Origin of the sequence: Azospirillum sp. TSH100 (assembly GCF_004923295.1) — a bacterium.
Lineage (GTDB): Bacteria > Pseudomonadota > Alphaproteobacteria > Azospirillales > Azospirillaceae > Azospirillum.
In genome coordinates this window covers 399,366-498,809 of sequence record NZ_CP039639.1, presented here as the reverse complement: position 1 = coordinate 498,809, position 99,444 = coordinate 399,366, and the positions used below count along the sequence as shown (strand labels likewise).

90 protein-coding genes are annotated in these 99,444 nt (G+C 67.6%); 48 read left to right on the top strand and 42 right to left on the bottom strand.

The genetic code is table 11. The features are described from left to right. The first annotated feature begins 328 nt into the window (after positions 1 to 328). The 6 genes from E6C72_RS30180 to E6C72_RS30155 are packed head-to-tail and all read left to right on the top strand — an operon-like array spanning position 329 to position 8,115. A complete protein-coding gene (locus E6C72_RS30180) occupies positions 329 to 706 on the top strand; it encodes an acyl carrier protein (RefSeq protein WP_256379136.1) in 378 nt (125 codons plus the stop codon). After that, positions 703 to 1,926 carry an acyl-CoA dehydrogenase family protein gene (locus E6C72_RS30175; RefSeq protein ID WP_247876073.1) on the top strand — a complete coding sequence of 408 codons (1,224 nt, stop codon included), beginning with the start codon at positions 703 to 705 and terminating at the stop codon, positions 1,924 to 1,926. The genes E6C72_RS30180 and E6C72_RS30175 overlap by 4 nt, the downstream gene beginning before the upstream one ends. Then, on the top strand, positions 1,923 to 2,849 hold the full coding sequence (locus E6C72_RS30170) for an amino acid--[acyl-carrier-protein] ligase (RefSeq protein WP_109444106.1): 927 nt from the start codon (positions 1,923 to 1,925) through the stop codon (positions 2,847 to 2,849). Before E6C72_RS30175 ends, E6C72_RS30170 begins: the two co-directional genes overlap by 4 nt. An 8-nt stretch (positions 2,850 to 2,857) precedes the next feature. Further along, on the top strand, positions 2,858 to 3,814 hold the full coding sequence (locus tag E6C72_RS30165; protein ID WP_109444107.1) for a DUF1839 family protein: 957 nt from the start codon (positions 2,858 to 2,860) through the stop codon (positions 3,812 to 3,814). 6 nt (positions 3,815 to 3,820) lie between these two features. Continuing rightward, positions 3,821 to 6,322 (top strand): glycoside hydrolase family 2 protein, encoded by a 2,502-nt coding sequence (locus E6C72_RS30160; protein ID WP_109444108.1) that lies wholly within the window; start codon positions 3,821 to 3,823, stop codon positions 6,320 to 6,322. Then, a complete protein-coding gene (locus E6C72_RS30155) occupies positions 6,319 to 8,115 on the top strand; it encodes an alpha/beta fold hydrolase (protein WP_109444109.1) in 1,797 nt (598 codons plus the stop codon). Before E6C72_RS30160 ends, E6C72_RS30155 begins: the two co-directional genes overlap by 4 nt. Before the next feature lie 8 nt (positions 8,116 to 8,123). On the opposite strand, the gene E6C72_RS30150 is transcribed toward E6C72_RS30155, so the two are convergent. Both E6C72_RS30150 and E6C72_RS30145 read right to left on the bottom strand, forming a co-directional pair. After that, positions 8,124 to 9,362 (bottom strand): M20/M25/M40 family metallo-hydrolase, encoded by a 1,239-nt coding sequence (locus E6C72_RS30150; protein ID WP_109444110.1) that lies wholly within the window; start codon positions 9,360 to 9,362, stop codon positions 8,124 to 8,126. A 13-nt stretch (positions 9,363 to 9,375) separates the two neighbouring features. Beyond that, positions 9,376 to 10,638 carry an allantoate amidohydrolase gene (locus E6C72_RS30145; protein ID WP_109444111.1) on the bottom strand — a complete coding sequence of 421 codons (1,263 nt, stop codon included), beginning with the start codon at positions 10,636 to 10,638 and terminating at the stop codon, positions 9,376 to 9,378. A gap of 307 nt (positions 10,639 to 10,945) precedes the next feature. On the opposite strand from E6C72_RS30145, the gene E6C72_RS30140 reads away from it, so the two are divergent. Beyond that, positions 10,946 to 11,254, top strand: a complete 309-nt coding sequence (locus tag E6C72_RS30140) for a hypothetical protein (RefSeq protein ID WP_109444112.1) — start codon at positions 10,946 to 10,948, stop codon at positions 11,252 to 11,254. Between the two features lie 55 nt (positions 11,255 to 11,309). On the opposite strand, the gene E6C72_RS30135 is transcribed toward E6C72_RS30140, so the two are convergent. Together E6C72_RS30135 and E6C72_RS30130 are read right to left on the bottom strand one after the other, a co-directional pair. Then, complete coding sequence (locus tag E6C72_RS30135) at positions 11,310 to 11,519, bottom strand: hypothetical protein (protein ID WP_109444113.1); 210 nt, start codon at positions 11,517 to 11,519, stop codon at positions 11,310 to 11,312. Positions 11,520 to 11,673: 154 nt separating this feature from the next. After that, positions 11,674 to 12,213, bottom strand: coding sequence for a BON domain-containing protein (locus tag E6C72_RS30130; protein WP_109444114.1), 540 nt, complete (start codon positions 12,211 to 12,213; stop codon positions 11,674 to 11,676). A 185-nt stretch (positions 12,214 to 12,398) separates the two neighbouring features. Here E6C72_RS30130 and E6C72_RS30125 point away from each other — a divergent pair, with 185 nt between their 5' ends. Then, the gene (locus E6C72_RS30125; protein WP_109444115.1) at positions 12,399 to 14,849 is read left to right on the top strand and encodes a glucose/quinate/shikimate family membrane-bound PQQ-dependent dehydrogenase; all 2,451 of its coding nucleotides are present in this window, start codon (positions 12,399 to 12,401) and stop codon (positions 14,847 to 14,849) included. Between the two features lie 69 nt (positions 14,850 to 14,918). Beyond that, positions 14,919 to 15,536, top strand: a complete 618-nt coding sequence (locus tag E6C72_RS30120; protein ID WP_109444116.1) for a glutathione S-transferase — start codon at positions 14,919 to 14,921, stop codon at positions 15,534 to 15,536. Between the two features lie 64 nt (positions 15,537 to 15,600). On the opposite strand, the gene E6C72_RS30115 is transcribed toward E6C72_RS30120, so the two are convergent. The 5 genes from E6C72_RS30115 to E6C72_RS30095 all read right to left on the bottom strand — a co-directional run bounded on the left by E6C72_RS30115 (position 15,601) and on the right by E6C72_RS30095 (position 19,223). Then, positions 15,601 to 16,479, bottom strand: coding sequence for a 3-hydroxybutyryl-CoA dehydrogenase (locus tag E6C72_RS30115; RefSeq protein ID WP_109444117.1), 879 nt, complete (start codon positions 16,477 to 16,479; stop codon positions 15,601 to 15,603). A 97-nt stretch (positions 16,480 to 16,576) separates the two neighbouring features. Next, a complete protein-coding gene (locus tag E6C72_RS30110) occupies positions 16,577 to 17,515 on the bottom strand; it encodes an electron transfer flavoprotein subunit alpha/FixB family protein (protein WP_109444118.1) in 939 nt (312 codons plus the stop codon). Between the two features lie 16 nt (positions 17,516 to 17,531). After that, entirely contained in the window at positions 17,532 to 18,281 is a 750-nt protein-coding gene (locus tag E6C72_RS30105; RefSeq protein WP_136700874.1) for an electron transfer flavoprotein subunit beta/FixA family protein, read from the bottom strand. Between the two features lie 166 nt (positions 18,282 to 18,447). Beyond that, positions 18,448 to 19,017 carry a cob(I)yrinic acid a,c-diamide adenosyltransferase gene (locus tag E6C72_RS30100; protein WP_109865440.1) on the bottom strand — a complete coding sequence of 190 codons (570 nt, stop codon included), beginning with the start codon at positions 19,015 to 19,017 and terminating at the stop codon, positions 18,448 to 18,450. A gap of 11 nt (positions 19,018 to 19,028) precedes the next feature. Continuing rightward, positions 19,029 to 19,223: a twin transmembrane helix small protein gene (locus E6C72_RS30095; protein WP_098735145.1), complete on the bottom strand. Its 195-nt coding sequence runs from the start codon at positions 19,221 to 19,223 to the stop codon at positions 19,029 to 19,031. A gap of 153 nt (positions 19,224 to 19,376) precedes the next feature. Between E6C72_RS30095 and E6C72_RS30090 the strand changes: the two genes are divergently transcribed. After that, positions 19,377 to 20,846, top strand: coding sequence for a GH1 family beta-glucosidase (locus tag E6C72_RS30090; RefSeq protein ID WP_109865441.1), 1,470 nt, complete (start codon positions 19,377 to 19,379; stop codon positions 20,844 to 20,846). Between the two features lie 22 nt (positions 20,847 to 20,868). Then, a complete protein-coding gene (locus E6C72_RS30085) occupies positions 20,869 to 21,306 on the top strand; it encodes a hypothetical protein (protein ID WP_109865439.1) in 438 nt (145 codons plus the stop codon). An 84-nt stretch (positions 21,307 to 21,390) separates the two neighbouring features. On the opposite strand, the gene E6C72_RS30080 is transcribed toward E6C72_RS30085, so the two are convergent. Continuing rightward, positions 21,391 to 21,693, bottom strand: coding sequence for a hypothetical protein (locus E6C72_RS30080; RefSeq protein ID WP_109865116.1), 303 nt, complete (start codon positions 21,691 to 21,693; stop codon positions 21,391 to 21,393). Between the two features lie 272 nt (positions 21,694 to 21,965). Between E6C72_RS30080 and E6C72_RS30075 the strand changes: the two genes are divergently transcribed. Next, positions 21,966 to 22,934, top strand: a complete 969-nt coding sequence (locus tag E6C72_RS30075; RefSeq protein WP_109865096.1) for a peptidoglycan-binding domain-containing protein — start codon at positions 21,966 to 21,968, stop codon at positions 22,932 to 22,934. 12 nt (positions 22,935 to 22,946) lie between these two features. On the opposite strand, the gene E6C72_RS30070 is transcribed toward E6C72_RS30075, so the two are convergent. From E6C72_RS30070 to E6C72_RS30055, 4 genes are all read right to left on the bottom strand, one after another. Then, the gene (locus E6C72_RS30070; protein ID WP_109865097.1) at positions 22,947 to 23,189 is read right to left on the bottom strand and encodes a DUF1178 family protein; all 243 of its coding nucleotides are present in this window, start codon (positions 23,187 to 23,189) and stop codon (positions 22,947 to 22,949) included. An 85-nt stretch (positions 23,190 to 23,274) separates the two neighbouring features. Further along, positions 23,275 to 23,955, bottom strand: a complete 681-nt coding sequence (gene nth / locus E6C72_RS30065) for an endonuclease III (protein ID WP_247876124.1) — start codon at positions 23,953 to 23,955, stop codon at positions 23,275 to 23,277. Positions 23,956 to 24,030: 75 nt separating this feature from the next. After that, positions 24,031 to 24,804, bottom strand: coding sequence for an ABC transporter ATP-binding protein (locus tag E6C72_RS30060; protein ID WP_109865098.1), 774 nt, complete (start codon positions 24,802 to 24,804; stop codon positions 24,031 to 24,033). A 10-nt stretch (positions 24,805 to 24,814) separates the two neighbouring features. After that, a complete protein-coding gene (locus E6C72_RS30055) occupies positions 24,815 to 25,591 on the bottom strand; it encodes an ABC transporter permease (RefSeq protein ID WP_109865099.1) in 777 nt (258 codons plus the stop codon). A gap of 201 nt (positions 25,592 to 25,792) precedes the next feature. Between E6C72_RS30055 and E6C72_RS30050 the strand changes: the two genes are divergently transcribed. Next, entirely contained in the window at positions 25,793 to 26,326 is a 534-nt protein-coding gene (locus E6C72_RS30050) for a hypothetical protein (RefSeq protein WP_109865100.1), read from the top strand. A gap of 2 nt (positions 26,327 to 26,328) precedes the next feature. Beyond that, positions 26,329 to 26,538: a hypothetical protein gene (locus E6C72_RS30045; protein ID WP_109865101.1), complete on the top strand. Its 210-nt coding sequence runs from the start codon at positions 26,329 to 26,331 to the stop codon at positions 26,536 to 26,538. A 152-nt stretch (positions 26,539 to 26,690) separates the two neighbouring features. Here the strand turns inward: E6C72_RS30045 and alr are convergent, their stop codons facing one another. The 3 genes from alr to E6C72_RS30030 form a co-directional block, all read right to left on the bottom strand. Further along, on the bottom strand, positions 26,691 to 27,815 hold the full coding sequence (gene alr / locus E6C72_RS30040) for an alanine racemase (protein ID WP_109865102.1): 1,125 nt from the start codon (positions 27,813 to 27,815) through the stop codon (positions 26,691 to 26,693). A gap of 5 nt (positions 27,816 to 27,820) precedes the next feature. Next, positions 27,821 to 29,326 carry a replicative DNA helicase gene (locus E6C72_RS30035; RefSeq protein WP_063635916.1) on the bottom strand — a complete coding sequence of 502 codons (1,506 nt, stop codon included), beginning with the start codon at positions 29,324 to 29,326 and terminating at the stop codon, positions 27,821 to 27,823. Positions 29,327 to 29,459: 133 nt separating this feature from the next. Next, positions 29,460 to 30,044, bottom strand: a complete 585-nt coding sequence (locus tag E6C72_RS30030; RefSeq protein ID WP_109865103.1) for a TIGR00730 family Rossman fold protein — start codon at positions 30,042 to 30,044, stop codon at positions 29,460 to 29,462. 146 nt (positions 30,045 to 30,190) lie between these two features. Here E6C72_RS30030 and E6C72_RS30025 point away from each other — a divergent pair, with 146 nt between their 5' ends. From E6C72_RS30025 to E6C72_RS30015, 3 genes are all read left to right on the top strand, one after another. After that, positions 30,191 to 30,676, top strand: coding sequence for a cytochrome c (locus E6C72_RS30025; RefSeq protein WP_109865104.1), 486 nt, complete (start codon positions 30,191 to 30,193; stop codon positions 30,674 to 30,676). Positions 30,677 to 30,679: 3 nt separating this feature from the next. Next, on the top strand, positions 30,680 to 31,576 hold the full coding sequence (locus tag E6C72_RS30020; protein WP_109865105.1) for a cytochrome c: 897 nt from the start codon (positions 30,680 to 30,682) through the stop codon (positions 31,574 to 31,576). Positions 31,577 to 31,869: 293 nt separating this feature from the next. Next, a complete protein-coding gene (locus E6C72_RS30015) occupies positions 31,870 to 33,057 on the top strand; it encodes a LysM peptidoglycan-binding domain-containing protein (RefSeq protein WP_247876125.1) in 1,188 nt (395 codons plus the stop codon). Positions 33,058 to 33,084: 27 nt separating this feature from the next. On the opposite strand, the gene E6C72_RS30010 is transcribed toward E6C72_RS30015, so the two are convergent. Further along, complete coding sequence (locus tag E6C72_RS30010) at positions 33,085 to 33,492, bottom strand: hypothetical protein (RefSeq protein ID WP_109865118.1); 408 nt, start codon at positions 33,490 to 33,492, stop codon at positions 33,085 to 33,087. 58 nt (positions 33,493 to 33,550) lie between these two features. Next, entirely contained in the window at positions 33,551 to 34,576 is a 1,026-nt protein-coding gene (gene corA, locus E6C72_RS30005) for a magnesium/cobalt transporter CorA (RefSeq protein ID WP_109865107.1), read from the bottom strand. Positions 34,577 to 34,729: 153 nt separating this feature from the next. On the opposite strand from corA, the gene E6C72_RS30000 reads away from it, so the two are divergent. The 5 genes from E6C72_RS30000 to E6C72_RS29980 all read left to right on the top strand — a co-directional run bounded on the left by E6C72_RS30000 (position 34,730) and on the right by E6C72_RS29980 (position 41,770). Continuing rightward, positions 34,730 to 35,239: a hypothetical protein gene (locus tag E6C72_RS30000; protein WP_109865108.1), complete on the top strand. Its 510-nt coding sequence runs from the start codon at positions 34,730 to 34,732 to the stop codon at positions 35,237 to 35,239. A gap of 102 nt (positions 35,240 to 35,341) precedes the next feature. Beyond that, positions 35,342 to 36,253, top strand: a complete 912-nt coding sequence (gene prs / locus E6C72_RS29995; protein ID WP_109865109.1) for a ribose-phosphate diphosphokinase — start codon at positions 35,342 to 35,344, stop codon at positions 36,251 to 36,253. Positions 36,254 to 36,479: 226 nt separating this feature from the next. After that, positions 36,480 to 38,204 carry a methyl-accepting chemotaxis protein gene (locus E6C72_RS29990; RefSeq protein WP_247876126.1) on the top strand — a complete coding sequence of 575 codons (1,725 nt, stop codon included), beginning with the start codon at positions 36,480 to 36,482 and terminating at the stop codon, positions 38,202 to 38,204. A 171-nt stretch (positions 38,205 to 38,375) separates the two neighbouring features. Beyond that, positions 38,376 to 38,882: a hypothetical protein gene (locus E6C72_RS29985; RefSeq protein WP_109865110.1), complete on the top strand. Its 507-nt coding sequence runs from the start codon at positions 38,376 to 38,378 to the stop codon at positions 38,880 to 38,882. Between the two features lie 95 nt (positions 38,883 to 38,977). Continuing rightward, the gene (locus E6C72_RS29980; RefSeq protein ID WP_247876127.1) at positions 38,978 to 41,770 is read left to right on the top strand and encodes an EAL domain-containing protein; all 2,793 of its coding nucleotides are present in this window, start codon (positions 38,978 to 38,980) and stop codon (positions 41,768 to 41,770) included. Between the two features lie 22 nt (positions 41,771 to 41,792). Here E6C72_RS29980 and E6C72_RS29975 read toward each other — a convergent pair whose 3' ends face one another. Both E6C72_RS29975 and E6C72_RS29970 read right to left on the bottom strand, forming a co-directional pair. Continuing rightward, positions 41,793 to 42,605 carry an SRPBCC domain-containing protein gene (locus E6C72_RS29975; protein ID WP_109865112.1) on the bottom strand — a complete coding sequence of 271 codons (813 nt, stop codon included), beginning with the start codon at positions 42,603 to 42,605 and terminating at the stop codon, positions 41,793 to 41,795. Positions 42,606 to 43,026: 421 nt separating this feature from the next. Beyond that, a complete protein-coding gene (locus E6C72_RS29970; RefSeq protein WP_109865113.1) occupies positions 43,027 to 43,362 on the bottom strand; it encodes an XRE family transcriptional regulator in 336 nt (111 codons plus the stop codon). 292 nt (positions 43,363 to 43,654) lie between these two features. On the opposite strand from E6C72_RS29970, the gene E6C72_RS32060 reads away from it, so the two are divergent. Beyond that, a complete protein-coding gene (locus tag E6C72_RS32060) occupies positions 43,655 to 44,482 on the top strand; it encodes a DUF2971 domain-containing protein (protein WP_199228999.1) in 828 nt (275 codons plus the stop codon). A 175-nt stretch (positions 44,483 to 44,657) separates the two neighbouring features. Here the strand turns inward: E6C72_RS32060 and E6C72_RS29960 are convergent, their stop codons facing one another. Together E6C72_RS29960 and E6C72_RS29955 are read right to left on the bottom strand one after the other, a co-directional pair. Then, on the bottom strand, positions 44,658 to 44,987 hold the full coding sequence (locus E6C72_RS29960; RefSeq protein ID WP_247876128.1) for a type II toxin-antitoxin system RelE/ParE family toxin: 330 nt from the start codon (positions 44,985 to 44,987) through the stop codon (positions 44,658 to 44,660). A 43-nt stretch (positions 44,988 to 45,030) separates the two neighbouring features. Further along, a complete protein-coding gene (locus E6C72_RS29955; protein WP_136700873.1) occupies positions 45,031 to 45,729 on the bottom strand; it encodes a toll/interleukin-1 receptor domain-containing protein in 699 nt (232 codons plus the stop codon). Positions 45,730 to 46,170: 441 nt separating this feature from the next. On the opposite strand from E6C72_RS29955, the gene E6C72_RS29950 reads away from it, so the two are divergent. Beyond that, positions 46,171 to 46,914, top strand: coding sequence for a hypothetical protein (locus E6C72_RS29950; protein ID WP_136700872.1), 744 nt, complete (start codon positions 46,171 to 46,173; stop codon positions 46,912 to 46,914). A gap of 98 nt (positions 46,915 to 47,012) precedes the next feature. Here E6C72_RS29950 and E6C72_RS29945 read toward each other — a convergent pair whose 3' ends face one another. Continuing rightward, positions 47,013 to 48,317 (bottom strand): acetylornithine deacetylase/succinyl-diaminopimelate desuccinylase family protein, encoded by a 1,305-nt coding sequence (locus tag E6C72_RS29945; protein ID WP_109444060.1) that lies wholly within the window; start codon positions 48,315 to 48,317, stop codon positions 47,013 to 47,015. A gap of 173 nt (positions 48,318 to 48,490) precedes the next feature. On the opposite strand from E6C72_RS29945, the gene E6C72_RS29940 reads away from it, so the two are divergent. The 3 genes from E6C72_RS29940 (at position 48,491) to E6C72_RS29930 (ending at position 50,867) form a co-directional block, all read left to right on the top strand. After that, positions 48,491 to 49,330, top strand: coding sequence for a 2-keto-4-pentenoate hydratase (locus E6C72_RS29940; RefSeq protein ID WP_109444059.1), 840 nt, complete (start codon positions 48,491 to 48,493; stop codon positions 49,328 to 49,330). Positions 49,331 to 49,332: 2 nt separating this feature from the next. Next, positions 49,333 to 50,325: a DMT family transporter gene (locus E6C72_RS29935; RefSeq protein WP_247876065.1), complete on the top strand. Its 993-nt coding sequence runs from the start codon at positions 49,333 to 49,335 to the stop codon at positions 50,323 to 50,325. An 89-nt stretch (positions 50,326 to 50,414) separates the two neighbouring features. Further along, the gene (locus E6C72_RS29930; RefSeq protein WP_109444058.1) at positions 50,415 to 50,867 is read left to right on the top strand and encodes a DoxX family protein; all 453 of its coding nucleotides are present in this window, start codon (positions 50,415 to 50,417) and stop codon (positions 50,865 to 50,867) included. A 6-nt stretch (positions 50,868 to 50,873) separates the two neighbouring features. On the opposite strand, the gene E6C72_RS29925 is transcribed toward E6C72_RS29930, so the two are convergent. Then, positions 50,874 to 51,389, bottom strand: a complete 516-nt coding sequence (locus E6C72_RS29925; RefSeq protein WP_109444057.1) for an adenine phosphoribosyltransferase — start codon at positions 51,387 to 51,389, stop codon at positions 50,874 to 50,876. 146 nt (positions 51,390 to 51,535) lie between these two features. On the opposite strand from E6C72_RS29925, the gene E6C72_RS29920 reads away from it, so the two are divergent. The 10 genes from E6C72_RS29920 (at position 51,536) to E6C72_RS29875 (ending at position 63,738) form a co-directional block, all read left to right on the top strand. Then, a complete protein-coding gene (locus E6C72_RS29920) occupies positions 51,536 to 52,789 on the top strand; it encodes an MlaE family lipid ABC transporter permease subunit (protein WP_247876064.1) in 1,254 nt (417 codons plus the stop codon). Continuing rightward, on the top strand, positions 52,789 to 53,586 hold the full coding sequence (locus E6C72_RS29915) for an ABC transporter ATP-binding protein (protein WP_109444056.1): 798 nt from the start codon (positions 52,789 to 52,791) through the stop codon (positions 53,584 to 53,586). The genes E6C72_RS29920 and E6C72_RS29915 overlap by 1 nt, the downstream gene beginning before the upstream one ends. Positions 53,587 to 53,595: 9 nt before the next feature. Continuing rightward, positions 53,596 to 54,555: an MlaD family protein gene (locus E6C72_RS29910; protein WP_109444055.1), complete on the top strand. Its 960-nt coding sequence runs from the start codon at positions 53,596 to 53,598 to the stop codon at positions 54,553 to 54,555. Positions 54,556 to 54,575: 20 nt separating this feature from the next. Next, a complete protein-coding gene (locus E6C72_RS29905) occupies positions 54,576 to 55,187 on the top strand; it encodes an ABC-type transport auxiliary lipoprotein family protein (protein ID WP_247876063.1) in 612 nt (203 codons plus the stop codon). 127 nt (positions 55,188 to 55,314) lie between these two features. After that, positions 55,315 to 56,079: a hypothetical protein gene (locus E6C72_RS29900; RefSeq protein WP_109444053.1), complete on the top strand. Its 765-nt coding sequence runs from the start codon at positions 55,315 to 55,317 to the stop codon at positions 56,077 to 56,079. A gap of 204 nt (positions 56,080 to 56,283) precedes the next feature. Further along, positions 56,284 to 57,420: a DUF2336 domain-containing protein gene (locus tag E6C72_RS29895; RefSeq protein WP_109444052.1), complete on the top strand. Its 1,137-nt coding sequence runs from the start codon at positions 56,284 to 56,286 to the stop codon at positions 57,418 to 57,420. Beyond that, a complete protein-coding gene (locus E6C72_RS29890; RefSeq protein WP_247876062.1) occupies positions 57,417 to 58,766 on the top strand; it encodes an ATP-binding protein in 1,350 nt (449 codons plus the stop codon). Before E6C72_RS29895 ends, E6C72_RS29890 begins: the two co-directional genes overlap by 4 nt. 24 nt (positions 58,767 to 58,790) lie before the next feature. Further along, positions 58,791 to 59,987 (top strand): GNAT family N-acetyltransferase, encoded by a 1,197-nt coding sequence (locus tag E6C72_RS29885; protein WP_109444051.1) that lies wholly within the window; start codon positions 58,791 to 58,793, stop codon positions 59,985 to 59,987. Between the two features lie 66 nt (positions 59,988 to 60,053). Then, entirely contained in the window at positions 60,054 to 61,763 is a 1,710-nt protein-coding gene (gene ade, locus E6C72_RS29880; protein WP_109444050.1) for an adenine deaminase, read from the top strand. A gap of 319 nt (positions 61,764 to 62,082) precedes the next feature. Continuing rightward, positions 62,083 to 63,738 carry a CocE/NonD family hydrolase gene (locus E6C72_RS29875; RefSeq protein ID WP_109444049.1) on the top strand — a complete coding sequence of 552 codons (1,656 nt, stop codon included), beginning with the start codon at positions 62,083 to 62,085 and terminating at the stop codon, positions 63,736 to 63,738. Here E6C72_RS29875 and E6C72_RS29870 read toward each other — a convergent pair. Then, positions 63,735 to 64,496 (bottom strand): Fic family protein, encoded by a 762-nt coding sequence (locus E6C72_RS29870; RefSeq protein WP_109444048.1) that lies wholly within the window; start codon positions 64,494 to 64,496, stop codon positions 63,735 to 63,737. The two genes, E6C72_RS29875 and E6C72_RS29870, sit on opposite strands and share 4 nt — an antisense overlap. Positions 64,497 to 64,702: 206 nt before the next feature. On the opposite strand from E6C72_RS29870, the gene E6C72_RS29865 reads away from it, so the two are divergent. After that, a complete protein-coding gene (locus E6C72_RS29865) occupies positions 64,703 to 65,104 on the top strand; it encodes a bacteriohemerythrin (RefSeq protein ID WP_109444061.1) in 402 nt (133 codons plus the stop codon). 76 nt (positions 65,105 to 65,180) lie between these two features. Here the strand turns inward: E6C72_RS29865 and E6C72_RS29860 are convergent, their stop codons facing one another. The 5 genes from E6C72_RS29860 to E6C72_RS29840 form a co-directional block, all read right to left on the bottom strand. Then, positions 65,181 to 66,881, bottom strand: a complete 1,701-nt coding sequence (locus E6C72_RS29860; protein WP_109444047.1) for a tetratricopeptide repeat protein — start codon at positions 66,879 to 66,881, stop codon at positions 65,181 to 65,183. Positions 66,882 to 66,973: 92 nt separating this feature from the next. Then, positions 66,974 to 67,990 carry an aminoglycoside phosphotransferase family protein gene (locus E6C72_RS29855; protein ID WP_109444046.1) on the bottom strand — a complete coding sequence of 339 codons (1,017 nt, stop codon included), beginning with the start codon at positions 67,988 to 67,990 and terminating at the stop codon, positions 66,974 to 66,976. After that, positions 67,987 to 68,523 carry a molybdenum cofactor biosynthesis protein B gene (moaB, locus tag E6C72_RS29850; protein ID WP_109444045.1) on the bottom strand — a complete coding sequence of 179 codons (537 nt, stop codon included), beginning with the start codon at positions 68,521 to 68,523 and terminating at the stop codon, positions 67,987 to 67,989. The genes E6C72_RS29855 and moaB overlap by 4 nt, the downstream gene beginning before the upstream one ends. Before the next feature lie 53 nt (positions 68,524 to 68,576). Then, positions 68,577 to 70,631 carry a transglycosylase SLT domain-containing protein gene (locus tag E6C72_RS29845; protein ID WP_247876061.1) on the bottom strand — a complete coding sequence of 685 codons (2,055 nt, stop codon included), beginning with the start codon at positions 70,629 to 70,631 and terminating at the stop codon, positions 68,577 to 68,579. Positions 70,632 to 71,057: 426 nt separating this feature from the next. Beyond that, positions 71,058 to 71,960: a uracil-DNA glycosylase family protein gene (locus E6C72_RS29840; protein WP_109444043.1), complete on the bottom strand. Its 903-nt coding sequence runs from the start codon at positions 71,958 to 71,960 to the stop codon at positions 71,058 to 71,060. Between the two features lie 151 nt (positions 71,961 to 72,111). Between E6C72_RS29840 and E6C72_RS29835 the strand changes: the two genes are divergently transcribed. After that, positions 72,112 to 73,761 (top strand): electron transfer flavoprotein-ubiquinone oxidoreductase, encoded by a 1,650-nt coding sequence (locus E6C72_RS29835; protein WP_109444042.1) that lies wholly within the window; start codon positions 72,112 to 72,114, stop codon positions 73,759 to 73,761. 133 nt (positions 73,762 to 73,894) lie between these two features. Next, positions 73,895 to 74,692, top strand: a complete 798-nt coding sequence (locus E6C72_RS29830; protein WP_109444041.1) for a zinc-ribbon domain-containing protein — start codon at positions 73,895 to 73,897, stop codon at positions 74,690 to 74,692. Between the two features lie 9 nt (positions 74,693 to 74,701). Here E6C72_RS29830 and E6C72_RS29825 read toward each other — a convergent pair whose 3' ends face one another. Next, the gene (locus tag E6C72_RS29825) at positions 74,702 to 76,231 is read right to left on the bottom strand and encodes a sigma 54-interacting transcriptional regulator (protein ID WP_109444040.1); all 1,530 of its coding nucleotides are present in this window, start codon (positions 76,229 to 76,231) and stop codon (positions 74,702 to 74,704) included. A 251-nt stretch (positions 76,232 to 76,482) separates the two neighbouring features. Between E6C72_RS29825 and E6C72_RS29820 the strand changes: the two genes are divergently transcribed. After that, positions 76,483 to 77,784, top strand: coding sequence for a D-amino acid dehydrogenase (locus E6C72_RS29820; protein WP_109444039.1), 1,302 nt, complete (start codon positions 76,483 to 76,485; stop codon positions 77,782 to 77,784). Here E6C72_RS29820 and E6C72_RS29815 read toward each other — a convergent pair. Genes E6C72_RS29815 through E6C72_RS29790 form a run of 6 tightly spaced genes read right to left on the bottom strand, consistent with a single transcriptional unit; the run spans position 77,727 to position 85,444 of the window. Then, positions 77,727 to 77,999 (bottom strand): hypothetical protein, encoded by a 273-nt coding sequence (locus E6C72_RS29815; protein ID WP_109444038.1) that lies wholly within the window; start codon positions 77,997 to 77,999, stop codon positions 77,727 to 77,729. The genes E6C72_RS29820 and E6C72_RS29815 overlap by 58 nt on opposite strands. Continuing rightward, the gene (locus tag E6C72_RS29810; protein ID WP_109444037.1) at positions 77,996 to 78,658 is read right to left on the bottom strand and encodes a lactate utilization protein; all 663 of its coding nucleotides are present in this window, start codon (positions 78,656 to 78,658) and stop codon (positions 77,996 to 77,998) included. The genes E6C72_RS29815 and E6C72_RS29810 overlap by 4 nt, the downstream gene beginning before the upstream one ends. Further along, positions 78,651 to 80,075: a LutB/LldF family L-lactate oxidation iron-sulfur protein gene (locus tag E6C72_RS29805; RefSeq protein ID WP_109444036.1), complete on the bottom strand. Its 1,425-nt coding sequence runs from the start codon at positions 80,073 to 80,075 to the stop codon at positions 78,651 to 78,653. The genes E6C72_RS29810 and E6C72_RS29805 overlap by 8 nt, the downstream gene beginning before the upstream one ends. Next, entirely contained in the window at positions 80,065 to 80,814 is a 750-nt protein-coding gene (locus E6C72_RS29800; protein WP_109444035.1) for a (Fe-S)-binding protein, read from the bottom strand. Before E6C72_RS29800 ends, E6C72_RS29805 begins: the two co-directional genes overlap by 11 nt. 40 nt (positions 80,815 to 80,854) lie before the next feature. Then, complete coding sequence (locus E6C72_RS29795; RefSeq protein ID WP_109444034.1) at positions 80,855 to 83,713, bottom strand: FAD-binding and (Fe-S)-binding domain-containing protein; 2,859 nt, start codon at positions 83,711 to 83,713, stop codon at positions 80,855 to 80,857. A 54-nt stretch (positions 83,714 to 83,767) separates the two neighbouring features. Beyond that, positions 83,768 to 85,444 carry an L-lactate permease gene (locus tag E6C72_RS29790; RefSeq protein ID WP_109444033.1) on the bottom strand — a complete coding sequence of 559 codons (1,677 nt, stop codon included), beginning with the start codon at positions 85,442 to 85,444 and terminating at the stop codon, positions 83,768 to 83,770. Between the two features lie 488 nt (positions 85,445 to 85,932). Between E6C72_RS29790 and E6C72_RS29785 the strand changes: the two genes are divergently transcribed. The 3 genes from E6C72_RS29785 (at position 85,933) to E6C72_RS29775 (ending at position 92,116) form a co-directional block, all read left to right on the top strand. Then, the gene (locus tag E6C72_RS29785; RefSeq protein WP_109444032.1) at positions 85,933 to 86,703 is read left to right on the top strand and encodes an FCD domain-containing protein; all 771 of its coding nucleotides are present in this window, start codon (positions 85,933 to 85,935) and stop codon (positions 86,701 to 86,703) included. Positions 86,704 to 86,861: 158 nt separating this feature from the next. Beyond that, complete coding sequence (locus tag E6C72_RS29780) at positions 86,862 to 88,331, top strand: sigma-54 dependent transcriptional regulator (RefSeq protein WP_109444031.1); 1,470 nt, start codon at positions 86,862 to 86,864, stop codon at positions 88,329 to 88,331. Next, on the top strand, positions 88,328 to 92,116 hold the full coding sequence (locus E6C72_RS29775) for a response regulator (RefSeq protein ID WP_247876060.1): 3,789 nt from the start codon (positions 88,328 to 88,330) through the stop codon (positions 92,114 to 92,116). Before E6C72_RS29780 ends, E6C72_RS29775 begins: the two co-directional genes overlap by 4 nt. Positions 92,117 to 92,121: 5 nt before the next feature. On the opposite strand, the gene E6C72_RS29770 is transcribed toward E6C72_RS29775, so the two are convergent. Next, a complete protein-coding gene (locus E6C72_RS29770) occupies positions 92,122 to 93,072 on the bottom strand; it encodes a DUF2061 domain-containing protein (RefSeq protein ID WP_109444029.1) in 951 nt (316 codons plus the stop codon). Between the two features lie 111 nt (positions 93,073 to 93,183). Here E6C72_RS29770 and E6C72_RS29765 point away from each other — a divergent pair, with 111 nt between their 5' ends. Continuing rightward, positions 93,184 to 93,876, top strand: a complete 693-nt coding sequence (locus E6C72_RS29765; protein ID WP_109444028.1) for a hypothetical protein — start codon at positions 93,184 to 93,186, stop codon at positions 93,874 to 93,876. Between the two features lie 3 nt (positions 93,877 to 93,879). Here the strand turns inward: E6C72_RS29765 and E6C72_RS29760 are convergent, their stop codons facing one another. Continuing rightward, positions 93,880 to 94,113 (bottom strand): hypothetical protein, encoded by a 234-nt coding sequence (locus E6C72_RS29760; RefSeq protein ID WP_109444027.1) that lies wholly within the window; start codon positions 94,111 to 94,113, stop codon positions 93,880 to 93,882. 217 nt (positions 94,114 to 94,330) lie between these two features. Here E6C72_RS29760 and gltA point away from each other — a divergent pair, with 217 nt between their 5' ends. The 3 genes from gltA to E6C72_RS29745 all read left to right on the top strand — a co-directional run bounded on the left by gltA (position 94,331) and on the right by E6C72_RS29745 (position 97,501). Next, positions 94,331 to 95,662, top strand: coding sequence for a citrate synthase (gene gltA / locus E6C72_RS29755; protein WP_109444026.1), 1,332 nt, complete (start codon positions 94,331 to 94,333; stop codon positions 95,660 to 95,662). A 46-nt stretch (positions 95,663 to 95,708) separates the two neighbouring features. Then, positions 95,709 to 96,722 carry a hypothetical protein gene (locus E6C72_RS29750; protein ID WP_109444025.1) on the top strand — a complete coding sequence of 338 codons (1,014 nt, stop codon included), beginning with the start codon at positions 95,709 to 95,711 and terminating at the stop codon, positions 96,720 to 96,722. A gap of 128 nt (positions 96,723 to 96,850) precedes the next feature. After that, complete coding sequence (locus E6C72_RS29745; protein WP_109444024.1) at positions 96,851 to 97,501, top strand: response regulator transcription factor; 651 nt, start codon at positions 96,851 to 96,853, stop codon at positions 97,499 to 97,501. Between the two features lie 43 nt (positions 97,502 to 97,544). Here E6C72_RS29745 and E6C72_RS29740 read toward each other — a convergent pair whose 3' ends face one another. Both E6C72_RS29740 and E6C72_RS29735 read right to left on the bottom strand, forming a co-directional pair. After that, complete coding sequence (locus E6C72_RS29740) at positions 97,545 to 98,375, bottom strand: molybdenum storage protein subunit alpha (protein WP_109444023.1); 831 nt, start codon at positions 98,373 to 98,375, stop codon at positions 97,545 to 97,547. Between the two features lie 11 nt (positions 98,376 to 98,386). Further along, positions 98,387 to 99,214: a uridine kinase gene (locus E6C72_RS29735; protein ID WP_109444022.1), complete on the bottom strand. Its 828-nt coding sequence runs from the start codon at positions 99,212 to 99,214 to the stop codon at positions 98,387 to 98,389. Positions 99,215 to 99,444 lie beyond the last annotated feature (230 nt).

Genomic DNA, 99,444 nt, shown 5'->3' with positions numbered 1-99,444 from the left:
AGGTAATCCAAAGAGAGCTAAAAATTTCGCACGAGGGAAATGGTCTTTCCCGTCCGCCGCGCGGCCGGTCCCCTGCGCCGGAGTTTCCGGACCCTTGCCTGCCAACGGCCAAGGCCAAGCCGGAAGCGGAGCCTATGCGCAAGGATCATGGCCATAGCAGGCAGCACCAAAGGCATCCGGGCCATCGACCGACCCTATCCCTGTGCTTACCCCCACCGGCGAAAAAGCGATCACTTGGATAGCGTTGCGGCCATACCGATGCCGAGTGGAAGCAGGATGGTGGCGTGGCTAGCTTCTGATCAGCAAGTTTCCCCAAGGGAATTCCAGAATGCCGCAGGATGCCAGCCCGCCTTACGCCAATCCGTTTTCCGAGCGCTCGCCGGGCGCCGGGACCGCCGGACTTTCCGCTTCCGCCGGCGGAGCCGCCAGCGGGATCGGCAGCGGGACCGATGATGGGATGATCGCCGGCATCCGCTCCGTCCTGGCGGAATGCGGTGGGCTGGCGGTCGATGCCGGGACGCTCGCCCTCCATGACGACCTCTATGCCGCCGGCCTCACCTCGCACGGCTGCGTCGGCCTGATGCTGGGGTTGGAGGAGCAGTTCGACGTCGAGTTTCCGGAGAAGCTGCTGAACCGCCGCACCTTCGAGAGCATCGCCGCCATCCGCGACGCGGTGCGCGGCCTGGTCGACGGGGGCGAGGCGTGAACGCCGCCCCGGCCGGCCTGGCCGAGCTGGATACAGCCTCGGTCCCAGCCCAAGCCCCGGCCCAAACCAATGTCGCGGCCCGCGCGCGCGCCATCGGCGCCGGGATCGCCGCGCGCCATGCCGAAGCGGTCGATCGCGACGGCCGGTTCCCCGGCGAGGCCTTCGACGCCCTGCGCCAAGAGAAGCTGCTGGGCGTCATGATCCCGGCGGACCTCGGCGGCGGCGGCGCCTCGCTGTTCGAGGTGGCGGCGGCCTGCCATGCGCTGGCCCGTGGCTGTGCCGCCACCGGCATGATCTACGCCATGCACCAGATCCAGATCGCCTGTCTGGTCAATCACGGCACCAACGGCTGGCACCGCGACCTGATGGCGCGCATCGCCGCCGACCAGCTTCTCCTCGGCTCCGCCACGACGGAGGCCGAGACCGGCGGCGACATCCGCAACAGCGTCTGCGCCGTTCGTTCGGAGGGTGAGGGCTTCACCCTGGCGAAGAACGCCTCGGTCATCTCCTACGGCGACCAGTCGGACGTGATCCTGGTCACCGCGCGGCGCAATCCCGACGCCCCGTCGTCGGATCAGGTGCTGGTCGTGGTGACCAGGGACGATTACCGGCTGGAGAAGACCACCCGCTGGGACGCGATGGGCATGCGCGGCACCTGCTCCGACGGCTACCGGCTGGAGGCGGCGGGCGTCATCGACCAGATCCTGCCCTTGCCCTATGCCGACCTGTCGGCCCAGACCATGCTGCCGGTCACCCACATCCTGTGGAGCAGCACCTGGCTCGGCATCGCCGCCGACGCCGTCAGCCGCGCCCGCGCCTTCGTCCGCTCGGAGGCCAAGCGCAAGCCCGGCACCACCCCGCCGTCCGCCTTGCGGCTGGCGGAGGCGACGGCCAAGCTCCAGCAGATGAAGGCCGTGATCCTGGCCGCCATCCGCCAGTACGAGCTGGCCTGCGGCTCGCCGGAGCTGCTGACCGGCCTGTCATTCGCCACGGCGATGGGCACGCTGAAGGTCACCAGCTCGGAGCTGGTGCGCGAGATCGTGGAGGCGGCGATCCGCACCTGCGGTCTCGCCGGCTACCGCAACGACACCCCCTACAGCCTGGGCCGCCATCTGCGCGACGCCCATTCCGCCGCGCTCATGATCGGCAACGACCGCATCATGTCGCACATCTCCACCCAGCTTCTCGTCCAGCGCGACGGGTCGGGGGCCTTCGAATGAACATGGTCGACATCACGGCCGCCCAGGCCGCCTATCGCGACGATCTGGTGGACGCCGGCCTGCTGATCCCCACCGGGGTGGACGGCCTCTATGGCCGCAGCGGCGTCTTCGAGGATGTGGTGGAGCGTTTCGACGCGCTGGTCACCCGTTGGGGCGGTCCGGACGGGGCGGAGGTGATGCGCTTCCCGCCGGCGCTGAACCGCCAATATTTCGAGGAAAGCGAGTATCTCAAGAGCTTTCCCCATCTGGCCGGCACCATCCACAGCTTCGGCGGCGACGAGAAGGCGCACCGCAGCCTGCTGCGCCGGCTGGAGGAGGGGCAGGACTGGACCGAGGATCAGGTCGCGACCGACGTGGTGATGACGCCGGCCGCCTGCTATCCGGTCTATCCGACCATCGCGCGGCGCGGCCCGCTGCCCGGCGAGGGCAAGCTGATCGACGTCTTCTCCTACTGCTTCCGGCATGAGCCGTCGATCGATCCCGCCCGCATGCAGCTGTTCCGCATGCGCGAATACATCCGCATCGGCACCCCCGATCAGGTGGTGGAGTTCCGCGAGCTGTGGCTGGAGCGCGGCCGCGAGATGATGGGCTCGCTGGAGGTGCCGCTCGACGTCGATGTCGCCAACGACCCCTTCTTCGGCCGGGCCGGCGCCATGCTGTCGAACAGCCAGCGCGAGCAGAAGCTGAAGTTCGAGCTGCTGATCCCGATCACCAGCACCGAGAAGCCGACCGCCTGCCTCAGCTTCAACTACCACCAGGACCATTTCGGCCATCTGTGGGACATCCACACCGCCGATGGCGGCGTCGCCCACACCGCCTGCGTCGGCTTCGGCATGGAGCGGGTGGCGCTGGCGCTGTTCCGCCACCATGGGTTCGACACCGCGCAGTGGCCGGCGTCGGTGCGCAAGGTCCTGTGGGGGTGACCGGTCGCATGTGGACGCCGCACCTGCCCGACGGCTACGACCGCCATCCCCTGCACCAGGGCGGCCAGGAAGAACGCATCTGGCCCGAGACCAACTGCTACGTCGATCTGTGGATCGAGGCGCTGCATGCCCGCGGGCTGGAACCGCGGGCGATGCTCGGTTTCACCGTCACCCAGGATTTCGAGGGCGACCAGTTCACCTTCTTCAAGGTGCCGCTGGAGGATCTGGAGACTCTCTACGGCCTGCGCGTGCAGGAGCTGGCGATCTACGACAGCGTCGAGGCCCATGTGGCCGAGCAGCTGAAACGCAGCCAGGATGGCGGTCTGGTGCTCGTGGAGGTCGACGGCTTCCACCTGCCGGACACCCGCGGCACCTCCTACGGCACCACCCATGTGAAGACCACGGTCGGCATCGTCCGCATCAATCCGGCCGCCGGGACGATGGACTATTTCCACAATGCCGGCTTCCACCGGCTGGAGGGTGCCGATTACCAGGGGGTCGCGGCGGCGGCGGCCGGGCCGCTCTTCCCCTACGTCGAGTTCGTCAAGCCTGGCACAAAGGCGCTGGAGGGGGGCGCTCTGGTCACCGCATCGCTCGACCTGCTGCGCCGCCATCTCGCCCGCCGTCCGGCCGGCAACCCGGTGACGGCCTACCGCGCCGCCTTCCCGGAGCATCTCGACCGGCTGCTCGCCCGGCCGATGGAGTATTTCCACCTCTACGCCTTCAACCTGCTGCGCCAGCTCGGCGCCAATTTCGAGCTGCTGGGCGCCCATCTCCGCTGGCTCGACGGCCCGGACGACGCGGTGGAGGCCTGCCGGTCGATCGCCGAGGGCGCCAAGGCGATGCAGTTCCAGCTGGCCCGCACGGTGGCCCGGCGCAAGGCGCCCGACCTGACCGACAGCTTCGACCGGCTGGAGCGGGGCTACGACACCGTCATGGGCAGTCTGGCCCGCCGGTACGGGTGAGCGGCGATGGCCCGCATCCGATCGGTCACGGGACAGCGGCGGACCCTTCTGGATCGGGGATGGACGCTGATCGTCTCGGCGCCCGGCGGACCGGAAGGCGGGGAGGGGATTCCCGCCCCGGTTCCCGGCACCGCCGCGCAGGCGCTTCGGGACGCCGGACTGTGGTCGGCGGAGGATCCCGCCCCGCTCCATGACAACGACTTCGTCTACCGCACCCGCCTCACCGGCCATGGCCCCCATACCCTGCGCTTCCACGGCCTCGCCACCATCGCGGAGGTGCGGCTGGACGGCGAGTGCATCCTGACCTCCGACAGCATGTATCTGGCCCATGAGGTGCCGGTGACGCTGACAGGCGAGGCGGAGCTGTCCATCCGCTTCCACGCCCTGCACCCGGTGCTGGCGGCGAAGAAGGGCCGCGCCCGCTGGCGACCGAAACTGGCCGAGCCGGCGGGGTTGCGCTTCGTCCGCACCACCCTGCTGGGCCACATGCCGGGCTGGTGCCCGCCGATCCACGCCGTCGGCCCGTTCCGCCCGGTGGAACTGGTGGAGGAGACCGGCCCATGCTGCGTCCTCGCCGCCGACCTGCGCAGCGGCTATGACGGGCGGGACGGCCATCTCTCGCTGCGCCTGACGGTGGAAGGGGCGACGGCCGGCACCGGCGGTTCGGTCGAGGTTGACGGCCGAACGGCGCCGCTGGCCTTCGACGGCGTCGACGGCTTCAGTGCTGACCTGACTCTGCCGGGCGTGGAGCCCTGGTGGCCGCACAGCCATGGCGAGCCGGTCCTTCATGGCGTGACCGCCCGGATCGGAGCGGTTGAAATCGACCTCGGCCGCGTTGGCTTTCGTTCGCTCGCCGTCGACCGCGGAGCCGATGGCAATGGCTTCGCCCTCCTTGTGAACGGCGAGCGCGTGTTCTGCCGCGGCGGCTGCTGGGTGCCGGTCGATCTGCTCGGGCTGTCGTCCGACCGGGCGGCCTGCGAGCCTGAACTGCGGCGCCTGCGCGAGGCCGGCGCCAACATGGTCCGCGTCGGCGGCACCATGCTGTATGAAGGCGACGCCTTCTTCGAGCTGTGCGACGAGCTGGGCCTTCTGGTCTGGCAGGACGCCATGTTCGCCAATTTCGACTATCCGACCGACGCCGCCTTCCTCGACAGCGTGCGGGCGGAGATCGCCCAGCTGCTCGACCGCACCCAGGCGTCGCCGTCGCTGGCGGTGCTCTGCGGCGGCAGCGAGATGGAGCAGCAGGCGGCCATGCTGGGCCTGCCCCGCGCCTCCTGGGCGCAAAGTCCGCTGACCGGCGTGATCGCGGAAGAGACGACGGCCCGGCGCCCCGACCTGATCCAGGTGCCGAACTCGCCCAGCGGGGGGCCGCTGCCCTTCATCGCCAATGCCGGGGTGACCCATTACTACGGCGTCGGCGCCTATCTGAGGCCGCTGGAGGATGCCCGGCGGGCCGGCGTGCGCTTCGCCAGCGAATGCCTCGCCTTCGCCAATCTGGGCGAGGACGATCCTCTCGGCGTCCCGGCGCTCCACCATCCGCGCTGGAAGGCGCGGGTGCCGCGCGACCCCGGCGCCTCCTGGGACTTCGAGGATGTGCGGGAGCACTATCTGGAAAGCCTCTACGCCGTCGATCCGCGCCGCCTGCGCTACGAGGACCCCGACCGCTACCGCCGCCTGTCGCGCGCGGTGACCGGGGAGGTGATGCAGGCGGTGTTCGACGAGTGGCGGCGCGCCGGATCGACCTGCGCCGGCGGGCTGGTCTGGCAGTGGCGCGACCCCTGGCCGGGTTCTGGCTGGGGCGTGGTCGCCGCCGACGGCACGCCGAAACCGGCGTGGTACGCTTTGAGACGCGCCTTCCGGCCGCTGCGGGTGATCCTGACCGACGAGGGCGTCAATGGGCTGGCCGTCCATCTGGTCAACGACACCGCCCGCCCGGTCGAGGCACTGCTGCGGCTGACCGCGTGGCGAGACGGGGCGGTGGCGGTGCTGAAGGCGGAGCGGCCGGTGACGCTGCCGGCGAGGGGGGCGGTCGCGCTGGCCGCCGCCGAATTGTCCGACCGCTTTTTTGACACGACCTACACCTACAGGTTTGGGCCTATCTCGCACGATGTGGTGACGGCGCAACTGCTGTCGGCCGAAAGGGGCGCGGAACCAATTGACGAGTCTCATTATTTCCCCAAGGGGCGTTCGCTGCCGCGCGCTGATCTGGGGCTGACGGTGGTGGTGGAAGCCCAAGGGGCCGGGGGCGGGGACGACTGGGCGTTGCGGCTTGCCACGAAGCGGTTCGCCTGTTCGGTGCATGTGGAGGACGGGCGGTTCCAGGCCGACGACGGCTGGTTCCATCTCTCCCCCGGCGTCGAGCGGGTGATCCGCCTGCGGCCGCGAACCGGCTCGGGGGTTGGAGTTGGGGTTACGGACGGGACGGCATCGGCCGGACGGATGGTGCCGGATGGCGAGGTCCACGCGCTGAACGCGCTGGCGCCCGTCCGCTACAGGGGGAACGCATGAAGCCGACGCCGGTGGTGTTCGAGGGTTGTTTCGGATGGCTGCACCCGGCCGAGGGGCTGCGCGGGGTGGTTCTCTGCGGTCCCTACGGCTATGAGGAGCTGTGCGCCCACCGCGCCTGGAAGAGCTTCGCCGAGAGCCTGGCGTCGGCGGGATTGCCGACCCTGCGGTTCGACTATCCCGGCTCCGGCGATTCGGCCGGGGACGACGGCGAGCCGGACCGGGTGCGCGCCTGGCTCGACGGCATCAAGGCGGCGGTCCGCCGCCTGCGCGAGGACACCGGCGTCACCGAAATCACCCTGGTCGGCTTCCGCATGGGCGCGCTGCTCGCCACCGCCGCCGCGCTGGAGATGGCTGCCGACGGACAGGGCATCGACACGCTGGTCCTGCTGTCGCCGATCACCTCGGGCCGCAAGGCGGTCCGCGAACTCCAGACCCTGGCGTCCATCGTGCTGCGTCCGGTCTGCAACCCGGAGCCGCCGGAGCGCTCCTCCTGGCTGAACGTCATCGGCATGCCGCTGACGCCGGAAACCGCGCTGACCCTGGGCGGCCTCAATCCCTGCGATGCGCCGGCCTTGCCGGCCCCGCGCATCCTGATCGCCGACCGGCCGGAGGGAAAGACGCCGGTGAAGCTGGCCGCGCGCTGGCGAACCTTGGGCGCCGTCGCCGAACCGATGGGCGTCAGCGGCATGATGGAGCTGACCCAGCAGCCGCAGCGCGCCCAGGCCGCCGTGGCGTTCGAGCCGGTTCTGCGCTGGATCGTCGCCGCCGGTCCGCTCGCCAGCGGCGCCACCCCGCCGCCCGACCGGCCGGCCGGGCTGATGATGCCGACCGCGGTCGAACGGCCGATCTTCTTCGGCACCTCGCCGGAGCTGTTCGGCATCTGTTGCACGCCGGTCCTGGCCGACCCGGCCGGCAACCGGCCGGCCATCCTGTTCCTGAACAGCGGCGCCACCCACCATGTCGGCTCCGGCCGCGCCACGGTGGTGCAGGCGCGGCGGCTGGCGGCGCGCGGCTACACCTCTCTCCGGATCGACGCGGCCGGCATCGGCGACAGCCCCGACCGGCCGGGCTTCCCCGACAATCTGCTCTACAACAAGGAGGTGATGGACGACGTCCGCGCAGCACTCAACTGGCTGGAGGAGCAGGGGCACGAGCGCGTCGTCGTCATCGGCCTGTGCGCCGGCGGCACGCCCGCCCTGCATGCCGGGCTGGGCGACGACCGTGTCGTCGGCCAGATCGTGCTGAACCCCGGCCGGTTCGAGATGGGCGGTGGCATCGCCGTGTCGGAGCTGATGCGGACGGTCGCCTTCCGCTCCACCAAGGAATATCTGATGGAGGCGCTGAAGCCGTCCCGGCTGCGCGCCAGCATCCGCAAGCCGGCGCGGATGACCGGTCTGGCCAAGCGCCTCGCCGGCCGCTTCGTCCGCAAGCTGCTTCTCCGCACCGGCCTGACCCGCCACGCGCTGCGCATGTTCCGCCGCCTGTCGGCGGAAGGCCGGCGGGTGCTGGTGGTCTACAGCAGCGGCGACATGACGCTGGCCGAGTTCTACCTGCATCTGGGCGAGGGTGGCCGGGCGCTCGACGGCCTGCCCGGCATCGAGGTGGCCTATCTCGACCGTTCCGACCACAGCCTGACGGTGTGGGAGGCGCGCGACCGGCTGGACCGCATGATCGACCGCCATCTGGCCAATCTGGACAGCGCGGCGCAGCCCGATCCCGCCGGCTCGGAGCTGGCCGGCTGGGGGCTGGGTCTGCCATCGGGGGGCCTGCCGTCCGGCGAGCGGGTGGGGTAGGGAGCCGCTTACCCCAGCAGCTCCGCCAGCGACCGCGCCACCACCTGGGTCGCTCTGCGCAGGTCTTCCAGCACCAGCTTCTCGTCGGCGCGGTGGCCGTTGGCCTCCAGCAGGTCGCGCGGGCCGGCGCCGTAGAGGATGGTCGGGATGCCGGCCTCCGAATAATGGCGGGCGTCGGTGTAGAGCGGGATGCCGTTCTGGCCGACCGGAACGCCCAGCACCTCCTGAGCCTGGGCGGCGAACAGCGCCGCCAGCCGCGGCGCGTCGCCGACGGAGCGGAAGGGGCGGGCCAGCAGGATGCGGCGGATGGTGACGCGGATTCCCTCGCGCCCGGCGGCGGCCTGTTCGATCAGGGCGCGCAGCTCGGCCTCGACCTCCGCCGGGTTCTCTTCCGGGATCATGCGGCGGTCGAGGCGGAAGGTGACACGGTCGGGCACCACGTTGGTGTTGATGCCGCCCTGGATCAGCCCGACGGTCAGCGACGGGTGGGTGATGCCGGCGACGTCCGACCGGCGCGTCGCCAGCTCCGGCCGGTGGGCATAGAGCGCGGCCAGGATGCCGGTCGCCGCCTCCAGCGCGTCATGGCCGGTGTCGGGACGGGCGGCATGGGCGGACTTGCCGTCGACCTGCACCTCCAGATGCAGGCAGCCATTGTGCCCGGTCACCACCGAATAGGCGAAGCTGGCCGACACCGCATAATCCGGCTTTGAAATTCCCTGGTCGAGCAGCCATTTCGGCCCGATTTCGCCGCCGGCCTCCTCGTCATAGGTCAGATGCAGCTCGACCGTGCCCTTCAGCGCAGCCTTGGACTCCATCAGCGCCCGCAGCGCGAAGGCATAGGTGGCGAAGTCCGACTTCGACACCGCGACACCGCGGCCATACATCACGCCGTCGCGGATTTCGGCGCCATAGGGGTCGCTCGACCAGCCCTCGCCCGGCGGCACCACGTCGCCATGGGCGTTCAGCGCGACCGTAGGGCCGTCGCCGAAGCGGTGGCGGATCACCAGATTGGTGGCGCTGATCATGCCGTTGGCCCGCACCAGCTCGGCCGGGACCGGGTGGCGCTCCACGGTGAAGCCCGTCGCCTCCAGCAGTTCTGCGGCGCGGACGGCATGGGGGGCGCAGTCGCCCGGCGGGTTGTCGGACGGCACCTTCACCAGTTCGGCCAGGAAACGGACCTCCTCGTCGAAGCGGGCGTTCACCGCCTCGTCGAGAGTGGCGGCGAGGGAGGGGGACAGGTCGGTCATGGCAGGCGGTCCGTCACGGAATGGAGGTTGCGGGCTGGAAATTCTCGACGAAGCGGGCGAGCACGCGGGCTCCCGCCTCGGCGTCGGCGGCGGTGATGCGCTCGGCCGGATTGTGCGAGATGCCGCGTTCGCAGCGCACGAACAGCATGGCGATGTCGGTCAGCGCCGCCACCGCCATGGCGTCATGGCCGGCGCCGCTCGGCAGTTCCGGCGCATCCAGCCCTTCGGCCTCGGCGGCGGCGGCGAACTGCGCCATCAGCGCCGGGTGGCAGGCGACGGCCGGGCTTTCATGCAGCGTCTCGAAGCCGATGGCGACGCCGCGGGCGTCGGCGATGGCCTCCAGCCGGGCGCGGACGGCGCCGACCCGCTCCAGCCGCAGCCCGTCGCGGTCGGCGCGCAAATCGATGGTGAAGCGGACCTTGCCGGGAATGACGTTGGTGGCGCCGGGCGACGCCTCGATCCGGCCGACGGTGCCGACCAGCCGCTCCTGCCCGGAGCAGAGCTGCTCCACCGCCAGGATCATTTCGGCCGCCGCCGCCAGCGCGTCGCGGCGCAGGGTCATCGGCACGGTGCCGGCATGGCCGGCCATGCCCTCCACCGTCACCGCCAGCCGGGTGGCGCCGGCGATGGCGGTGACAACGCCGACCGGGCGGCCGAGAGCCTCCAGCACCGGCCCCTGTTCGATGTGCAGCTCGGCATAGGCCAGCACGTCGTCCGCCTTATAGGCGGCGGTGGCCCAGGCGGCGGGGTCGAGTCCGAAGGCGGTCATCGCGTCGGCCAGCCGGGTGCCGGCGGCGTCGCGCGTCTCCAGCACCGCCGGATCGAAGGTGCCGGCGATGGCGCGGCTGCCGATCAGCGTGGACTGGAACCGCGTGCCCTCCTCGTCGCCGAAACCGATCACCTCGACGGCGAAGGGCAGGCGCCGGCCGCGGGCCTTCAGGTCGGCGACCACGGCGATGCCGGTCAGCACCCCCAGCATGCCGTCATAGCGCCCGGCATCGCGCACGGTGTCGAGATGGGAGCCGATCAGCAGCGCCGGCAGGCCCGGCCGCTCGCCCTCGTAGCGGCCGATGATGTTGCCGACCGCGTCCTCGCGCACGCCCATCCCCGCCTCCCGCATCCAGCCGGCGACGAGGTCGTTGGCGCGGCGGTGTTCCGGCGTCAGGTAGAGGCGCGACAGCCGCCCGTCCTCGGCGCTGATCGCCGCCAGCGCGTCGATGCGGGCGAGAAGGGCCGCTCCGGACAAGGGAGAGTCGGACAGCAGGGAATCAGGCATCGGTGGTTCCGAAATGCGCAGGGGAGGCGGGACGATGACACCGGTTATACGCCGAGCCCATGCCCCGGCCCTAGCCCCCGGCCGGTGAAGACAGTTTCAAAGAATCACGGAAAGGCACAAGGGGCAGCGTTTTCCGGGCCTGCCGCAGCGCAAAAAGTCAGGAGAAAAATCGTTGGAGGTGCCGAATAATGCCTACCACCCTCTGGAATCCTCCGGCAGACTTCGTAGATGAAGGAGAACAAAAGCACCGGGTCAAGGTGCGTGTTTGCTGCGAGTGCGAAAGAAACAGCTGAGGGGAGGTGCGTCCATGACGTCGTTCGATCCCGATATGCCTTTCGAAAACGCAACGCCGATTGGGCCGATTGGCCGGCCGGATGTTGGTCTGTGGTTCAACAACCGGACCGAACTGGCGCAGGCCCGCACGCTGGCGGGCTGGATCACGCTGCTGGCGGAGGACCGCGAGCTGGACGACCATCAGCTGGCCGCCGCCACCGGTCTCGACATCGAGGATGTGCGCGCGGTTCGCGACGGGGCCGTGGCGATGCTGCCGCCCCGGCTGCTGAACCGCGCCCTGGCCCGGTTGGAGGGCCGGAACGACAAAGGGCGGCTGCAATAGCTGCAAGGCCGCCCTTCCGTACATTGAAAGCTGTGGCGAAAGCTGTGGCGTCGTGTCAGGCGACGGCCAGGACATCCACATACATGTTGGCGGGCGCCGACAGGTGGATGCGGTACAGCATGCCGGACTGGTCGACGATGATGTCGGCGACCGGGTTCTTGGTCGACAGGTCGGTGACGGCGGCGCGCACATTGCGCGGCAGCTGGTCCAGCGCGACGTCGCGATAGCCGGTCTTGTCGGAAAGCTTGATGGTCTTGTTGCCCATGATGGCAGCTGCTCTGTTCCAGAAGGCTTGAGAGGGGATACTCGATTAGCCGCGGGACAATGGTCCCCGCCGGTTAACCAAGGGTTAAGCACCCCCTCAGGCCTTCCGATCCTCCGCGCAGGGCAGCAGCGCTTCCGGTGCAGGGACGTCGCGGTCAGCGCCGGCCGCTCCCGCCGGCCCCTACACCGGCCCCTCCACCGGCCATGGCGTCGCCGCGCCGCAGGGTGTCGTCCTCCGGCAGCGGCTGCTTGCCCAGCACCATGGAGCTGTTGTCGAGTGCCGCCACCATCGCGTCGCGCGCCGGGGCGCCGGGGCCGGTCACGCTGCCTTCGCCCTGCGGGGCCGCCGGCTCCACCCGTTCGCCCATTCCGACGCTGGTGGATCGGCCCGGCGCGTTCCGGCTGGCGACGCGCAGGTCGTTCTGCACATGGCCGACGCCCGACACGCTTTCGGCGATGTCCTCCGCCCGGCGGCGGGCGGCGCGGTCGGTCACCGTGCCGGACAGCGTCACTTCGCCCCCCTCCACCCTCACCCCGATGTCGGAGGCGTCGATGTGATGGTCGTCGGTCAGGCGTTCGTTGATGTCCTCCAGGATGCGCTCGTCGGAGCGGCGATAGTTGCGCGGGCCGACGCCGCGATAGCGGCCCTGCGGGCTCATCTTGACGAACTCCTCGCTCCAGGGGTGGCGGTGCATGGGCGGCCTCCGTCTTGCCGATTCCGGGATCCTCCACCTTTCAACAAAAGCCGTGCCGCCCCCGTTCCGATGTTTCGCCTGAAGGCCAGCCTTGCAAGGTGATAAGGGATAAAGGCCCATTGTCGCCGCAACCTTGGCCGTGCCCGGCTGTTCGGTCCGAAAAGCTTTCGGTCGAGGTGCGTGCCATGAAACATTCCGAACGAAGCCTCGTCCTATGGGCGAAGGGCGGTTTCGCCCTCTGGGCGATGGTCATCCTGCTGGCGATTCTGGGGCTGGGGGCGCTGGGCGGCGGGCTCTGGCTGATCCTGCTCGGCGGCTCCTGGTACTACGCCGTCGCCGGCCTGCTGTTCCTCGCCACCGCCGCGCTGTTGGCGAAGCGCTCGCCGGCCGCGCTCTCGGTCTATGCGCTGCTGGTGATCGGCACGCTGATCTGGGCGCTGTGGGAGGTCGGGCTGGACTGGTGGCCGCTGTCGGCGCGCGGCGACGTGATCGCCGTGGTCGGCTTCCTGCTGCTGCTGCCCTGGATCACCCGCCGCCTGGGCGAGCGTGAACCAATGGCCGGCGAGCCGGCGCCGGGTGCCTATCCCGTCGGCGTCTTCCGCGGCACCGGCCTCCCCCTGACCGCCTCGCTGGTCATCGTGCTGCTGGTCGCCGTCGCCTCCTGGTTCACCGACCCGCACCGCATCGACGGCACCGTTCCGACCCGCCAGCAGACCGCATCGGCGGGACCGGCGTCCGGTCCGGCAATCCCGGACGGGGAATGGCAGGCTTATGGCCGCACCGGCTATGGCCAGCGCTATTCACCGCTGACCGGCATCACCCCGGAGAATGTCGACAAGCTCCAGGTCGCCTGGAGCTATGAGACCGGCGATCTGCGCGGCCAGCCCGGCGATCCCAAGGAAACCACCTTCGAGGTGACGCCGCTGAAAATCGGCAACCGCCTGTTCCTGTGCTCGCCGCACCAGCATGTCATCGCGCTGGACGCCACCACCGGCAAGGAGGTCTGGCGCCGCGACCTGCAAATCGACCCCAAACAGCTGGCCTTGCAGCACCTGACCTGCCGCGGCCTGTCCTACCGCCCGGCACCGCAAGCCGCCGTTTCCACTCCTGCGGCCGGCGCCTGCGCCGCCAAGCTGTACATGCCGACCGCCGACGGCCGTCTGGTGGCGCTGAACCCGGAGGACGGGTCGATCTGCACCGGCTTCGGCGAGAATGGTCAGGTCAATCTGTGGGCCAACATGCCCAACGTCCAGCCCGGCGCCTATTATTCGACCTCCCCGCCGGTGGTGACCGCCAAGCTGATCGTCGTCGGCGGCACGGTGCTGGACAATGTCTCGACCAAGGAGCAATCGGGCGTCGTCCGCGCCTTCGATGCCGACAGCGGCCGGCTGGTGTGGAACTGGGATTCGGCGAAGCCGGACCAGACCGCGCCGATCGCCGACGGCCAGACCTACACCGTCAACTCGCCCAACAGCTGGTCGATCGCCAGCGTCGACGAGGCGCTGGGCATGGTCTATCTGCCGCTGGGCAACCAGCCGCCCGACCAGTTCGGCGGCAACCGCAGCCCGGAGGTCGAGCGCTTCTCCTCCTCCGTCGTGGCGCTCGATCTGGCGACGGGCCAAGTGCGCTGGGTCTTCCAGACCGTGCATCACGACCTGTGGGACTATGACGTGCCGGCGCAGCCCAGCCTGATCGACCTGACCGTCAACGGCCGGACCGTTCCGGCGCTGGTCCAGCCGACCAAGCAGGGCGAGCTGTTCGTGCTGGACCGCCGCACCGGCCAGCCCGTGCTGCCGGTGACCGAGAAGCCGGCGCCGCAGGGCGCCGCCGAAGGCGACCATTCCGCCCCGACCCAGCCGGTCTCGGCCCTCTCCTACGACCCGCCGCCGCTGACCGGGGCGGACATGTGGGGGGCGACGATGTTCGATCAGCTCGCCTGCCGCATCGCGCTGAAGCGGCTGCGCTATGACGGCCGCTTCAGCCCTCCCTCCCTGCAGGGCTCGCTGATCTATCCCGGCAATTTCGGCGTGTTCAACTGGGGCAGCGTCGCCGTCGATCCGCAGCGCCAGATCGCCTTCACCACGCCCACATATCTCGCCTTCGTCTCGCAGCTGGTGCCGCGCCGGAACGACAAGGATCTGTATGTCCAGGGCGGGGAGCGGCCCAAATTCAGCCTGCCGGCACTGAACGAGAATTTCGGCGCCCCTTACGCGATAAAGCTCGGCCCCTTCGTCTCGGCGCTTGGGCTGCCCTGTCAGGCGCCGCCCTGGGGCTATGTCGCCGCCGCCGACCTGACGACCGGCAAGGTTGTCTGGAAGCACAAGAACGGCACCACCCGCGACGCCTCGCCGGTTCCGCTGCCCTTCCATATGGGTGTGCCCAACCTGGGCGGCCCGATGATGACCGCGGGCGGCGTCGCCTTCCTGTCCGGCACCATCGACTATTATGTGCGGGCCTACGACGTCTCCACCGGCAGGCAGCTGTGGGAAAGCCGCCTGCCGGCCGGCGGTCAGGCGACGCCGATGACCTACCAGGGCGAGGATGGCCGCCAATATGTTCTGGTGGTCGCCGGCGGCCATGGCTCGCTGGGGACCAAGGGCGGCGATTCGGTGATCGCCTATGCGCTGCCGAAGTGACGTCCGTCCGTACAAGCTGGTGTAGGATCGCCACTCTCCGCGATTCAACCGATCCCGAGAAGGTAGTTCATGACCATCATCGTCCATCATCTCAACAACAGCCGGTCGCAGCGGATCCTCTGGCTCCTGGAGGAGCTGGAGCTTCCCTATGAACTCCGCTTCTACCAGCGCGACAAGGTGACCAATCTGGCGCCGCCGGAGCTGAAGGCGGTGCATCCGCTGGGGAAATCCCCGCTGCTGGAGATCGACGGACGGATCGTCATGGAGTCCGGCGCCATCGTCCAGCATCTGTGCGAGCGTGCCGGCCGCTTCCTGCCGGCGGCCGGCTCCGACGATGCGCTGCGCCATCTCCAGCTGATGCATTTCGCCGAAGGGTCGGTGATGACCCCGGTGCTGCTCGACCTCTATGTCGGCCGGCTCGGTGAAGCGGGGGCGCCGCTGCATCCCCGCATCCAGGAGCAGCTGGCCAGCCATTTCCAGTATCTGGAGTCGGAGCTTCGCCCGTCCGGCCATTTCGTCGGCGACAGCCTGACCGGTGCCGACATCATGCTCAGCTTCCCGATCGAGATTGCGATGATGAAGGGCAACCGCGACCGCTGGCCGAAGCTGGCCGCCTTCGTCGACGCCATGCACGCCCGTCCGGCCTGGCAGCGCGCGCTGGCCAAGGGCGGCGCCTATTTCCAGTGACCATCAGCGGAAAGGCCCGCCCCGGGGAACCGGGGCGGGCCTTTCCAGCTGCACTTCACAGTCCTCAGCGCGTCGGCACCGGCGGCGTCTGCGAGTAGTCGTAGAAGCCACGGCCGTACTTCTTGCCGATCCAGCCGGCCTCGACATACTTCACCAGCAGCGGGCAGGGGCGGTACTTGCTGTCGGCCAGGCCCTCGTACAGCACCTGCATCACCGCCAGACAGGTGTCCAGACCGATGAAGTCGGCCAGTTCCAGCGGGCCCATCGGGTGGTTGGCGCCCAGCTTCAGCGCGGTGTCGATGGCCTCGACGCCGCCGACGCCCTCATAGAGCGTGTAGACGGCTTCGTTGATCATCGGCAGCAGGATGCGGTTGACGATGAAGGCGGGGAAATCCTCGGCCACCGCGGCGGTCTTGCCGATGGCGAGAGTCAGTTCCTTGATGGCCTCGAAGGTCGGCTCGTCGGTCGCGATGCCGCGGATCAGCTCGACCAGCTGCATCACCGGCACCGGGTTCATGAAATGCATGCCCATGAACTTGGCCGGACGGTCGGTCGCCGCCGCCAGACGGGTGATCGAGATCGACGAGGTGTTCGTCGCGATCAGCGCTTCCGGCTTCAGGTGCGGGACCAGCTTCTTCAGCAGGTCGCGCTTCAGCGCCTCGTTCTCGGTCGCGGCTTCGATCACCAGATCGGAATCGCCGAACACCGACAGGTCGGTGCCGGTGGCGATGCGGGCGAGGGCGGCGGCCTTCGCCGTCTCCTCCAGCTTGCCCTTCTGGATCTGCCGGTCGAAATTGCGGCCGATGTTGGCGAGCGCCTTTTCCAGGACCGCCTCGCTGATGTCGGACAGGACGACATCATAGCCGGCCTGGGCGCAGACCTGGGCAATACCGCTGCCCATCTGGCCGGCGCCGATGATGCCAATCTTCTTGATCGTGGTCATGGAGGCTGTCCCGCGAAGGATGTGGGTAGTTTTTGGTCCGCCACGACGGTCACCGGTTCCATCCGGCGACCGCCGTGGCGGTCCGGATCAGCGCGCCTTATCCAAGCTTTTCCGTCAGCTCCGGCACGGCCTTGAACAGGTCCGCGACGAGGCCGTAATCGGCGACCTGGAAGATGGGCGCTTCCTCATCCTTGTTGATCGCGACGATGACCTTGCTGTCCTTCATGCCGGCCAGATGCTGGATCGCACCCGAGATGCCGACGGCGATGTACAGCTCCGGCGCCACGATCTTGCCGGTTTGCCCGACCTGATAGTCGTTCGGCACGAAACCCGCGTCCACGGCGGCGCGCGACGCACCCACCGCGGCGCCCAGCTTGTCGGCCAGCGCCTCCAGCAGCGGGAAATTCTCGCCCGACTGCATGCCGCGCCCGCCCGACACCACCACGCGGGCGGCGGTCAGCTCCGGACGCTCCGACTTGGTCAGCTCGGCCGAGACGAAGCTCGACAGGCCGGCGGCACCGGTACCCGATACCGCCTCGACGGCGGCCGAACCGCCTTCGGCGGCTGCGGTCTCGAAGGCGGTGGTGCGGACGGTGACGACCTTCACCGGGTCGGCCGATTGCACGGTGGCGATGGCGTTGCCGGCATAGATCGGCCGCTCGAACGTGTCGGCGGAGACCACGGCGGTGATGTCGGAGATGGCGGCGACGTCCAGCAGGGCGGCGACGCGCGGCAGGAGGTTCTTGCCGACCGAGGTGGCGCCGGCCAGGACATGGCCGTAGCCGCCTTTTGCAATCGACACCACCAGCGGGGCGACGTCTTCCGGCAGCTGGTGCTCGTAGGCGGCATCGTCGGCCAGTAGCACCTTGGCGACACCGGCCACCTTGGCGGCGGCATCGGCGGCAGCCTGCGCGCCCTTGCCGGCGACCAGGACATGGATGTCGCCGCCAATCTTGGAGGCGGCGGTGACGGCGTTCAGCGTGGCGGGCTTCAGCGAGGCGCCGTCGTGTTCCGCGATGACGAGAATGTTGGCCATGGTCAGTTCATCCCCCTCAGATCACGCGCGCTTCGGTCTTCAGCTTGTCGACCAGGGTGGCGACGTCCGGCACCTTGATGCCGGCCTGGCGCTTCGGCGGCTCGGCCACCTTCAGCGTCTTCAGGCGCGGGGCGACGTCGACGCCGAGGCTGTCGGGGGCCACCGTCTCCAGCGGCTTCTTCTTCGCCTTCATGATGTTCGGCAGCGAGGCATAGCGCGGCTCGTTCAGGCGCAGGTCGGCGGTGACCACCGCCGGCAGCTTCAGCTCAACGGTCTCCAGGCCGCCGTCGATCTCGCGGGTGACGGCGACCGTGCCGTCGCCGGCGGCGATCTTCGAGGCGAAGGTGCCCTGGCCCCAGCCCAGCAGCGCGGCGAGCATCTGGCCGGTCTGGTTGCAGTCGTCGTCGATCGCCTGCTTGCCGAGGATGACGAGGCCGGGGGCCTCCTTCTCGACCAGGGCCTTCAGCACCTTGGCGACGGCCAGCGGCTCGGTCTGCACGTCGGTCTGCACCAGGATGGCGCGGTCGGCACCCATGGCGAGAGCGGTGCGTAGGGTCTCCTGGGCCTGGGTCGGCCCGACGGACACGACCACGATCTCGGTCGCCTTGCCGGCTTCCTTCAGGCGCACCGCCTCTTCGACGGCGATCTCGTCGAAGGGGTTCATGCTCATCTTCACGTTGGCGGTCTCGACGCCGCTGCCATCCGCCTTGACGCGGATCTTCACGTTGTAGTCGACCACTCGCTTAACGGGGACGAGGACTTTCATAACTCACCCTGGCTGCTGAGCGCGCGCCTGTTACGGCGAACACCGCGAAAATTGCTGTGGTTGCGAACGGACCATAGGATCTGGCATTACCACTGTCAATGACGCGCCCAATGCGCGCATGCACGCGCACCGGCTTCGTCCGGCGGCCTGCCATAGGGGCCAGGGCTCAACGGTTTGCGCCGGGCACCCACAGCACGTCGTCCGCCCCGTTGCGGTTGACCACCCGGCTCAGCACGAACAGATGGTCCGACAGCCGGTTGACGTATTTCAGCGCCGCAGGGGTGACCGGCTCGTGCCGCGCCAGATCGGTCATCAGCCGCTCCGCCCGGCGCACCACGGTGCGGGCCAGATGCAGATGCGCGGCGGCCGGGGAGCCGCCGGGCAGGATGAAGGAGGTCAGCGGCGCCAGATCGGCGTTCATCGCGTCGATCTCCGTCTCCAGCCGGTCGACCTGGGCCTGCACGATGCGCAGCGGCGGGTATTTCGGGTTCTCCTCCTCCGGCGTGCAGAGGTCGGCGCCCAGATCGAACAGGTCGTTCTGGATGCGGCCGAGCATGGCGTCGGCCTCGGTCAGGCCGGCCAGATGGAGGCGTGCCATGCCGATGACGGCGTTCGCCTCGTCCACCGTGCCGTAGGCGGCGACGCGGCGGTCATGCTTGGGCACCCGGCTGCCGTCGCCGAGCGAGGTTTCGCCGGCGTCGCCGCCGCGCGTGTAGATCTTGGTCAGCTTTACCATGGGGGGAACCGTCAGCCTTGGGTCAGGATGGCGAGGACGAACAGCAGCAGCGCCGCACCCTGCAGCATGACGCGCAGCCGCATCGCCTTGTTGGAACGGCGCGGGTCGCCCCGCCCGCCACGGGCCATGAAGAAGAGGCCGACGAACAGCGAGCCGACCACCGCCAGCATCGCCATGACCATCAGGATGGGGAAGAGAGTCTGCATGGCCTTACTATATCCCAGCATCCGGCCCGCGCCTATGGCGACGGAATCGGGAGTCGGGGTAATCACCCGGTTGCCAACGCCGTTGGACCGCATAGAGTGCGCGGCGGGACCGGCGGAAACCGGCGGGACCGGTGACATTTGGAGAAGCAGGCGATGCAGCGGCGGACTTTCCTGACGACGGCCCTGAAGGCGACCGCGGTGACCGCGGCCGGCACCGGAGCCCTGGCGGCGCTCGGCCGTCATGCCGTTCAGGCCGCTCCCGGCGCCACCAGCGGAGCGGGGGTGCCGTCGGTGTCGTTCCCCGCCGACTTCCTGTGGGGCGTGTCCACCTCCAGCTACCAGATCGAGGGCGCCGTCGCCGAGGATGGGCGCGGCCCCAGCGTCTGGGACACCTACAGCCACTCCTTCGGGCGCATCGCCAACGGCGACACCGGCGACGTCGCCTGCGACCATTACCACCGCTATGCCGAGGATGTGGATCTGATGGCGAAGGCCGGGATGAAGGCCTACCGCTTCTCCATCGCCTGGCCGCGGGTGATGCCGCAGGGCACCGGGGCGGTGAACGTCAAGGGGCTGGACTTCTATGACCGGCTGACCGACACGCTGCTGGCGAAGGGCATCCAGCCCTGGCCCTGCCTGTTCCATTGGGACCTGCCGCAGGCGTTGCAGGACCGCGGCGGCTGGACCAACCGCGACATCGCCGGCTGGTTCACCGATTATGCGCTGGCGGTGACCGCCCGGCTCGGCGACCGCGCCCGCAACTGGGTGATGCTGAACGAGCCGTCGGTGGTCGCCATCTTCGGCCACGGCACCGGCGGCCATGCGCCGGGTCTGGTCGGCCGCCAGAACTGCCTGAAGGCCATTCACCATCAGAACCTCGCCCAGGGCACGGCGATGGCGGCGCTGCGCAATGTCGGCGGCAAGAACTGGCGGCTCGGCACCGTGCTGTCGCTTCAGCCCTCCTGGCCGGTCGGCGGGCTCGACTCGAACTATCCCGCCTCGCTGATGTGGGACGCGCTGTGGAACCGCTCCTGCCTGGATCCGCTGTTCAAGGGCCGCTTCCCGGACCTGTTGGAGGCGGAGTTCACCCGCATCGCCAAGCCCGACGATCTGGCCCGCATCAGGCAGCCGGTCGATTTCCTCGGCGTGAACTATTACAGCCGCATGCATCAGCAGCCGGATGCCCAGGGGCTGTTCGGCACCGGCTACGGCTCCGCACCCGAGGGCACGCGCAAGACCGGCATGGAATGGCCGGTGGAGCCCGACGGCCTCAGCGAGATCCTGGCCGAATTGCAGGAGAAATACGGCAATCCGCCGGTCTATGTGACGGAGAACGGCGCCGATTATCCCGACAGCGTCGGCCCCAGCGGCCGGGTCGAGGACCGTGACCGCATCGCCTATCTGCGCGACCATCTGCTGGCCGCCGCCAAGTCGATCGACGAGGGCTGCAACCTCAAGGGCTACATGGCCTGGACGCTGCTGGACAATTTCGAATGGTCGGAAGGCTACCGCCGCCATTTCGGCCTCGTCCAGGTCGACCGCAAGACGATGGCCCGCAAGCCGAAGGCCAGCTACGACTGGTATGCCTCGGTCATCCGCAACAACGCCGTTCCGCTGGCCTGAGCGAAGGCGACGGACCCAGGCCATGCCCACCCCCCGCCCGCCGCAGCCGACCCGGTTCGCCATCCAGAAGGCGCGTGGCACGGGCTGGAAGACGTTGGAGGTTGGGGAGGAGCTGTCCCATGCCAAGGCGCGGTTCGACCAGATGGTCGGCATCAACCCGCGGGCCTATTTCCGGCTGATCCAGCTCGATTACAACGCCGACTCCGGTTATGAGGGCATGGAGTTCAACTGGACGCTGATCGAGCTTTACGACCCGACCAAAGGGCTTTCCAAAGGACCGGCCAGGGACGGACGTGCCCGTCCGGCGCCGAAGCCGGCCGCGGCGGCTCGGCGCAAGACCGATGTCAAGCGCAAGGCGGACGAAGCCGTCGCCCTGCCGCTGCGCGTCTATCTGGCGGTGATCCTGATCGGCACGCTTGCGGGGGCGCTGGCCTACCTGCACTTCGTCGGTGGGCGGTGAGGGGCGGGCGGTGAGGGGCGGGCGGTGAGGGGCGGGCGGTGAGGGGCGGGCGGTGAGGGGACGGACGGCGACGGAGCCGGAGCGTCACTCCGTCGTATAGCCCTTGCGGCGCATGCACTGCGCGAAGATTTCCTTGCGATAGCCGAACTGCGGCGTTTCCGGCAGCGGGCGTAGGGGATAGCCGCGCAGGCGCATGGTGTTGTCCACCTGCTCGGTGCATTCGTCATAGGCGACGGTCGGCACGTCCGGGCTGGCGGTCCACTCGCGGTAGGCGGGCGGGCTGCCGCATCCGGACAGCAGGGCCATGGCGGACAGGGCCGCGAACAGGCCGGCCAGCCCCGGCAAGGCGGGCAGGAGTCGCGGGCTTGCGGTGTCGGTCCCGGTCATGGCTGTCTTCATGCTCCTTTTTCGCCTCCGATTTGACGCTACCACGACCGGCCCTTTCCGTTCCATTTTCGCGCACCATTTCCGGTAACGCGCCTTTTCGGCAACGCTGCGTCGCTGACAAGGCAGACGCCCAAAAATCGCCGCCGGAAATGCGACGCAATCTGGTAACACGATCCTGGTTTCCCGCGAGTCGCGGGGGACCCTGGTCCCCGATTCGGGGGAGTGTCGTGGCTCTGAAGTCGGTCTGGCGTCACGGACGAAAGGGAGAGGCAATGTCTGGGTTTGCGCGGCGGGCGCATGATGGCGCCGCGAAGTCGGCCGGTGCGGCGGCTGTCGCGGTGGTGGTGGCGGCCCTGACGGTGGCGGCGCCCCGTCCGGCATGGGCGGAGGCATCGGTCGCCGACATCCAGTGGGCGCAGACCATCCTGAAGGACAAGGGCTACAACATCGGCGGCCGGGCCAAGGGCCAGATGACGCCGGAAACCCGGTCCGCCCTCAGCGCCTACCAGAAGTCGGTCGGTCTGCCCGCCACCGGCAACCTGGATCAGGCCACCATCAACAAGATGATGGGCGAGCGCGAGAGCAAGGCCGCACCGACCATGGGCAGCCTGTCCAAGAGCCAGATCGGCCAGACCCGCCATGAGAAGGAGGTGGCGCCGCGCGCCGCCCCGACCGGCCGGGTCGAATCCGGCAACGAGAGCGTCGGCGGCATGGCCCAGTTCGGCGGCGCCCCGGTGTCGTCCTCCTCGTCTTCCTCCTCCTCCTCAGCGTCCTCTTCGGCCAGCCACAGCGCGCCCGCCGCCGCCCCGGCTGCGGTGCCATCGGCCCGCCCATCGGCCCCGGCTGCCGCCCCAGCCACCGCGGCCCCGGGCGCGTCACGCTCGTCCACCAACACTTCCGAAGGGCCGGCGCCGCAGGCCGCACCGCGCGGCGCGGTGGCCGCGACGACGCCCGACGGCAAGCCGGCGCCGGTCGAGGAACCGGCGGCGATCGGCGCCGCTCCGTCGATCTGGCAGTCCAACGCGGCACGGGCCGGCGTTGCCGGGCTGATCGCCGCGACGCTGGGCGGCATCGGTTTCGCCTGGTGGCGCAGCGGCCGCGGCGTCGATCCGCTCAGCCGGCCGCCGGCCGGCGACGACCGTCCGCGTGAAAATCGTGTCGAGCCGAGCTTCGGTTCTCCCCGCCGCCGGGAGGAACTGACCACCGGCCCGCGTCTTACGGCGGAGGCGCGGCGGCGCTGAGCGCCGCCTTCCTCACATCATCATCGGACAGCCGCCGCCGCCACAGCCCATGGGCGCGCAGGCGGGGGCACAGGCCGGCGCGGGTGCCGGTTGGGACTTTGCCACGCGCGGCGCCATGATGGCCTTGGCGACCTCGGTGCCGCCGCAGGACGGGCAGGGGATGCCGGCGGCCTTCTTGGCGTCATAGTCTGCCATGTTGTCGAACCACTGGTCGAAATCATGGCCGCAGGCGCAGTGCAGGGCGTAGACGATCATCGCAGGAGCCTCGAAAAGCGGAATTCCGGCCGCTCTTCTAGCCAGGCGTCCGATGACCCGCCAGGATCTGCATCAATCGCACCCGTCAGCGCGACGTGGTGACCCCAACCCGCGCGCACATCGGCAGCAGCGGGCAGCTGGAGCAGCGCGGCCGTTCGCCGGTGCAGATCCATTTGCCGAAGGGCACCAGCCGCTCGTTGATCTCCACCCAATAGCGTTTGGGCAGCACCGCCAGCAGCGCCGCCATCGTCTTTTCCGGGGTGCGCGCCCGCACATAGCCCCAGCGGTTGGTGATGCGGTGGACATGGATGTCGACCGCCAGCGCCGGGATGCCGAAGCCGACCGCCAGCGTCAGCGCCGCGATCTTCGGCCCCACCCCGTGGAAGCGCATCAGACCGTCCGGCGTGTCGGGCACCTCGCCCTCCTGCTCCTCGACGATGCGGCGGGAGAGGTCGCGGATGTCGCGCGCCTTCGGCTCCGGGAAGGTGGCGCCGTGCAGCAGCTCGACCAGCCGTTCCTCCGGCAGCGCGGCCATCGCGGCGGGGGTGGGGGCGACGGCGAACAGCCGTTCGGCAACCATCAGGCTCGTCTCGTCCCGCGTGCGGGCGGAAATCAGGCTGGCGACCAGCTGCTGGAACGGGGTGGCATAGCCGCGGTCGCGCAGCTCGAACATCGCCGCTTTCGGGTAGGGGGCGACCGCAACCCGCAGGCGGCGGAAGACCTCGTCGATGTCGAAATCCTGGGACGTCGCGGGTTGTACACTCACGAGCGATCGACCTCCGGCGAACGGGCTGCTGATGAGCCCGGTTCGGAAACCGGCCAGTCCCCGCGATTGTTCCGTCTACAGCGCCTTGATCTGCATCTTGATCGGCCCGTCCGCCCGGCCATGGACGAACTGGTCGACATAGGCGTTGCCCGAATTGTCGATGTCGCGGGCGTGGCCGGTCCAGATGATCCGGCCCTGGTAGATCATGGCGATGCGGTCGGCGATCTTGCGGGCCGAGGCCATGTCGTGGGTGATGGTGACCGCGGTGGCGCCGAGATCCTTCACGCACTGCACGATCAGCTCGTTGATCACGTCGGCCATGATCGGGTCGAGGCCGGTCGTCGGCTCGTCGAAGAAGATGATCTCCGGTTCGTCGGCGATGGCGCGGGCAAGGCCGACGCGCTTCTGCATGCCGCCCGACAGCTCCGCCGGCGACAGTTCCGCCACGTCGGGGGTGAGGCCGACGGCGCCCAGCTTGGCGATGGCGATCTCCTTGGCCTGGGCACGCGGCATATGCTCGCCCTGGATCAGGCCGAAGGCGACATTCTCCCAGACCGTCAGGCTGTCGAACAGGGCAGCACCCTGGAACAGCATGCCGAACTTGTGCAGCATCTTCTCGCGCTCGCGCGAGCGCAGCCGGGTGGTCTCGACGCCGTCGACCTGGATCGAGCCGGAATCCGGGGTCAGCAGGCCGAGGATGCTCTTCAGCATCACCGACTTGCCGGTGCCCGACCCGCCGATGACGACCAGCGACTCGCCCTTCGCCACCTCAAGATCGATGCCGTTCAGCACCTTCTTCGGGCCGAAATGCTTGTAGACGTTCTTGAGCGCGATCTTGGGAACGGTCATTTGATGGCGCTCACTTGGTCGAGAAGAAGAGGCCGGTGATGAGGTAGTTCCACACCAGGATCATGATGGAGGCCGACACCACCGCGTTGGTGGTCGCAGCACCCACGCCCTGGGCGCCGCCCTTGGAGTGGTAGCCGTGGTAGCAGCCCATCAGCGCGATCAGGAACCCGAAGATCGCCGCCTTCACCAGACCGGAAATCACGTCGACCGGCTGGAGGAATTCCCAGGTGCGGTTGATGTAGCTGGCGGCGTTGAAGTCCAGCCGGTAGACGCCGACCAGGAAGCCGCCGAACACGCCGATGATGTCGGCCACCACCACCAGCAGCGGCACCATGGTCAGACCGGCGATCAGCCGCGGCGCCACCAGATACTTGTGCGGGTTGGTCGACAGGGTGGACAGCGCGTCGATCTGCTCGGTCACCCGCATGGTGCCGATCTCCGCCGCCATGGCGGCGCCGATGCGGCCGGCGACCATCAGGCCGGCCAGCACCGGACCCAGCTCGCGGGTGATCGACAGCACGACGACGGTGGCGATGGCGCCCTCGGCCTGGAAGCGGGAGAAGCCGCTGTAGCTCTGCAACGCCAGCACCATGCCGGTGAACAGCGCGGTCAGCCCGACCACCGGCAGCGAGTAATAGCCGATGTCGATCATCTGCCGCAGGATCTGGCGCGGATAGAGCGGCGGCCGCACGCAGTGCGACAGGGCGGACCCGGTGAACAGGGCAAGGCGTCCGGTCGCTTCCAGGAAGATCAGGAAGGCCCGGCCGGTGGCGGCGAGGAAACCCATCAGTCGGCCCGCATCCTTGGTTTGAGACTCATTTGGGCGCTGCGGTCATAGCACCGATGAGCGCCGCGGTCATCCTTGGACTTTGCAATGGAGGAGCGAGTTGGGTGTCGCGTTCCGGCGGAGTCCCATTCGCGGTTTCGGGAGCGGCGTGCAGGGCGCGGAGGCATTCGCGAATTTGTTGCATTTCTTCGGAGAATTCATATGTTTTTCGGCCTCATGAGCCTTAAACACACACCTGTCGCACCGATTGACCCAGGCCCTCTTCCTTCGCTGGCGGCGACGGCGAATGGCGTGCGCGCCGTATGGGGTACATCCTTTCCGATCGGAAAGCTTATTTACACCATGAGGGTCGAGGCGGTCGAACTGGAGGAGTACGGGCTGGAGTACTTCTATGATGAGTTGGGGCTGCCTCGGCCCAGCGATGGCGCTGGTCTGTTATTCAAGTTCGACAACTCGGAGAACGAGCTTGAGGAGGGCGCCGCCTACCGGCGGCTGTCTCGCGATAAGAGGCTGTCCATGAAGGAATTCCTTGAACTGGAACGTTTCCTGGTGGGTGGTGTTTTGCGCTACATGGAGGATAACGGTCCTCCGATGATCGTTGGCGTTCCTAATGACTCAAAGCTGGAACGCTGGTACAGTCACCTTGCAACGCGTGTCAACCAACCTGATTTTTGTGTTGAGATGCGTCGGACTGGTTTTCACCCTCGCAGGGTGGCTCTTGTTCGTAGGAGATAGAAATGGGCATCAACATACGCTTTAGCGACGCCAAGAGTGATCTGATGGAGCATATCACCATCAGCCGCGAAGAACATGAGCGGAGCCTGCGCGATCAAATCCGTGCTGGCAAGATGTCCATGCTTGACTATCTTACGCAGTACAAGGGATTTCGCAAGGAACACGCTGAGAAACTGCTCCCGAGCTTCGAGAAGATCATTTTTGGAGTCTAGAGACTCGTGGCGGTATTCCTTCCGCTTTTCGACATATAAAGCGCCCCTTTTGACATGCTCAAGGGGCGCTTTTGTTTTTGCTTCCGCCGACGATGCGCGTCAGCATATGGAGTCAGCCGCTCACGGCGCCGTGATGGCTAGTCTCCCTGCCTCTACTCCTCTCCGCCCACATAATCCCGGTGATAGCGCCGGCCGAGCGAGGTCAGCACTTCGTAGCCGATGGTCCCGGCCTCATCCGCCACCGTGTCGACCGGGCGGTTGGGGCCGATCAGCTCGACCATGCGGCCGGCATGCGCCACCGACTCCGGCAGGCCGGTGATGTCGATGGTGATGAGGTCCATGGAGATCCGCCCGACGATCGGCGCGGCGACGCCATCCACGAAGACATGCCCCTTGCCGCTCAGCGAACGCAGATAGCCGTCGGCATAGCCGACGCCGATGGTGGCGATCCGCGCCGGTCCCGTCACCTTGTGGGCGGCGCCATAGCCGACGGTCATCGGCGCCGCGCAGTTGCGCACCTGAAGCAGCCGCGCGTCCAGCCGCACCGTGCCCTGCATCGGGTTGGGCAGATGCGGCGTCGGGTTGACGCCATAGAGCGCGCAGCCCGGCCGGGCGAGGTCGAAATGATGGTCCTTGCCGTGGAAGATGCCGGACGAGTTGGTGAAGCTCGCCTTCGCCTTCGGCAGCCGGGCAAGTGCCGCGCGGAAGCGCTCCCGCTGCTCCCCGGTCATCGGGTTGTCGAACTCGTCGGCGCAGGCGAGGTGCGTCATCCAATAGCGGACGTCGATCCCCTCCAGCCACTCCGGATGGCCGGCCAGCTCGTCCAGCTCGTCGGGGCCGAGGCCCAGCCGGTTCATGCCGGTGTCGATGTGGATCACCGCCGGCAGCACCTCGCCGCGCGCCGCCGCGAAGGCCCGCCACGCCGCGATCTCGCCCAGATGGTTCAGCACCGGCAGGATGCGCTCGGCGATGAACTCCCCCTCATACCCGGGCGGCAGGCCGCCCAGCGAGAACACCTGCGCCTCGGGCGCCACCGGCTCCAGCGCGCGGCGGACGGCGAGAGCCTCCTCCAACTGGGCGACGACGAAGGTCCGGCAGCCGGCGGCGGCCAGGGCCGGCACCACCCGCGCCACCCCCAGCCCATAGGCGTCGGCCTTGACCACGGCGGAACAGTCCGCCGGAGCCACGCGGTCGCGCAGCTGAGTCCAATTGGCGACGACGGCGCCGAGATCCACGGTAAGGATGGCGCCGGCGCGCGGGGTCTGGTCGCTCGTCACTCTGGTCACTCGTCGGTCTGGTGGTGCTGGTCGAGATCGCCGAACTTGGTGAACTGGCCGTCGAAGTAGAGACGGACGGTGCCGATCGGACCGTGACGCTGCTTGGCGATGATCACCTCGGCGGTGTTGTGCACCTCGCCCAGGCGCTGCTGCCAGCGCTGATAGCGGTCGTTGAACTTGTCGTCGCTCTCGTCGGGCCGGCGCGAGGGCTCGGCGCGCTCAAGATAATACTGTTCACGGAAAACGAACATCACGACGTCGGCGTCCTGCTCGATCGAGCCCGATTCGCGAAGATCGGCCAGCTGCGGACGCTTGTCCTCGCGCAGTTCCACGGCGCGGCTCAGCTGCGACAGCGCCACCACCGGCACGTCCAGCTCCTTGGCGATGGCCTTCAGGCCGCGGGTGATCTCCGAGATTTCCTGCACCCGGTTCTCCGACCCGCGCGAGGACGAACCGCGCAGCAGCTGGAGATAGTCGACCACCACCATGCTGAGTCCCGAGGTCCGCTTCAGCCGGCGGCAGCGGGTGCGCACGGCGGCGACCGACAGGGCCGGCGTGTCGTCGACATAGAAGGGGCAGCGCGCCAGATCCTGGCTGGCCTGGACGAATTTGGGGAAGTCGGTGTCGCGGATCTCGCCGCGGCGGATCTTGTCGCCGGGCACCTGCACCTCGTCGGCGAGGATACGGGTTGCCAGCTGTTCCGCCGACATTTCCAGCGAGAAGAAACCGACCACGCCGCCTTCCTGCCCGCTGGAGCGCATGTGCGCCTTGGCGGCGTTGAAGGCGATGTTGGTGGCCAGCGCCGTCTTGCCCATCGAGGGGCGGCCGGCGAGGATGATGAGGTCCGACGGGTGCAGGCCGCCCAGCTTGCGGTCGATGTCGATCAGGCCGGTGGTGACGCCGGTGACGTGGCTGGAGCGGCGGAAGGCCACCTCCGCCGTGGCGATGGCGTGCTTGACCGACTCGCCGAAGGCCACGAAGCCGCCCTGCACGTCGCCGGTGGAGGCGAGGTCGAACAGCTGCTTCTCCGCCTCGCCGATCTGGTCCAGCGCGGTGATGTCGAGGTCGTGGCGGTACGCCTCGTTCACCATGTCGGTGCCGACCTCGATCAGCTGCCGGCGGATGAACAGGTCGTGGATGGTCTTGCCGTAATCGCCGGCATTGACCACCGTCACCACGTTGGCCGCCAGTTCGGCCAGATAGGCGCTGCCGCCCTCCACCGCCAGTTCGGGATCGTTGTCGAACAGCGACTTCAGGGTGACCGGATTCGCGATCTGGCCGCGGTCGATCATCTTGGTGATGGCGGCGAAGATGCGCTGGTGGGCCGGGTCGTAGAAATGCTCCGGCCGCAGGAACTCGCCGACCTTCTCATAGGCCTTGTTGTTGACCAGGATCGCGCCCAGCAGCGCCTGCTCCGCCTCCTCGTTGTTGGGGGGCGTGCGGTACTCGGCCGTCGGCTTGACCGCGGCGGAGGGGCGGGGATCGAACAGCGATGAGGTCTGGTTGCTCATGACGGACACAGTATCAGAAACAGAACGCGAACGCTTGGTGAAGGGCGGAAGGCTCTCCACAAAAGCTGTGCACAGAAGTTATCCACAAGCTGGGAAGTCTGGGGATAACCGTGGGAAGGGCTTTGAAGATGCCTCAGAGCTTGCGGGGCTGGACCGGCTGGGCGGCGTCCGGCAACGCCTCCAGCGCCTGGAACACGCCGTCGATGTGGTCGGCGACGCGGTAGAGGGCGGAGCGGTCGATGCGGGCGAAGCCCTGGGCCACCATGTGGTCGATCAGCCCGAGCAGCGGGCGCCAGTAGCCGTCGACGTCGGCGATGACGATCGGCTTGTCGTGCAGTTGCAGCTGCTTCCAGGTCAGGATCTCGAAGGCCTCGTCCAGCGTGCCCAGCCCGCCCGGCAGGATGACGAAGGCGTCCGACCGCTCCACCATCATGCGCTTGCGGGTGTGCATGCTGTCGACGACATGCAGCTCGGTCAGGCCGGTGTGCTCGACCTCGGCCGACTGGATGTGTTCCGGGATGATGCCGACCACCTCGCCGCCGGCGGCGATGGCGGCGTCGGCGGCGATCCCCATCAGCCCGACCCGGCCGCCGCCATAGACCATGCGGATGCCGCGCCGCGCCAGCCCGTCGCCCAGCGCGTGGGCGGCGTCCTTGTGGACATCGGCGACACGGGCGGAGGCGCCGCAATAGACGCAGACGGACGACAGGCTCTTCATCGCGGGTCACCCCTTTCTCACCACCGCCATCCAAGGGAGGCGGGGCCTTGTAAAAATCTGGCGAATGCCATGGAATATCGGGTGGGGCCGGCGCGTCAACAGCGGCACAAGCACCGTTAAGCCACGGCATCATCGGGAGGGACCACATGAGCAACCGGGTCGTCAATGTTCTTGCGGCGGCATCCGTCGCCGGTCTGATGTTCACGCTGTTCGGCATGTCGGCGGGCGCCGCCGGCGCCGCCGATCCGGCCGAGCAGGTCAAGGAGCGGCAACAGACCATGAAGAAGCTGGGCGGCGGCATGGGCGCCGTCGCCAAGTTCGTGAAGAACGAGGGCGGCACCGCCGAGGACGCGGCCAAGGGCGCGGAAGCCGTGCTGGCGGTGTCCAAGATGGACCCGAAGAAGGTCTTCCCCGAGGGCACCGCCGTCGGCGTGGGCGACAGCGCCGCCAAGCCGGAGCTGTGGAAGAACTGGGCCGAGACGCAGAAATACTGGAGCGCCGTCCAGCCGGCGGCCGAGAAGCTCGACGCCGCCATCAAGACCGGCGACCGCGCGCAGATCGCCCAGGCGCTCGGCGCCACCTCCAAGACCTGCGGGAGCTGCCACGAGGACTTCCGCGTCAAGAAGAACTGACCGGTGCGGCGCGTCCTGACCGCCGCCGCCCTGCTGCTGCCGCTCGCCTTCGCGGGCGGCAGCGCGCGTGCCGCCGGCGAGGCTCCTCCGAACGGCGCGGCGAACGATGCGGTCGGCCGGGGCGCCTACATCTTCAACGCCGCCGGCTGCCTCGGCTGCCACACCGACGAGAAGGGCGGCGGCAAGCCGCTGGCCGGCGGCCGGGCGCTGGTGACTCCCTTCGGCACCTTCTACACCCCCAACATCACCGCGGATCCGGTGAACGGCATCGGCCGCTGGAGCGATGCCGACTTCATCCGCGCCGTCCGCGAGGGCGTGCGGCCGGACGGTGCCGCGCTGTTCCCGGCCTTTCCCTATGCCAGCTACACGCGGATGACCGACCGCGACCTGCTGGATCTGAAGGCATATCTGCTCAGCCTGCCGGCGGCTCCGACCGCCAACAGGCCGCACGACCTGTCGCCGCCCTTCTCCTGGCGCTTCATGGTGCCGGTCTGGCAGTGGATGTACCTGACCCCCGGTCCGGTGCCCGATGACCCCGCCAAACCGCCAGCCTGGAACCGCGGGCGTTATCTGGTCGATGCGCTGGGCCATTGCGCCGAATGCCACAGCCCGCGCACCCAGCTCGGCGGGCTCGATTCCGATCGCTATCTCGCCGGCAATCCGCAGGGCCCCGACAACGACAAGGTGCCGGGCATCACCGGCTCCAAGACCAAGGGCAAGGGGATCGGCGGCTGGTCGGACGGCGATCTTGCGCTGTTCCTGGAGGCCGGCCTGACCCCGGACGGCGATGTCGCCGGCGGAGCCATGGGCGAGGTGGTGCGCAACACCACGTCGAAGCTGACCGCCGACGACCGCGCCGCCATCATCGCCTATCTGAGGACGGTTCCGGCCAAGGAGTGATACCGGGTCCGGAAAGTCCTGACTTTCCGGACCCGGTATCGGCCGCGACCGCGGGCGCGCGCCGATGGGTGCGAAGCCTGCGTGGCGTATGAACGCAGCGGTCAGAATTTTTCTGACCGCGTATGAGGTCTGCCGGCAACAGGCGCCGATTTGGTGCGGAATTCTGATCCGTTGGGGCAATCGAGCCCGTTTGGCGGATGGTTTCGCGCCAACGGCGCCATTCTTTTGCGACCTGTCCTTCTGCTATAGTCAGTCATCCCGCCAGTGTGGCGGGCCGCCGGATGGGTGCTCAGGTGAAACGAAACGCGTTGTTCGCAGCTTTGGGCGTGGCTCTGATGGGCGGAGCGGCGGCGATCGCCCTGTGGCCTGCCGGCAAACCGGCCGATAAGCCGGCGAGTGGGCCGGTGACCCTGGCCTCCGCTCCTGCTGCTGTTCCGGCCGCGGCCCCGATTGCGCCCCAGTCTGCCGCTTCCCAATCTGCGGCTTCCCAGTCTGCGGCTTCCCAGTCTGCCGCCGCACCGGCGCAGCCCGCCGCCAAGCCGGAACCGGCGAAGGAACCGGCCAAGCCGGCCGCTCCCAGCTTCGACGTGGTGCGGGTGGCGCCGGACGGGGCGACGGTGATGGCCGGCCGCGCCGCGCCGGGGGCCGAGGTGACGGTCACCGACGGCGGCAGCACGGTCGCCTCGGCCAAGGCCGACCAGCGCGGCGAATGGGTGATGCTGCCCGACAGGCCGCTGGCGCCCGGCACCCGCGAACTGAACCTGACCGAAACCCGCCCCGGTGCCGATGCGCCGCTGCCCGCCGACAAGGTGGTCGTGGTGATGGTGCCCGAACCGGCGGTGAAGCCCGCACCCGAGTCGCCCGCCGTACCCGCTTCGGCGCCGCCCGTTTCGGCACCGGCTGCGCCGGCATTGACCGCTCCGGTCGCCGTGGCGGTGCCGCGCGACGGGCTGGCCGGCGCGGCGCCGGCCATGGGCGGCAGTTCGATTCTCCAGGCGCCGCCGGTGCCCGACAACGGGGCGCCCGCGCCGCCGGGGGGCGTGTCGGTGGAGACGATGGACTATGATCCCGCCGGCCGGGTGGCGCTCGGCGGACGGGCGGCGCCCAACAGCGCGGTGCAGCTCTATCTCGACAACATCCTCGTCGGCAGCGCCCACAGCGACCCCAAGGGCAACTGGCGCCTGACCCCGGAAAAGCTGATCGACCCCGGCCTCTACACCCTGCGCGCCGATCAGGTCACGCTGTCGGGCAAGGTGACGGCGCGGGCCGAACTGCCGGTCCAGGTCTCCGCCATGCCGGCATCCGCCACCGACGGGCGCAACGTCGTCGTCCAGCCCGGCAACAGCCTGTGGCGGCTGGCCCGCCGCACCTATGGCGACGGCATGCTCTACACCACCATCTACACCGCCAACCGCGAGCAGATCCGCGACCCGGACATGATCTATCCCGGCCAGATCTTCACCCTGCCGCAGGTGAATTGAGGGGGCGCGTCCCCCCGCCGGGTACGATCAGTCCGCGGGCATCCGGCCGATGGCGGCCCAGCCGAGCGGGGTGAGGCGCAGCACCTCCGGCCCCTCGCCGGCCGGGTTCGGATCCAGCGTCACCAGTTCGCGGTTCTCGAACCAGGCCCAGCGCGCCACGTCGGCGGTGGTGCCGGGCCAGCCGTCGGCCAGCCGCTTCAGAACGTCGAGGTCGGCCGACGCGATGGGGAAGCGCGGCTTCGCCACCACCGGTTTCGCCGCGGGCGTCGCGGCGGCGGCGGCCGGCAACGGCGGGGCGTCGGTCCCGGCGCGGGCGCGGATCCAGTCGGTCTGATAGCTGCGCAGCCCCTGCTCCAGCTCCGTGCGCGCCGTCTCCACCGGGCAGCGCAGATAGGCGTCCAGCAACGCGTGCAGCGTCTTCGTCGCGTCGGTCATGTCGGTCACCAAACTCCAGCCATAAACGTCAAGGCCCCGGCGTCCGGCCGCTGCGCCATCACAGCCATCCCATCCGCCGGAAGCGGACATACAGCGCGGCGCAGACCACGGCGATCAGCGTCAGCACCGCCGGGTAGCCGTATCGCCAATGAAGCTCCGGCATATGCTCGAAGTTCATGCCGTACAGGCCGGCGACGGCCGTCGGCACGGCGAGGATGGCGGCCCAGGCGGCCAGCTTGCGCGTCACGTCGTTCTGCCGCGCGGAGGCCAGGATCATACTGGTTTCAAAGGCGAAGGACAGCACCTCGCGCAGCGAGCCGATCTGTTCGTTGACGCGGATCACATGGTCCTGCACGTCGCGGTAATAAGGGCGGATCGCCGGGTCGATCATCGGCAGGTCGAAACGCTCCAGCCGCGAGCAGACCTCCAGCAGGGGCGAGGCGTTGCGGCGCAGCCGCTCCAGATCGCGGCGAAGCTGGTGGATGCGTTCGATCTCCGCCGTGCTGGGTGGGCGGGCGATCAGCAGGGCGTCCAGCTCGTCCACCGTGGCGGCCATCTGGTCGAGCACCGGGAAGTAGCAGTCCACCACATAGTCCATGATGGTGTAGACGATGAAGTCCTCGCCATGCTTCAGCAGATGCGGCGCGCTTTCCGCCCGTGCCCGCACCGGCGAATAGCTGGTGGATGCGCCGTGCCGCACGGTGACGACATAGCCGCGCCCGGCGAAGACATGGGTCTCGCCCAACACCAGCTCGCCGTTTTCCAGCCGGGCGGTGCGCAGCACCATGAACAGGCTGTCGCCGTAGACGTCGAGCTTCGGCCGCTGGTGGGCGTGCAGGGCGTCCTCCACCGCCAGCTCATGCAGGCCGAACTGGCGCTTGACCTCCATCAGCAGCGCCTCGTCCGGCTCCCACAGGCCGATCCAGACGAAATGCCCGGCCTTGGCGGCCCAGGCGCCGGCCTCGGCGATCGGCAGGTCGGCGACGCGGCGGCCGTCGCAATAGGCGGCGCTCGCCACCACGGCGGCATGGGCGTTATCGGGGGCGGAGCTGGAGGCGGGGACGGGTTCGGGCGGCAGCGTCATGGAAGGGAGAACCGGGCAGGGGGCGGCAGGTCGGCGCCACTCTAAAGAGGTTCCCCGGCAGCGTCGACCGATCCGCCGCGACCGCTCGGGCGGACTGGCGGTCTGGCGCGTTGTCACCGTCAAGGATCAGCTTGCGATGCGGAGGGAAAGGCGATGTTCGAAGCGGCGACGCGCGGGATGTATCTTCTGGCGGCGGTGACGCTCAGCCTGTTCGCCCTGCTGTTCATCGGCCTGTCCGCCCTGACGGTGGTGGAAGGGGTGGTGGCGCTGGACAGCGCCGTCCTGACCTCCACCATGCTGGACGGGGTGGGGATGATCGTGCTGGCCATCGCCGTGTTCGAGATCGCCAAATACCTCTACGAGGAGGAGATCGTCCGCGAACGCGAGCTGCGCCGCGCCGACGAGGCCCGCCGCACCCTGACCAAGTTCCTGACCACCATCATCATCGCCGCCAGCCTGGAGGGGCTGGTCCTGGTGTTCGAGGCGCGCACCAGCGAGATCTCCGCCATCATCTATCCGGTGATGCTGCTGGGCGTGGTCACGCTGCTGGTGGTCGGGCTGGGCGCCTTCCAATGGCTGGCCCGCCGGGCCGAAAGCATTCCTGTCGACCCCCGGGTTTCGGAAGCGGACGAGGGGGAGGAGGACAAGCGGCCGGAGCTTTAACCGCGGTCTGCCTTTTGCCATGCCGCCCTTTGCCATGATTGACCCGGCCGTGCCGCCTGCGCCAAGCTTGCCGCTGTTCAAGGTGGTAGAGGGAGATGGGGCATGGCCCGCAATACGGGCAACTACACGGCCGTCTACGGCTTTCCCGAATCGGCGGACGCCGCGCGCCGTCTGGCCCAGGTGCTGGACATTCCCTGCCACATCGCCGAGCTGCACCGCTTCCCCGACGGCGAAAGCCTGGTCCGCCTGCCGGAGCCGGTGGAGCGCGCCATCGTCTACCGCTCGCTCGACCGGCCGAACGACAAGCTGGTCGAACTGACGCTCGCCGCCTCGGTCCTGCGGCGCCAGGGGGCGACCGACCTCTGCCTCGTCGCGCCCTACATGGCCTACATGCGCCAGGACGCCATCTTCAGGCCGGGCGAGCCGGTCAGCCAGACGGTGGTCGGCGACTGGCTCGGCCGCTGCTTCGATTCCTTCGTCTGTGTCGAGCCGCATCTGCACCGCACCCACACGCTGGACGAGGTGTTCGTCGGCCGACCCTCCATCGCGCTGAGCGGGGCGGCGCCGATCGCCGACCATCTGCGGGCGAACGGCGTGGCGTCCGGCACCGTCATCGTCGGTCCGGACGAGGAATCCGCCCCGCTGGTCGAGGCGGTGGCCGGTCCGCTCGGCCTGACCGGCATCGTCGGCCGCAAGGAGCGGCGCGGCGACCGCGACGTGACGGTGGCGCTGCCGCCCGATGCGCCGATCCACGGCCGGCCGGTGGTGATCGTCGACGACGTCATCAGCTCCGGCGAGACGATCTTCTCCTGCGCCCGCGCGGCGCGGACGCTGGGGGCCAGCCGGGTGCAGGTCTACGGCGTCCATGCCCTGTTCAGCGACATCGTCGCCGAACGTTTCCTGGCGGAAGGGTTGGGCGCGCCGCTGTCCTGCGACGGCGTGCCGCATCCGTCCAATGCCCTGTCCTTGGGCGACCTTCTGGCCGACGCGATCAGGGCACTTTGTGCGCCCTGATCGGCTCAAGGGAAGCATTGGCATAGGGAGAAGGCCCTCCGGCGCAGCAAACAGAAAGTATCCGCGACAGAGTATTGGTTGTGTGTGGATTGTTCCAAATCCCGCATTTATTTTGTCAGTATCGGCCCCAGGTTGTCAGAGGCGGCAATTTGCCGTACAGTTCTTTCAATCTTGACGGGTGGTGCGGGAATGATCTTGCGCCACGAATGGCATGATGGATGAAAGAATGATTGGTGGCGCTGGCCGGCGGATGGATGCGGATGCTTTCGGACTGGGGCGGGAAGAGCTGGGATTGCTGGCCGGCGTCGGCCGGTTTGCGGAAGACCGCCTGCCTGCGCTGGCCGGCCGTTTTCTCGCCCATGCGGCCCTGGACGTCGAGCCGCAGCCCGACCTCGCCCGCCTGCAACGGGATCTGCAACGGGATCTGGCCGACCACTGGCGCCGGATGTTCCAGGATGCCGGAGGTCCGCAGCATGCCGAACGCTGCCGCGCCCTGGGCGATGGCTTCGGCCGCAGCGGTCTGACGCCGGCCGGCTGCACCGCCGCCTACGGCCTCATGCTCGGCGATCTGCTGGCCTTGGTTCATGACGCCCTGTTCTGGCGTCGGGCGACGGCGCGCCGTTCCGCCGCCGCCGTGGCGCATGCGGTGGCCTGCGACCTCGGCCGCACGCTTGCCGGTTTCGGCCCGCCGGCCGGCGCCGCGTTCCAGGGCGCGGAGTTCGGGCAGCTCGCCGGACAGCTGATGGACCGGACCGTCGATGCCGCCATCGCCATCAACGATTCCGCGGTCGCGACCGCCCAGATGGTCGGTCAGCTGCGGGCGGTGGACCAGGAGGCCCAGGGCATCGCCGCGGCGACCGAGGAGACGGTCACCGGCATCCAGGAGATCGGCCAGCGCACCCGCGGCATCGCCGATCAGGCCGCCGACGTCCAGGCGGTGACGGCGGAGGGCGGCCGCACCGTCGACGATGCGGTCAGGCGCATGCAGGAGATCGCCGGGGCGGTGGATGGAGCCGCCAGACGCGTCGGCGAGCTGGCCACCGCCTCCGAACGCATCGCGGAGATCGTCTCCACCATCGAAGCCATCGCCAAGCAGACCAATCTGCTGGCGCTGAACGCCACCATCGAGGCGGCACGGGCGGGCGAGGCCGGCAAGGGCTTCGCGGTCGTGGCCAGCGAGGTCAAGAACCTCTCCAACCAGACCGCCCGCGCCACGGAGGACATCCGCCTGCGCATCGACGCGCTGAAGGCGGAGATGAGCGCCATCGTCACGTCGATGGAGGACGGGACGCGCGCCGTCGATGCCGGACAGCGCGCGATCCGCGCCGTCAGCGAAAGCATGGCCGACATCGGCGGCCAGATCGGCCTCAACCGGCAGCGCATGGCCGACATCGCCGGCATCCTGACCCAGCAGTCCGCCGCCGCCAACGAGGTCGCGTCCGGCACCGCGCGGATTGCCGAAAGCAGCGCCGCCAACAGTGCGGCGATCCTGCGCAGCGTCCAGGCGACGCGCAGTGTCGAAAGCATGCTGGGCAGCCAGCTGTCGCTGCTGATGGAGCAGGACGTGCCGGGCAAGATCATCAAGATCGCCAAGGTCGACCACGTCATCTGGAAGAAGCGGCTGGCCGACATGCTGGTCGGGCTGGAGACCCTGCGTCCGGACGAGTTGGCGAGCCACGAGGCCTGCCGGCTGGGCAAATGGTATTACGGACCGTCGTCGATGGCCTACCGCGCCCATTCGGCCTTCGTCCGGCTGGAGACGCCGCATCGCAGCGTCCACGATCACGGCAAGGCCGCCGCCCGCGCCTTCGCCGACGGTGACATGGGCCGTGCGCTCGCCGAGGTGGCGGAGGTCGAACGGTCTTCCCGGGAGGTCATCGCCCTGCTCGACGAACTCGACAAGGCCGGACTGTCGGGCGGTGCGACACCGGTCTCCGCCGTGGGGTTCTGATCCGGCATCCGGGCCGATCCGGAGGCCCGGACCCGCTGGTAACACTAACGATCGGGGCAGGATCTGGTGTAGGCTGGACCGAGGGCGCCGTTGTTGGCGTGCCGATCATCATGACGCGGCGGATGCCGTGTTCCTGGCGCGTGGGAGCGGTCCGTTGAGCGGAGGCGTGTGATGTCGAAGGTGACGGACGTCGTGCTTCGGATGGCCCGCAAGCTGACCGAGGACATCGCCGCTCTGGCCCGCCTGCGCGCCGCCGGCAAGCCGAAGACCTTTCCGCGATTCCGCGAGATCCGGGCGGCCTATCTCGACATCCAGGGCCTGATCTTCTCGATCCAGGAAAGGCTGGATGTCGCCGGCAAGGAGCTGCCGTCCAATTTTCCGCAATGGGTGCTCCGGCAGAAGCTGAGCGCCATCGCCATCTTCACCGACATCAGCCATTCCTTCGTCAGCGATCCGCCGCTGGCGCTGACCGCCTCGCTCGGGGCCTTCGACGTGCTGGTGGCCGAGCAGAAGGCCTTCAACGAGACGCTGCACACCTTCGACACAATGCTGATGGAAGCCGGCATCGACGACAGGATGGCCGACGAGCTGGATGCCACCCGCAGCAAGATCGAGCAGATCCTCGGCATGATCGAACAGCTGCTGCTGACCAGCCCGAAGATCCTAGAGGAGTTCTGATGCCGGAGCCGGCCGCCGATTCCAAAGCGGACAGACCGCCGGCCGCGGGCCCGGACTCAGCAATTCGCCGCCTCTTCCGCCTTCTCAATCCGCCGGTGTCCGTTCCCCTCCTGGCCCTGATCGTCGGTGCCGGCCTGTCAGCGCTGGCCATGCTCCAGTCGGAGCGCCTGCTGAATCGCGAGGAGGCGCACCGGTTTTCCACGCGGGTCGAGGAAATCCACGGCCAGCTGGCCGACCGCATCCGCGTGTACGAGCAGGTGGCGCGCAGCGCCGCCTCGCTGGTGATGACCTTTCCCGACCTGCACTGGACGGCGTGGAACCGCTTCGTCGAGGCGCTGGACATGCCGCAGCGCTATCCCGGCATCATCTCCATCGCCTATGCCCGCGCCGTCGCGGCCGACCGGGCCGGCGATCTGGTGTCGTCGATGCGGGCGGCCGGCCTGTCGACCTTTCGCATCTGGCCGGAGACGGCCGGGGCGGAGCGTGTGGTCAACATCTTCAACGCCCCGGTCAACGAGGCGAATGTGCGGGCCATCGGTTTCGACCTGATGTCGGAGGCGGCCCGGCGGTCGACCGTCGAGCGCGCGCGCGACAGCGGCGAGCCGGCCGCCACCCGCGCCATCACCCTGAAGATCGACGAGGCGGCGGGGGCCAGGCCCGCCTTCATCCTCTTTCAGGCGACCTACCGCGGCGATCCCCTGCCGCCGTCGCTGGAGGCGCGGCGGGCGTCCTTCACCGGCGTGGTGCTGACCCCGGTCAGGATCGGCCCGCTGGTGGACGGGCTGATCGACGGCCAGCGGGCCGCCACCCGGACCGCCACCCAAATCGACGCCCGCCCCGATGCCCGCCCCGATGCCCGGGCCGACATCGGCATCGAGCTCTACGATGTGCCGCCGGCGGAGGCCGGATTTCCGCTGTACCGCAGTCCCCGCCCGCTGGACGCCGCGCCCGCCCTCAGCCTGATCCGTGAACTGCCGGTCGGCGGGCGCATCTGGACCGTCCGCTACGACAGCCTGCCCGACGGGCTGGTCACCGCGCAGGACTGGGTGCCCGGCGCCCTGCTGGCCGGCGGCCTCGCGCTCAGCATCGCGCTGTCGCTGGTCCTGCGCATGGTGCTGGCGACCCATTCCCGCGCGGTGGAGCTGGCTGGCGAGATGACCGCCTCGCTCCGCCTGCAGGAGGCGGAACGGCGGCAGCTGTTCACCCAGGCGCCGCTGGGCATCGCGCTGGTCGGCACCGACGGGCTGGTGATGGACTGCAACCCGGCCTTCGCCGCCGCCGCCGGCCTGCCGCGGCAGGATCTGCTGGGCGCCGACCTGCGGCTGCGCTTCGGCGACCAGTCCTCCGTCTTCGCGCTGGAGGCGGCGCTGCATGGCGAGAGCGGCAAGCTCGAATCCGACCAGCCCCTGCTGCTGGGCGGCCGGCGCAGCCATTTCAGCCTGCATTTCCAGCCGGTCACCGCCGAGGGGGTGCTGAAGTTCATCCTGACCTTCGCCGAGGACATCGGCGAGAAGCGCCGGGCCGAGCAGCACATCCAGTATCTCGCCCATTTCGACGCGCTGACCGGCCTGCCCAACCGCGTCCTGCTGTACGACCGCATCGCCCAGGCGCTGCGCGAGGGGCGGCGCGACGGCACCAGGGTGGCGGTGCTGTTCATCGACCTCGACCGCTTCAAGGTCATCAACGACAGCCTGGGCCACAGCTTCGGCGACGAGGTGCTGCGGTCGGTGGCGCGCCGGCTCCAGGCGGGCCTGCGGGAATGCGACACGGTCGGCCGGCTGGGCGGCGACGAGTTCCTGATCGTCGTCCGCCGGGTGGCGGAGCCGCTCGACGCCGCCCGCGTGGCGGAAAAGGTGGTGGCGCATCTGGCCAGCCCCTTCGCCGTCGGCGGCCAGAATTTCGTGGTGACGCCCAGCATCGGCATCAGCCTGTACCCCGACGACGCGGAGGATCCCGAAGGGCTGATCCGCTGCGCCGACATCGCCATGTACCATGCCAAGGAGCAGGGGCGGAACGGCTTCCGCTTCGTCACCAAGGAGATGGGCGCCAAGTCGCGCGAGCGCATGGATCTGGAGGGCAGCCTGCGCCAGGCGATCCGCGAGGGCGAGCTGTTCCTGGTCTATCAGCCGCAGGTCGACACCCTGACCGGCCGCATCGTCGGGCTGGAGGCGCTGGTCCGCTGGCGCCATCCCGACGAGGGTCTCATCCTGCCCGGCCGTTTCCTGCCGGTGGCGGAGGAGACCGGGCTGGTGCTGGCGATGGGCGACTGGGTGCTGTTCGAGGCCTGCGCCCAGATCCGGCGCTGGCGCGCCCGTTTCGACCTGTCGATCCCGGTGGCGGTCAACGTCTCCGGCGCCCAGTTCCGCGACGGGCAGCTGCCGGCCAAGGTCGCCCGCGCACTCGACGCCAACGGCCTGAGCGGGCCGGAGCTGGAGATCGAGGTGACGGAAAGCACCCTGATCGACGATATCGAGTCCGCGGCGGCGACCCTGACGGCCCTGAAGGAGCGCGGCGTGCTGATCGCGCTGGACGATTTCGGCACCGGCTATTCCAGCCTCAGCTACCTGCATCGGCTGCCGATCGACAAGCTGAAGATCGACCGCTCCTTCATCCACGATCTGTCGACCGGCGCCAGCGACGCCTCCGTCCCGCGCGCCATCGTCGGGCTGGGCCGCAGCCTGGGCCTGTCGGTGATCGCCGAGGGGGTGGAGACGCAGGAGCAGTTGCAGCTGCTGCGCGATCTCTCCTGCGAAAGCTACCAGGGCTTCCTGTTCAGCCGCCCCATCCCCGCCGAGGAGGTCGAGCGGCTGCTGGAGAAGCTGACGGTTGTGCAGTTCCCCGTGCAGCCCCCTGTTCAGCCCCCTGTTCAGCCGGTGTCGGCGGAGTAGCGGTCCGCCTCAGCCCGCCCATTCAGCCGGCCGGGGCGTAGGCCGGTTCCATGGCGAACGGAATGCCGGTCTCCGCCAGCGTCTTCAGGCGCGACAGGGTTTCCGGCCAGCCGGAGACGACAGCCTTGGACGTGGCGGTTTCGCCGTCGAACCCGTCATGGACCAGGGTTAGCTTGCAGGCATCGGTGCCGACCGGGGTGATCTCCCAGGTGACGCGCGACGGCTGATCCGCCGCCACCTCGGGCGACCAGCGGGCGTGGAAGCTCATGGTCAGGCGCTGCGGCGGTTCCAGCGCCAGGATCTCCCCGGCGATCACCGCGCGGTCGCCCATCAGGAACTCGATGCTGCCGCCGACCCGCCAGTCGGTGCGGGAGGTCATGTTGAAATGCTGGTAGAGCGGCGTCTTGGCGTCGTCGGTGATGATGTCCCACACCGCCTGCGCTGTGGCGCGGATATACAGCTCATAGACATGGCGCGGGGCGGATGGGTGTGAGGCGGATGGCGTCATCGGCATGGTCCTTTCCTCAAGCTGCGTCTTCAGATCGCTCATCGCCCGGACGAACGGCGCGGCGTAGCGCGAAATCCAGCGGTCGGCCACCAGCTGGAGCGGGGCCGGATTCAGGTAATGGTGCTTCTCCCGCCCCACCTTGCGGGTGGTGACGAGATGGGCGTCCTCCAGCACGCGCAGATGCTTCATCACGCCGAAGCGCGTCATCCGCATGTCCTGCGGCAGCTGCCGCTCCAGGTCGCCCAGCGTCCGCCCGTCCCGCTCGAACAGCAGGTCGAGCAGCCGGCGGCGGGCCGGGTGGGCCAGCGCAGCGAAGATGTCGTCCATGGCGGTGATAATAGGTGACTGAATGGTCACCTGTCAAGGCGCAGGCTTGGCGGTCGCAGGGCAACGACGTCAGGTTAAGACAGGCGCTTATAAGCCCTCTCCCCCCTGGGGAGAGGGTTGGGTGAGGGGGCAGCGCGGGCAGAATGACCGCGCCAGGGGATTGCCAAGGGGCAGTATGCCCCTTGGCGGCGCGCAAAGCGCGCCGGCCCCCTCACCCTCTCTACGCCTCCGGCATGGGTCCCCTCCCTCTCCCCAAGGAAGAGAGGGCCTATCGCCGAGACCGTTAACCTGATTTCGTTGCCCCGGCTTACCGCTGAGGCTGTGCCGTTGGCCCGTCCCGGAATCGATATCGCTGCCGGAGAGGATGACGGCTCCGCAGCCGCAGCCGCTGTCGGTGGAGGGATGGGCGGAGCCATGGCCGTCATCGGGAACCGGAGGTCAGTTCCCCAACCCCCGTCAGCTTGAACGCTCCCTTCCCCGGAAGGGAGATCCGCAGTTCCAACTCCCCTCCCGCCGCCTCGACGAAGCGGCGCAGGGTGGACAGATACAGGTCGGTCCGCTTCTCGATCTGGTGGATGGTCGGCTGCTTCACATTCAGGGCTTCGGCCACCTGCCCCTGGGTCAGTTCCGCAAGCCGGCGCAACTCCGCAAGCCCGTCGATCTCGGCCAGCATCTCGGAAGCCCGCGCCTCCACTGCGGCGCGTTCGCTGTCGGTCATCCCGGAGAGGATTTGGTCGAACGGAATCGTCGCCGTCATGGTTCGGCTCCTTTCAGATCGGAGAGATGTAGGGGTAGGGAGCAACGGTGCAGAAAACTGACATAAGGGCCTTGGGCATTGGAAAACCTGTGTTTCCCGACAGGGGCCGGGAGCCATCAAAGGATGGCCCAAGAATAGCATCGCGAGCTCGGCGAGGCATGGTGGGACGTGCAGACGCTCCTCTTTCGTGCGGGGATGCCCGAAGCTGAACGGGAGGCCATAAGCGCGCTCTTGCCCGGATCGAGGCCGTGCGAGAGGATATGCGACGGCACGATTAACGCAGGGGACGGCCATGGAGATCGTCGGGACGGAGTACCCTTTCCCCATGGGAGCCGTCGAGCCCCACGCTCATGCCCTGCGGCAGCCTCCCGAAAGCCAGTTGCTCTATAAAATCATGAGCGCTCAAAATTTCGTTCGCTCGATAAGCGGGAATTATCTCCACTTCCAACGAGCGGACACGTACGGAGATGACAAGAGCGACGGAGAACAATTGCCGCTTGATAGGCCGTTTAACGAAGGGCCGCGTTTCGAGAAATCACCTGAATATTCGGCAGCGAGATACTATGATGAATCCCGAAGCCGATCCTACGCGTGTTGCTTCTCGCTCGAGTATACCCCATATATTTGGCAGAATTACGGAAACGGCGACGCGAACGGGAAGATATGCATCGAATTCAATTTCGGCAAGTTGAGAAAATACCTCAATGGAGTGGTTGAAAGCTCAATCAATAGCGGGACGCTCATGCTTGGGGAAATCCGGTGCAAGCAGATTTTCTCGATAAACTATGGGATCGTGGAGTACGTGGACAGGGAATCGCACCGGAATAACGAAACTGTCCTCCCTAATCCAGAATCCTATTTGTTTCTGAAGGATAAGAGGTACAAAGACGAGAAGGAATTGAGGATATCCCTTTCTGCGATAGGTGTTGGTAAGTTTGAATGCAACCCTGGAGTTCCTCTTGTGTTCCCGGCCGGCTTGCCCCTTCAATTGGAGTTCAAGAAAGCGATCGATGCCGGAATAATCGTCCGCATCATCGTCTCGTCGGACGCCAACCGAGCTTATATTGGCGAAGCGCTTGAGAGAATCGGGGTGCGCATGAAGATCGACGAAGGCGAGTAAGCGGGCCGTGCAGCAACAGAACAGTAAATTCGATTCAGTGCCAGACTTGCTGGCGCAAACATTGGAAAACATGTGTTTTCCGACAGGCGTTGCGAGCCGCCTCACGTCCCGTTTCAACACCCTGGGTTCATAAGCAGTAAATCTTGTCGGAATGGTTGTCTGTACGAAATCGGCTTCAGCGGGGTTTTCCGTGCAGCCGACCATTTCTTATGTCGGTTTCATATTCCGTTGCTCCCCGACCTCCGCGTACGTCATAGCGGACATCGGCGGAGGCGATCAGCGAGGCATGGAAGCGCTTCTCCGACACACCGCTCTTGTCGCCGGCAACCAGCATGACGGCGTTGCGCTTCGGGTCGAAGGCAAAGGCAACCCGCCACACACCGCCATTCGATCTGAACCGCAGCTCCGTCATGTTGGCCTGCTTGGAGCCGTTGAGCGTATCGACTTGCGGCCGGCGGAGCGCCGGGCTGTACCCTCCCAACTTCCTGGCGACCGTGCGCGTCACCTCAAGTGCCGGCTGTTGCCCATATGAACCCTGGCGAGGCAGATCATCGTCGCATAGCCTGTGCCGCCTCGCGGACTCCTTGCGCCACCTTCATTAGAGCCTCGTCCTGATTTTCCCAGGACGTGACTGGCTTGGCATCAGTGGGTAATGCCTGCAGCTTGCCGAATGGCAATTCAGTCCAGAGACAATGGCGTAGAATTACGGGGATGACTGTTGCCTTCTTAGCGGCATGTCGTTCGAGTGCCCTTTTAAGTTCATTGGTATAGCAATAATCGGAGGCAATGAAATCAGATGAAATTAGTAGAATAACAAGCTCAGACCTCGCAAGCTTAGAAATTATTGTGCTCTCCCATTCGTTGCCGGGTTTTATTTCCTGATCATGCCAATCATTGATAAGACCAAGGCGCTTGAGTGGTGCCATGTGATTGAGCAATTCGGTCTTTATCTTGGAGTCGGCGTGACTGTACGAGATAAATGCGTTGACCGGTTTAGTCAGGGATGTCTCAGGTGATTCATCCACTAGTTCTTTAGTGCCGCCCATAAGCTCAAGCGATCCTCCTACGCCGCCTACAACCCCTTTGATAACGCCTGCATCAATTAGTTGACGACGAGTTTTATCGTAACGATCGTCAGCCCAAGCCAATGCGTCTTTCAACGCCTTACTCGAAACCTTGACCGGCGGATCACCCGCCATATAGGTCAGTCGATCCAAAAAGATCTGATCGTTTGTGCGCCGTGCCACCTAAACCTCTTTGAGTTAGAAATAGCTTGAGCATTTGATCTTTGAGTGGAGCATTAGTCCAGCTTAAAATGCGTTTGGTTGTATCTATCGTGGGGGAATGGCCATGGAGTTTATGAAGCAGGAAAGGAGGTTGCATTCCCATAGCGTGTCGATGCATAGAATAGATCTGATTTAAGAACCTCAAGCAGGTGTGTTCTAAGAGCGAACCATGAAATTCTTGTCGGTATTCCAGCGCCACCTTGTCGCATACAGTTAAATTTCTGCTCATGGCGTAAGTTAGACGTTGAGTATCTGTCAAAGTGTTCCTTTGGCATCGTAGTGACTTTACAATCGGACCGCCCCCCAACAGACGACCCCATCCGCGATTTGGCAAAACCTCGCCTATAAGGAAAATTTTCCTGTAACCTCCCCCACAAGCCCCCGCACTTGTGGAGTTCCGCCATGCCCCTCGATCCCCGCAGCTTCACCAACGACCAGTTCCCCCGCTGGGCCGAAGAGCCGCCGACTCCCTCCGAAGGCTCGCTGGTCCCCGGTTCACAGTTCCATGAGGAGCAGTGGATCATGGCCGCCGGCATGCTGGCGCGCGGCAACAGCTTCCTTCAGGTCTCGCGCGCCATGGGGTGCAGCCGTACCACGCTGTGGCGGGCCTATTACGGCTCCAAGGATTTCCGTCACAGGGTGTGGTGGGAGCGACAGGCGTTGAACCGCGAGGCCGAACTGCGCCTCTCCTCGCTGCGCATCCTGGTGGCCGAGCAGATCGAGCGGCTGGTGTCCGCCGGCGATCCCGCCACCGTGCGCTGGCTGGCCGAACGGCTCGGCCTGTTCGCCGCCCTCGACCTGCCCACCGCCAAGCGGACCTCCCAACCCGATCCACAGCCCGACGATCAGCCGACCACCAGACCCGCCCCGAAGCCGACCCCGAAACCGGCTCCGAAGCCGGCCCCGAAACCGGAAGACCCGCCCGCCGTCACCGTCCCCGAACTGGATGACGACGCCATCCCCGGCGCCCTGCGCGAACGCCACCCGCCCAGCCCGGCGATGGTCGCCGCCGTCCTGGCCCAACCGGAGGCGGAGGGACCGAAGGGCGTCTTCCCCTATACCCTCAACCAGTATGAGGAATACCCCAACCTCCTCCCCGGCCCGGTTCCCCGCCGCGCCGCCGGTGCCTTCACCGGCCGGCGGTAGAGGAACATGCGCCGAAAACTGTTCCACGCCGTTCCATCCGCCGCTCCGCCACACGGTCGAGCCCCGATGCCGCCACCCTGACCGCGGGGCGGGCGCCGTCAGAACCGCACCCCGTCATCACCCCCCAGCAGCCCCATCGTCGCCAGCGCCATCACCTGCGCCGACTGGACCATGTCGTCGATGCCGACCCATTCGTCGGGCTGGTGGGCGAGGTCGAGGATGCCGGGGCCGTAGGCGATGCAGTCCTTCAACTGGCCGACGCGCACCACATGCTTCTGGTCATAGGTGCCGGGGGACACCACATGCTGCGCCGGGCGGCCCAGCACCGTCTCGATGGCGGCGGCCACCGCCCGCACCACCGGGGCGTCGGCGTCGGTCATCGTCGGCAGAAAGGCCAGCACCTCGCGCAGCTCGTAATCGAAGCCGGGGCGGCTGCGGCGCAGATCCTCCAGGATGGCGACGATCTCGCCGCGGACCGCCTCGGGGTCCTCCTCGATCAGATAGCGGCGGTCGATCACCATGCGGCAGCGGTCGGGCACCATCGGGCTGGGCAGCCCGTCATGGTCCTCGCGCTGGCCGCCATGGATGGCGTTGATGTTGATGGTGGATTGCCGCGCGCCCTCCGGCACCACCGGCATGTCGGTGCGCTTGGCGGCGAGGCGGGGGATCAGCTCGGTCTCGATCCGGTGCAGCACGGCGCCCATATGGCGCACCGCGCAATTGCCGAGGAAGGGCATCGAGCCGTGGGCGACGCGGCCCCTGGTCTCGATCTCCGCCCACCAGACGCCGCGGTGGCCGATGCAGACGCGGTCGACGTTCAGCGGCTCCGGGATGATGACGTGATCGACCCTGGGCCGGGAGAAATAGCCGAGCTTTGCCAGATGCCCGACCCCGCCATAGCCGCCGGACTCCTCGTCCACCGTGCCGGAGATCTCCAGGGCGCCGGCCGTCAGCAGCCCTTCCTCCAGCAGCGATTCCACGGCGATGATCGAGGCGGCGATGCCGCCCTTCATGTCACAGGCGCCGCGGCCATAGACCCGGCCGTCCTTCACCTCCCCGCCGAAGGGATCGACGGTCCAGCCCTGGCCGGCGGGCACCACGTCGATATGGCCGTTGAAATGGACGCAAGCGCCCGGCCGGGGCGCCTCGATGCGGGCGACGACGTTGGTGCGCGGATAGCGGTCGCTGTCGCCGGCCGCCCCCTCCGCCCGCACATACTCCACGGCGAAGCCGCGCGCCGCCAGCCGCCGGCCGATCAGCTCGGCGCAGTCGGTGTAGACGTCGCCGGGCGGGTTGACGGTGGGGATGCGGATCAGATCCTGCGTCAGCGCGACCAGATCGTCGCGCCGCGCCTCGATCCGGCGGAAAAGCTGTGTGGTTGCGGCATCGATGTCGGAACGCATGGCCTCTCCCGCGGCAAGGACCCCGCCAGTGTTGCCGCAAGCGGATGGTCCGTCCACCCCGCCTTTCGGGAAGCGGCCCTGTTGGCATGTCTGTTGTTGGTCTGTTGCAGCGCACTTTCCCGGACCGGCCGGGACCGTTACAGTCGCGGCGTCCTTCAGCGGAGAAGTTTCCCATGACCGTCACGCATCCCATCGGACTGAGCGCCCCGACCCTGGCCGACCCGGTGATCGCCGAGGCTGCGGCCCGCTTCGTCGCCGCCCGCCGCAGCGCGACCGGCCTTGCCGATTTCCCCGGCCCGCTGCCGGCCGACCTCGCCACCGCCTACGCCATCCAGGCGACGGCGACCGCCGCATGGCCCGACGCGGTCGCCGGCTGGAAGGTGGCGCGGGTGCCGCCGGCGCTGGAGGAGACGCTGGGCGCCATGCGCTACATCGGTCCGATCTTCGCCGGCACGGTGAAGACCGCCGACGGCGGCCCCTTGAGCTTTCCGGTCATTCCCGGCGGCTTCGGCGCGGTGGAGGCGGAGTTCGCCGTGCGCATCGCCGCCGACGCCCCCGCCGACAAGCTGGACTACAGCCCGGCGGAGGCCGCCGCCTTCATCGCCGCCGTCCATGCCGTCATCGAGGTGGCCGGCGGCCCGCTCGCCCCGGTCAATACCCTTGGGCCGACCGCCTCCACCGCGGTCTTCGGCAACAACACCGGCCTGATCCTCGGCGAGGAGATCGCGGGCGGCGTCGAGGGCGCCGACGCACTCAGGGCGGAAGTGCTGATCGACGGGCAGAGCGTCGGCGTCGGCAGCAGCGCCAAGCTGCCGGGCGGCATTGCCGCCGCGGTCGCCGTGGCTCTGGGCATGGCGGCCCGGCTGGGCCGGCCGCTGAAGGCCGGGCAGTGGGTCTCCACCGGCGCCCTGACCGGCGTGCACGCCATCGCCATCGGCCAGCAGGCGCGGATCGCCTTCACCGGCCTGGAGCCGATGTCCGGCACCGCCGTGGCGGCCGGAGCAGTTGCCTGACGATGGCTGGCGCAACCCAGGGTGTCGCTTTGTCCCAGTCCCGCCTGTCTTCCGAAGCCCCCGACGTCACGGCACAGCGCCTTCTGCCGCCGGTCCAGATGCTGGTCGGGCTCGGCCTTGCGGTGGCGGGGGTGGTCGCCTTCTCGTTCCGGCCGGTCATCATCAAGCTGGCCTACCGCTACAATGTCGATCCGGTCACCCTGATCATGCTCCGCATGGTCTTCGCGCTGCCCTTCTTCCTGGGCATGGCGCTGTGGCCGGGCATCAAGAAGGGAGCCGGGACGGGAGCGCGCGCGCCGATCGCCGGACGCGACCTCGTCCTGACGGTCGCGCTGGGCGTCACCGGCTATTACGCTGCCAGCTTCTGCGATTTCCTCGGGCTGCGGTATGTCTCGGCCGGGATGGGGCGGTTGCTGCTGTTCCTCTACCCGACCATCGTCGTGGTGTTGTCGGCCCTGTTCCTGGGCAAGCGGATCGGCCTGCGCGAGGTGGTGGCGCTGGTGGTCTCCTACGCCGGCGTCGCCCTGGTGGTTTGGTCGGAGATCGGGACCGGCCATCCCGACTTCATGACCGGGGCGGCGCTGGTCTTCATGGGCGCCTTCCTCTATTCGGTCTATCTGGTCGGCAGCAGCCGGGTGGTGCAGCGGATCGGCTCCATGCGCTTCACCGCCTATGCGATGACGGCGGCCTGCCTGTGCTGCATCCTTCAATTCCTGCTGCTGCGTCCCCTGTCGGCGCTCGATCTGCCGCTGCCGGTCTATGGGCTGTCGGCGGTGATGGCGGTGGTCTGCACCGTACTGCCGGTGCTGATGACGGCGGAGGCCTTGCGCCGGGTCGGCCCCAATCTGGTGGCGCTGTGCGGCGCCATCGGCCCGGTCGCCGCCGCCGTCTTCGGCTATCTGGTGCTGGCGGAGCCGATGGGCTGGCTGCAACTGGCCGGCGCCGCCCTGACCGTGGCCGGCGTGATGGTCATCTCGCTGTGGAGGACGGCCTGAGGCGGATTTCCCGTCTTGATGGGATATCTCGGGGAATAATCGGCCCCCCACCGCCGTCCCTGTCCAAACACCGGGAAAAGGGACAAGCAATGATGAATCACACCACCACCTACGACACCGGCGCCGGTGCCGCCACCGCCGGGCAGGATGCGCTGCTGCTGGCGGCCCGCGTCCTGCTGGGCGCCATCTTCGTGCAGAGCGGTTTCGGCAAGCTGATGGCGCTCGGCGGCTTCATCGCCGGGATGGAGAGCCAGGGCGTGCCGATGGCCGCCATCGTCGCCCCCCTCGGCGCGCTGGTCGAGGCGTTCGGCGGGCTCGCCATCGTGCTGGGCGCCTGGACCCGGCTGGCGGCGTTGTTGGTGGCCGCCTTCACCGTCGCCGCGACACTGATCGCCCACCGCTATTGGGAAGCGGCGCCCGACGCCATGAAGATGCAGCAGATCCAGTTCATGAAGAACCTCGCCATCATCGGCGGCTTCCTCTCGCTGGTCGCGTCGGGTGGCGGGCGCTTCAGCATCGACGGCTGGCGCGCCCGGCGCTGAACCGGGTTACGAATCGTACGCCATCAGCGAGACGCTGGGCACGTCGATCCGGTCGCGGCCGTTCAGGAAGGTCAGTTCCACCAGGAAGGCGGCGGCGCGGACGTCGGCGCCGACCTGGCGGAGCAGGTTGATCGCGGCGGCCATGGTGCCGCCGGTCGCCAGCAGGTCGTCCAGCACCACCACGCGCTGGCCGGGCTTCACCGCATCGGCCTGCACCTCGATGGTGTCGGTGCCGTATTCCAGATCATAGGAATGGGCGATCTTGTCGCCCGGCAGCTTGCCGTGCTTGCGTACCATGATGAACCCGATGCCCAGCGTCAGCGCCAGCGGGGCGGCGACCAGGAAGCCGCGCGATTCGATTCCGACCAGCAGGTCCGGTTTGTGGGGGCGCACCGCTTCGGCCAGCGCGTCGATCGCGGCCTTCCAGGCAGCACCATTCGCCAGCAATGGCGAGACATCGTAGAACAGGATGCCGGGCTTCGGGAAATCCGGGATGTCGCGGATATGGTCTTTGAAGTTCATCGGAGGTCTTGTCCGTAAAGAATGGCATGCCGGCGTGAATGGCCCGGTCCGCCCTTCGGCACTCTAACGGCTGACCACCCCGCCGCAAAGCCAGGATTGGACGCCGGGGCGATGCCGCCAAGCCCCGGATGAGCCGGATAAGCCAGATGGGGTTGACCATCCGGCGATGCTCCGCCACGTTCCAGACGCACCGGCCGGATGTACCGGTGGATGTGCGGATGCGTGCGGCGGAACCTGTGGCAGCGACTTTGACCAAGGACGAGGCATCGGACAGGGCCCGGATCGATGCCGGTCCGGACGAGGGCGGATGGCGGATCGCCGCCGCCGGACACTGGACGCTGCATGCCGCTTCCACCGCGTCCGACGCGATCGACCACATGCCGCCGCCGGCCGCCGGTGCCGCGGTCCGGCTCGACCTTGCGCGGGTGGAGGCGCTCGACACCGTCGGAGCCTATCTGCTGAACCGGCTGGCCGAGCGGCTTGGCGCAGACGGGCATGCCGTGACGGTGGTCGGGCTGCGGCCGGAGCATGCCTCCCTGTACGAGGCGGTGTGCGAGGCGGGCAAGGCGCCGCCCCATCCGATCGAACGCGAGCATCACCCGATTCTCGACATGGTCGTCCGCACCGGCGAGACGACGGTGCATGCGGTCAAGGAGATCCTCGACCTCGTCGGTTTCCTCGGCCTCGTCACCGTCACCTTCGTCCGGCTGATCCTGCGCCCGTCGCGCTTGCGCCTGACCTCCGTCCTGTTCCACATCGAGCAGACCGGTCTGAACGCACTGCCGATCCTGGGGCTGCTCTCCTTCCTGATCGGCGTGGTGCTGGCATTCCAGGGCGCCGACCAGTTGAAGCGCTTCGGCGCCGAGCTGTATGTGGTGAACCTGCTCGGCATCTCCGTTCTGCGCGAGATCGGCATCCTGATGACCGCGATCATCGTTGCCGGCCGTTCCGGCTCCGCTTTCACTGCGCAGATCGGCACCATGAAGGTGAACCAGGAGGTCGACGCCATCGGCACCATGGGCCTCGACCCGGTGGAGCTGCTGGTGGTGCCGCGGGCGCTGGCGCTGATGATCACCCTGCCGCTGCTGGCCTTCTATGCCGACGTGATGGGGCTGTTCGGCGGCGCGGTGATGGCCTATGCCACGCTGGACATCACCTTCGGGCAGTTCATCCGCCAGCTTCACAGCGCCGTCGGCATCAACACGGTGATCGCCGGCCTGATCAAGGCGCCGGTCTTTGCGCTGGTGATCGCCATGGTCGGCTGCTACGAGGGGCTGAAGGTCTCCGGCAGCGCCGAGAGCGTCGGCATCATGACCACCAAGGCGGTGGTGGAGGGCATCTTCCTGGTGATCGTCATCGATGCGGTGTTCTCCGTCCTCTTCTCCATGCTGGGGGTGTGATGGCTGGCGCTCCCGTCATCCGCGTGCGCGGACTGGTCACCCGCTTCGGCCCGCAGACGGTCCATGACGGCCTCGATCTCGACGTCGGGCGGGGCGAGGTTCTGGGCGTCGTCGGCGGTTCCGGTACCGGCAAATCGGTGTTGCTGAAGGAAATTCTCGGCCTGATCGATCCCGCCGCCGGCCGGATCGAGCTGTTGGGCCACGACACCGCCAAGCTGGACCCGGCAGAGCGTACGGCACTCCAGGCCCGCACCGGCGTGCTGTTCCAGAACGGCGCGCTGTTCAGCTCGATGACGGTGGCTGAAAATGTAATGCTGCCGCTGAAGGAGCACACCGACCTGCCCCTGCCGTTGATCGCCGAGGTGGCGCGGGTGAAGATCGCCATGGCTGGGCTGCCGCCCGATGCCGGCACCAAGCATCCGGCCCAGCTGTCGGGCGGCATGATCAAGCGCGCCGGTTTGGCCCGCGCCCTGGCGCTCGACCCCGACATCCTGTTCCTGGACGAACCGACCGCCGGTCTCGACCCCATCGGTGCCGCCGCCTTCGACACGCTGATCCAGGGCCTGCAGCGCAGCCTGGGGCTGACCGTCTTCATGGTCACTCACGACCTGGACAGCCTGACCTCCATCTGCGACCGCATCGCCGTACTGGTCGACAGGAAGATCCGGGTGGGCACCCTGGCCCAGCATCTGGCAGACCCGCACCCCTGGATTCACGAGTATTTCCACGGACCGCGCGGCCGCGCGGCCCTCGACGCCAAAGAGCGCAACGACGCTCGGCAGTTTGCGAAAGGGTAGAGGGACGCCATGGAAACCCGCGCCAGCTATGTCCTGGTCGGCAGCTTCGTGCTGGCTCTGGTCGCCGGCCTGCTGGTCTTCACCGCCTGGATCGCCAAGGTCCAGCTGGACGAAACGCGCGAGACCTACCGCATCTATTTCACCGGCTCGGTCACCGGCTTGCAGCAGGGCAGCCCGGTGCGCTACCGCGGCGTGCCGGTCGGAACCGTGTCGGACATCCGGCTCGACCCCGACAACGTGACGCGGGTGCGGGTGACGATCATGGTACAGAATGGCACGCCGATCATGTCCGATTCCATCGCCTCACTGGAATTGCAGGGCATCACCGGCGGCGCCTATGTCCAGATCTCCGGCGGCAACGTAGGGGGCAAGCGTCTGACCGTCACCGATGCCGATGGGGTGCTGACCATCCCATCGCGGCCCAGTTCGCTGACCGCGGTGGTGGACAGCGCGCCGCAACTGGTCAACCGTGCGCTGGAGGTCATCACCAAGCTGGGCGAGATGCTGAACGGCGACAACCAGAAGGCCATCGCCGACATCCTGGCCAACGCCCGCGCCATCAGTGCCGAGCTTGCCCGCGCCAGCGCCGGCCTTGAGGACACCATGGCCCAGGCGCGCCGGACCCTGCATGGCTTCGAGACGATGGGCCCGCAGCTGGACCGCACCCTGGCCCAGGCGCACGACACTCTGGCGACGGTGGATGGCACGGCCAAGCAGTTGGGCGGTGAAACGCGCGAACTGATGCGTTCGTTAAAGCGCACGTCTGATACGCTGAACAGCCTGGTCGCTGAAAATCGCGAGCCGGTGCGGGACTTTACCGCCACGGGGCTGTATGAATTGACGCTGCTGATCACACAGTTGCGCGATCTGTCCGGGCAGCTGTCGCGGGTGGTCACGCGGATTGAGAACGACCCGTCGAACTTCCTCTTCGGCGGGACCCGGCAGGGCGTGGAGGTGCGTGGGAAATGAGGCGATTTGCAGGGTATGCCGTGCGCGGGATTCTCGGGGCGGCCCTGATGCTGGGGGTGGCCGCCTGCTCGACCCTGAATCCAACGGCGCCGCATCTGTACACCCTGACCCCGCGGGCCAGCGTCGCCTCCGGTCCCAGGGTCGACTGGCAATTGCTGGTGGAGACGCCGGCGGCAGCAGCGGGGATCGACACGCCGCGCATCGCGCTTGCCCGCACGCCGACCTCGCTCGACTATTTTGCCGACGTGTCCTGGGCCGATCGGGCACCGAACATGGTGCAGGGGTTGATCGTCCAGAGCTTCGAGGACAGCGGCCGCATCGTGTCGGTCGGGCGCGACACGGTGGGGCTGCGCTCCGACTATGTGTTGAAATCGGAACTGCGTGACTTCCAGGCTGAATACGGGACGCCCGGTGCCGCCATCCCCGACCGGGTGCATGTGCGCTTGTCGGCCAAGCTGGTGGCCATGCCGCGCCGGACCATTGAAGCCGGTGAGACCTTCGAGGCATCGGTACCGGTGCACGGTCGATCTTTCACTGATGTGATCGCCGCTTTCGACGACGCGCTGGGCCGGGTCACCGGCGAATTGGTCAACTGGTCGCTGTCGCAGCGCTTCCGCGCGTCTGGAAGCTGATGGCCGGCAGCTTGATCGGGGAGGCGCAGGCGGGGCTGCAACCGCAGGTGTGGGAACCGAAAAGACCTTGCCACGCCCGCATAGCCGCGTACGTAATAGGGATGTTCGCGCAGCGCAGGATCGGGCGATGACGGATTTGTCGGACGTGTCCCGGGAAGAGTTGGAGGCGATGGCCGAGGCGGGACGCGAGGTGCGCCTGTGCCAGCGTGTCCTGGCCAAGACCGGCGACACGGTAGTGGGCGAGCTTCTGCGCGGTCACGGCACGCTTTACGAGTGGAAGCACTATCCGCCGGGCGACGTCTATGATGCCGAATTCCACGCCCAGTATTATTACCACTGCCACCCCGAAGGCGAACGGCCGCAAGGGGAGCATGGGCATTTCCATACCTTCCTACGGCCGCACGGCATGCCGCCGGGCCTGCGGCCGGCACCGCTTGCCGATTTCATGCCACCGGACAACGACAATGACGCACTGTCCCACCTGATCGGCATCGCCATGGACGTGGCAGGCCAGCCGGTCCGGCTGTTCACCACCAACCGCTGGGTGACGGGGGAGACCTGGTACAAGGCCGACGACGTGATCGCCATGCTCGACGCCTTCGAGGTCGACCATGCCCGGCCGTCCTGGCCAGCCAACCGTTGGATAACAGCGATGATGCGGCTGTTTCGCCCGACCATCATCGCCTTGCTGCGCGAGCGTGACACTGCAATCCGGCGCTGGGCCGACAGCCATCCCGATGCCTATGTCTACGAGGATCGCGGGCTGGAGGTCGCCTCGCAGCGTCACATCTCGGTGGAGCAGCAGATCGGCGAGGTGGGGCTGCAACTGCGCGGCACGCGCCGCCGCCGCCCCATCCTGCCGGAACCGCCGAGCTTTTTCGAAATGCCGTGAGTGATGTCCTGTCCCATGGATTTATGACCGAAGGCATGGGTATGCCGCCTAAGGTCATGGACCCATGGCCGCGGGGCGTTAAGGAAGGTTCAATCGTTTCGGAAGATCCTTGACGTTGTGGACAAGTCTCCGCCCACAGCCGCGCGGGTTTTGCGTTCCGCGATCCCTATGGAGACGGACCAGGGCAGGAAGGGTCCGGGACCCATGAGTGACGGTTTCAAGTCGGGTCATTTGACCCAGCAGGACGTGGCGCGGCTTCTGGCCGACCCGTCGCCGAACAGCCGGAACGATCTGGCCGCCAAGCTGGCCCAGCAGTTTGACAGCCCCGAGCTGTCGCAGTCGGAGCGTCAACTGGCGGAAGACATCATCCGCGTCATGGTCAAGGACACGGTCCTGCGTGTCCGCCAGACCTTGGCGGAAAATCTGAAATCCAGCCCCTCCTTGCCGCGCGACGTTGCCCTGACCCTGGCCCGCGATGTGGAGGCCGTCGCGATTCCGGTGCTGAGCGTCTCCACGGTGTTGACGCCGGCCGATCTGGTCGAGATCGTACGGTCGGGTGCCGAGGCCAAGAGCACCGCCATCGCCCAGCGCCCGACGGTTCCGGCCGCAGTCGCCGAAGCGTTGATCGAGAGCGGATCCGAGCGCGCCGTCGCGGCGCTCGTCGCCAATGAGGGAGCAGAACTCGGCGAGCAGAGCCTTGGCCGTGTCATTGACCGCTTCGGCGCCAGCGAAGCGGTGCAGGATCCGCTGGTTCACCGTTCCAAGCTGCCGATCACCATCGCCGAACGGCTGGTCGCCGTGGTGTCGGAACGGCTTCGCCAGCATCTGGTCTCGCACCATGAACTGCCGTCGAAGGTCGCGTCGGAGCTGATCCTGCAAAGCCGCGAACGGGCGACTGTCGCCCTGCTCACCGGAGAAAGCGACGAAGGGGCGCTGGACCGTCTGGTGACACAGCTTGCCCGCACCGGCCGCCTGACGCCGTCGCTGCTGGTTCGATCACTGTGCACTGGCGACATCGCCTTCTTCGAGACGGCGATGTCGCGGATGGCGAATGTGCCGATGACCAACGCCCGGCTGCTGATCCATGATGCCGGGCGGCTGGGGCTGAAGTCGCTGTACGACAAAGCGAAGCTGCCGCCGGCTCTGCTGCCGGCCTGCCGCATCGCCATCGACGTGCTGAAGGAGACCCCCTATGATGGCGAGCCGGGCGACCGCGAACGCCACCGCCGGCGCGTCATCGAGCGCATCCTGACCCAGTACGAGGATCTGGCGCCGGAGGATTTGGAGTTCCTGCTGGCCAAGCTGGGTGACATGATGCAGCCGGAAAACGCCGCGGCGTGACCGACCCGACCGTCTTCTCCGGGACGGTGTCGTCCCTGGCGCCCACGTCGGGTATCGGTCCGGCCGATACCATCCGCCGGCTGGAGCGCCGCATCGTCGAGCTGGAGGCCGCGCTGCGCCAGAGCGAGGCGCGGGCTGGCGAGGCGCGTTTCCGTTCACTGCTCCGGACGGCGGCCAGCATCATCCTGGTGCTGGGCGATGATGGCTGCATCCTGGAGGCCAACCGCGACGCCGAGCGCGCCTTCGGGCTGGAACCCGGCAGTGCCGCTGGCCGCCCCTGGACCGAAGTGATGAAGGAGCGGCCGAGCGGCCCCTTCGCCGCCCAACTGGCGAATGCTGCGGCGGGTACGGAGGTCCGCAACTTCGAGCAGGCGCTGCGCGAGCAGGACGACATGAGCGAGCGGGTCCTGCTGTGGAACCTGAATCGTCTGCCGCAGGCCGATGGCGCGCCAGCGGGCATTCTGTGCGTCGGCCAGGACATCACCCGGCGCAAGCGCGCGGAGCTGGCTCTGCGTCAGGCCCGTGACGAGCTTGAAATGCGGGTGGCCGAGCGCACCCGCGCGCTGATGCAGGAAATCCAGGAACGCCGCCGCGCCGAACAGGCTCTGATCCAGGCGAAGGAGCAGGCCGAACTCGCCAACCGCGCCAAGAGCGAGTTCCTGGCAAACATGAGCCATGAGCTGCGCACCCCCTTGAACGCCATCATCGGCTTCTCATCGATGATGGAAAGCGAGATCGTCGGGCCGCTTGGCCATCCCAAATACCTCGACTATGCCAAGGTGATCGGCAAGTCGGGCCAGCATCTGCTGGCAGTCATCAGCGATATCCTGGATGTTGCCAAGATCGAGGCAGGCAAGCTGGAGCTGCATCCGCAGCCAATGGACGTGCGCGATGCGGTGGAAAGCTCGCTTCTGCTGATCGCCGAGCGGGCGGAGGAGGGCGGGTTGACACTGACCCAGGACATCGCCCCCGAAACGCCCCACCTGTTGGGTGATCCGGTGCGGGTGAAGCAGATCCTGCTGAACCTGCTGGCCAATGCGGTGAAGTTCACCCCGGCTGGCGGCACCGTCGCCCTGCATGTTCGCCCGGAATGCGGTCGTATCCTGATCGAGGTCGCCGACACCGGGATCGGCATGAGCGCCGAAGGCATCGCCATCGCCCTGCAACCCTTCGGCCAGGTCGACAGCCAGCTGTCCCGCCGCTCCGGCGGCACTGGGCTGGGCCTGCCGCTGGTGCGTTCCTTCGTTGATCTGCTGGATGGCACTCTGGACATCCGCAGCCGCGAGGGGGAGGGGACGACGGTCAGCGTGCGCCTGCCGATGGCGCTGCCCTATGACAGGGAATAAGGCGGGGAGCACTCTGGATATCTCATGCCTTTGATGCAGGAACCGGCATTTCGAAGCGGCGGCCGGCCGGAATCGCGCTGGTCGGTTGCGATGGTGTTCGGGATTTCCGGCATTGATCCGTTGGAGTGGGATGCCTGTGCCGCCGGCAAGGGGCCGTTCCTGAGCCATGCCTATCTGATGGCGGTGGAGGAGAGCGGGCTTGCCGGACCGGCTACCGGCTGGCGACCCGCCCATCTGATCCTGCGGGAGGCTTCGGGCCAGCTGGCCGGGGCGGTTCCCCTCTACCTGCGCGACCGGTCGACGGACGAGTTCTGGCCTGATCAGCCCTGGGTTGACGGCTTCCAGGCCGCGGGCGGTCGCTATTTCCCGAAGCTGGTGGTGGAGGTTCCCTATGCGCCAGTGACCGGGCCGCGCATCCTGCTGCGCGAGTGGGCACCGTCAGGTGCGGCCGATGTGCTGACGGGTGCTTTGCGGTCCCTGGCCCACCAGCACGGTTTGTCATCGATCCATGTCGGCTTTCCCGACGAAGAAGACCGTGCCTGTTTCGAAGCGGCAGGTTGGTTGACCCGTCACAGTCTCTGCTACGAATGGCGGAATCTGGGTTATCGCGACTTTGCCGATTTCACCGCCACCCTGACGGGCCATCGGCGCGGCACGCTGCTTTGGGAGCGGCGCAAGGTCAGGGAAAGCGGGGTGCGGATCCACGACGTGCCGGGCAGCCGGGTGGGGGAGGCCGAGGTCGTAACCTTCCTGGAGTTGCTGGCCGATCTCTATGCCCGAAAGGGGAAGCGCCAGCCGCTGACCGCGGATTTCGTCCTGCGGCTCTGTGCCGCCTTCGGTGACAGCCTCACGCTGACCTTTGCCGAGGTGGGCGGTGTCGCCATCGCCACCCTGCTGACGATGGAGGGGGACGGCTGCCTGTATGTCCGCAATTGGGGGGCGAAGCAGGACGCGCGGCTGGTTCATTTCGAGGTCTGCTATCACCGTACGGTCGAACGGGCGATTGCCCGGGGGCTGGGCCGGGTGGATGGCGGGCGAGGCGGACCGCATAAACTGGCCCGCGGCTTTCTGCCGAAGCTCTGCCATGCCTGCCACTGGTTCCTGCACACCAACATGCGTGGGGCGGTAGCGGAAGGACTGGAGTTGTACAATGCAAAGGCTCTCGCCGCCCTTGCGCGGGAACAGGCACGATCTCCGTTCCGTCGGCAGGCCAGCCGATAGTCGCTTGCGTGTCAGGACGCGGCACGCCACTTTGCCTCTTTGCATGGATGACGGGCAAGGTGGAATATGATGGCAAGCCGCGACGATCTTAAGAGGCGCATCGGCCAGGCGTTGGGTGAGGCGAAGGCCGATCTGGTCATCAAGAACACGCGCTTTCTCAATGTCGTCACCGGTGAGATCGCGCAGGGCGATATCGCCGTCTGCGGCGAAGTCATCGTCGGCACCTACGAGTCCTATGACGGGGTGGAGGAGATCGACGGGCGCGACCTGACCGTGGTTCCCGGCTTCATCGACACCCATGTCCATTGCGAATCCACCTGTGTCACCCCGCAGGAGTTCGACCGTTGCGTCCTGCCGCGCGGCACCACCACCGCCATCTGCGACCCGCACGAAATCTGCAACGTGCTGGGCGAACAAGGGCTGCGCTATTTCCTCGACAGCGCCGGGGGGACGGCGCTCGACCTGTTCGTGCAGTTGTCCTCCTGCGTGCCGGCAACCGAGCTGGAAACCTCCGGCGCCCGGCTGGAGGCGCCGGACCTGATCCGTTACATGGACCATCCGCGCGTGCTGGGGCTGGCGGAGTTCATGAACTTTCCCGGCGTCTTCCACAAGGTGGACGGGGTGCTGGACAAGCTGGCCGCCTTCGACGGGCGTCACATCGACGGCCACGCCCCGCTTGTGACGGGGAAGGAACTGAACGCCTATCTCTCCTGCGGCATCCGCAACTGCCATGAGACGACCAGTGCAGCGGAGGCGATGGAGAAGCTGCGCAAGGGCATGAAGGTGCTGATCCGCGACGGGTCGGTGTCGAAGGACGTCCATGCCCTTGCGGAGGTGATCCGGCCGGAAACATCGCCTTTCCTCGGATTCTGCACCGACGACCGCAACCCGCTGGACATCGCGGAGGAGGGGCACATGGATCACCTGATCCGCAGCGCCATCCGCTTGGGTGCGCCGGTCGCCCATGTCTACCGCGCCGCGACTTGGTCAGCTGCCCGCGGCTTCCGTCTGTATGACCGAGGGCTGGTGGCGCCGGGGCATCGTGCTGACCTCGTCCTGCTGGACGATCTGGAGGATTGCGCGGTCAACCGGGTCATCCGCAATGGCAAGATCGTCGGCCCGCACAGCTTCGACGGCCGGACGCCGGTTATGCCGGTGGGGCTCGATTCGGTGAAGCTGGAGCCGGTGGCGGGGGAGGATTTCGCCGTGCCGGCCGGCGGGTCGGTCCAGTCGGTGATTGGGCTGGAGCCTGGCAAGATCCTGACCGAACACCGGCGGATCGAGGTGCCGGTGGTGGGCGGCCGCATGGTTGCCGATCCGTCGCGCGACCTGCTGAAGATCTGCGTTTTCGCCCGTCACGGCAGCAACCGCAACATTGGCCGCGGCTTCGTCCAGGGCTTTGGTCTGACGGAGGGGGCGCTGGCCTCGTCGGTCGGTCATGATAGCCACAACATCTGTGTGGTGGGAGCCGGCGATGCCGACATGCGCGTCGCGGTCAACCGGCTGATCGAGATTCAGGGCGGTTTCGTCGCCGTGCGCAATGGGCAGGTGGTCGGCGAACTGGCCCTGCCGCTGGCCGGACTGATGAGCCTTGAGCCCTTCGAGACGGTGGAGGTGAAGCTGCGCTCCCTGCGTGCCGCCGTCCGTGCCATGGGCTGTCCGCTGTCCGAGCCCTTTCTTCAATTGGCTTTTCTGCCCCTGCCGGTTATCCCGCACCTGAAGATCACCGATCGCGGCATGGTCGATGTCGACCGCTTCGAGCTGATTGCCGCCTGATCGGGCGGACTGCCTGTAAAAACGGCAGGAGGCTGGAGATTGTGCGGGTGAGCGTTCTGGGGGATTGGAGCCGTACTCTCTCAATACTCCCCTCTTTCTTGCGGGAGAGGGATAGGGTGAGGGATCGCAAATACAGGGTTTCCTTCACCATTCCGGCTACCGTACCCTTCACCCCAACCTCCTTCCCGCAAGGGAGAGAGCTTTGATGGAGGCACGGCTCGGCTGAAAGAGTTATGTAATTTGTCGCGACCCCTCTGGCACGGGCTTTGCCACGACGACACATTATCTGTTGTTTGTCATCGAGCGAGCCTGCCCCGCCATGACCCATCTGGCCCCGATGATTCGCCAGTCACACAGCCTGCTGCCGGTACGGCCGCCGGAAACCGTATCGATGCGGACACGGGATGGCGTGCGGCTGGATGCCGACCTGTATCGGCCCGACGCGGCCGGCACTTGGCCGGTGCTGCTTCTGCGCGTTCCCTGCGGCCGACGCACCGCCCTGACCAGCCATTATGCCCACCCGCGCTGGTATGCTGCGCGCGGTTACGTCGTGGTGGTACAGGATGTGCGGGGCTGCGGCACCTCCGATGGCCGCTTCCGCCCCTTTGAGGCGGAACGGGAGGATGGCGCCGATGCTGTGGCCTGGGCGGCTTCCCTGCCCGGGTCGTCGGGGGCGGTGGCGATGTATGGCTGCGGCTATGCCGGCATGGCGCAATGGCTGGCTCTGGCCGAGGCGCCGACGGCCCTGCGCGCGGTGGCGCCGGCCTTTGCTGGCTGGGATGTGTTTTCCGACTGGGCTTACGAAGGGGGGGCGTTCCGGCTTGCCGACGCTATGGGCTGGGCCCTGCGCACGGCGGCCGATGCGGCGCGGCGGGTTGAGGACGGCACCGGGCACCGGGTGCTGTCGGATGCCGCGCGCAACCTTCCGATCGATGACGAGATTCCGTCACGACCACAGGCCCTGCGCGACTATGCCCGCTATACCCATTACGACGATTGGCTGACCAATCCGGTGCCTGGCCCGGCCTGGGCTGCCCTGTCGCCAAAGGCGATGTGCGATGCCATGCCGGCCGACGTGGCCGTCATGCAGGTCGGCGGCTGGTACGACCCGCGGCTGGCCGGCATGCTGGACGCCCATGACCACGCCAGGGTACGGGGGCGTGCTCCGGTCCGGCTGGTGGTCGGCCCTTGGGGGGCTGACGGACCGTCAGCGGCGCCGGGTCAGGCGCCGACGCTCGACTCGCTGCAGCTGGCGTGGTTCGACCGAGTGCTGAAGGGGGAGGGGGCCGACCGCGGCGGTCCGGTCCGCCTGCATGATGTGGAGACCGGGCGCTGGCACGATCTGCCCGATCTTCCCGCGGCCGATGCGGTGCTGTATCTCTCCAGCGACGGACTTGCCAACCGGCAGGGCGGCCGTTTGGAGCTGGAGATGCCTGAAATGGAGGCGCTCGACGTGGTCGTCCATGATCCGCGCACGCCGGTGCCGACGGTAGGCGGCCATGCGGTGCCGGATGCCGCCGGGCGCCCCGACCGTGCCGCGGTCGACCGTCGGGCGGATGTCGCCACCTATACCAGCCTGCCGCTGGACGAGCCGCTGATGCTGGCCGGGCGGGTGGCGCTGGAACTGTGGGTCGAGGCCGATGCTCCGTCTTTCGACGTCAGCGCCGTGCTGTCGGTGGTGCGCCCCGACGGTCAGGTGCTGCCGCTGACCCAGGGCCACGCGCGTCTGGAGCCCGGCGACCCGACCCGGCCATTGACCATCGCGATGCGAGCCACCTGTGCCACACTGGCGCCGGGATCGGCGCTGCGCCTCAGCCTCGCCGGGTCCTGCTTTCCCGCCTATCCGGTCAATCCCGGCACCGGGGCGGAACCGGGTGAGACCCGCCGGGTCGATGCGCTTCCGATCACGCTGTTGATCCACAGCGGCCCCGACCGGCCGTCGCGCCTGCGCCTGCCCGCCGGCCTGCCCACTTAAGGCATTCCATCCAGTTCCGCGCCGTCTCCGCCCTGTCCGGCGGCCTCCAGGCAGAAATCGAGGCTCTGCGACAGGAAGCGCAGCATCAGGTCGCGGAACGGCGTCTTGTCGCCGACCGACCATGCCCGTTCGACAAGATCCAGATACAGGCCACGGTCTTCGGCGGTGATCACCACCGGCGGATAGCCGGCGCGATTGAGGATCAGGTTGCACAGCAGCAGCGCTGTCGCCCGGTTGCCGATGTCGAAGGGGCGGATGGCGCTCAGCCGGTGATGCGCCTCGAAGGCGGTGTCGGGGCTGGCATCCGACTTGCGCATCCAAGTTGACAGCGCCGACATCGACACGCGCAGCTTGGCCGGATCTGGTGCGGTTTCCGCCGGATCGTCCTTTGGAGGTGCGTTGCGGTATTTACCGGCATCGTCGACGATGCCGCGATAGAGCACGCTGTGGAACGCCGTGACGGTGCGTTCCGTGACCGCGCCTGACGGATCGAAGGACAGCCGCGCCATCAGTTCCAGAGTGGCACGGTGGTTAAGGACAAATCGCTGCTCCTCCACCGCGCGATGGCGCAGTATGCTGCCGCGCTCCAGGATCGTCTTCACATCGGCGGGCTTTGGTGGATAATCCTCCAGCGCCGCCGCCGCGATGGTCAGATCCAGTTCAAACCGGTCGGCGATGCCATGGACGACCTCCTGCGGTAGGGGACGTGCGGCGTCAAGCGCCCGTTTCTTCTCCGCGATCTCGTCGAGCAGGGCCATCGGTCACTCTGTCGCTTTGTGGCAGGGAAGGGCTTGGAGCACTGCGCTTCTTGCCGCCCCCTGCGGGGATTTGCCGCTTGGACTGGCACGGTTGCCGGTTTTAGGATCCATGTCAAGATGTCCACAACCCAGCCATGGCCGGTTGCAACCGCTTGATTCCGCGGGATGCTCCTGCCATCGCGGGACGCGAGGGGGAGATCGCTGCGATGAGCTACGTCGTCTGGGACGAATCCATGAGCGTCGGCGTGCCCGTGCTCGACGACGAGCATCGGCGACTGCTCGACCTGTTCAACGGCCTGCTGGAAAGCGGCATCACCTCCGCGAACCGGGACGAACTGTCCAGCCTTCTTGCCAGCCTCCGCGACTACGTCGCCGTCCATTTCGCGCGCGAAGAGGCGATTATGGAGCGCTGCGGCTATCCCGACCTGGATGGCCACCTCGCCGCCCACCGCTATTTCGCCGACGAGGTGGAAAAGCTCGCCCGCGACTTCGATGGCGACAACCCCACCATGCTCCGCGTCGACCTGATCCTGCTGCTGAAGGACTGGTTCGTGGAGCACATCCAGCAGACCGACAGCCTATACAAGCCCTATGTAGGGGCGCAGTAACTGTCCCCCTCCCGACTACGGAAGAAGTCCCCTCTCCCGGCTGAAGAGGGTTATCGAAGTCAGAGAGCCACTTCTTTCACTGCTTCGCGGCGGCTTTCTGGTCTGGCAAGCCCTTCTCCAGCTTGGCCTGGATCGCACCCTTATCGGTATCCTCGTCGGCATTGCGCAGCGCGCGCATCCATTGAAAGCGGGCCTCGTTGCGACGGCCTGCCCGCCAGTAGGCGTCGCCGAGGTGATCGTTGATGGTCGGGTCGCCCGGCTTCAATTCCACCGCGCGTTCCAGCTTGGCGACCGCCGCCTCGTAGTCGCCCAGCATGTAGAGCGCCCAGCCAAGGCTGTCGACGATGTAGCCGTCGCGTGGGCGCAGTTCCACCGCGCGCTCCACCATCGCCCTGGCCTTTGCCAGATGCTCCCCGCGGTCGATCCAGCTGTAGCCGAGGAAATTCAGCAGCGACGGCTCGTCCGGCCGCAGCTTCAGTGCGGTTTGCAGATCGGCCTCGGCTTGCGGCCATTGCTTGGTCTTCTCGTAGCTCATGGCGCGGGCGTAGAGCAGCGGCCAATGCCTCTCCTGCGGTGTGCCGATCCGCTCCAGCGCCGTACTATATGCGGGGATAGCCTCGGCATAGCGCTTGGAATAGCGGTAGAGGTCGCCCAGCCTCGTGATGGCGTCGGTTCGCTCCGGCCGCTCGGCGGCGAGAGCCTTCAGGATCGCGATGGCCTCATCATTGCGGTCCATTCGGGCCAAGCTGTCGGCCTCGCGCATGCGGGCGGTCCAGCCCAGCAGCGGGTCCATCTCCAGCCGCTTGTATGCAGCCAGCGCCTCCTCGTGATGGTCGCGCGAGGCGGTGATGTCGCCGATCAGCAGATGGGCCAGCGCCAGATCGCCGCGCAAATGAAGGGCGATTCGGCCGAACAGCAGCGCCGGCTCGTCGGCATTCTCGTGGTGCAGGGCGCTGCCCAGGTCGAACAGCGCCTCGGCAAGACCGGAGCGCGCGTCTGGAACCGGACGGGTTTCGGACGGCGCGTTCGCCATGGCGGCCAGTGCCGGCTCCACCAGCAGGCCGTCGGGGTTGTTGCCCTGGAAAGTCTGGTAGAGTTTGCGCGCCTCGTCCTTGCGGCCGGTGCGCGTCATGAAGTTGCCAACGATCTGCACCACCCGCAGCGGCGCGTCGGTTTCCGTCACCTTGGCATAGCGTGCCGCCGCCTCGTCGTATCGCCCGGCAAGGTCGAGGATCAAGGCCGCATGGAGGTTGTAGAGCGCCTCGAAACCCTGGACGCCGGACAGCGGCTGCAAGGCGGCCAGCGCCTCGTCCGTCTTGCCGCGGGCAGTCGCCAGCCAAGCGCGGGTTAGTGGTGCCAGGAAGCGGCCGAGTCCGTCGGCTGGCAAGCGGGAGGCGAAGCCGTCGGCCTCGTCAAGTTTGCCCGTGGCCAGCGCGTCAGCGGCCAGCAGGGTCAGCGCCATTTGCGGTTCGCCCTGGTCGTCGAGCAGGCGCCTTGCATGGTCGATCGCCGGCTCCATCCGTCCCTCGCCCAGCCGCAACAGGAAGGTGCGGCGCAGCAGGGCGGGATCGTCCGGATCGGCCGCCAGCGCCTGTGCGGTGAAGCGGGCCGCTGCCGTCCAATCGTCCTGATGCTGGGCATAGCGGCCGGCCAGATAGCTGCCTGTGGCCGAGCCGGCGCCATCCGCAGGGCCGGCGGCATCGGCGGGCGCCAGGGCGGTGCCGGCGATCAGGACGGCCAGGGAGATCGGCAGCAACCGGCGTCGGAAACTCGTCATGCTCTCGTCACCTCGTTTTCCGAGTCGGTATCCCATCATTTTCGGCAGGGCGTCGGCAAGAGACTTTCGTAAGTGTCCCATTCCCGCATCCGCTAACGCCACTCCCGCCGTACCTGCTCAATCCGCTCCGGACGCAGGATATCGGTGGCGTGGGCGGCCATGTGGGTGCGCAGGCCCTCCGGCATCCCGGGCGACAGGGAGGCGCCCTCCACCGACCAGCGGGCCATCCATGACAAGGTGCGCAGCCAGGTCAGCCGACGCAGTTGCTTCAGCCAGGGCCGCACTTCGTCGGCCAAATCGCCCGGCACCGCTATCGCCCAGGCCGCAATGAAGGCGTCGATATCGGCCGGGGACAATTCCGCATTCACCTCCGGGTCCCACTTGGTTGAGGTGTAGAGGCTGGCATGGGCGAGGTCGCTGGCCGGGTGGCCGTATTGCAGCTTTTCCAAGTCGGTGAACCATGCCTTGCCGTGGGCATCGATCAGGAAATTGCCGGGATGCACGTCCACGCCCACTGCGGTCAGCGGCATTGGTGTCTCGGGCGGCGGGGCGAGGTCGCCGACACGTGCGGCGGCAAGCTCCTCCGCGATCAGGACGCGGGTTTCGGTCGACAGGGCGGCCCGGTCGAACCATGCTGCCTGCCGTTCGACCTGGGCCAGCAGGGCCGCGACCGGATCGGGCGGGGCGGGCAGCGGTTCGTAGAAATCGGGCGGCGCCATGCGGTGCAGTGCCGCCAGCGCGCGGGCAATTGCGGGCATGTCGTCGGGCAGCACCGGTGTGCGCCCCTCTACTTCGCCCACCACCAGGGCGCCCAGCGGCAGCCCCTCGTTTGGCGGCAGCAGGCCTGCAAAACGCGGGGTGTGGCCGGATATCTCCGCGCGCCGGAAGGCGGCAGCCTGTCGGTCCAGCGCCGTCCAGGCATCAAGGCCAAGCTGGCTCCAGCGTGGGATACGGGCGACCAGCCGCCTGCCGCGCAGGCGGACATGGTCGTGGGCGACGCCCTTCAGCGGCATTGGCTCCAATGCGTCGGGGGAGAGGTCGGCAAGGCGCGGCAGCCGGATCAGGACGGCGTGCAGAGCCTCCGTCGAAAAGCCCGCGGGTTCGCTCACGCCATATGCTCGCGCAGGCGGGGCATCAACTCGACCAGATTGCAGGGGCGGTGGCGGTTGTCGAGTTGCCAGACCAGGATATCGTCCCAGGCATCGCGACAGGCGCTGGGCGAGCCTGGCAGGGCGAAGATGTAGGTACCGTTGGCGACCCCGCCGCTCGCCCGGCTCTGGATGGTCGAAGTGCCGACCTTGGCATAGCTGAGATAGCGGAACAGCTCGCCAAAGCCGGGGATAGCCTTTTCATAGAGCGCCTCGACCGCTTCCGGCGTCACATCACGGCCCGTGACACCGGTGCCGCCGGTGGTCAGCACCACGTCGATCTGCGGATCGGCGATGTAGGCCTGGACCTGGGCGCGGATCGCCGCGATGTCATCGCGCACGATGGTCCGGGCGGCGAGTATATGGCCTGCCCCGTCAATCCGTTCTGCCAGCGCATCGCCGGACCGGTCGTCGGCAGCGCTGCGGGTGTCGGACACCGTCACCACGGCGATGTTCACGGGAAGGAAGGGGCGGTTCTCGTCGATCTTCGGCATGGCGGCAGGTGTGTCCTCATGTCGGGCCGGAGCCCGACAAGGGGCGCCGGCGGTCAGGGTATCGGGCTGGCCTCTCCCCGCTCTGCCACCGTTTCAACCGGCTCCGTTTCAACCACATCCGGTGCTGTCGCGACAGGCACGTTCACAGCCGTGGGTGCCGTCTTCGCCGCAGGCTGCGGATCGGGGCGGGCCGCGACCTGGGCCGGACGGCTGTCCATCGGACTGTAGCCCGGCCATTTCCCTTTGGCGACGGCGGTGAGCGAGGCGGTCTCCTGGCCCAGCCGAAGCTGATAGATCCAGAAGTTCGCCATCACCTTCTCCACATAGTCGCGCGTCTCGCCGAAGGAAAGGCTTTCGATGAACAGCAGCGGGTCGGTGATGTCGCTCAGATCACGCCGCCAGCGCGCCAGCGTGCCCGGCCCGGCATTGTAGGCGGCCGTCGCCAGGAACAGGTTGCCGTCGATCTCCGGCATCCCAAGCAGTTCAGACAGGTAGCGCTGGCCAAGCTCCATGTTGCGCGACGGATCGAACAGGGCGTCGCGGTTGGCGTCGTCGCTGCCGATGTCGGCGTTGCGCTCGCGCACATGCTGGGCCGTGCTGGGCAGGATCTGCATCAGCCCGGTCGCCCCGGCTGAGCTGACCAGCCGTGGGTCAAAGCGTGATTCCTGTCGCATCACCGCGAACACCAGCGCACGGTCAACTGCGAAGCCGTCACGCGGCGTCCAGTGGGGCAACGGATAGAGGGCCGCTGCATAGGGTGCTCCGTCCGGCCCGGCCACCGCATTGCCGAGCTTCAGTGCCAGTGAAGCCACCCCGGCACGGTCGGTCAGCGTTACCATCGCCTGTTCGACCAGTTGGTCGCCCTGCGGGTTTATGCGCTGCAACTCCAGCCCAGCCAACTCGCGCTGGCCGGCCTGAAGCAGGGCTATGGCGCGGGAGCCAGCCGGCTTGGCCGCGACCGCCGCCAGTTGCCGCCCGGTCAGGGCCGGCGCCTGCCAGCGCACCTGATCAAGGCTGCCCAGCGTCTGTAAGGCGATCAGGCCGTAAAAGGTATGGGGATAGCGGGCGGCGGCGGCCAGATGCTCCGCCGCCTCCTTCTCCTTGCCGGGCTTGCGGGCAAGCGCGCGGGCCGCCCAGTAATCGGCCGCGGCGGCCTTCCAGGGGGAACGCGGGCCGGCAGCGGCCATGCCCTCGAAATGGCGGGCGGCGCGGTCGGTCTGCTTCAACCGCCAGGCGGCCAGACCGGCAATCCAGTGCGCCTCCGGCAGCATGTCGCCGGACCGTGCGGCACTGGCCGAGGCCAGGGTCAGTGCCTGGGACGTCTCACCGGAATAATAGAGAGCCGCGGCGATGCGGGCGCGGGCGGCGTCATATTGAACGGTGTCCAGCTTGCCGCCGAACTCATCCTGGCCCAGCAGGCTCAGGGCGCCGTTGGTGCGGCCGGAGCGCAGCAACTCCTCCACCCGCGCTACCGCGGCGCGGTCACGGGACACGGTGCGGCTGCGCGGAGCGACGGTGAGGCCGTCATCGTCGTCATCATCGTTGCTGGCGATGGTGCGCAGGCCGCCAAGGCGTTCCAGCGACCCGACGAGGCGGACGCGCTCTTCCCCCCGTGGCGGCTTCGGCGCCTTCTGGCCAGCCGGCTGGCGTTTCTGGGCGAGGTTGTGAATCCGTTCCGCTCCGGCGAGGTCGCCGTAATCCTGCATCCAGCGGGCGAGTTCTTCGTAGCTGGCGCGGCGGTCTGGGTGCAGATAACGCTGGCGCAGGACATAGCCGATAAGCCGGCGGTCTTTCAGCTTCGCAATCTCGGCATCAGCGGCGTCCCATTCCGCCCGTTCCTGTGCCGCGAAGATGCGGCGGTAGCGGGCGGCATCCTCCTCGTCCAACTGGACGGCGCGGGCCTCCTCGTCGGATGCCAGCAGTAGGGGAGCGCCGGTCGGGCCGGGGGCCTCATCAGCCACCAGGGCCGGGTCGGGTGTGGTCTCGGCGATCGGGTTGCCGGAAAAGGTGGAATCGGGGGTGGCGGTTTCGGGAAGCCCCGGCGTTGCATGGCTTGGCGCCGGATCGCTTGGCGCATCACCGAAAACGGGGCTGGTGGGGTCAGGCACGGAATCCCCGCCGGGCTGGACGACGGCGTGACCGTCCGGCGCGTGGATAATGAGGGCGGCGCAAGCGGGCCGGAGCCCCACCGCACCGTCGGGTCCCAGGGTGTAAGCCACCGTGAGACCCAGCACCCCCAGAAGGTTCCGCCGCAGCGGGGCCGCGCTCGCGACCCGGTATGCTGCACTGCAAAATATCCGGAGCATTGCTCCGAGATACTCCACGTCGGCGGGAACCGCAAGCAACGGATTTGCACGGAATGTGTCAGTGCCGGTATTCGCGAGATGTTACAACGCTTTAACGGAGCTGGAAAAAAGGCCCTAGCCCGTTGGGAAGGTGCCTTTCGGCATGGGTCAACGACATTTTTGCTGTCCGGCGATCGCAGTCATACGAGCGATTTGGGCGGTCCTGTGGCATTCCATTTATTCTTGCGATTATTTGCCCCCTTCTTCGGCGATCCTTTGCTGCAACGAAAGCATGTCCCGCCACGCTTCCCGCTTTGCGATAGGGTTGCGCAAGAGGTACGCCGGATGGAGCATCGGCATCAGCGGGACGGGGGTGCCTGCAACGTCGTAACTCCGCCATTGTCCGCGCAGGCGGGTGATTCCCTCTGCCCGGTTCAGCAGGGTCTTGGCGGACACCCCGCCCAGCGCAACAAGCAGCTTCGGTCGCACCAACTCCACATGCCGTTCCAGGAAGGGCAGGCATGCGGCGATTTCCGCCTGGGTCGGGCTGCGGTTGCCGGGTGGCCGCCATGGCAGAATATTGGAGATATAGACCTTGCTCCGGTCCAGCCCGATCTGGGCCAGCATGCGGTCCAGCAGCTTGCCGCTGACCCCGACGAACGGCTTGCCTTGTCGGTCCTCGTCCTCGCCCGGCGCCTCGCCGATCAGCATCACCTGCGCTTGCGGATTGCCGTCGGCGAAGACGGTGTTCATTGCAGTGGCCTTCAGCCGGCAGCCGTCGAAACTGCGCAAGGCCGATTCCAGCGCCTCCAGCGTCTGTGCCTCTCCGGCGCGTGCACGGGCCTGGATTCCGGCCTCGCTGGCGCCCAGTGGCTGATCGGGAGCGAAGAGGGCGGTGGCCGGACGCGCGGCTGTGGGCGCCGAGGGGGGTGGTACCCGAGTCGGAGCGGGACCACGCGCCGCATTCGGACCCGAAGCCCCATGAGCGCCACCGGGCGCGCCACCTGGCATCGGCGCGCCGGCGGACGGCGGACGCGCAGCCGGCCGGGCGGTCAGGGCGGACCAGTCGGTCGGTTCGTCGCCGATGGCCTCGTCACAGCCGATGTCGGCATGCCAGCGCAGCGCGTCGAGGATGTCGCATACGTCAATCATCGTTTGACCTTACCACAGATCGTGTGGTCTTACATGTCCAGATACCCAATTTGGGTGCGGCGCAAACCGTGCTACAAGCACGCGCCCGCAAAACACCATAGGGCGTCCCGAGGGAAACAGTACCAAAACAAGACGGTGGGGGAGTGTGGTGATGGAACGCGAACCGCGCGAGGTCATGGAGTATGATGTTCTGATCGTCGGCGCCGGCCCGTCGGGCCTGAGTGCGGCGATCCGTCTGCGGCAGCGCGCGGTCGAGACCGGCCAGGAGCTCAGCGTCTGCGTGATCGAGAAGGGGTCGGAGGTGGGCGCCCACCTGCTGTCCGGCGCCGTCTTCGAACCGCATGCGCTGGACGAGCTGATCCCGGACTGGAAGGAAAAGGGCGCGCCCCTCACCACCAAGGCGCGCGAGGACCATTTCCTCTTCCTGACGGAAACCAAGGCCTACAAATCGCCCTTCGCCCCGCCGCAGATGAACAACCACGGCAACTACATCATCAGCCTGGGCAATCTGGCCCGCTGGCTGGCGACCCAGGCCGAGGAGCTGGGGGTGGAGATCTACCCCGGCTTCGCTGCCGCCGAGGTGCTGTATGACGACAATGGCGCGGTGAAGGGTGTCGCCACCGGCGACATGGGCATCGGCAAGGACGGTGAGAAGACCGGCAACTACACGCCCGGTATGGAACTGCACGCCAAGCAGACCATCTTCGCCGAGGGCTGCCGCGGTTCGTTGACCAAGATCTTATTCGAGCGGTTCGACCTGCGCCGCGACTGCCAGCCGCAGACCTATGGCATCGGTATCAAGGAGCTGTGGGAGGTCGACCCGTCGCAGTCGAAGCCGGGGCTGATCGTTCACACCATCGGCTGGCCGATGGACCCCAAGACCTATGGCGGGTCGTGGCTGTATCACATGGAAGGCAATCTGGTGTCGGTCGGCTTCGTCGTCGGCCTCGACTACTGGAACCCGCACATGAGCCCGTTCGAGGAGTTCCAGCGCTACAAGACCCACCCGGCGATCCGCCCGACCTTCGAAGGCGGCCGCCGTCTGTCCTACGGCGCCCGCGCCCTGTCCGAAGGCGGGTTCCAGTCGATTCCGAAGCTGACCTTCCCCGGCGGCCTGCTCATCGGCGACGGTGCCGGCTTCCTGAACGTTCCGAAGATCAAGGGCAACCACACCGCCATGAAGTCTGGCATGGTCGCGGCCGAGGCGGTGTTCGACCACCTGACCGGCGGCAGCGACAACGGTCCCGAGGTCATCGCCTATCCGGAGCGCCTGAAGCAGTCCTGGATCTGGCCGGAACTCCACGCCGTCCGCAATATCCGCCCCGGATTCCAGAAGGGCTTGTGGGCCGGTCTGGCGAACGCCGCCTACGAGACGGCGCTGAAGGGCAAGTCGCCCTGGACGCTGAAGCACCACGCCGACCATACCACCCTGGTGAAGGCCAGCGAAGCGCCGAAGATCGCCTACCCCAAGCCGGACGGCAAGGTCAGCTTCGACCGCCTGTCCTCGGTCTATCTCTCCAATACCAACCATGAGGAAGACCAGCCGCCGCACCTGACGCTGAAGGACAAGTCGGTCCCGATCAGCGTCAATCTGGCGCTCTACGACGCGCCGGAGCAGCGCTATTGCCCGGCCGGCGTGTACGAGATCGTCCGCAACGACGATGGCAGCGATCCGCGCCTGCAGATCAACGCGCAGAACTGCGTCCACTGCAAGACCTGCGACATCAAGGACCCCACCCAGAACATCAATTGGGTCGTGCCGGAAGGCGGCGGGGGTCCGAACTATCCGGGCGGGATGTAAGGGGCTGTTCGCCCTGTCCCAACCCTTCCGTCGCTCGCAGGAGCGGGAGGGAGGGTTGGGGCCGTCGGGTGCCGGTTGCGCCGCGGACCACTCCTATCTATAAGGCAAGTGGCAACTTCTCTGCGACGGCGCGATGATCGTTTCCTGTCCGACCTGTTCAACGCGCTATACCCTGTCCGACGAAACGCTCGGACAGGATGGCAGGAAGGTTCGCTGCGCCCGCTGTGGCCACACTTGGTGGCAGATGCCCGACCGGGCGGAGCTGGAACCGGTCATTCCCGACGCACTGACCGAACTGCGCCCTTCCAAACCGGCGAAGCCTGCCGGGAAGAGCAAGGTCAAACCGCCGAAGACCCCGCGTGCCAAGCCGGCCCGCAGCACGGTGATCGGCTTCGCTGTGCTGGGGGTGCTGGTCGCTGGCACCGCTGCCGGTGCCTATTTCGCCCGCGATCCCATCGTCCGCAGCTGGCCTCCCGCGGCCCTGCTCTATGACATGATCGGCATGCCGGCCGAACCGCCGGGCTTCGGCCTGGAACTGCGCAACATCCACTCCGAACAGAAGCTGGAAGGCGGGAAGACGGTTCTGCTGCTGGAGGGAGAGGTCGCCAATACGACCGATGCCGAACGCATGCTGCCGCCGCTGCGCATCAACACCTTCGGCCCGGAACACAAGCTGCTGCAAAGCTGGACCATCGAGCAGTCCGCCGAAACGCTCGGTCCCGGTGCCGCGGCGGGGTTCCGCCACAGCCAGCCCGATCCCGGCCCGGTGACCGAGGTGACGATCACCTTTGGCGGTCCTCCTCCCGGCCTGGAGCCGCCAGCCCCCGAGAAGCCTGCCGAGAAACCGGCCGAGAAGGCTTCGGAAAAGCCGGCTGCCGCCAAGCCGGCCTCCGACAAGCACGCTGCCCCGGCCAAACCGTCGGGCCACTGACCGACTCCGTTATCGCTCTGGGATGCCGTATTTCCGCAGCTTGTTGGCGATCATGGTGTGCGAGGTGTCCAGCCGTGCCGCCAGCTTGCGGCTGGACGGGAAGCGCGGATAGAGCCGGCGCAGCAGCGTCCGCTCGAACCCCTCCACCGCATCCTCCCAGCTGCCGGCGTCCTCCGCCGGCAACTCCGCCGTCTGCATGCCGGCGCCGGCCAGTTCCAGATCGGCGGCGTCCAGCGAACCGCCGTCGCTCATCGTCACGGCGCGGAAGATCACGTTTTCCAGTTGTCGTACATTGCCCGGCCAGCGGTTGGCGAGCAGCGCCGCCGCCGCCGCCGGGGTCAGGCGGCCGGGTGGCCGGCGGGCCTGCGCCGCGGCGCGGGCGATGAAGTGGCGGGCCAGCAGCAGGATGTCCTGCCCGCGCTCCCGCAGCGGCGGCACATCCAACGTCAGCACGTTCAGGCGGTAGAACAGATCCTCGCGGAAGCTGTGGTCGGCGACCATCGCCTCCAGCGAGCGATGGGTGGCGCTGATGACGCGGACATCAACCTTCTGCTCGCGCTCGCCGCCCACCCGGCGGAAGCTGCCGTCGTTGAGGAAACGCAGCAGCTTGGCCTGGAGATAGGCTGACATCTCGCCGATCTCGTCAAGGAAGACGGTGCCGCCATGGGCCAGTTCCAGCAGGCCGGGCTTGCCGCCGCGCTGCGCCCCGGTGAAGGAGCCGGGGGCGTAGCCGAACAGCTCGCTCTCCGCCAGATTCTCCGGCACGGCGGCGCAGTTCAGCGCCAGGAATGGCTTGTCGCGGCGCGCGCTGGCACGGTGGCAGGCATGGGCGATCAGCTCCTTGCCGGTGCCGGTCTCGCCCAGGATCAGCAGCGGCGCCTCCATCGCGGCGACCCGGGCGGCGCGCGCCTTCAGCGCCCGGACCGGCGGTGATTCGCCCAGGATGCGGTCGAAGCCGCCCTCATCGAAATTCTGGATTGCGTCGAGCCGCTCGCCGAGCCGCGACGGGGTGAACAGGGTGATGACGGCGCCTGCCGCCTCCACATCGACGATGGGAGTGACCTCCAGCAGGAAGGGCTGGCCGTTCAGCGTCACCTCCCGGCCCGACATGCGGAAGCCGCCGTCGGTCAGCTCGCGGGTCAGGCCTGACTCGCCGAACAACTCGCCGAGATCGAGGCCGGTGAGCCGCGAGTCCGGCAGTCCGGCGACCTGGGCGGCGGCGCTGCTCGCCACCACCACCCGGCCCTTGCGGTCGATGGCCAGCACCGGGTCGGGCAGGGCGGCGAGCAGCGCATCCAGATGAAGCCGCCGCCGCGTGCCCGGCAGCATGTCGATTGCTGCCACCGACTGCACGCCGACGATGGTGCGCAGCGCGTCGGACAGGGCCGGGAGCGCCGCCGGATCCAAGCCGGGGGCGTCGATGTGGATCAGCGGCGGGTCGACTTCGACGCCGACGACGTTGAGCCGGCGCAGCGCCAGCACGGCGAGGATCTCATGGGCGATGCCGACGCGGTCGGCGAAGGTGACTTCGATGCGCATGACGATGGAGGTCGGAGTTAGACGCTAACTGTACACATAACGGTACACCGTATCAAAATCTTTACACTGCGTGAATGCATTGATCTTAAACACACTACTGTCGAAATCCCTTCTGCCTGTAAAGATTTGTGTACACTCCGAATCCTGCCAAGCCTCCCTTATCCTAGCAATTCCGCCATTTTTTCTTCTGGCACGCACCTTGCGAAACCCTACCCCAAGCAAAGTCATTCATCCCTCGGGGAGCCAGTCTCATGCGCGTGATCGTTCTGGGCAGCGGCGTCATCGGTGTCACCACCGCCTATTATCTGGCGCGCGCCGGGCATGAGGTGACCGTGATCGACCGTCAGGCCGGCCCGGCGCTGGAGACCAGCTACGCCAACGCGGGCGAGGTGTCGCCGGGCTATTCCGCTCCCTGGGCGGCGCCGGGGCTGATGCTGAAGGCCGCCAAGTGGATGATGATGAAGCATTCGCCGCTGGTGATCCGGCCGAAGCTGGATCCGGCGATGTGGTCCTGGTGCCTGAAGCTGCTGGCCAACGCCAACGAGGCGAGCTACCAGCTGAACAAGAGCCGCATGGTCCGCGTCGCCGAATACAGCCGCGACTGCCTGAAGGCCCTGCGCGCCGAGACCGGCATCACCTATGACGAGCGCACCCAGGGCACGCTCCAGGTCTTCCGCACGCAGAAGCAGATGGACGCCGCCGGCTACGACATGGCGGTGCTGGAGCGCTACGGCGTTCCCTACAGCCTGTTCGACCGCGACGGCCTGACCTCGGTCGAGCCGGCGCTGGCCCATGTGAAGGACAAGCTGGTCGGCGCGCTGCATCTGCCGGGCGACGAGACCGGTGACTGCTTCCAGTTCACCAACAAGCTGGCCGCCTATGCCGCCAAGCGCGGGGTGGAGTTCCGCTACGGCGTCTCCATCCGCGGGCTGGAGAGCGACGGGCGCAAGATCACCGGCGTGCTGACCGACCAGGGCACGCTGACCGCCGACAGTTACATCGTCGCCATGGGCAGCTATTCGCCCAAGCTGGTGAAGCCGCTGGGTATCGACCTGCCGGTTTATCCGGTGAAGGGCTATTCGCTGACCCTGCCGATCACCGACGCCGCCCATGCGCCGGAATCGACGGTGATGGACGAGACGCACAAGATCGCTGTCACCCGGCTGGGCGACCGCATCCGCGTCGGCGGCACGGCGGAACTGACCGGCTTCGACCTGACCCTGCGCCAGAGCCGCCGTGGCCCGCTGGACCATGTGGTCAGCGACCTGTTCCCGAAGGGCGGCGACCTGTCGAAGGCGGAGTTCTGGACCGGCCTGCGCCCCAACACGCCGGACGGTACGCCGATCCTGGGGCCGACCCATGTCCGCAACCTGTATCTCAACACCGGCCACGGCACACTGGGCTGGACAATGTCAGCCGGCTCCGCCCGCGTTCTCGCCGACGTGGTCAGCGGCCGTCAGACCGACATCGAGATGGAAGGCCTCAGCGTCGAGCGTTACGGCCGCAAGCCGGCGGTGGCGGTGTCGCGCCCGGCGGCGGTGCGTCCCGCCTGATCTGAATACATGACCCGAGCCGCACGGCGGATGCGGGTCATCGCCAGCTCAAGAAGGGCGGCGTCGGTGATCTCGGCCCCATCCAGCCGGTGTCGCCCACGCCGCCCTTCGCATTTCTCCACCCGGTGGCCGAGGCGCCTGAGATGCAGGATCGCCTCGTAGAGCCGGGTCGGTGGCTCGGCCGTCGGACGGGCGCTGGGCGGGCGGGCCGTCATGGCTGGACCACCAGCACGATCAGCCGCTTCGGGCCGTGGACTCCGTAGGCCAGCGTCTGCTCGATGTCGGCGGTCTTGCTGGGACCGGACACCAGCAGCACGTTGGTCGGCATCGCCTGCGCCCATTCCTGCTCACGCATGACTTGTAGGAAAGTGTCGTAGAGGGCATCCGCACGCAGCAGCGCGATGTGGATGTGTGGGACCAGCGAGAGGGTGCGCGGCTCCTCGGCAGTTGGCCACAGGATCAGGCTGCCGGTCTCGGCGATGGCGCCGCGAGTGGTGGTCAGGCCAGCGTCGATGGAGTCGAAAAGCTGGGGCTTGAGGCTTTCGAGGGGCCGGTCGTAGGGGATGAGGGTGGTGGAGCCTGCGTTCCACCCCTCCACCAGCCGCTTCCCCGCATCCGTCTCCGGCGCGTAGAGCAGCGACCCCACGCCCTCGCGCGCCAGGAAGTCCCGCAGCACCGCCGGCCAGTCGGCCTCGGTCGCGTCGAGGAACTCCGTATGCACCGCCTCCATCAGGCGGCGGATGCGGGGCAAGCGTTCCTCATTCGGCCACTGCTTGGCCTCAATCGGCGCGTAGTCCGACACCGGCGGGGTCAGCGGGTGGGCGTCGCGCGTCGTGCGCAGCTTGCTCAGAATCGAGGTACGGGCGTCAGACATCGGGAATCCCCTTGGCGCGGGCAAGGTCGTGCAGGGTGCGGCTGGCGAAGCGCGGCTTGGTGCGGACGTTCGTCCATTCCTTCAGCATGGGCAGAGACGAGGGTGCCGCGTTGCCGAGCTTGCTCATCGCCGCGGTCGCAAAGCGGTAGGCGGTGGGGGAGGCGTTCATTGCCGCCCAGCCGCTCCATACCATCGCTTCCGTCCGGCTGGCCTGGGCACCGCCGTCCTTCACCGCACCGCCGGGCATCACCGCCTCCACCCGCAGCCGTCCCATGATCTCGACGATCGGGATCTTCACCGGGCAGATCTCGACGCAGGCGTTGCACATGGTGCAGGCGTGGGGCATGGCGCCGCGCTTGGCCAATCCCTCGATCTGCGGCACCAGGATCTTGCCGATGGGACCGGGATAGGGCGCCTCATAGGCATGACCGCCGACCTTGGTGTAGACCGGGCAATGGTTCATGCAGGCGCCGCAGCGGATGCAGCGCAGCGTGTCGCGCAGCTCCGGGTCGGCGTAGATGCCGGAGCGGCCATTGTCGAGGATGACCAGATGCACCTCGCGCGGTCCGTCCTGCTCGCCGGGTTTGCGGGGGCCGGAGATCATGTTGACGTAGGTGGTGATCGGCTGGCCGGTGGCGGAGCGTGGCAGCAGGCTGATCACCGGCGGAACATCCTCCAGCTTTTCCACCACCTTCTCCAGCCCCATGAAGGCGATGTGGACCGGCGGCACCGTGGTGCACATGCGGCCGTTGCCCTCATTCTCGATCAGGCAGAGAGTGCCGGTCTCCGCCACCGCGGCGTTGACGCCGGACATGCCGACATCGGCGGCCTGGAACTTCGCGCGCAGCACCCGGCGGGCGAGGTCGGTCAGATAGGCCGCATCCTCCCGGCTTTCGGCATCCTTGATCTTGCGCTTGAACAGATGGGCGATCTGCTTGGTGTTCAGGTGGATCGCCGGCATGATGATGTGTGACGGCATGGTGCCGTCCAGCTGCACGATGTATTCGCCGAGATCGCTTTCCAGCACCTCGATGCCGTCCTTTTCCAGAACGGCGTTCAGGTGCATCTCCTCCGTCACCATCGACTTGCCCTTGACCACCAGCTTGGCCTCAACCCGGTGCAGGATGTCGAGCGCGATGGCGTTGGCCTCGTCCGTGGTGGCGGCCCAATGGACGGTGATGCCGTTGCGGGTGCAGGTCTCCTCCAGCTTTTCCAGCAGTTCCGGCAGCTTCGACAGGGCGCGCAGCCGGACCGAGGCGGCGAGTGCCCGCACGCCATGCCATTCGCCGGCATCGGCGAACTGGACGGCGCGCTTGCTCATCAAGCCATCCATGGCGCGGCGGAAATTGCCGCGCAACTGCGGGTCGGCCAACGCCGCGAGCGAGGCGGCGGCGAAATCCGGTGCGTTACCGTCCATGGATGCGCTCCTTCAGGAACTGGGCGATGTGCTGGCCGCGTGCGGCCTTGGCACCGGCTTCCAGAGCGCCGGTGATGTTCAGCAGGCAGCCGCAGTCGCCCGACACCACGCGGGCGGCACCGGTGCCCTCGATGTCCGCCACCTTGTCGCCGACCATCGCGGCGGAGATCTCCGGATGGCGCACGGCGAAGGTGCCGCCGAATCCACAGCATTCCTTCTCCCGCTTCAGCTCCACCAATTCGACATTGGCGAGCTGGCGCAGCAGTGCCTTCGGTTCCTCGACAACACCCATCTCGCGCTGGGCATGGCAGGAGGCATGCCAGGTGACGCGCACAGGTTCGCCCTTGTCGGTGAGCTGGACGTCCAGCACATGAACGAGGAACTGGGTCAGCTCCCAGACGCGCGACGACACCTGTACCGCCTTGGCCTCGTCCGGCTCGCCATGGAACAGGTCGGGCCAGTGCTTCTTCATCATGCCGGCGCAGGAGCCCGACGGCACGACGATGGGATCGTCACCGGGGAACAGGTCAAGCTGCGAGCGGGCGACCTTCAGCGCCTCAGTCCGGTAACCGGAATTGTAGGCGGGCTGGCCGCAGCAGCTCTGGCCCTGGGGGAAGACGACGGTCAGGCCCTGCGACTGCAACAGCTCGATCCCCGCCATGCCGGCGTCGGGGAAGAACAGGTCGACCAGGCAGGTGCCGAAGTAATAGACGCGGGTCGGTTTGGGAATGGCGGACATTGGGCGCTTCCTCACGGGCATTCTTATGGGCGGGCGTCGTTCAGAAGGCGGGTTCCGCCACCCGTACCCTCTCCTCCACCTTCGCAGTCGCGCAGGCGTCGACCAGATAGACGATGGAGCGGTAGGGCACGCCCGCCTTGTCGGACAGCCCGATCTCGCAGGTGCGGCTGGTGGAGTAGCCCGACGCGCAGCCCTCCGGCACCGCGGCCGGCAGGTGGCGCAGGGCGTGGGCGTTGAGTTCGGGCGTGGTGAAGCCCTTGTCGCCGGCAAATCCGCAGCAGCCGACGTCCGGCGGGACCACCACCGTCTCGGCGCAGGCCTTCGCCACCGCGGTCAGGGCGCCGTCCAGCCCCATCCGGCGGGTGGAGCATGTCAGGTGCAGCATCACCGGCTCCGCCGCCTTCGCGATGTCGAGGCGGGGCAGGGCGAACTCGCTGAGGAACTCCGCCACGTCGAGGATGCGCAGGCCGGCGTCCGTCAGGCGCTTCTTCAGGCGCAGGGCACAGGGGCTGGTGTCCATCACCACCGGATAGCGGCCGCCGCGGCTTGCCTTGGACAGTGCGGCCAGCATGGCGTCGGCCTTGGCATCCGCCGCCTCGATCAACCCCTTGCTCTCCAGCGGCATGCCGCAGCACTGGCCGTCCGCCGCCTCCGGATAGAGGATGCGGAAGCCGGCCTTGTGCATCACCGATTCGACGACCTCGGGCAGCGGGCGCTGCTGAGGATCGCTGGCGGCGGGCCCCATGGTCCGGCTGACGCAGCTGGGGGCGTAAACCACAGTCGGCACATCGTCGGCGGCAGTGGTGTCCGGGTGCGGCGAGAAGGTCGCCGCAGTCGGCAGATTGCGCGGAAGCGAGGGCAGGTTGCCGCCGGTCAGCAGGCGCGCTGCCGCCTGGGTGGTGCCATGCCCCACCGTGCGGCGGGCGAGGTCGGCTAGCCGCAGGCCGGTGCGGGCGAGGCCCAGCGTTCCCTCCATATGGTCGGCGACCAGCGCCCCGGCTTTGCGAGCCATCGCGCCGCGCCGCTCGCCGCGCATGGACTTGATCAGCAGTCCGGTCTCGATCCCCACCGGGCAGGCGGTGGCGCACAGGCCGCAGGCAGCGCAGGTGTCGATACCCTGGTATTCATAGGCGGCGGCGATCTCGGCCAGACGAGGGGCATCGTCACCGGCAGCATTCAGCCGTGCCATTTCGCGTCGGCCGACGATGCGCTGGCGCGGCGACAGGGTGAAGCGGTGGGACGGGCAGGTCGGCTCGCAGAATCCGCACTCGATGCAGGTGTCGACCAGCGGGTCGGCGGGCGGCAACGGCTTCAGGTTCTTCAGATGGGCCTGCGGGTCGCCGTTCAGGATGACGCCGGGGTTCAGCAGGCCGTCGGGATCGAAGAGATCCTTGATCTCCTTCATCAGGCCATAGGCCTGCGGACCCCATTCCATCTCGACGAAGGGGGCCATGTTGCGGCCGGTGCCGTGCTCCGCCTTAAGGGAGCCGTCGTAGCGGGTGACCACCAGCTCCGCGACATCGTCCATGAAGCGGCGGTAGCGGTCGATCTCCTCCTGGCTGTCGAAGGCCTGGGTGAAGACGAAGTGCAGGTTCCCTTCCAGCGCGTGGCCGAAGATGATCGCCTCGTGATAGCCGTGGCGGACGAACAGCGCCTGCAACTCGCGCGTCGCTTCGGCCAGCCGGGGCAGAGGGAAGGCGACATCTTCGATGATGACGGTGGTGCCGGTCTGGCGGATGGCCCCGACCGCCGGGAACAGGCCCTTGCGGATCTTCCAGAAGCCTTCGCAGGCCTTGGCGTCGGTGGTGAAGCGGGTATCGCCGATGGTGGCGCAGCCGGCCAGCACCGCGGCGATCTGCACCACGTTGGCGTCGAGCGCGGCGGCACTCTCGGCACGGGTCTCCACCAGCACCGCCGCCACCTCGGGACCGAAGCCGCGGATCTGTGGCGGCATGCCCGGCTTGTCCTGGATGGAGCGGAGCGAGGCGCGGTCCATCAGTTCGGCGGCGTCGACCGGGGCGGCCTTCAGCAGGGCCACCGCGCGGCAGGCCTCGGCGATGTCGGGGAAGAACAGCAGCGCGCTGGCCTTGTGCGGATGCTCCGGCACGGTGCGCAGCGTGATGGCGGAGATGAAGCCCAGCGTGCCTTCCGACCCGATCATCAGGTGTTGAAGGATGTCGACCGGGTCCTCGTAATCCACCAGGGCGTTCAGGCTGTAGCCGGTGGTGTTCTTGATGCGGAACTTGTCGCGGATGCGGCCGGCCAGCGCCCCGTCGGCGCGGGTACGGGCGCCAAGCGCCGCCAGCCGGTCGAGCAGGGGGCCATGGCTGTCGCGGAAGCGGCTGCGGCTGTCCGGGTCGGCGGTGTCCAGCGCCGTGCCGTCGGTCAGAACCAGCCGCATCGATTCCAGCGTGCGGTAGCTGTTCTGCGCGGTGCCGCAGCACATGCCGCTGGCGTTGTTGGCGGCGATGCCGCCGATCTTCGCGGTGGCGATGGAGGCCGGATCGGGACCGATCTTGCGCCCCAGCGGGGCGAGGCGGCGGTTCGCCTCCGCCCCGATCACGCCGGGTTGCAGGGTGACGGTGGCAGCCGCCGGACCGATTGTGCAGCTCCGCCAGCCGTCGCCCAGCACCACCAGCACGCTGTCGCTGACCGCTTGCCCCGACAGGCTGGTGCCGGCGGCGCGGAAGGTTACCGGAACCTTGTGGCCGCGTGTGATGCGCAGCAGCCGCACCACCTCCTCCTCCGTCTCCACCAGCGCCACGATCTTCGGGATCAGCCGGTAGAAGCTGGCATCCGTACCATAGGCCAGCGTGCGCAGCGGGTCGGTGACCAGCCTTGCCTGCGGGATGACGGACTGAAGCTCGGCCAGCACGCGGTCGTAAGGGGCGGGCAGCATTGGCGGCGTCTCCTGCTGGGGGGAGGAGGTAGTGAGGTTGAAGTGATCGGCCGGTTAACGGCCGATCACCATCATGGTGAAGGGCCAGAGATAGGCCTGGGCCATCACCAGCAGGCCGACCAGCGCGGTCAGCGCCAGCGAGTGCCAGATGACGAAGCGCAGGATCTTGCCCTCATGCCCATGCCACTTGGTGGCGACGGCGGCGACGACGATGCTCTGGGCGTCGATCATCTTGCCCATCACGCCGCCCGAGCTGTTGGCGGCGGCCATCAGCGTCGGCGGTAGGCCGAGCTGTTCCGACGACACCTTCTGCAGGCTGCCGAACAGCACGTTGGATGCCGTGTCCGACCCGGTCAGCGCCACGCCCAGCCAGCCCAGGAAGGTGCCGAAGAACGGGTAGAGGAAGCCGGAGTTGGCGAAGGCGAGGCCCAGGGTGGTGTCCAGGCCCGAGTAGCGGGTGGTGTAGCCCAGCGCCAGCATCGCCGAGATGGTCAGCAGCGAGTTGCGGATGGCGTAGAGGGTGCGGCCATAGGTCTTCACCATCGCCACCGGCGAATAGCCCATCAGGAAGCCGGAGATGACGGCGGCGATGAAGATGCCGGTGCCGGTGGCCGACAGCCAGTTCAGCGTGTAGACGGCGGCCTCCGGGTGGGCCTTAGGCACCACCGGCGGAACGCGCATCACCATGTTGTGCAGGCCGTCGATCGGGAACTTGAAGATCGATACGCCGTCGAGGAAGGTCTTGACCTCTGGGATGCCCCACAGGAAGACGAGGACGCTGAGGATCGCCCAGGGCATCCAGGCGCGGCGGACCTCCGCGGCGCTGTAGCCGTGGTTGCGGCGCGCCTCGCCCTGGACCACGGCGGCGCCGACACCCTGGGTCAGGGCAGAGGCCCCGCCAGAGGTGTGCCAGATCGCCTTCGGGTGCCAGACCTTCAGGAACAGGGTGACCGAGACCAGCGAGACGATGGCGGCGGCGACGTCGACCAGCCAGGGGCCGTGGTAGTTCGACACGAAATACTGCGGCACGGCGAAGGACACGCCGGCGACCAGGATGGCCGGCCAGATCTGGATCATGCCGCGCCAGCCGGCGAAGGCGACGATCAGCCAGAAGGGCACCAGCACCGAGAAGAAGGGCAGCTGACGGCCGATCATCGCCGACAGGTCCAGCAGCGGCAGGCCGGTGACCGCCGCCAGCGCCAGCACCGGGGTGCCCAGCGCGCCATAGGCGACCGGGGCGGTGTTGGCGATCAGCGACAGGCCCGAGGCGGCCAGCGGGGTGAATCCCAGACCGATCAGCATGGCGCCGGTCACGGCGACCGGCGTACCGAAGCCGGCGGCCCCCTCGAAGAAGGCGCCGAAGCAGAAGGCGATCAGCAGGAGCTGGAGCCTTCGGTCGTTGGTGATGCCGGTGATGCTTTCCTGCAGGATCTTGAACTGCCCGCGCTGCTCGGTCAGGTGATAGAGGAAGATGATGTTGATGACGATCCAGCCGATCGGCAGCAGGCCGTAAGCCGCACCCAGCAGCGCGGTCTTTCCCGCCATCGCCATCGGCATGCCGAACACGGCGACGGCCACCGCCAGCGCGGTCGCCAGACCCAGCAGGGCGGCGCGATGCGCCTTCATGTGGAAGATGCCGAGACCACCCAGCATCACCAGGACCGGCAGCGACGCGAACAGCGTCGACAGCCAGATGTTGTTCATCGGGTCGTAGACTTGCGACCAGCTCATCGTCAGGGGTCTCCTTCTCGGGGAGTGATGTCGGTCCGAACGGTGTCCCGGGAGAAGGCGAGCCGCAGTCGGTCGCACCCCGCCTTGCCCGCGCCTGGAAGGCGGCGCGGGGGAAGGCCGGATGGTCGGCGAAGCGGAGGCGTTCACCGCCGCCGGGGTCTTGCGGCCCCGATGCTTGCGGTGCGGATGCGCCCTTGCGGGTGCTGGTCCGTCCTGTCCCGGTACGTGTGGATGCACTTTCCGCTCCGGCCGGTTTGGGGAAGAACCCCTTGCCAATCCGGCAGCGCTGGACATCTCTTATCCATACGGTGAGCTTTGGATAAAATATTTTACCAGACTGTGCAATGGCTGAATCGTTTGCCAGCCGACCAACTTTGGTAGGGGGGACGGCAAGGGTGCGACCTCGCCGGCCGCCGCCACTCTGGACGCCTGTTCCGTCCACCGGTATTGAAGAGGACCAAGACGTGCAGGGAGAGGCCGCCCACCCAATGCAGGGGACGATCAAACCGGCCAAGCTGGCCGACGCCATTGCCGAGCATCTGGAACGGCTGATCCTGGAGGGCGCGCTGCGTCCCGGAGAGAAGCTGTTGGCCGAACGCGAATTGGCGGTGAAGCTGGACGTGTCGCGCCCGTCGCTGCGCGACGCCATCGCCAAGCTGGAGGAGCGCGGCCTGCTGGTCACCGGGCGCGGCGGCACCCATGTCGCCAGTTTCCTGTCGCAGATCGCCGATCCGCTGATGACGCTGATGCGCAACAAGCCGGACGCGTCCTTCGACTATCTGGAGTTCCGCCGCTCCATCGAGGCGGCGGCGGCCGGGCTGGCGGCCCAGCGGGCAACCGACCTGGATCGCGACGGCATCCGCGCCATCGTCGCCCGCATGCAGGCTGCCCACGGCAAGGACGATAGTTCGGAAGAGGCGGACTCCGACGCCGATCTGCATCTGGCGATCTATGAGGCAGCCCACAATGTCGTCATGCTGCACATCATGCGGACGCTGTCCGACCTGCTGCGCAACGACGTGTTCTACAATCGAACCGACCTTTACTCCCGGCCGGGGGTGCGCGACCTGCTGCTGCAACAGCATCTTGCCATCGCAGACGCGGTGCTGGCCGGCGATGCGGCTGCCGCCAGTGCCGCGGCCGAGGCCCATGTGGAGTTCACCTTGCAGACCCTGCGTGAAATCCGCGAGCACAATGCCCGTGTCCAGGTCTCGCTGCGACGGATCGGGCGGACGGACCTGATCGACAGCGGGGTGTGAGGGCGGCGGCTTCCCGTCAGGTTGCTGTGACGAAGGTACTATGCCTGTGGGCTTGCCCTGACTGGCGGTAGGTCCTTGGTCGGGTTAAGCTGAGGCTTATATCTATAATCACCGTCTGTCCGACCAGATTGCCCGCCCAGCTTGCCCGAGTGCCGCCCTTGTCTTCCTCGTCCCCTTCGCCCGTACCCGCGCCGTCGTCCAAGAAGCGCCGGATCCTGCTGATCGAGGATACGGTTCCGCTCGCCAAGCTCTACATCGAGTTCCTGCGCGCGGAGTCCCATGAGGTCGTGCATTGCACCCGCGGCAGCGAGGCGCTGGATGCCGCGGCGGCGGCGGCGCCCGATGCGGTGATCCTCGACCTGAAGCTGCCGGATATGGATGGGCTGGAGGTGCTGCGGGCGCTCCAGGCCCGCGACTCCAGCGTCTCGGTGGTCATCATCACCGCCCATGGGTCGATCGATCTGGCGGTGGAGGCGATGAAGCTCGGCGCCTTCGACTTCATCGTGAAGCCGTTCAACGCCGACCGCCTGAATCTGACCCTGCGCAACGCGCTGGAACGGCGCGCGCTGGCCCGCATGGTCGAGGGCTACCGCAAGGATTTGGACCGCGGGCGCTTTCACGGCTTCATCGGCAGCTCGCCCGAGATGCAGGCGGTCTACCGCACGATCGAGAGCGTGGCCGCCAGCCGCGCCAACGTCTTCATCACCGGCGAGAGCGGGACCGGCAAGGAGGTGGCGGCCCAGGCCATCCACCGCGCCAGCCCGCGGCGCGACGCCGCTTTTGTCGCGCTGAACTGCGCCGCGATTCCCAAGGATTTGCTGGAATCGGAGATCTTCGGCCATGTGAAGGGCGCCTTCACCGGCGCGGCGGGGGACCGGCCCGGTGCGGCGCTGCTGGCCGACGGCGGCACCCTGTTCCTGGACGAGATCTGCGAGATGCCGATCGATCTCCAGAGCAAGCTTCTGCGTTTCGTCCAGACCGGCACGGTCAGCCCGGTCGGCAGCGGCCGGGAGGAGCGGGTTGACGTGCGCTTCGTCGCCGCCACCAACCGCGACCCGCTGGCGGAGGTGCAGGCCGGCCGGTTCCGCGAGGATCTCTATTACCGCCTGCATGTCATCCCGCTGGCCCTGCCGCCGCTGCGCGACCGTGGCGACGACGTGATCGAGATCGCGCGCTGCTTCCTGATCGACTATGCGCGGGAGGAGGGAAAGGCGCTGTCGGCCTTCGCGCCGGAGGTGGAGGCGCGGCTGCGCGCCCATGACTGGCCGGGCAACGTCCGGCAATTGCAGAATGTCGTCCGCAATGTGGTTGTGCTGAACGATGGGCCGCAGGTGACGCTGGACATGCTGCCGCCGATGGGCGGCCCTGCGCTCTGCGGCCCGGAGGCCGGAGCGGTTCCCTGCGCCGCCTGCGGGGCCCCGATGGCCGGCACGCCCGAGGAGGACGATGACGCCGTGCGGCCGCTGTGGCAGGTCGAGAAGGAGGTGATCCTAAAGGCGTTGCGCCTGACCGGCGACGATGTGCCGCGTGCCGCCCTGATGCTGGAGATCAGCCCCTCCACCATCTACCGCAAGCTTCAGCAATGGCGCAGCGCCGAAAGCCGCTCCGCCGGGGAGACGGCTGCGTGAGTGCGGAAGTGGCCGACGGCGCGGTGATGGCGCATATTCCGGCCGCCCTGCCGCCGGACGAGGGCCGCCGGCTGGCGGTTCTCAACTCCTACTGCATTCTCGATACCCCGGCCGAACCGGGCTTCGACAACATCACGCGGCTTGCCCAGCATTTCTTCCGCACCCGCATCGCGCTGGTTTCGCTGATCGACCGCGAACGTCAATGGTTCAAGAGCCGGGTCGGGCTGGAGGCGACGGAGACCCACCGCGATTTCGCCTTCTGCGCCCATGCCATTTGGGAAGACGGCGTTCTGGTGGTGCCCGACGCGACGAAGGATCCGCGTTTCGCCGGGAACCCCCTGGTCACCGGGGCGCCCCACATCCGCTTCTATGCCGGCGCGCCGCTGGTCGCGGACGGGCAGAGGCTGGGGACGCTGTGCGTGATCGACGACACGCCCCGGGATGGCTTCGACGCGCGCGAGGCGGAAACGCTGACCCAGCTCGCCCAGCTGGTGGTGGACGAGATGACGCTGCGCCGCGAGGTGGCGCGGCGCGAGCAGGCGGAAGCGGAGCTGAGCGACCGCTCTCGTCTGCTGAATCTTGCCGAGGAGATCGGCCAATTCGGCCACTGGTACATCGATTTCGTCACCGGCGCCCGCCGCTGGTCCGATGAGGTCTACCGCATCATGGGGCTGGCGCCCGGGCAGGAGCCGCCGACGGTGGAGCTGTCGCGCACCTGTTACCATCCCGATGACCTTCCGCGTCTTTCCGCTCTGGCCGAGCGGGCGAGGGAGACCGGCGAAGGGTTTTCGGTCGAGATGCGGGTCATCCGGCCCAACAGGGAATTGCGGCACGTCTTCATCCGCGGGATGGCCGAATGCGGGGCCGACGGCCGGCCGGTCGGGCTGCTCGGCGTCGTCCAGGACATCACCGACTCCAAACGGGAAGAGGCGGAACTGCGGTCGAACCGCGAGCTTCTCGACCTGACCGTCCAGGCGACACGGGACGGCATCTGGGACTGGAACCTGGAAGGCGGTGGCATCTGGTTCTCGCCCACCTGGAAGGAACAGCTCGGCTACCGCGACGGCGAGCTGGAGAACAGCCTGGACATGTGGGCCGGCCTGATCTTCGAGGAGGATCGGATCGCAGCACTGGAGACGGTCCGCGCCTACAATGCCGGGCTGATCCCGAAATTCGAGGCGGTGCAGCGCTTCCGCCACAAGCAGGGCCACACCGTCTACATCCTCAGCCGCGCCATCCACATCCGTGATGCCCAGGGTCGGGTCGTGCGCATGGTCGGTGCCCATACCGACATCACGCGCGAGAAGCGGGCGGAAGAGGAGCTGCGGCTCGCCAAGCAGACGCTGGACGACGCGATCGAGGCGGTGCCGGAGGGGCTGGCCTATTTCGATGCCGAGGACCGGCTGATCCTGTGCAACGAGCGTTACCGTGAAGCCCATCCGCTGACGGCGCCGCTGATGACTCCCGGTCGCCCGTTCGAGGACATCCTGCGCGCCGCTGTCGCCAATGGGGAATTCGCCGGCAACCCGGACGGACCAAGCGACGAGGTGTGGATCCAGGCCGAATTGGCCCAGCACCGCAATCCAGGCATGCCATTCGAGCGCGAACTGCCCGATGGCCGCTGGATCGTCGTTGCCGAGAACCGGACCAGCAACGGGTCGTTGGTCTGCACCCGCACCGACATCACCGAGCGCAAGCGCTTCGAGGCGGAGTTGCAGCGTCAGGCCGCCGACATGTGCGCGCTGGCCGAAGGGCTGGACGCCGCCCGCGAGGAGGCCGACGCCCTGCGTGCCCGCGCCGAGGCGGCGACCCAGGCGAAGTCGGAATTCCTGGCGGCGATGAGCCACGAGATCCGCACGCCGATGAACGGCATCATGGGCATGACGGAGCTGCTGTTCGACACCCCGCTGACTCCCGAGCAGCACCAGTTCGCCCAGGCCATCCGCAGTTCGTCAAACGCGCTGCTGACCATCATCAACGACATCCTCGACATCTCCAAGCTGGAAGCCGGACGGGTCACCATCGAAACGCTGCCCTTCGATGCTGCCGATCTGGTGGAGGGAGTGGTGGAGCTGCTGACCCCGCGTGCGTACGAGAAGGGGATCGAGATCGGCTTCTACATCGACCCGCTGCTGCGCCGGACGCTGCTGGGCGATCCGACGCGCATCCGGCAGATCCTGGTCAATCTGGTCGGCAACGCGGTGAAGTTCACCGACCAGGGCTCCGTCGCCGTGGAGCTGGAGGCGCTGGAAACCACGGACGCCCATCTGGTGATGCGCATCACCGTGACCGATACCGGCATCGGCATCCCCGACGAGGCGCTGCCGAGCCTGTTCAACAAATTCCAACAGGTGGACGGCTCGATCACCCGCAAGTTCGGTGGCACCGGCCTGGGGCTGGCGATCTGCCGCCAGCTGTCGGAGCTGATGGGCGGCAGCATCGCGGTGGAAAGCAGCCTGGACATCGGTAGCCGATTTCTGGTCGATCTGCCGCTGGCCCTGGCGGAGGAGGCACCGACGCCGGCTGAACGGCCGCTGGCCGGACGCCGGGCCCTGGTGGTCGACGATCTGGCGGTGAACCGTCGCGTGCTTGCGTCGATGCTCGACAGCCTGGGGGCCCGGCCGACCACGGTGGACAACGGTTCCGATGCGCTGGAGGCGTTGCGGCGCGGGGTGGCCGGTGGCCGGCCTTTCGACGTGGTGCTGGCCGACCAGACCATGCCGGATATGGGGGGCGACGCGCTGCTGGCGGCGATCGCCGGCGAGCCGGCGCTGGCGGAAACACGGCGGGTGCTGATCGTCACACTGGGACCGGCCTCGCGCAGCGAAAGCGGACCGGCCTCTGGCCTGGCCCATGCCACTCTGAACCGCCCGCTGCGCCAGACTTCGTTGTCCGCTTGCCTGACAGGGCTGTTCGCCACGGGGGCTCCCAGCACGTCTGTTTTGCCGTCTCCGGATTCCACAGCAGCGGAGGCGCCGCGCCGTGGCCACATCCTTCTTGCGGAGGACAACCGCACGAACCAGCTGTTTGCCACCACTCTGCTGCGCCGGCTGGGCTATACAGTGGAAGTGGCGGAGAATGGGGAGCAGGCGGTGGCGGCTGCCTGCCACGGCGGTGTCGATCTGGTGCTGATGGATGTCCAGATGCCGGGGATGGACGGGCTGGAGGCCGCCCATGCGATCCGTGCCGGTGGTGGTGCGCTGGCCAGCCTGCCGATCATCGCCCTGACCGCGGATGCCATGCCGGGCACGCGCGAGTTGTGCCTGCGGGCTGGCATGAGCGACTATCTGACAAAGCCGATCAGCCGTGCCGGCCTGTTGTCGGCGCTGGACCGCTGGATCGGCACGGTCGCCCTCCCGGCCGCCGCGGTAGAGACCGGCGACAGTCGAAAGGAGGATGGCGATGATTTGGGCGACGAGGTCCTGGACGAGGCCGTGCTGACCGATCTGGTCGGGACGGTGGGCTCTGAGAATCTGGCTTTGATCGTCGACAGTTTTCTGGAAGATGTCTCGAGTCGGCTGGACCGGCTGTCGGCAATGGCAGACGCCATGCAGGCCGGCACCGTCGATCTGCGCGCGCTGGCGCAGGAGGCGCACGACCTGTCGAGCCTTGCCGGCAGTTTCGGCGGCATGGCGGTCATGCACCTTGCCTGGAGGATGGAGGTTCTCTGCCGCAACGGCGACAGGGATCAGGCGACCCAGCTTCTGCCGGTTCTGCTGCGCGGGGCCGCCCGGTTGGAGAGGAGCTTGCGCGAGCGCACCGGCATGCGGGGGGCGGGGGGCTGACCTCGTCAGCCCGGCGCCGCGCTGCTCGCACCGTTGCTCGACGATGCGCCGGGGAATTCAAGCATTGGTGGACCTTCGCTCGAATAGCCCCATGCCAGCTCATGGCCGAAGTACAGGACACTGTTGACCACCGCGCCGGTCGCCGCGAGCCCGCCCGACAAGACCGGGTCACCGGTGAACAGGTAGGCGACGGCAAGATCGCCGACGGTGCCGACCGCCCGCCAACTGAGCGTTTTCATCAAGCTGGTGCCCCAACTCACCTCGCCGGCAGCAGCTGTGGAAACCGGTTGCGCCGGGGATGGTGAAACAGGCGTGGCCGTCCCGGATTGGGGCATGGGCAGGGCGTCGGCCGCGGCCAGCTGGCCGCGCAGCCCATGCTGGACCGCAGACAGGGCTTGGGCGCTCCAGGCGACGGCGCTCTGCGGGGCGATGGTGGATCGCAGGTTGCCGTCCGCGAAATGATAGCGGACATCGACCACGTCCCTCCGGTCGGTCAGACGGACCCCCGCCATCAGCCAGCGGTCCGGCATCGTCCAGCCTTGCTGCCGCGCCATTTCCGTCGCGGCGATCCAGGCCGTTGCGGTCCCGGTGCCGATGCTGGTGGTGACGCGCCCGACGAATCGGCACGCCCCGTCGATGGACGAGGCGTAATCGATGGTTGCGAAAGCGCCGTCCCGGCCTGAACAGTCGTGCGTCAGGCCCCAACCGGCGGTTCCAGGCTGCGCGTTCGTGGTCGCGATGAGGAAGGCGCGGACCTGCTGTCCGTCCAGCTGGATGAGGACCGCAGTCTGGAACTGTCCCGATCCGTCGCGTCCCGCCAGAACCCATTCGCCGGCCGGCAGGGGAATCTGCTTGCCGGCCAGAATGGCATGGCCGCTCAGCGGTTCGGCAGCGTCGGCGCGCGCCGACAGAAGCAGAAACAGTGCCAGAAGCGGGGCGAAGAACCGGTGTGGCATGCTGTCTTCCCTGGCGGGATTGTCAGTGATCCGACCCTAACATTCGAGAGCGGCGCGGACCACCGCATACTCTGTCATGGGCACACGCATAGCGAGAGAAAGACGATTGCCATGCGTCTGCTGCTCTGCAACACTGGCAAAGGCAGTATGTCGGTCATGGGGTTTTCGGTGCACGCAGCTTCCTTCGCTCTTCAGTCTCAGCTGCGCAACGCCGCCGTGAGCCTGTCGATCGCATCGGTCCTGGCTTTTCCAGGGATCGCCCCTGCCGCCGAGCCCACCGATCCCGCCAAGCAAGGGACCGAGGCGTCGCTGGAGCGCTCGGCCATGCGGGCGCTGACCTACAAGGTGGGCACGTTCCTCACCAACACGGTGGCCTATTCCGTGACGACCGGCGACATGATGCAGGGACTGGCGCTGTCGTCCGTGCTGACCGCCTACTCTTCCGTCAGCTATGTTCTGACCGATTATTTCTGGGATAGCGCCTATCCGCAGATGCACGCTGGCGATGCTCCGGCGGAGGTGCTGAAGGAAAGTGCCGAGCGCACCACCTGGAAGTTCATGACCTACAAGGTGGTGAACCTGCCGGCCCTCATGGCCGTCAGCTATTACGCCACCGGCACGGCCAGTGGCGCACTGGGGCTGGCGTCGGGCCTGTCGCTGGCCAAGGCCGGCTGGTTCTATGCCAACACCATGCTCTGGGACTATTACAGCCCGCCGCCATCGAAACCTGAGCAGCCCAAGCCGATGCGACCCGCCCCGACGTTGCCGATGGCTGACGCGGCAAGGCTGCATGCGGCGAAATAGCCGTCAGCCGGTGCCGGGCTGGGTCGAGCCGTCGGTATCCTCTGCCCGTTGCCGCAACTCCTTCGACGACATCCCGGCCGGGGTGGCGTCCTGAAGGGTACCGTCGCCCGGCGTCTTCGTCATATCCTCGCGCGCGGAGCGCTCGCCGGCCGGGGTCTGGTTATGGGTGTCGGCTCCCGATTTCTTCGGCTGGGGCATTCCTTCGGAGGGGGTGCGTGTTTGAGGCGTGTCGGTCATGATGTCCTCTGCTATCTTCTGGAGGTGTCAACGACCAGGATGGATGCGTGTTCCACGTCCACCCTATCCTTCGGAGACCGGGAGAAGACGGCGCGGCGCTCCAGAGCGCCGAAGAGCGCGCATCGAAAGCGCGCCTGACGACGGGCCAACCACCAAGGTCCGGCAGCGGAGGCCGTGAGCCGCCGCCCAGCCGGCCAGCAAGGAGTGTGAAAAGGTCATGGAATCGAGCAAGCACACGCCGCACGGCGATGTGACCCAGGTCGGCACCGTCACGCTGACCGACGACGCCACCGGCAAGACTTTGAAGCTGCCGCTGCTCGGCGGGTCCACCGGCCCCAACGTGATCGACATTCGCAAGCTCTATGCCGAAACCGGCTATTTCACCTACGATCCCGGCTTCACCTCCACCGCCGCCTGCGATTCGGCCATCACCTACATCGACGGCGACGAGGGCATTCTGCTGCACCGCGGCTATGCCATCGCTGATCTGGCCGAGAATTGCGACTTCCTGGAGGTCTGCCACCTGCTGCTGAACGGTGAACTGCCCAACCCGCAGCAGAAGGCCGATTTCGAGCGCACCATCACCTATCACACGATGGTGCACGAGCAGCTGGCCAAGTTCTACAGCGGTTTCCGCCGTGACGCACATCCGATGGCGATCATGTGCGGTGTCGTCGGCGCCCTGTCGGCCTTCTATCACGATTCCACCGACATCTTCGATCCGGTTCAGCGCAAGATCGCCGCGCACCGCCTGATCGCCAAGATGCCGACCATGGCCGCGATGGCCTACAAATACACGGTCGGCGAACCCTTCATGTATCCGCGCAACGACCTGTCCTATGCGGAGAACTTCCTCTACATGACGTTCGGCACGCCGTGCGAGGAATGGAAGGTCGATCCGGTCCTGTCGGCGGCGATGGACAAGATCTTCATCCTGCATGCCGACCACGAGCAGAACGCCTCGACCTCCACCGTCCGTCTGGCCGGTTCGTCGCACGCCAACCCGTTCGCCTGCATCGCGTCGGGCATCGCAGCATTGTGGGGGCCGGCCCATGGCGGCGCGAACGAGGCCGTGCTGAAGATGCTCGACCAGATCGGCTCGGTGGAGCGCATCCCCGAGTTCGTGCGCCGGGCCAAGGACAAGAACGACAGCTTCCGCCTGATGGGCTTCGGCCACCGGGTCTACAAGAACTACGACCCGCGGGCCAAGATCATGCGCGAGACCTGCTATCAGGTCCTCGACCGCCTTGGCATCCAGAACGAACCGCATCTGGCCATCGCGATGGAACTGGAGAAGATCGCCCTGTCGGACGAGTACTTCATCGAGAAGAAGCTCTATCCGAACGTCGATTTCTACTCGGGCATCATCCTGAAGGCGATGGGCTTCCCGACCAGCATGTTCACCGTGCTGTTCGCGCTGGCCCGCACCGTCGGCTGGATCAGCCAGTGGAAGGAGATGATCGAGGATCCGGCCCAGAAGATCGGCCGTCCGCGTCAGCTCTTTACCGGCAGCGCCGCCCGCCCCTTCGTCCCGCTGGACAAGCGTTGAGCGGACGAATGACGGCAGCCCCTCTCCGAAAGGAGAGGGGCTTCCCGTGACCCAGCCCCTTCAACTCGGCCTGTCGGTCGCCATCGTCGCGGTGACCGGCGGGACTCCGCGCGTGGTGACAGTGCGCAGTGGCTTCACCGTGCCGGACAACCATCGGCGCGGTGACGAACCGCTGCCGCATCGCGACGCGCTGCCCGGCGCACCCTTCGAGCCGGAGCGCTTCCGCACCCTTCAGGACGGTGTCCGCGCGGTGGCGGAGGGGCTGTCCGGCTTGGCGTTGCGCTATGTCGAGCAACTCTACACCTTCGGCGATCGCTACCGCGATCCGCACGAGTTGTTCGGCGGCCCGCGGTCGGTCGTGGTCGGCTATCTGGCGCTGGTCCGCGACGGCCCGCTGGGAGGAGAGGCTTCGGCCGAATGGCGCGATCTCTACGACCATTTCCCGTGGGAGGACTGGCGCGACCAGCGCCCGCCGCTGCTGGATGGGGTGATCGCGCCGGCGCTCGCCGGCTGGATCGCCGCGGCGCCCGACGAGGAGACCCGCCTGCGCCGTGCCGAACGTGCCCAGATGGCCTTCGGCCTGGATGGCGCCGACTGGGACATGGAGCGCGTGCTGGAGCGGTTCGAGCTGCTCTATGAGGCCGGGCTGGTGGTGGAATCCTTTCGTGACCGCGACCTCGCCGCGCGGGTCGACTCATCCATATCGGGCGGCGGGCCGATGCCGCGAGCGCTCGGCCGGCCGATGGCGCGAGACGGCCGTCGCATTCTGGCGACCGCGCTGGAGCGGCTGCGCGGCAAGCTGCGCTACCGCCCGATCGTCTTCGAACTGCTGCCGCCGACCTTCACCCTGCATCAGCTCCAACTGGTGGTGGAGGCGCTGTCGGGCGAGCGGGTGCACAAGCAGAATTTCCGCCGCCTGATGATCTCCGGCGGCTTCGTCGAACCCACCGGCCAGTATGAAAGCCAGACCGGCGGACGTCCTGCCGAGCTGTACCGCTTCCGTCGTCAGGCCATCCACGAACGCACCAGCGCCGGCGCCATCCCGTCCGCGGACGGATAAGGGTAAAATCCACCGGAAACTTCGACGCGCGGCATTGGGCGCAGTTGTCAACGGGCGGCTGCAAGGGGATACTGTTGGAACGGTTTTAAACCCGGAATGTCCATAGCCGGAAAGTACGCGGAAAGTCGATGTCGCACCGCATCCTGATTGCCGACGACCACCCGCTGATGCGCACCGCCTTGACCCAGACCATCGGGCAGGCGATTGCCGGCGCCGTGATCCTGGAGGCGTCGCGGTTCGAGCAGATCAAGCCGCTGCTGGACACCGGGGAGCCGCCGGACGTCATCCTGCTCGACCTGCACATGCCCGGCATGAGCGGCTTGATCGGGCTGATGATGCTCCGCTCCGAACATCCGGCGATTCCGGTGATCGTGGTATCGGCATCGGAGGATCCGGTGACGATACAGCGCGCCATCGACTATGGCGCCTCCGGTTTCGTTCCGAAATCTGCTCCCAACACCCAGATCATCGAAGCGATCCATGCCGTGCTGGACGGAGAGCTGTGGCTGCCGGAGATCAACGGCGGTCCGGAGACCGATGCCCCCGACCCGGCCCAGCGCGCCGCCACTCTGACCCCCCAGCAACTGCGGGTTCTGGCCGGCATCGCCGAAGGCAAGCTGAACAAGCAGATCGCCTACGAGATGAACGTCGCCGAAACGACGGTGAAGGCCCATGTCACCACGATCCTGCGCAAGCTGGGCGTGCTGACCAGGACGCAGGCGGCGGTGCTGGCGAGCCAGTTGGCGCTGTCCGCCGCACCCCCGCCGCCGGTGGAGTAGAGGCGGGCGGACCGGAACCAACGGCCCGCCCGCTGACCTGCCATCAGCGGCGGGCGCCGGTGTGGATGACGGTGCCAACATGCTCGCCACGCAGTGCGGCGGTCAGCCGTCCCGGAACCAAGCCGTTCACCAACTGGACGCCGGTGATGTGGCGGGCGTTCGCCAGCACCTCGACAAATGCCCGGTCCACCGGCAAGGGACCATCGTGGGCAGCCAGATCGGCAACCGTGATCTCCGGCAGCAGACGGGCGGTGGCACCGTCCGCCCCGTTGGGGTCGGTGCTGTAGATGCCGTCCACATCCTCGACGATGGTCAGGCTGGCTGCTCCCAGCGCGTCGGCCAGCAGGAAGGCCCCGGTGTCGGCCCGGTGCGAGGGGATGCGCGAGGTCGGGAATTCGTGATGGTGATAGGGCGGAAAGGCGCTGCCCACCACCGCACGGGCCGCCGACAGATGGACGGCCAGCTGGCCGGCAATGGTCGGATGCTCCACATAGGAGACACCATCAGGCGCCAGCAGCGAGGCCAGGATGTGACCGTTCTGTCCGGCCTCACTCGCCGCCAGCGGCGCCAGCGAACCGACCGGCAGTCCCAGATCCAGCCCGACGCTGTAGAGATGACGGGCGCGGATGCCGGCGCCGGTCAGGATCAGCAGGCGGTGTTCCGGCAGGATGCGGCGGATTTCCTCGACCATCGGCAGGATCGCGTCGCGTCCCCGGTCCATGATCGACCGCCCGCCGATCTTCACCACATGCAGCCAGGGCAGCAGCGGGATCGGGCGTCCACCGGCGACGGGACGGGTCAGGTCGTCGTTGAGAAGGGTCTGTCGCGCGAGCGGTGAGGCGATATGCTTGATGGTGTTGACGCTATCGGACATGTTCTGGCTCCTCAGCTCGCGGTGATGATGGTGCCGACATGCTCGCCGGCGAGCGCGCGGGTCAGATTGCCGGGGATCAGACCATTGACGATCTGCACCTCGTGGACATGGCGCGCGGCCTTCAGCAGGTCGAGCACCGGGAATTCCAGGATCGAGTCCTGCAATCCCTTCGCTTTCATCTCGTCCACCGAAATCTTCGGAATGAAGGTCGCATTCTTGGAGGTCTTGGGATTGGCGGTGTAGAGCCCGTTCTCGTCCTTCACATAGATCATCTGCTTGCAGCCGAACTGCTCGGCGACCAGGAAGCAGCCGGCGTCGGTGCGGTAGGGCGGGATGACCCCGTTGGCCGGCGGGCGCATCCACAGCGTGTAGGGCGGCATGCCGCTGAAGACCACCGCGTTCACCTCCGCCAGATAGAGCGGGACCACGGACAGGCCGGCGCCGTCCACGGCGGAAACGCCATGCTTGGCAAGAAGCTGGCCCAGCATGGCGGCGTTCTGGTCGGCGACCGAGGCGCCGAGCTGTGACAGCACGCCCGCCGGCAGGCCGAGGCCGGCAGCGATGGAGTAGAGGTGCCGGGCGCGCGTACCGGCGCCGGTGCCGATCAGCAGCTTGTGCGTCTTGCGCACCGCCGCGATTTCGTCGACCAGCGGGTAGACCGCCGAGCGGCCGCGGTCGATCACGCTCTGGCCGCCGATCTTGATCACCGTGGCATCGGGGAGGATGCGGAAATCCGCTGCCGCCTCGGCCGTGGCCTGAAGCTCGGCGTCGGTCAGCGGTCGCTGCATCAGCAGCGCCTCGAGGTCCGCCGTGGAATGTGCCGCCGTGGGATTTACCATGGAAGGGCAATCCTTTCGTTCCGTCATTGCACGTCAATGGGAGTCGCCGCCGCCGCCCCATCCCTGCGAAACCGCTTCCTCCCGACGGTTCCGAACGAAGCCGCAGAGCGTCGCACCGGTATCCGCATCCTGCCTGACGGCGCCTGTTCGGATCGTGGAGTCCGTTGATCGGGCACTCCAAGGCTTGCCGTGACGGTCGATGCTGCAAGACGGTATGACCAGGACGCTCA

Bases quoted from the DNA above. Each gene is read 5' to 3' on its own strand.
- E6C72_RS29835 (WP_109444042.1), top strand. From the start codon at position 72,112: ATGGAACGCGAACCGCGCGAGGTCATGGAGTATGATGTTCTGATCGTC.
- E6C72_RS29985 (WP_109865110.1), top strand. From the start codon at position 38,376: ATGTCGAAGGTGACGGACGTCGTGCTTCGGATGGCCCGCAAGCTGACC.
- E6C72_RS29860 (WP_109444047.1), bottom strand. From the start codon at position 66,881: ATGACGAGTTTCCGACGCCGGTTGCTGCCGATCTCCCTGGCCGTCCTG.
- gltA (WP_109444026.1), top strand. From the start codon at position 94,331: ATGGAATCGAGCAAGCACACGCCGCACGGCGATGTGACCCAGGTCGGC.
- E6C72_RS30060 (WP_109865098.1), bottom strand. From the start codon at position 24,804: ATGACCGTTCCCAAGATCGCGCTCAAGAACGTCTACAAGCATTTCGGC.
- E6C72_RS29805 (WP_109444036.1), bottom strand. From the start codon at position 80,075: ATGGACGGTAACGCACCGGATTTCGCCGCCGCCTCGCTCGCGGCGTTG.
- E6C72_RS30095 (WP_098735145.1), bottom strand. From the start codon at position 19,223: ATGCAGACTCTCTTCCCCATCCTGATGGTCATGGCGATGCTGGCGGTG.
- E6C72_RS30160 (WP_109444108.1), top strand. From the start codon at position 3,821: ATGGCCCGCATCCGATCGGTCACGGGACAGCGGCGGACCCTTCTGGAT.
- E6C72_RS30010 (WP_109865118.1), bottom strand. From the start codon at position 33,492: ATGACCGACGCGACGAAGACGCTGCACGCGTTGCTGGACGCCTATCTG.
- E6C72_RS30170 (WP_109444106.1), top strand. From the start codon at position 1,923: ATGAACATGGTCGACATCACGGCCGCCCAGGCCGCCTATCGCGACGAT.
- E6C72_RS29990 (WP_247876126.1), top strand. From the start codon at position 36,480: ATGATTGGTGGCGCTGGCCGGCGGATGGATGCGGATGCTTTCGGACTG.
- E6C72_RS29745 (WP_109444024.1), top strand. From the start codon at position 96,851: ATGTCGCACCGCATCCTGATTGCCGACGACCACCCGCTGATGCGCACC.
- E6C72_RS30105 (WP_136700874.1), bottom strand. From the start codon at position 18,281: ATGAAAGTCCTCGTCCCCGTTAAGCGAGTGGTCGACTACAACGTGAAG.
- E6C72_RS30000 (WP_109865108.1), top strand. From the start codon at position 34,730: ATGTTCGAAGCGGCGACGCGCGGGATGTATCTTCTGGCGGCGGTGACG.
- E6C72_RS30055 (WP_109865099.1), bottom strand. From the start codon at position 25,591: ATGGGTTTCCTCGCCGCCACCGGCCGGGCCTTCCTGATCTTCCTGGAA.
- E6C72_RS29930 (WP_109444058.1), top strand. From the start codon at position 50,415: ATGATGAATCACACCACCACCTACGACACCGGCGCCGGTGCCGCCACC.
- E6C72_RS30030 (WP_109865103.1), bottom strand. From the start codon at position 30,044: ATGAAGAGCCTGTCGTCCGTCTGCGTCTATTGCGGCGCCTCCGCCCGT.
- E6C72_RS29800 (WP_109444035.1), bottom strand. From the start codon at position 80,814: ATGTCCGCCATTCCCAAACCGACCCGCGTCTATTACTTCGGCACCTGC.
- E6C72_RS29970 (WP_109865113.1), bottom strand. From the start codon at position 43,362: ATGACGGCGACGATTCCGTTCGACCAAATCCTCTCCGGGATGACCGAC.
- E6C72_RS30090 (WP_109865441.1), top strand. From the start codon at position 19,377: ATGCAGCGGCGGACTTTCCTGACGACGGCCCTGAAGGCGACCGCGGTG.
- E6C72_RS29825 (WP_109444040.1), bottom strand. From the start codon at position 76,231: ATGCGCATCGAAGTCACCTTCGCCGACCGCGTCGGCATCGCCCATGAG.
- E6C72_RS29915 (WP_109444056.1), top strand. From the start codon at position 52,789: ATGGCTGGCGCTCCCGTCATCCGCGTGCGCGGACTGGTCACCCGCTTC.
- E6C72_RS29865 (WP_109444061.1), top strand. From the start codon at position 64,703: ATGAGCTACGTCGTCTGGGACGAATCCATGAGCGTCGGCGTGCCCGTG.
- E6C72_RS29740 (WP_109444023.1), bottom strand. From the start codon at position 98,375: ATGTCCGATAGCGTCAACACCATCAAGCATATCGCCTCACCGCTCGCG.
- E6C72_RS30155 (WP_109444109.1), top strand. From the start codon at position 6,319: ATGAAGCCGACGCCGGTGGTGTTCGAGGGTTGTTTCGGATGGCTGCAC.
- E6C72_RS29895 (WP_109444052.1), top strand. From the start codon at position 56,284: ATGAGTGACGGTTTCAAGTCGGGTCATTTGACCCAGCAGGACGTGGCG.
- E6C72_RS30135 (WP_109444113.1), bottom strand. From the start codon at position 11,519: ATGGGCAACAAGACCATCAAGCTTTCCGACAAGACCGGCTATCGCGAC.
- E6C72_RS30180 (WP_256379136.1), top strand. From the start codon at position 329: ATGCCGCAGGATGCCAGCCCGCCTTACGCCAATCCGTTTTCCGAGCGC.
- E6C72_RS29785 (WP_109444032.1), top strand. From the start codon at position 85,933: ATGCAGGGGACGATCAAACCGGCCAAGCTGGCCGACGCCATTGCCGAG.
- E6C72_RS29735 (WP_109444022.1), bottom strand. From the start codon at position 99,214: ATGGTAAATCCCACGGCGGCACATTCCACGGCGGACCTCGAGGCGCTG.
- E6C72_RS30145 (WP_109444111.1), bottom strand. From the start codon at position 10,638: ATGCCTGATTCCCTGCTGTCCGACTCTCCCTTGTCCGGAGCGGCCCTT.
- E6C72_RS30100 (WP_109865440.1), bottom strand. From the start codon at position 19,017: ATGGTAAAGCTGACCAAGATCTACACGCGCGGCGGCGACGCCGGCGAA.
- E6C72_RS29910 (WP_109444055.1), top strand. From the start codon at position 53,596: ATGGAAACCCGCGCCAGCTATGTCCTGGTCGGCAGCTTCGTGCTGGCT.
- E6C72_RS29795 (WP_109444034.1), bottom strand. From the start codon at position 83,713: ATGCTGCCCGCCCCTTACGACCGCGTGCTGGCCGAGCTTCAGTCCGTC.
- E6C72_RS30150 (WP_109444110.1), bottom strand. From the start codon at position 9,362: ATGACCGACCTGTCCCCCTCCCTCGCCGCCACTCTCGACGAGGCGGTG.
- E6C72_RS29820 (WP_109444039.1), top strand. From the start codon at position 76,483: ATGCGCGTGATCGTTCTGGGCAGCGGCGTCATCGGTGTCACCACCGCC.
- E6C72_RS29935 (WP_247876065.1), top strand. From the start codon at position 49,333: ATGGCTGGCGCAACCCAGGGTGTCGCTTTGTCCCAGTCCCGCCTGTCT.
- E6C72_RS29975 (WP_109865112.1), bottom strand. From the start codon at position 42,605: ATGGACGACATCTTCGCTGCGCTGGCCCACCCGGCCCGCCGCCGGCTG.
- E6C72_RS30085 (WP_109865439.1), top strand. From the start codon at position 20,869: ATGCCCACCCCCCGCCCGCCGCAGCCGACCCGGTTCGCCATCCAGAAG.
- E6C72_RS29810 (WP_109444037.1), bottom strand. From the start codon at position 78,658: ATGTCTGACGCCCGTACCTCGATTCTGAGCAAGCTGCGCACGACGCGC.
- E6C72_RS29885 (WP_109444051.1), top strand. From the start codon at position 58,791: ATGCCTTTGATGCAGGAACCGGCATTTCGAAGCGGCGGCCGGCCGGAA.
- E6C72_RS30075 (WP_109865096.1), top strand. From the start codon at position 21,966: ATGTCTGGGTTTGCGCGGCGGGCGCATGATGGCGCCGCGAAGTCGGCC.
- E6C72_RS29830 (WP_109444041.1), top strand. From the start codon at position 73,895: ATGATCGTTTCCTGTCCGACCTGTTCAACGCGCTATACCCTGTCCGAC.
- moaB (WP_109444045.1), bottom strand. From the start codon at position 68,523: ATGCCGAAGATCGACGAGAACCGCCCCTTCCTTCCCGTGAACATCGCC.
- E6C72_RS30070 (WP_109865097.1), bottom strand. From the start codon at position 23,189: ATGATCGTCTACGCCCTGCACTGCGCCTGCGGCCATGATTTCGACCAG.
- E6C72_RS30050 (WP_109865100.1), top strand. From the start codon at position 25,793: ATGTTTTTCGGCCTCATGAGCCTTAAACACACACCTGTCGCACCGATT.
- E6C72_RS29875 (WP_109444049.1), top strand. From the start codon at position 62,083: ATGACCCATCTGGCCCCGATGATTCGCCAGTCACACAGCCTGCTGCCG.
- corA (WP_109865107.1), bottom strand. From the start codon at position 34,576: ATGACGCTGCCGCCCGAACCCGTCCCCGCCTCCAGCTCCGCCCCCGAT.
- E6C72_RS30025 (WP_109865104.1), top strand. From the start codon at position 30,191: ATGAGCAACCGGGTCGTCAATGTTCTTGCGGCGGCATCCGTCGCCGGT.
- E6C72_RS30080 (WP_109865116.1), bottom strand. From the start codon at position 21,693: ATGACCGGGACCGACACCGCAAGCCCGCGACTCCTGCCCGCCTTGCCG.
- E6C72_RS30115 (WP_109444117.1), bottom strand. From the start codon at position 16,479: ATGACCACGATCAAGAAGATTGGCATCATCGGCGCCGGCCAGATGGGC.
- E6C72_RS30125 (WP_109444115.1), top strand. From the start codon at position 12,399: ATGAAACATTCCGAACGAAGCCTCGTCCTATGGGCGAAGGGCGGTTTC.
- E6C72_RS29760 (WP_109444027.1), bottom strand. From the start codon at position 94,113: ATGACCGACACGCCTCAAACACGCACCCCCTCCGAAGGAATGCCCCAG.
- E6C72_RS29870 (WP_109444048.1), bottom strand. From the start codon at position 64,496: ATGGCCCTGCTCGACGAGATCGCGGAGAAGAAACGGGCGCTTGACGCC.
- prs (WP_109865109.1), top strand. From the start codon at position 35,342: ATGGCCCGCAATACGGGCAACTACACGGCCGTCTACGGCTTTCCCGAA.
- E6C72_RS29815 (WP_109444038.1), bottom strand. From the start codon at position 77,999: ATGACGGCCCGCCCGCCCAGCGCCCGTCCGACGGCCGAGCCACCGACC.
- E6C72_RS30130 (WP_109444114.1), bottom strand. From the start codon at position 12,213: ATGCACCGCCACCCCTGGAGCGAGGAGTTCGTCAAGATGAGCCCGCAG.
- E6C72_RS32060 (WP_199228999.1), top strand. From the start codon at position 43,655: ATGGAGATCGTCGGGACGGAGTACCCTTTCCCCATGGGAGCCGTCGAG.
- E6C72_RS29770 (WP_109444029.1), bottom strand. From the start codon at position 93,072: ATGCCACACCGGTTCTTCGCCCCGCTTCTGGCACTGTTTCTGCTTCTG.
- E6C72_RS29840 (WP_109444043.1), bottom strand. From the start codon at position 71,960: ATGATTGACGTATGCGACATCCTCGACGCGCTGCGCTGGCATGCCGAC.
- E6C72_RS30165 (WP_109444107.1), top strand. From the start codon at position 2,858: ATGTGGACGCCGCACCTGCCCGACGGCTACGACCGCCATCCCCTGCAC.
- E6C72_RS29925 (WP_109444057.1), bottom strand. From the start codon at position 51,389: ATGAACTTCAAAGACCATATCCGCGACATCCCGGATTTCCCGAAGCCC.
- E6C72_RS29950 (WP_136700872.1), top strand. From the start codon at position 46,171: ATGCCCCTCGATCCCCGCAGCTTCACCAACGACCAGTTCCCCCGCTGG.
- E6C72_RS29790 (WP_109444033.1), bottom strand. From the start codon at position 85,444: ATGAGCTGGTCGCAAGTCTACGACCCGATGAACAACATCTGGCTGTCG.
- E6C72_RS30110 (WP_109444118.1), bottom strand. From the start codon at position 17,515: ATGGCCAACATTCTCGTCATCGCGGAACACGACGGCGCCTCGCTGAAG.
- ade (WP_109444050.1), top strand. From the start codon at position 60,054: ATGATGGCAAGCCGCGACGATCTTAAGAGGCGCATCGGCCAGGCGTTG.
- E6C72_RS30140 (WP_109444112.1), top strand. From the start codon at position 10,946: ATGACGTCGTTCGATCCCGATATGCCTTTCGAAAACGCAACGCCGATT.
- E6C72_RS29945 (WP_109444060.1), bottom strand. From the start codon at position 48,317: ATGCGTTCCGACATCGATGCCGCAACCACACAGCTTTTCCGCCGGATC.
- E6C72_RS29920 (WP_247876064.1), top strand. From the start codon at position 51,536: ATGGGGTTGACCATCCGGCGATGCTCCGCCACGTTCCAGACGCACCGG.
- E6C72_RS30120 (WP_109444116.1), top strand. From the start codon at position 14,919: ATGACCATCATCGTCCATCATCTCAACAACAGCCGGTCGCAGCGGATC.
- E6C72_RS30045 (WP_109865101.1), top strand. From the start codon at position 26,329: ATGGGCATCAACATACGCTTTAGCGACGCCAAGAGTGATCTGATGGAG.
- E6C72_RS30035 (WP_063635916.1), bottom strand. From the start codon at position 29,326: ATGAGCAACCAGACCTCATCGCTGTTCGATCCCCGCCCCTCCGCCGCG.
- E6C72_RS29900 (WP_109444053.1), top strand. From the start codon at position 55,315: ATGACGGATTTGTCGGACGTGTCCCGGGAAGAGTTGGAGGCGATGGCC.
- E6C72_RS29765 (WP_109444028.1), top strand. From the start codon at position 93,184: ATGCGTCTGCTGCTCTGCAACACTGGCAAAGGCAGTATGTCGGTCATG.
- E6C72_RS29940 (WP_109444059.1), top strand. From the start codon at position 48,491: ATGACCGTCACGCATCCCATCGGACTGAGCGCCCCGACCCTGGCCGAC.